The organism is Chroogloeocystis siderophila 5.2 s.c.1, from assembly GCF_001904655.1.
GTDB lineage: Bacteria > Cyanobacteriota > Cyanobacteriia > Cyanobacteriales > Chroococcidiopsidaceae > Chroogloeocystis > Chroogloeocystis siderophila.
Genome location: NZ_MRCC01000003.1, coordinates 230,686 through 346,028 on the forward strand (window position 1 = coordinate 230,686; position 115,343 = coordinate 346,028).

General features: G+C 43.2%; 96 protein-coding genes and 2 pseudogenes (2 of these 98 only partly in view). 37 read left to right on the forward strand and 61 right to left on the reverse strand.

The window, feature by feature from the left end; all coding sequences use genetic code 11:
• The 5 genes from NIES1031_RS04450 to NIES1031_RS04475 form a co-directional block, all read right to left on the reverse strand.
• A protein-coding gene (locus NIES1031_RS04450; protein WP_073548289.1) for an ATP-binding response regulator crosses the window boundary here: on the reverse strand, positions 1-726 show its 5' portion. Its footprint begins 384 nt before the window's first position; only the first 726 of its 1,110 coding nucleotides appear in the window; its start codon is at positions 724-726; its stop codon lies off the left edge, out of view.
• Between the two features lie 488 nt (positions 727-1,214).
• The gene (gene ureC / locus NIES1031_RS04455) at positions 1,215-2,924 is read right to left on the reverse strand and encodes an urease subunit alpha (RefSeq protein WP_178378040.1); all 1,710 of its coding nucleotides are present in this window, start codon (positions 2,922-2,924) and stop codon (positions 1,215-1,217) included.
• Between the two features lie 154 nt (positions 2,925-3,078).
• A complete protein-coding gene (locus NIES1031_RS04460) occupies positions 3,079-3,564 on the reverse strand; it encodes a TM2 domain-containing protein (protein ID WP_073548290.1) in 486 nt (161 codons plus the stop codon).
• Positions 3,565-3,891: 327 nt separating this feature from the next.
• Positions 3,892-4,359 (reverse strand): hypothetical protein, encoded by a 468-nt coding sequence (locus NIES1031_RS04465; protein ID WP_143167698.1) that lies wholly within the window; start codon positions 4,357-4,359, stop codon positions 3,892-3,894.
• Positions 4,360-5,093: 734 nt separating this feature from the next.
• Positions 5,094-5,306 carry a helix-turn-helix domain-containing protein gene (locus tag NIES1031_RS04475; RefSeq protein WP_041918829.1) on the reverse strand — a complete coding sequence of 71 codons (213 nt, stop codon included), beginning with the start codon at positions 5,304-5,306 and terminating at the stop codon, positions 5,094-5,096.
• 171 nt (positions 5,307-5,477) lie between these two features.
• Here NIES1031_RS04475 and NIES1031_RS04480 point away from each other — a divergent pair, with 171 nt between their 5' ends.
• Both NIES1031_RS04480 and NIES1031_RS04485 read left to right on the forward strand, forming a co-directional pair.
• On the forward strand, positions 5,478-5,930 hold the full coding sequence (locus tag NIES1031_RS04480; RefSeq protein WP_073548292.1) for a hypothetical protein: 453 nt from the start codon (positions 5,478-5,480) through the stop codon (positions 5,928-5,930).
• Positions 5,931-6,055: 125 nt separating this feature from the next.
• Positions 6,056-6,250 (forward strand): hypothetical protein, encoded by a 195-nt coding sequence (locus tag NIES1031_RS04485; protein WP_073548293.1) that lies wholly within the window; start codon positions 6,056-6,058, stop codon positions 6,248-6,250.
• A gap of 216 nt (positions 6,251-6,466) precedes the next feature.
• Here the strand turns inward: NIES1031_RS04485 and NIES1031_RS04490 are convergent, their stop codons facing one another.
• Genes NIES1031_RS04490 through NIES1031_RS24165 form a run of 3 tightly spaced genes read right to left on the reverse strand, consistent with a single transcriptional unit; the run spans position 6,467 to position 7,822 of the window.
• Positions 6,467-7,111, reverse strand: coding sequence for a hypothetical protein (locus NIES1031_RS04490; protein ID WP_073548294.1), 645 nt, complete (start codon positions 7,109-7,111; stop codon positions 6,467-6,469).
• A gap of 12 nt (positions 7,112-7,123) precedes the next feature.
• A complete protein-coding gene (locus NIES1031_RS04495) occupies positions 7,124-7,639 on the reverse strand; it encodes a hypothetical protein (protein ID WP_073548295.1) in 516 nt (171 codons plus the stop codon).
• Positions 7,640-7,654: 15 nt separating this feature from the next.
• Positions 7,655-7,822 (reverse strand): hypothetical protein, encoded by a 168-nt coding sequence (locus NIES1031_RS24165; RefSeq protein WP_178378041.1) that lies wholly within the window; start codon positions 7,820-7,822, stop codon positions 7,655-7,657.
• A 454-nt stretch (positions 7,823-8,276) separates the two neighbouring features.
• Here NIES1031_RS24165 and typA point away from each other — a divergent pair, with 454 nt between their 5' ends.
• From typA to NIES1031_RS04530, 7 genes are all read left to right on the forward strand, one after another.
• Positions 8,277-10,067, forward strand: a complete 1,791-nt coding sequence (gene typA / locus NIES1031_RS04500; protein WP_073548296.1) for a translational GTPase TypA — start codon at positions 8,277-8,279, stop codon at positions 10,065-10,067.
• 80 nt (positions 10,068-10,147) lie between these two features.
• A complete protein-coding gene (locus tag NIES1031_RS04505) occupies positions 10,148-11,305 on the forward strand; it encodes a DUF58 domain-containing protein (RefSeq protein ID WP_073548297.1) in 1,158 nt (385 codons plus the stop codon).
• Positions 11,306-11,538: 233 nt separating this feature from the next.
• Entirely contained in the window at positions 11,539-11,904 is a 366-nt protein-coding gene (locus NIES1031_RS04510) for a ferredoxin thioredoxin reductase catalytic beta subunit (protein ID WP_073548298.1), read from the forward strand.
• A complete protein-coding gene (locus tag NIES1031_RS04515; protein ID WP_073548299.1) occupies positions 11,901-12,305 on the forward strand; it encodes a DUF309 domain-containing protein in 405 nt (134 codons plus the stop codon). Before NIES1031_RS04510 ends, NIES1031_RS04515 begins: the two co-directional genes overlap by 4 nt.
• A gap of 117 nt (positions 12,306-12,422) precedes the next feature.
• The gene (locus NIES1031_RS04520; protein ID WP_073548300.1) at positions 12,423-12,926 is read left to right on the forward strand and encodes an LptA/OstA family protein; all 504 of its coding nucleotides are present in this window, start codon (positions 12,423-12,425) and stop codon (positions 12,924-12,926) included.
• A 45-nt stretch (positions 12,927-12,971) separates the two neighbouring features.
• Complete coding sequence (gene lptB, locus NIES1031_RS04525; protein WP_073548301.1) at positions 12,972-13,703, forward strand: LPS export ABC transporter ATP-binding protein; 732 nt, start codon at positions 12,972-12,974, stop codon at positions 13,701-13,703.
• 74 nt (positions 13,704-13,777) lie between these two features.
• Positions 13,778-14,950: an LptF/LptG family permease gene (locus tag NIES1031_RS04530; RefSeq protein ID WP_218596659.1), complete on the forward strand. Its 1,173-nt coding sequence runs from the start codon at positions 13,778-13,780 to the stop codon at positions 14,948-14,950.
• A gap of 139 nt (positions 14,951-15,089) precedes the next feature.
• Here NIES1031_RS04530 and NIES1031_RS04535 read toward each other — a convergent pair whose 3' ends face one another.
• The 8 genes from NIES1031_RS04535 to NIES1031_RS04570 all read right to left on the reverse strand — a co-directional run bounded on the left by NIES1031_RS04535 (position 15,090) and on the right by NIES1031_RS04570 (position 23,298).
• On the reverse strand, positions 15,090-16,832 hold the full coding sequence (locus NIES1031_RS04535; RefSeq protein ID WP_073548302.1) for an ABC transporter ATP-binding protein: 1,743 nt from the start codon (positions 16,830-16,832) through the stop codon (positions 15,090-15,092).
• Positions 16,833-16,836: 4 nt separating this feature from the next.
• On the reverse strand, positions 16,837-17,706 hold the full coding sequence (locus NIES1031_RS04540) for an ABC transporter substrate-binding protein (protein WP_073548303.1): 870 nt from the start codon (positions 17,704-17,706) through the stop codon (positions 16,837-16,839).
• A gap of 228 nt (positions 17,707-17,934) precedes the next feature.
• On the reverse strand, positions 17,935-18,519 hold the full coding sequence (locus tag NIES1031_RS04545; RefSeq protein ID WP_178378042.1) for a protein-S-isoprenylcysteine O-methyltransferase: 585 nt from the start codon (positions 18,517-18,519) through the stop codon (positions 17,935-17,937).
• Between the two features lie 22 nt (positions 18,520-18,541).
• Entirely contained in the window at positions 18,542-20,341 is a 1,800-nt protein-coding gene (locus NIES1031_RS04550) for an ABC transporter ATP-binding protein (protein ID WP_073548304.1), read from the reverse strand.
• Positions 20,342-20,482: 141 nt separating this feature from the next.
• Positions 20,483-20,773, reverse strand: a complete 291-nt coding sequence (locus NIES1031_RS04555; protein WP_143167699.1) for a hypothetical protein — start codon at positions 20,771-20,773, stop codon at positions 20,483-20,485.
• A gap of 93 nt (positions 20,774-20,866) precedes the next feature.
• Positions 20,867-21,928, reverse strand: coding sequence for a helix-turn-helix transcriptional regulator (locus tag NIES1031_RS04560; protein ID WP_073548306.1), 1,062 nt, complete (start codon positions 21,926-21,928; stop codon positions 20,867-20,869).
• 40 nt (positions 21,929-21,968) lie between these two features.
• The gene (gene murQ, locus NIES1031_RS04565) at positions 21,969-22,904 is read right to left on the reverse strand and encodes an N-acetylmuramic acid 6-phosphate etherase (protein ID WP_073548401.1); all 936 of its coding nucleotides are present in this window, start codon (positions 22,902-22,904) and stop codon (positions 21,969-21,971) included.
• Between the two features lie 37 nt (positions 22,905-22,941).
• Positions 22,942-23,298, reverse strand: coding sequence for a DUF3110 domain-containing protein (locus NIES1031_RS04570; RefSeq protein WP_073548402.1), 357 nt, complete (start codon positions 23,296-23,298; stop codon positions 22,942-22,944).
• Between the two features lie 191 nt (positions 23,299-23,489).
• Here NIES1031_RS04570 and NIES1031_RS04575 point away from each other — a divergent pair, with 191 nt between their 5' ends.
• Positions 23,490-28,715: a translocation/assembly module TamB domain-containing protein gene (locus tag NIES1031_RS04575; RefSeq protein WP_073548307.1), complete on the forward strand. Its 5,226-nt coding sequence runs from the start codon at positions 23,490-23,492 to the stop codon at positions 28,713-28,715.
• 91 nt (positions 28,716-28,806) lie between these two features.
• Here the strand turns inward: NIES1031_RS04575 and NIES1031_RS04580 are convergent, their stop codons facing one another.
• The 9 genes from NIES1031_RS04580 to urtA all read right to left on the reverse strand — a co-directional run bounded on the left by NIES1031_RS04580 (position 28,807) and on the right by urtA (position 38,233).
• Complete coding sequence (locus NIES1031_RS04580) at positions 28,807-29,700, reverse strand: carbohydrate ABC transporter permease (protein WP_073548308.1); 894 nt, start codon at positions 29,698-29,700, stop codon at positions 28,807-28,809.
• Positions 29,701-29,798: 98 nt separating this feature from the next.
• Positions 29,799-30,680, reverse strand: coding sequence for a fructosamine kinase family protein (locus NIES1031_RS04585; RefSeq protein WP_073548309.1), 882 nt, complete (start codon positions 30,678-30,680; stop codon positions 29,799-29,801).
• Entirely contained in the window at positions 30,677-31,954 is a 1,278-nt protein-coding gene (locus NIES1031_RS04590) for a M16 family metallopeptidase (protein WP_073548310.1), read from the reverse strand. Before NIES1031_RS04590 ends, NIES1031_RS04585 begins: the two co-directional genes overlap by 4 nt.
• A gap of 68 nt (positions 31,955-32,022) precedes the next feature.
• The gene (locus NIES1031_RS23625) at positions 32,023-32,205 is read right to left on the reverse strand and encodes a hypothetical protein (RefSeq protein WP_143167700.1); all 183 of its coding nucleotides are present in this window, start codon (positions 32,203-32,205) and stop codon (positions 32,023-32,025) included.
• Positions 32,206-32,765: 560 nt separating this feature from the next.
• The gene (gene urtE, locus NIES1031_RS04595) at positions 32,766-33,521 is read right to left on the reverse strand and encodes an urea ABC transporter ATP-binding subunit UrtE (RefSeq protein ID WP_073548311.1); all 756 of its coding nucleotides are present in this window, start codon (positions 33,519-33,521) and stop codon (positions 32,766-32,768) included.
• Positions 33,522-33,549: 28 nt separating this feature from the next.
• Complete coding sequence (gene urtD, locus NIES1031_RS04600) at positions 33,550-34,347, reverse strand: urea ABC transporter ATP-binding protein UrtD (RefSeq protein WP_073548312.1); 798 nt, start codon at positions 34,345-34,347, stop codon at positions 33,550-33,552.
• 81 nt (positions 34,348-34,428) lie between these two features.
• The gene (gene urtC / locus NIES1031_RS04605) at positions 34,429-35,592 is read right to left on the reverse strand and encodes an urea ABC transporter permease subunit UrtC (RefSeq protein WP_407919482.1); all 1,164 of its coding nucleotides are present in this window, start codon (positions 35,590-35,592) and stop codon (positions 34,429-34,431) included.
• Positions 35,593-35,660: 68 nt separating this feature from the next.
• A complete protein-coding gene (urtB, locus tag NIES1031_RS04610; protein WP_073548313.1) occupies positions 35,661-36,815 on the reverse strand; it encodes an urea ABC transporter permease subunit UrtB in 1,155 nt (384 codons plus the stop codon).
• Positions 36,816-36,913: 98 nt separating this feature from the next.
• Complete coding sequence (gene urtA / locus NIES1031_RS04615; RefSeq protein ID WP_073548314.1) at positions 36,914-38,233, reverse strand: urea ABC transporter substrate-binding protein; 1,320 nt, start codon at positions 38,231-38,233, stop codon at positions 36,914-36,916.
• A gap of 226 nt (positions 38,234-38,459) precedes the next feature.
• Between urtA and NIES1031_RS04620 the strand changes: the two genes are divergently transcribed.
• Complete coding sequence (locus NIES1031_RS04620) at positions 38,460-38,846, forward strand: Alr5209 family pentapeptide repeat protein (RefSeq protein ID WP_073548315.1); 387 nt, start codon at positions 38,460-38,462, stop codon at positions 38,844-38,846.
• Between the two features lie 28 nt (positions 38,847-38,874).
• Here NIES1031_RS04620 and NIES1031_RS04625 read toward each other — a convergent pair whose 3' ends face one another.
• The 9 genes from NIES1031_RS04625 to NIES1031_RS04665 all read right to left on the reverse strand — a co-directional run bounded on the left by NIES1031_RS04625 (position 38,875) and on the right by NIES1031_RS04665 (position 47,115).
• Complete coding sequence (locus NIES1031_RS04625) at positions 38,875-39,552, reverse strand: cysteine hydrolase family protein (protein ID WP_073548316.1); 678 nt, start codon at positions 39,550-39,552, stop codon at positions 38,875-38,877.
• Positions 39,543-39,890, reverse strand: coding sequence for a cupin domain-containing protein (locus NIES1031_RS04630; protein WP_073548317.1), 348 nt, complete (start codon positions 39,888-39,890; stop codon positions 39,543-39,545). The genes NIES1031_RS04625 and NIES1031_RS04630 overlap by 10 nt, the downstream gene beginning before the upstream one ends.
• A 112-nt stretch (positions 39,891-40,002) precedes the next feature.
• Positions 40,003-41,568 (reverse strand): ABC transporter ATP-binding protein, encoded by a 1,566-nt coding sequence (locus tag NIES1031_RS04635; RefSeq protein ID WP_073548318.1) that lies wholly within the window; start codon positions 41,566-41,568, stop codon positions 40,003-40,005.
• Between the two features lie 19 nt (positions 41,569-41,587).
• Entirely contained in the window at positions 41,588-42,301 is a 714-nt protein-coding gene (gene biuH / locus NIES1031_RS04640) for a biuret amidohydrolase (RefSeq protein WP_073548319.1), read from the reverse strand.
• A 37-nt stretch (positions 42,302-42,338) separates the two neighbouring features.
• Entirely contained in the window at positions 42,339-43,373 is a 1,035-nt protein-coding gene (locus NIES1031_RS04645) for a formamidase (RefSeq protein WP_073548320.1), read from the reverse strand.
• A complete protein-coding gene (locus tag NIES1031_RS04650) occupies positions 43,370-43,762 on the reverse strand; it encodes an allophanate hydrolase-related protein (protein ID WP_073548321.1) in 393 nt (130 codons plus the stop codon). The genes NIES1031_RS04645 and NIES1031_RS04650 overlap by 4 nt, the downstream gene beginning before the upstream one ends.
• Before the next feature lie 87 nt (positions 43,763-43,849).
• Positions 43,850-44,770 (reverse strand): ABC transporter permease, encoded by a 921-nt coding sequence (locus NIES1031_RS04655; protein WP_073548322.1) that lies wholly within the window; start codon positions 44,768-44,770, stop codon positions 43,850-43,852.
• Between the two features lie 18 nt (positions 44,771-44,788).
• Complete coding sequence (locus tag NIES1031_RS04660) at positions 44,789-45,877, reverse strand: ABC transporter permease (protein ID WP_218596660.1); 1,089 nt, start codon at positions 45,875-45,877, stop codon at positions 44,789-44,791.
• A gap of 62 nt (positions 45,878-45,939) precedes the next feature.
• A complete protein-coding gene (locus tag NIES1031_RS04665; RefSeq protein WP_073548323.1) occupies positions 45,940-47,115 on the reverse strand; it encodes a BMP family ABC transporter substrate-binding protein in 1,176 nt (391 codons plus the stop codon).
• A gap of 406 nt (positions 47,116-47,521) precedes the next feature.
• On the opposite strand from NIES1031_RS04665, the gene NIES1031_RS04670 reads away from it, so the two are divergent.
• Positions 47,522-51,100 carry a WD40 domain-containing protein gene (locus NIES1031_RS04670; protein WP_073548324.1) on the forward strand — a complete coding sequence of 1,193 codons (3,579 nt, stop codon included), beginning with the start codon at positions 47,522-47,524 and terminating at the stop codon, positions 51,098-51,100.
• Between the two features lie 112 nt (positions 51,101-51,212).
• Here NIES1031_RS04670 and NIES1031_RS04675 read toward each other — a convergent pair whose 3' ends face one another.
• A complete protein-coding gene (locus NIES1031_RS04675; protein ID WP_073548325.1) occupies positions 51,213-51,728 on the reverse strand; it encodes a DUF29 family protein in 516 nt (171 codons plus the stop codon).
• 59 nt (positions 51,729-51,787) lie between these two features.
• Here NIES1031_RS04675 and NIES1031_RS24715 point away from each other — a divergent pair, with 59 nt between their 5' ends.
• The 4 genes from NIES1031_RS24715 to hemH all read left to right on the forward strand — a co-directional run bounded on the left by NIES1031_RS24715 (position 51,788) and on the right by hemH (position 54,017).
• Positions 51,788-52,054 (forward strand): SPFH domain-containing protein, encoded by a 267-nt coding sequence (locus NIES1031_RS24715; protein ID WP_218596661.1) that lies wholly within the window; start codon positions 51,788-51,790, stop codon positions 52,052-52,054.
• Between the two features lie 52 nt (positions 52,055-52,106).
• The gene (locus tag NIES1031_RS24720; protein ID WP_218596662.1) at positions 52,107-52,325 is read left to right on the forward strand and encodes an SPFH domain-containing protein; all 219 of its coding nucleotides are present in this window, start codon (positions 52,107-52,109) and stop codon (positions 52,323-52,325) included.
• A gap of 56 nt (positions 52,326-52,381) precedes the next feature.
• A complete protein-coding gene (locus tag NIES1031_RS04685; protein ID WP_218596663.1) occupies positions 52,382-52,525 on the forward strand; it encodes a type II toxin-antitoxin system antitoxin in 144 nt (47 codons plus the stop codon).
• Between the two features lie 328 nt (positions 52,526-52,853).
• Positions 52,854-54,017, forward strand: a complete 1,164-nt coding sequence (gene hemH, locus NIES1031_RS04690) for a ferrochelatase (protein ID WP_073548326.1) — start codon at positions 52,854-52,856, stop codon at positions 54,015-54,017.
• Here the strand turns inward: hemH and NIES1031_RS23630 are convergent.
• The 6 genes from NIES1031_RS23630 to thrS form a co-directional block, all read right to left on the reverse strand.
• A complete protein-coding gene (locus NIES1031_RS23630; protein WP_143167701.1) occupies positions 54,012-54,182 on the reverse strand; it encodes an NmrA family NAD(P)-binding protein in 171 nt (56 codons plus the stop codon). The genes hemH and NIES1031_RS23630 overlap by 6 nt on opposite strands.
• Positions 54,179-54,712 (reverse strand): DUF4126 domain-containing protein, encoded by a 534-nt coding sequence (locus NIES1031_RS04700; RefSeq protein ID WP_073548327.1) that lies wholly within the window; start codon positions 54,710-54,712, stop codon positions 54,179-54,181. Before NIES1031_RS04700 ends, NIES1031_RS23630 begins: the two co-directional genes overlap by 4 nt.
• A 131-nt stretch (positions 54,713-54,843) precedes the next feature.
• Positions 54,844-56,139 carry an adenylosuccinate lyase gene (gene purB, locus NIES1031_RS04705; RefSeq protein ID WP_073548328.1) on the reverse strand — a complete coding sequence of 432 codons (1,296 nt, stop codon included), beginning with the start codon at positions 56,137-56,139 and terminating at the stop codon, positions 54,844-54,846.
• Between the two features lie 114 nt (positions 56,140-56,253).
• On the reverse strand, positions 56,254-56,808 hold the full coding sequence (locus NIES1031_RS04710) for a Uma2 family endonuclease (RefSeq protein WP_073548329.1): 555 nt from the start codon (positions 56,806-56,808) through the stop codon (positions 56,254-56,256).
• Between the two features lie 95 nt (positions 56,809-56,903).
• On the reverse strand, positions 56,904-60,020 hold the full coding sequence (locus NIES1031_RS04715) for a hypothetical protein (protein ID WP_073548330.1): 3,117 nt from the start codon (positions 60,018-60,020) through the stop codon (positions 56,904-56,906).
• A 773-nt stretch (positions 60,021-60,793) separates the two neighbouring features.
• Entirely contained in the window at positions 60,794-62,617 is a 1,824-nt protein-coding gene (thrS, locus tag NIES1031_RS04720) for a threonine--tRNA ligase (RefSeq protein ID WP_073548331.1), read from the reverse strand.
• A gap of 261 nt (positions 62,618-62,878) precedes the next feature.
• On the opposite strand from thrS, the gene NIES1031_RS04725 reads away from it, so the two are divergent.
• The 3 genes from NIES1031_RS04725 to NIES1031_RS04735 all read left to right on the forward strand — a co-directional run bounded on the left by NIES1031_RS04725 (position 62,879) and on the right by NIES1031_RS04735 (position 65,169).
• Complete coding sequence (locus tag NIES1031_RS04725) at positions 62,879-63,211, forward strand: DUF2605 domain-containing protein (RefSeq protein ID WP_073548332.1); 333 nt, start codon at positions 62,879-62,881, stop codon at positions 63,209-63,211.
• A gap of 130 nt (positions 63,212-63,341) precedes the next feature.
• On the forward strand, positions 63,342-63,668 hold the full coding sequence (locus NIES1031_RS04730; RefSeq protein ID WP_073548333.1) for a DUF2973 domain-containing protein: 327 nt from the start codon (positions 63,342-63,344) through the stop codon (positions 63,666-63,668).
• A gap of 160 nt (positions 63,669-63,828) precedes the next feature.
• Entirely contained in the window at positions 63,829-65,169 is a 1,341-nt protein-coding gene (locus tag NIES1031_RS04735; protein ID WP_073548334.1) for a GH1 family beta-glucosidase, read from the forward strand.
• A gap of 3 nt (positions 65,170-65,172) precedes the next feature.
• Here NIES1031_RS04735 and NIES1031_RS04740 read toward each other — a convergent pair whose 3' ends face one another.
• The gene (locus NIES1031_RS04740; RefSeq protein WP_073548335.1) at positions 65,173-66,396 is read right to left on the reverse strand and encodes a glycosyltransferase; all 1,224 of its coding nucleotides are present in this window, start codon (positions 66,394-66,396) and stop codon (positions 65,173-65,175) included.
• A gap of 326 nt (positions 66,397-66,722) precedes the next feature.
• Between NIES1031_RS04740 and NIES1031_RS04745 the strand changes: the two genes are divergently transcribed.
• Entirely contained in the window at positions 66,723-67,664 is a 942-nt protein-coding gene (locus NIES1031_RS04745) for a TIM barrel protein (protein ID WP_073548336.1), read from the forward strand.
• 81 nt (positions 67,665-67,745) lie between these two features.
• On the opposite strand, the gene NIES1031_RS24725 is transcribed toward NIES1031_RS04745, so the two are convergent.
• The gene (locus NIES1031_RS24725) at positions 67,746-67,910 is read right to left on the reverse strand and encodes a hypothetical protein (RefSeq protein WP_196797445.1); all 165 of its coding nucleotides are present in this window, start codon (positions 67,908-67,910) and stop codon (positions 67,746-67,748) included.
• 769 nt (positions 67,911-68,679) lie between these two features.
• Here NIES1031_RS24725 and NIES1031_RS04750 point away from each other — a divergent pair.
• From NIES1031_RS04750 to NIES1031_RS04765, 4 genes are all read left to right on the forward strand, one after another.
• Entirely contained in the window at positions 68,680-69,825 is a 1,146-nt protein-coding gene (locus NIES1031_RS04750; protein ID WP_073548337.1) for a sedoheptulose 7-phosphate cyclase, read from the forward strand.
• A 32-nt stretch (positions 69,826-69,857) separates the two neighbouring features.
• Positions 69,858-70,517, forward strand: coding sequence for an O-methyltransferase (locus tag NIES1031_RS04755; protein WP_073548338.1), 660 nt, complete (start codon positions 69,858-69,860; stop codon positions 70,515-70,517).
• Between the two features lie 24 nt (positions 70,518-70,541).
• Complete coding sequence (locus tag NIES1031_RS04760) at positions 70,542-71,909, forward strand: ATP-grasp domain-containing protein (RefSeq protein WP_073548339.1); 1,368 nt, start codon at positions 70,542-70,544, stop codon at positions 71,907-71,909.
• 213 nt (positions 71,910-72,122) lie between these two features.
• A complete protein-coding gene (locus NIES1031_RS04765) occupies positions 72,123-73,175 on the forward strand; it encodes a methyltransferase (protein WP_073548340.1) in 1,053 nt (350 codons plus the stop codon).
• A 214-nt stretch (positions 73,176-73,389) separates the two neighbouring features.
• Here the strand turns inward: NIES1031_RS04765 and pgmB are convergent, their stop codons facing one another.
• The 3 genes from pgmB to NIES1031_RS04780 form a co-directional block, all read right to left on the reverse strand.
• Positions 73,390-76,383 carry a beta-phosphoglucomutase gene (gene pgmB / locus NIES1031_RS04770; RefSeq protein ID WP_236738719.1) on the reverse strand — a complete coding sequence of 998 codons (2,994 nt, stop codon included), beginning with the start codon at positions 76,381-76,383 and terminating at the stop codon, positions 73,390-73,392.
• Between the two features lie 159 nt (positions 76,384-76,542).
• A complete protein-coding gene (locus NIES1031_RS04775) occupies positions 76,543-78,840 on the reverse strand; it encodes an amylo-alpha-1,6-glucosidase (protein ID WP_073548342.1) in 2,298 nt (765 codons plus the stop codon).
• A 426-nt stretch (positions 78,841-79,266) separates the two neighbouring features.
• The gene (locus tag NIES1031_RS04780) at positions 79,267-80,379 is read right to left on the reverse strand and encodes a glycosyltransferase family 4 protein (RefSeq protein WP_218596664.1); all 1,113 of its coding nucleotides are present in this window, start codon (positions 80,377-80,379) and stop codon (positions 79,267-79,269) included.
• Between the two features lie 369 nt (positions 80,380-80,748).
• Between NIES1031_RS04780 and NIES1031_RS04785 the strand changes: the two genes are divergently transcribed.
• The 3 genes and pseudogenes from NIES1031_RS04785 to trpE all read left to right on the forward strand — a co-directional run bounded on the left by NIES1031_RS04785 (position 80,749) and on the right by trpE (position 85,214).
• Positions 80,749-82,794: a DICT sensory domain-containing protein gene (locus NIES1031_RS04785; protein ID WP_073548343.1), complete on the forward strand. Its 2,046-nt coding sequence runs from the start codon at positions 80,749-80,751 to the stop codon at positions 82,792-82,794.
• Positions 82,795-82,990: 196 nt separating this feature from the next.
• Positions 82,991-83,410 (forward strand): annotated as a pseudogene (gene psaD, locus NIES1031_RS04790) (photosystem I reaction center subunit II); the annotation flags it as partial.
• Positions 83,411-83,699: 289 nt separating this feature from the next.
• Positions 83,700-85,214 carry an anthranilate synthase component I gene (gene trpE, locus NIES1031_RS04795; protein ID WP_073548345.1) on the forward strand — a complete coding sequence of 505 codons (1,515 nt, stop codon included), beginning with the start codon at positions 83,700-83,702 and terminating at the stop codon, positions 85,212-85,214.
• A 16-nt stretch (positions 85,215-85,230) separates the two neighbouring features.
• Here the strand turns inward: trpE and NIES1031_RS04800 are convergent, their stop codons facing one another.
• Positions 85,231-85,995, reverse strand: coding sequence for an MHYT domain-containing protein (locus tag NIES1031_RS04800; protein ID WP_073548346.1), 765 nt, complete (start codon positions 85,993-85,995; stop codon positions 85,231-85,233).
• A 260-nt stretch (positions 85,996-86,255) separates the two neighbouring features.
• Here NIES1031_RS04800 and NIES1031_RS04805 point away from each other — a divergent pair, with 260 nt between their 5' ends.
• Both NIES1031_RS04805 and NIES1031_RS04810 read left to right on the forward strand, forming a co-directional pair.
• Positions 86,256-87,131, forward strand: coding sequence for a PhzF family phenazine biosynthesis protein (locus NIES1031_RS04805; protein WP_073548347.1), 876 nt, complete (start codon positions 86,256-86,258; stop codon positions 87,129-87,131).
• A 15-nt stretch (positions 87,132-87,146) separates the two neighbouring features.
• On the forward strand, positions 87,147-87,998 hold the full coding sequence (locus tag NIES1031_RS04810; protein WP_073548348.1) for a M28 family peptidase: 852 nt from the start codon (positions 87,147-87,149) through the stop codon (positions 87,996-87,998).
• A 41-nt stretch (positions 87,999-88,039) separates the two neighbouring features.
• On the opposite strand, the gene NIES1031_RS04815 is transcribed toward NIES1031_RS04810, so the two are convergent.
• From NIES1031_RS04815 to NIES1031_RS04830, 3 genes are all read right to left on the reverse strand, one after another.
• A complete protein-coding gene (locus NIES1031_RS04815; RefSeq protein ID WP_073548349.1) occupies positions 88,040-88,969 on the reverse strand; it encodes a ribonuclease D in 930 nt (309 codons plus the stop codon).
• Positions 88,970-89,300: 331 nt separating this feature from the next.
• The gene (locus NIES1031_RS04825) at positions 89,301-90,077 is read right to left on the reverse strand and encodes an undecaprenyl-phosphate galactose phosphotransferase family protein (RefSeq protein WP_073548351.1); all 777 of its coding nucleotides are present in this window, start codon (positions 90,075-90,077) and stop codon (positions 89,301-89,303) included.
• Positions 90,078-90,256: 179 nt separating this feature from the next.
• Entirely contained in the window at positions 90,257-91,411 is a 1,155-nt protein-coding gene (locus NIES1031_RS04830; protein WP_073548352.1) for a glycosyltransferase, read from the reverse strand.
• A gap of 179 nt (positions 91,412-91,590) precedes the next feature.
• Between NIES1031_RS04830 and NIES1031_RS04835 the strand changes: the two genes are divergently transcribed.
• Positions 91,591-92,535, forward strand: a complete 945-nt coding sequence (locus tag NIES1031_RS04835; RefSeq protein WP_073548353.1) for an NAD-dependent epimerase/dehydratase family protein — start codon at positions 91,591-91,593, stop codon at positions 92,533-92,535.
• On the opposite strand, the gene pgsA is transcribed toward NIES1031_RS04835, so the two are convergent.
• Positions 92,454-93,032: a CDP-diacylglycerol--glycerol-3-phosphate 3-phosphatidyltransferase gene (gene pgsA, locus NIES1031_RS04840; RefSeq protein ID WP_073548354.1), complete on the reverse strand. Its 579-nt coding sequence runs from the start codon at positions 93,030-93,032 to the stop codon at positions 92,454-92,456. The genes NIES1031_RS04835 and pgsA overlap by 82 nt on opposite strands.
• Before the next feature lie 372 nt (positions 93,033-93,404).
• Here pgsA and NIES1031_RS04845 point away from each other — a divergent pair.
• Positions 93,405-94,016, forward strand: a pseudogene (locus NIES1031_RS04845) (sugar transferase); the annotation flags it as partial.
• A 13-nt stretch (positions 94,017-94,029) separates the two neighbouring features.
• On the opposite strand, the gene galE reads toward NIES1031_RS04845, so the two are convergent.
• Complete coding sequence (gene galE, locus NIES1031_RS04850; RefSeq protein WP_073548356.1) at positions 94,030-95,025, reverse strand: UDP-glucose 4-epimerase GalE; 996 nt, start codon at positions 95,023-95,025, stop codon at positions 94,030-94,032.
• A 337-nt stretch (positions 95,026-95,362) separates the two neighbouring features.
• Positions 95,363-95,884, reverse strand: a complete 522-nt coding sequence (locus NIES1031_RS04855) for an SET domain-containing protein (RefSeq protein WP_073548357.1) — start codon at positions 95,882-95,884, stop codon at positions 95,363-95,365.
• A 740-nt stretch (positions 95,885-96,624) separates the two neighbouring features.
• Between NIES1031_RS04855 and NIES1031_RS04860 the strand changes: the two genes are divergently transcribed.
• Positions 96,625-99,660, forward strand: coding sequence for an EAL domain-containing protein (locus tag NIES1031_RS04860; RefSeq protein WP_073548358.1), 3,036 nt, complete (start codon positions 96,625-96,627; stop codon positions 99,658-99,660).
• Positions 99,661-99,850: 190 nt separating this feature from the next.
• Here the strand turns inward: NIES1031_RS04860 and NIES1031_RS04865 are convergent, their stop codons facing one another.
• Positions 99,851-102,037, reverse strand: coding sequence for a Tex family protein (locus tag NIES1031_RS04865; RefSeq protein ID WP_073548359.1), 2,187 nt, complete (start codon positions 102,035-102,037; stop codon positions 99,851-99,853).
• A 115-nt stretch (positions 102,038-102,152) separates the two neighbouring features.
• On the opposite strand from NIES1031_RS04865, the gene mnmE reads away from it, so the two are divergent.
• Positions 102,153-103,532: a tRNA uridine-5-carboxymethylaminomethyl(34) synthesis GTPase MnmE gene (mnmE, locus tag NIES1031_RS04870; protein WP_073548360.1), complete on the forward strand. Its 1,380-nt coding sequence runs from the start codon at positions 102,153-102,155 to the stop codon at positions 103,530-103,532.
• A 281-nt stretch (positions 103,533-103,813) separates the two neighbouring features.
• On the opposite strand, the gene NIES1031_RS26210 is transcribed toward mnmE, so the two are convergent.
• The 4 genes from NIES1031_RS26210 to pyk form a co-directional block, all read right to left on the reverse strand.
• Positions 103,814-104,125, reverse strand: coding sequence for a Uma2 family endonuclease (locus tag NIES1031_RS26210; protein WP_330219941.1), 312 nt, complete (start codon positions 104,123-104,125; stop codon positions 103,814-103,816).
• Positions 104,062-104,379 (reverse strand): Uma2 family endonuclease, encoded by a 318-nt coding sequence (locus NIES1031_RS26215; RefSeq protein ID WP_330219942.1) that lies wholly within the window; start codon positions 104,377-104,379, stop codon positions 104,062-104,064. The genes NIES1031_RS26210 and NIES1031_RS26215 overlap by 64 nt, the downstream gene beginning before the upstream one ends.
• Before the next feature lie 86 nt (positions 104,380-104,465).
• Positions 104,466-105,992 carry a SagB/ThcOx family dehydrogenase gene (locus tag NIES1031_RS04880; protein WP_073548361.1) on the reverse strand — a complete coding sequence of 509 codons (1,527 nt, stop codon included), beginning with the start codon at positions 105,990-105,992 and terminating at the stop codon, positions 104,466-104,468.
• Between the two features lie 199 nt (positions 105,993-106,191).
• Entirely contained in the window at positions 106,192-107,955 is a 1,764-nt protein-coding gene (gene pyk / locus NIES1031_RS04885; protein ID WP_073548362.1) for a pyruvate kinase, read from the reverse strand.
• 421 nt (positions 107,956-108,376) lie between these two features.
• On the opposite strand from pyk, the gene crtR reads away from it, so the two are divergent.
• Together crtR and NIES1031_RS04895 are read left to right on the forward strand one after the other, a co-directional pair.
• Positions 108,377-109,294 (forward strand): beta-carotene hydroxylase, encoded by a 918-nt coding sequence (gene crtR, locus NIES1031_RS04890; protein ID WP_218596669.1) that lies wholly within the window; start codon positions 108,377-108,379, stop codon positions 109,292-109,294.
• Between the two features lie 107 nt (positions 109,295-109,401).
• A complete protein-coding gene (locus tag NIES1031_RS04895; protein WP_084544251.1) occupies positions 109,402-110,604 on the forward strand; it encodes an anion transporter in 1,203 nt (400 codons plus the stop codon).
• 40 nt (positions 110,605-110,644) lie between these two features.
• On the opposite strand, the gene aroH is transcribed toward NIES1031_RS04895, so the two are convergent.
• Both aroH and sppA read right to left on the reverse strand, forming a co-directional pair.
• Complete coding sequence (gene aroH, locus NIES1031_RS04900) at positions 110,645-111,094, reverse strand: chorismate mutase (protein WP_073548364.1); 450 nt, start codon at positions 111,092-111,094, stop codon at positions 110,645-110,647.
• Positions 111,095-111,152: 58 nt separating this feature from the next.
• Positions 111,153-111,974: a signal peptide peptidase SppA gene (gene sppA / locus NIES1031_RS04905; protein ID WP_015187037.1), complete on the reverse strand. Its 822-nt coding sequence runs from the start codon at positions 111,972-111,974 to the stop codon at positions 111,153-111,155.
• Positions 111,975-112,199: 225 nt separating this feature from the next.
• On the opposite strand from sppA, the gene NIES1031_RS04910 reads away from it, so the two are divergent.
• Both NIES1031_RS04910 and NIES1031_RS04915 read left to right on the forward strand, forming a co-directional pair.
• Positions 112,200-113,213 (forward strand): DMT family transporter, encoded by a 1,014-nt coding sequence (locus NIES1031_RS04910; RefSeq protein WP_073548365.1) that lies wholly within the window; start codon positions 112,200-112,202, stop codon positions 113,211-113,213.
• 132 nt (positions 113,214-113,345) lie between these two features.
• Positions 113,346-114,419, forward strand: coding sequence for a glycosyltransferase family 4 protein (locus NIES1031_RS04915; protein WP_073548366.1), 1,074 nt, complete (start codon positions 113,346-113,348; stop codon positions 114,417-114,419).
• Between the two features lie 92 nt (positions 114,420-114,511).
• Here NIES1031_RS04915 and NIES1031_RS04920 read toward each other — a convergent pair whose 3' ends face one another.
• Positions 114,512-115,343, reverse strand: the 3' end of a protein-coding gene (locus NIES1031_RS04920; protein WP_073548367.1) for a glycogen/starch/alpha-glucan phosphorylase. Its footprint extends 1,706 nt past the window's final position; only the last 832 of its 2,538 coding nucleotides appear in the window; the start codon falls outside the window, past its right edge; it ends in the stop codon at positions 114,512-114,514.

Sequence of the window (115,343 nt, forward strand, 5' to 3'; positions counted from 1 at the left end):
AAACTGTAGAGGTAGGTTTTTTTCTTGCGCCAGCGGTTCTAATTCCTTCACAACCTCGGATAGTACCTCTTGCAAATTAACCGGCACGAAGTTTAAGACTTTACGATCTGCCTCAAAACGGTACACTTCTAATAAGGTATTCACCATTTGCAATAAGTTTTGATTACTACGTGCCATGGTCGTAATCGCTTCTTTCATCGTCGGTGAAAGTTCGCCTAATGCACCTTGTTGAAACAGCATCAGCATTCTATCTGCGGCGACTAAAGGAGTACGTAAATCGTGCGTTAGGCGCGAGACAAAATCTTCGCGTTGGCGGGCTATTTGGTCGCGCTCGTCTACACTGTGTTTTAGCCGTAATAGCGATCGCACGCGTGCCAATAATTCATCAACTTCCACAGGTTTACGAATGAAATCGTCTGCACCCATGTCTAATCCTTGGGCTACACTCGGCTGATCGTACGCTGTAATCAGCAAAATTGGGATAAATGGTAGTTGATTGTTACGGCGGATGCGTTGCGTCACCTCAAAACCATCCATTCCTGGCATCATTACATCAAGGAGTACCAAGTGTGGCGGCGACTGTTCAACGAGTCTTAACGCTGTAGGACCATCCTCAGCAGTGGAGATGTTATAGCCTTCTTCTTCCAGAATAGTTTGGATCAGAAAAACATTATCTGGAGAATCGTCTACAACAAGAATATTGTCACGAGAGGGTTGGAAAGACATGGAATAGAGATGTTTATACTTAAGTTAATTTTTATTAACAGCTTGCATCTGTATTATTTTTCCTCCTAACTGCGCGCTTGACCTCCTACCTACGAAGGATTATTTTTATACCAACTTGCTAGTAGATGATTTTGTTCAAATCCATTGATTGCTTAACTCAAGAGATTCACTACTATTCAAGTTAGTCATCAGCAGCAAAGCCATAGTACGCTCAAACAGCAGCTACAGATAAACAAAAGGATACAGCAGCTAATACGTGCAGAGCAAACTCGAACTGATGCTAGCTGTCTAATTTAATTGCTGCAATTTAGAAATTAACTTTATCTTTCTTGAGTGAAACTCCGATATCTGTAACCATCGGCAATCATTGACCAGATAGGTAAGGCACTATCCGTAATTCGATGTGTAGTAGATTTTTGATTAACGATTGTTCAAAAGAATAAACCTACATTCACACAAGTTGATGATTTAGGTGCAAGCCAACAAATTTAGAAGAGAAAGTAGCGTTGTGCTAAAGGTAAAGTTGTTGCAGGTTCGCACGTGAGTAATTCACCATTTGCCTTGACTTCATAAGTTTCTGGATCGACTTCGATGTGAGGCAAAAAGTCATTTAATTTCATTTCTCTTTTGCTTAGCTGGCGAGTCCCAGACACAGCAACGATGTTTTTTTGTAAGTTAAGTTGTTGAGAGATTCCTAAGTCTTTTGCGGCTTGTGAAACAAAAGTCAGCGAAGTTGTGGCGATTGCCCCACCAAAACTTGCAAACATTGGACGCATATGTACAGGTTGTGGTGTAGGGATACTCGCGTTTGCGTCTCCCATCTGCGCATAAGCGATCGCCCCGCCTTTGATGACAATCTCCGGCTTGACACCAAAAAACGCCGGACGCCACAAACACAAATCCGCAAGTTTCCCTTCTTCTACGGAACCGACATATTCAGAAATCCCATGCGCGATCGCGGGGTTAATCGTATATTTAGCAACATAGCGCTTGGCACGAAAGTTGTCGTTTGCTGCGGTATCTTCCGCGAGGGAACCGCGCTGTTCTTTCATTTTGTGCGCGGTTTGCCAAGTCCGAATAATCACTTCTCCGACTCTTCCCATTGCCTGTGAGTCAGAAGAAATCATGCTAAACGCACCAAGATCGTGTAATATGTCCTCTGCTGCGATTGTTTCGCGACGAATTCGCGACTCAGCAAACGCCACATCTTCCGCAATTCCTGGATCGAGGTGATGGCATACCATCAACATATCTAAGTGTTCGTCCAGCGTATTTAGCGTATAAGGGCGTGTAGGATTGGTAGAAGAAGGTAAAACGTTGGCTTCTCCACAAACTTTGATGATATCTGGTGCATGACCGCCACCCGCACCCTCGGTATGATAAGTATGAATCACACGGTTTTTGAAAGCGGCGATCGTATCTTCGACAAATCCGGCTTCGTTGAGTGTATCAGTGTGAATCGCGACTTGCACGTCGTATTCATCGGCAACACTTAGGCAAACATCAATCGCGGCGGGAGTTGTTCCCCAATCCTCATGAAGTTTTAAGCCCATTGCACCTGCTTGTAATTGTTCGACAAGTCCTTGCGGCTGACTGCTATTTCCTTTCCCTAAAAAGCCTAAATTAACTGGAAAGGCATCCGCAGCTTGCAGCATTCGGTAAATATTCCACGGTCCTGGCGTGCAAGTTGTCGCATTTGTTCCTGTCGCTGGACCTGTTCCGCCGCCGATCATTGTCGTGACTCCAGAAGCGATCGCGGTTTCAATCTGTTGCGGACAAATAAAGTGAATGTGCGCGTCAATTCCGCCAGCCGTGAGGATCATTCCTTCTGAGGCGATCGCTTCTGTACCAGGACCAATAATGATATCTACGTTGTCTTGAATGTAAGGATTTCCCGCTTTGCCAATTTTGAAAATCTTGCCGTCTTTAATGCCAATATCAGCTTTAACGATTCCCCACCAATCGAGAATTAACGCATTTGTAATCACAACATCGACCGCACCATCCGCATTCGCTACTGGCGATTGTCCCATACCATCGCGAATCACTTTACCACCGCCAAATTTGACTTCATCACCGTAGGTTGTCAGGTCTTGTTCGACTTCGATAATCAATTCGGTATCTGCAAGTCGCACGCGATCGCCTACTGTCGGACCAAATGTCTCAGCGTAAGCACGACGATCCATGCGATAACTCATGCGATGCTCCTTTTACTTTTACAGGTTATTTAAAAGTAGAAACTTCGGTATTTTAGCCTGTTCTAGTGCTGAGATAAAAGCTGTTGAACCACAAGATAATCAAGCAAATGCGATCGCCTCCTTACAAAGCATTGACTGCATTCTCATCTCAGACTCATATATCAAACCGATAACGAATTGCACCTGTTACAGGATCGTTGCAAATTTCAGCGCATCCTACTTTTTCAGCTTCTTGCAGTAGTTTTTTTGCTTCTTTCGGGTCTAGCCCAGTGTACATAGCTGCTTGTGCGATCGATAGTTGTCCGCCGTTTTTTTTAGCTGCTAGCAGTAACTTTTGCATCGGACTATGTGCTGTTGAAGGTGAGGCATTTGCTTGAAACTTTTGCTGACGAGGAATATTGCCAATATTTAACTCCAGCGATTGTTGGGCGTGTAGTCCTCGTAGATAAATATTACGCCGATTCACCATGCTAGGAATGAAAGCTAGGTCTATCAGTTGACCAACACCAAGAAAACCGAATGTGAAAAGATAAACCAAACCACTGGTCATGTGACCAGTGTAAAATCTTTGACCTCCACAAATTCCCAAAAAGCACAAACACCATAAAAGGTAAGCAACGCCTGAGTTTACTTGTTGCATCGCTGTATATTCCTATCTCGAACTACCTGGATCTAGTGTTCCCTTAGATATAACACGAACAACAAGACAAGCAGAATTCAGCTAGCAAGTAATTTTTAAGCTTTTTGTCTAAGACTATGGCATCCCCAAAAGAGGCGATCGCATATAAGTTTTAACAATAACAAAATCTAACCCCAAACTTACAAGGGAAGGGACAAAAAATCCATAACGTGGTACGAAATAATAGGCTTTTTAGATCTCTCTTTATATTAAAGGAAAGGAATGGAAGCAGGGTCTACTACCTGTACCTGCTACCCTAGCAATGAGATCTATATTTTTATTTGATTTCTATCTTCCCAAACTCCATCGCTTTTCTCGTTTCAATTCTAAAGCCTCTTCTTTTTCTAAGTTTGTCAAGACTTCTCGTACTTGCTGCCGAGATACTCTTAGTTCCAGATTATCCCAGCAATGACCTTGACCTCTTCTTATTTCAGGTGAATTGCGTAACTGACGCAACACATTTAGACATGCAGGACAGTCACAGCCAAATAAATCGACGGCAGCATCACTTTCTGCTGCGCTAAAATCTAAAAGAGGGTGTTCTTCAGATATCACATTAGTGTATGCAATCAAAATACCACGGTTGTGGTGGGGGTTGATAGCAGATATCTGAAAATCAGTTGGTACATCACAGGAGACTTGAGTTTTCGTAGCAGATCTGACTGTGGCAAATACACCTGGTGTTAGTAACATAGTTAACATCGAGCCAACTACAGTTGGAATTGCTACCAAATTAAACCATAGCTTGTGTTTCATACTCATACTCAAATCTCCTCGACAACCTAACAAACCTTTGAGCAGCCATTGTAATTCATCTCAGGCTAGTACACCAGATTTATTCAACCTCGGCAGGCAATTATCTGGAATTAATAGCAAATTACTCAGGTTGTTCTAGGAATTTTAGTACAAAAATTTACTTTTATTTAGCGTACTTCATTATTTTTTTGAGTATAAATTTCACTTATATTGAATACGGGATATTTAATTACTTGCAGACAGCTTTTTACCAATTTTAAGATTGAAAATTCTGCCAGTCATCAATCTACTTCTGGCATAAGTAATCATCGACATTTATCGGTAATTAATTAAATACCTTCAGAGAAGAAAATATTTCAAAAAACACGAAATAGCATTATAGTTACTCTTTGACTATTTCTAATAAATCCTCAATCAGAACATCAAAAGTCTTCGCTAATTTGTAAAAGCCGTAACGTCAGCCATTGCCATCCCTGAAGATATAGCATAAGTCTTAACGGTACTGTACGGAACGCCCGAACAATCAGAAACTTCTTTCAGTGTCCAATTTCGTTTTGCTGCAAACTCTCTAATTCATAACCTAACCAAACCCATGCTTGCAATTGGTCGAAACACTATCACTCTCTAAGCGATCGCAATTTCAAAATTTATTCCAAAAACTGAAAGGCGCTTTTTATGCTAGCAAGACACTAAGCGAACTCAGTAGCTTAATTTGTTACTAAAGAGGTAAGCTTTTAATCTTCCACTACCTCAAATAAATCTTCCATTAAAACATCAAACGCCCTAGCCAGTTTACAGAGCGCAGTTAGGTCAACCGTTGCTCTTTCTGGTAAGCGCATATAAGTTTTCACTGTGCCATAAGGCACCCCTGAGCGGTCGGAAACTTCTTTGATGTTCCAGCCTTGTTTGTCAGCAAATTCTTGAATTCTTAACCTTACCAAACCCATGCTTGACAACTAGTGAGTTTTCGCTATTTAATTTAAAAATATCATTAAAAGCGATCGCTTGCAGTTTGCCGACCAAAAGCGATCGCTATTTCCAAAAAATCCCCACAGTGTGGGAAACACCCTCTCATAAAAATAAGAAGGACTCTCTCATAAAAATAAGAAAGCACTTTTATGATAGCAAGACAACAAGCAAAATCAACTGAACCTAAGACTTTTCATCCACTTGCACGATTTGTTACGAAAGAAGCAATTGCATTACTCCTCAACCGCGAACCCGAAGAGATTTATCGCATCGATTGCTGGAGACACGTGATTCACGTTGTTGGGAAAGGAATTAGCCGGTTTGTGAGCTATGCAGATTTACCACCAGTGTTGGGTGTAGAACCTCCTACACACGCAGATATGTGTCGTTGGCGTAAGCGCTGTGCGGTTCAGAAACAGAAATACGCACCTAAGTTTTGGGTGAGTTTTTACGTGCAAAAGTTCATGCAAGTTATTGACTTTAACGATCTCGTCGCCTGGGGAGAACTTATTGGCAAGATCAAGCCAGTATTTTCACTTGAAGGACTGCGATCATTACGTAGCGCTTACGTTAGTGCCGAGTGTGTGTTACAAGAGTTTTAAGCCTGAAGGTTAAAAAGCCACCTTACGAACTATCCAATTTTCTATATTTGAAAACTGATTGATACCAGGTTAAGCTGAAATCTAGCTGATAAAATTTTTAATAATTAATTTAATTTGGTATATAAATGGCGTTATCTAAATTTCTGCTCAAACTCTCTATTGCGGGTTTAGGAAATAACGAAAAACTAGCAGGACAAGAACCTAAAGCTATCGAATATGCTGAGCAAGTACTTTGGCTTATTGGTCATAGCCGCTGTTCCCAACTTGCAGCATTAACTTGTACTGGAGTAAGGATTGTACAGTTGAAGCCTATTAAATAAAGCTATTTCCCGTAGTCATAAACTACTTCAAGATTGTCCTTATCCTTATGAAGGTAAGGCAATAGTTTATGGGTTGTTTGGTATTCCATCGCAAGAAATTAGGTTCGATTGCAATCTCCTCGAAATCTAGTACATTATCATAGTTCAACAATTACGAGCTAAATTTAATTAAATTTAGCTCGTAAACTTGAATTAGCAGCCTTTAAAAAGGAGCAGCTATCTATAAGGGTAGGTACAACTAGTACCTGTAGGTAAGCACCATTTATAATAGGCTACCCGCCCTACAGTTAAGGTTAGCGGAGAACCGTCTGGTTTCGTAGACATCAACGTACCAGCATTTCCAGTTCCTGGCACTCCAGCCATACACCATATACTCTGATATGAGCAGAGGCTTTTTTCTACCTCCTGCCAGCTTATTCTGACAGGGGTAGTATATCCAGCATATCCTGCATCAGCACTATTCTGAAAATACCACTTTGCATTGTAAGTTAAGCTATTGACAATTCCTTTGGCATTCCAAGTGCCGAAGCCGAAGCTCTTGTAATTTGGGTCGTTTTCAGATACCCCAGCAGTTGGACAATCATCGTAGTTCGTTTGTGGAAGATTATTGTATGTTGTGCAACTAATAAAGGCTCTTTTACTAACTGTCATATCCATCTCAAAAGCAGGATTGCTTCTTACCCATCCGCCTACATTAAACCATTTGAAATATGAATCTGCGTAAGCTGCGCCGTTGTAGTAAAGCTCTCCGTTATTTGGGTAACGCTTAATTGGAGGATATCCCACAGAAGGCGAGGCTAAGGCAATCAGTGCTGATGTTAAGCTAAAAGCAATTAATGTATTGCGTGTAATATCTTTCATTAGCTGCCTCCTCTATTTGATTCCATATCGAGCAATGTTTTCAATGCGGGTGTATATCTCTTCTGCGGTTTGTGGAATAGCTTGACTACGGACACCCAAATCTTGAGAAGTCACAACTTGCTCACGCAGCGATGAACGAGGAATAATAATTCTGCCGTTAACCTTCACACCTGGCTCAAATCCTTTGACGATAGGATCGCTTACGAGCTTCTTAATATTGTTGATGCTGCCAACAACCTCTACACCGTATATAAGCGGTTGATTGTCTTGAGACCAAGCAAGCGCAGCTTTGTCTTGCTCAATATTTCTTAGAAGTGACCATGCATCAATTCGAGGAGTTTCGTTAGTAGATTGGGCAAGAAATTGTTGCCTTGGATGAAGTTTTACAAAATCTCTAGCACGTACTTGGCTAGATTCTCGACTATTTAACATCATCGCAGCAGTCATGCGTCGAGCCTCTGCAATAACTGTCTTCGCATCTTCATTGTTGTATGCTCTGTGTGTACCAGACGTTCCAGCTACGGACATGTATACTGCCTTCAGTTAAACGTTGTAACGTCGCATCAATTGAAGAATCTGGGCATCAGGAATGCGTTGAGCAAAAAAGACACTAGCGGGAATAGGCTCATTTGGATTGGTTCTAGACCAGTAATTAAGACGCTCAGTAGAAGATAAAGGCGCAGCTACTTGTGAAGCGTTAGGTGTTTGCATTTGTGATTTAACTAAATTACTGTCCGAGGGTTAAAGAACCAGCTAAAACACCAACGATAATCACGAACAAGCGTTTTTGACGCATATAATTCTCAACACTTTGTTTTCCTCAGTTTTGTATGTAAAAGATAAGTTTTAGTTACTGTGGGTTAGAAATGGATCTTGATTGAGCTAGAAATTTCAATACCGTCTTAAACAAAACTATGAGTGAAAAATTAAAGGTATATTTGTTCATGCCCAAGGGTGATTTCACGGAGGTTTTCTACATCAATTAAAACTAACTTCAATAAAAGTACCGTTGTATCTAGAAATAGCTCACGAGTTATTAAAACTCACCGTAGTTGTAACCGATGCGCTACAATTATTAAGGCTTCTTTACAGAATTGGCGATCACTAGCCATCTTCTGTTACCAAGCTGCAATCAATCCCTCTCTACAATCTTTGGAACGCTCCTATGACGCTCCCTATTCGTAACGTCGCCATTATTGCCCACGTTGACCACGGCAAAACAACCCTGGTTGACGCTTTGCTTCGACAATCTGGTATTTTTCGCGAAGGGGAAGACATTCCAGACTGCGTCATGGACTCTAACGCCTTGGAAAGAGAACGGGGAATTACAATTTTGGCAAAAAACACAGCAGTTAGCTACAAAGACACGCTGATTAACATTGTTGATACTCCTGGACACGCAGATTTTGGCGGAGAAGTTGAACGCGTTCTGGGGATGGTTGATGGCTGTATCCTGATTGTGGATGCGAACGAAGGACCCATGCCACAAACCCGCTTTGTCTTGAAAAAAGCACTAGAAAAAGGCTTACGTCCGATTGTTGTCGTCAACAAAATTGACCGTCCGCAAGCTGATCCACACGGCGCAGTCGATAAAGTCTTGGATTTATTTATCGAATTAGGCGCAGACGACGATCAGTGTGACTTCCCTTATTTATTCGCCTCTGGTTTAGAAGGTTATGCCAAAGAAGACTTAGAAGCTGAAGGGGTAGATATGCAACCCTTATTTGAAGCAATTCTGCATCATGTACCACCACCAGTAGGCGATCCGAATAAACCTCTACAATTGCAAGTCACAACCTTAGATTATTCGGAATACCTAGGACGAATCGTCATTGGTCGAATTCACAACGGTACAATCCGCATGGGTCAACAAGCGGCTTTAATTACCGAAACAGGCGATATTGTCAAAGCCAAAGTCACTAAGTTAATGGGTTTTGAAGGACTTAAGCGCATTGAAATGCAAGAAGCAACTGCAGGAAATATTATTGCAGTTGCAGGATTTGCTAATGCAAACATTGGCGAAACTATTACCTGTCCCAACGAACCGCAGGCGCTACCACTGATTAAAGTCGATGAACCTACATTACAAATGACTTTCTCAGTGAATGATTCGCCATTTGCTGGACAAGAAGGAAATTTTGTCACTTCTCGACAATTACGCGATCGCCTATTCCGCGAACTAGAAACAAACGTAGCCCTGCGCATTGAAGAAACTGACTCACCCGATAAATTCTTAGTTTCTGGTCGAGGTGAATTACACTTGGGAATTCTCATTGAAACGATGCGACGTGAAGGTTACGAGTTTCAAGTTTCCCAACCACAAGTTATTTACCGCGAAGTCAACGGACAACCCTGCGAACCTTACGAGTACTTAGTGCTAGATGTTCCTGAAGACGGCGTAGGCGGCTGTATCGAACGCCTCGGACAGCGTCGCGGTGAAATGCAAGATATGCAAGTTGGTGGTAATGGTCGCACTCAGTTAGAATTTGTGATTCCGGCGCGGGGCTTGGTCGGTTTTCGCGGTGAATTCATGCGTCTGACGCGCGGTGATGGCATTATGAACCATAGCTTCCTTGATTACCGCCCACTCAGCGGCGAAATTGAAGCGCGGCGTAACGGTGTCTTAATCGCGTTTGAAGAAGGTACCGCAACTTTCTACGCGATGAAAAATGCCGAAGATCGCGGCGTCTTCTTTATCACTCCAGGTACTAAAGTTTATAAGGGAATGATTGTTGGCGAACACAACCGTCCACAAGATTTAGAACTTAATGTTTGTAAGACAAAACAACTCACAAACCATCGTGCTTCTAGCGGTGAAGAATTAGTTCAGTTGCAAGCACCAATGGAAATGAGCTTAGAACGCGCTTTAGAGTATATTAGTGCTGATGAATTAGTCGAAGTCACACCACAATCGATTCGTCTGCGGAAAATGGCAAAAAAACTTGCCAAGCGTTGATAGTAATGCAACAAGTGAAGGGTAATCTTAAAGCATGACATGAGTGGTGCGGGCAAAATGCCTGCACTTATCCTTTACTAATGAGCATAAATAAGCAAATTGCTGACTGGCTAGAGTCGCGTTGGGTCACACCAGCTTACAGTGGTTGGGTACTTATTGGCGTCACTAGCTGTTTTTTTGGTGCTGCCGTGAATACAATGGCAGGGTGGCTGTATGTTTTCAGTGGCTTGGGTTTTGCATTGTTAGGAATCGCCGCGATTTTACCTGTGAGATCGCTTCGCGGTATCAAAATCCGTCGTGCTGCAATTCAACCCGTCAGCGCTGGCGAAGCATTAACGGTAGAAATTGAAATCGCTAATGAGACAGCCCACCCTAAGAGTTTACTGCAAATTCAAGACTCACTAGCTTTTGTTTTAGGTAAACCAGTCCAAGCACCAATTGAAGTCATTCCACCGCATCAAAGTTACACCTGGGTATATCGTCACCCCACACAACAGCGAGGTGTTTACCGTTGGCATACAATACAATTACGAACCGCTGCACCTGTAGGATTGTTTTGGTGTCGCCGTCAGCAAGAAATACCTGCTACAGCCGTTATCTATCCTACGGTTTTACCATTAACAACGTATCCGATTATTGATAGCGTTGGTCAAGAGAATCATGCTAAGTCGTATAACCAACAACAGCGCGTGCGATCGGCGACTGAAGGATTAACGCGATCGCTTCGTCCTTATCGTACTGGAGATCCTTTACGTTTAATTCATTGGCGCACAAGTGCTCGTTATGGCGAATTTCGCGTCAGAGAATTAGAATTAACGATTGAAGGACGCGAACTTGTGATTTGCTTAGACAGCGCTGGAATTTGGGAAGAAGATAGTTTTGAACAAGCAGTTATTGCTGCGGCATCTTTGTATTTTTACGCACAAAAGCAACAACTAAATGTCCAACTTTGGACTGCTGCAACAGGTTTAGTGCAAGGAAATCGAACTGTTTTACACGCTTTGGCTGCAACGCATTTTAATGAAGTGCAAGTAGCAAATTTACCTCAAAGTCGTCTTGTTTGGTTGAGTCAAAATCCATCAAGTTTGAAGACAATTTCTCCTGATAGTTATTGGATACTATGGGGGGATGATTCAACAGTTAATCATAATTCTTTTGGTATTGTCATTGATAAAGATCAGTCATTGCCATCTCAATTACAGCAGGTTGTGCGAGTAGGGCGTCTTCTCGTAGAGTAGGTCACAAAGAAAGGATGTAGAAAGAGTATTTAAAGATAATAACTGAGGATTCCATAGCGATCGCCTTTAAGTCATTTCAATCCAAGCTATTCTTACCCTATTACTCATTACCGATTACCAATTGCTATTTTCTACAAGTCACAATTAATTTAGGTTTGCTGTAGAACTCAGAATGTGATGTGTCTACCTACGTTAAAATGCAGAAAATAACTTGATTACAAACCTTTAAGATTATGAAACCCACAGATAGCAGCAACTTATCAACGGATAAAAGTTTGGAAGCAATGTGGCAGTTTGCGCAAACTTATGCTAAGCGTACCGGAACTTACTTTTGTGCTGAACCTTCGGTTACTGCTGTCGTCATTGAAGGACTTGCTAAACACAAGGACGATCTAGGTGCTCCTTTGTGTCCTTGCCGTCATTATGAAGATAAACACGCTGAAGCTGGTGCAGCATTTTGGAATTGTCCGTGTGTTCCTATGCGCGAACGTAAAGAGTGCCATTGTATGCTGTTTCTTACCCCAGATAATGAGTTTGCTGGCGAGCAGCAGGAGATACCTTTAGATACGATTAAAGAAGTACGCTCTAGCATGGGATGAACGAATCAATACCAGATCAATTCTGGGAAGGTGTAGAGCAATTTAATACTCGACAGTTCTACACCTGTCACGATACGCTAGAAGCTCTGTGGATGGAAGCAACAGAGCCAGAGAAAACGTTTTATCAAGGGATCTTACAACTTGCTGTGGCGCTTTATCACTTGGGTAATGCTAATTGGCGGGGAGCAGTTATTTTACTAGGAGAAGGCATTAATCGATTGCAGCGCTACTCACCCATTTTTAGTGGTATCGATGTTGAAGAACTGGTCGATAGGAGTAGTCATCTATTAGCACAATTGCAACAAGCAGGATCTGAAAAAATCGGTGATTGGATAGTAACTGAAGAATTTAACGCAAATTCAGACTTGCTGCCTATAATTACAACAGTGCAGCCAGAATAAATGGGTGTTTGCATTGGAGATGCTTGAGGAGTTGAAACTTAAGCATAGCAGTCATCGTCAGGTGAAATACAGTTCTGCGTTGCCAGGGTTCGTGCTTAATTTTCAGACAAACGTTATATGATGCTCCATTTCTTTTTGCCCTCGTCTTTTGTGCGTCGCTGCGGCTTGGCGATCGCAATTTTACCCTTGACTTTGATGAGTGCGATCGCTTTAAATACTCCTTTACAACGTGCCCAAGGTCAAACCGCCGAACAAAATTCGTTGATCATCAATTCTGATGTTCAAGAAGCAAACTCGCAAACAGGAATTTTTACAGCACGCGGTAACGTGCAAATGAATTATCCTGCACGGCAAATTCAAGCAACTGCTGCCCAAGCACAATATTTTAGCCAAGAGCGAAGAATTGTTCTCAGTGGCGACGTGTATATTTTACAGCAAGGAAACAGCATTCGCGGTGAAAATGTCACGTATATGATCGACGAAGGGCGATTTATCGCAACACCAAAGGCAAATCAACAAGTGCAATCGATTTACATTGTTTCTGAGCCGAATCCGAATCAACCACCAGGAACGCCGCCAGCACCCGCAGTACCGCCCTTAGCACCCAGCCCAGGATCGTAAACTGAATCCGTTATTTTTTACTTGTGGGTGTGTCGGGGAGTCCTCGTGAAAAAGATTGTCTTAGAAAATATCCACAAATCTTACGGTAAGCGCGTTATTGTCAATCGCGTCAGTATTTCTGTAGCGCAAGGTGAAGTTGTCGGGCTTCTTGGTCCTAATGGTGCCGGGAAAACAACAACATTTTACATCGCAACAGGCTTAGAAAAACCTAACGAGGGAACTGTATGGTTGGACGATCACAATATCACTGCACTCCCCATGCACCAGCGCGCGCGGTTAGGAATTGGCTATTTAGCGCAAGAACCAAGTATTTTCCGCAACCTCAGCGTTAAAGATAATCTGTTATTAGTTTTACAACAAACGAATGTTCCTCGACGCGAATGGCAGCACCGCTTAAATGAACTGCTACGGGAATTTCGTCTAGAAAAAGTCGCAAATACCAAGGGAATTCAAGTTTCTGGGGGCGAACGCCGACGTACCGAATTAGCAAGGGCTTTAGCTGCTGGACGTCATGGACCAAATTTTTTATTCTTAGATGAACCCTTTGCGGGTGTTGACCCGATCGCTGTCGCCGAAATTCAAGCTATGGTAAAAAAGTTACGCGATCGCCAAATAGGTATCTTGATCACCGACCATAATGTACGCGAGACACTTGCAATCACCGATCGCGCCTATATTATGCGTGAAGGACAAATTCTCGCAGCGGGTAACGCCGAGGAACTCTACAACGATCCTTTGGTACGGCAATACTATTTAGGTGACAAATTTCAGATTTAGTGGCTAGTGGCTAGAATAACTGTTTTACATAATCATGCCGATTACCCATTACCTATTACCCATTACTCAGCATAATGACAATCGCTAGTCACAAATCTGCTAAGTTTCCATCACTGATGCCTTTTTCAGTGATGGATCGCTATATTGCGATGGAACTGCTACCACCGTTTTTGTTTGGTGTGGGTGCTTTTTCCTCGGTAGGAGTTGCGATCGGTACTGTATTTGACTTGGTGCGGCGAGTCGTAGAATCGGGACTACCCTTAGAAATTGCTTTGCAGGTATTTCTCTTACAATTTCCCGCTTTTGTGGTCTTGGCTTTCCCCATGTCTACGTTGTTGGCTGTATTGATGACCTACAGTCGCTTTTCTAGTGATAGTGAGTTGATTGCACTCCGTGGTTGTGGTATCAGTGTCTATCGTATCGCTTTACCTGCAATTGTTCTCAGCCTTGTTGTCACCGGAATCACGTTTTTATTTAACGAGCAGATTGTACCAGCATCAAATTATCAAGCAACTCTTACGTTAAATCAAGCGCTCAAGCGCGAAACGCCAACGTTTCAAGAAGAAAATATTATTTATCCTGAATATCAAGAAGTTAAACAAGCCGATGGCGACAGTAGGCGGATTTTGTCACGGTTATTTTATGCTGATCGCTTTGATGGTCAAACAATGTCAGGATTAACAATTATTGATCGCTCGAAAGAAGGCTTAAACCAAATCGTCATGGCAGATTCTGCGGCGTGGAACCCGCAACAAAACGTTTGGGATTTCTTTAATGGTACGATTTATCTTGTTTCTGCGGATAGTTCTTATCGCAACATTGTTAGGTTTGAACACCAACAATTACAGTTACCGCGCGCGCCTTTAGATGTTGCTAGTAGAGGGCGAGACTATGATGAAATGAATATTGCCGAAGCGCGCGATCGCTTAGAAAAAATTCGCTATAGCGGTGACGAACAAAAAATCCGCAAACTAAGAGTCCGCATTCAAGAAAAAATTTCGTTTCCGTTCGTTTGTGTTGTTTTTGGTTTAGTAGGTGCTGCTTTAGGAACTAAACCACAACGTCGCGCGGGAAAAGCAACAAGCTTTGGTGTGAGTGTAGTCATTATTTTTACGTATTATTTGTTTGGCTTTATTTGTAGTGCTTTAGGAGTAGCAGGGATTCTGACTCCTGTTACATCAGCTTGGCTACCAAATGTTTTTGGGTTGACTGCGGGTGGATTGTTGTTAGTTCGCGCTGCGCGGTAGAAAAAATTAGACTTCCTCATGAATCGCACTCTTCCTTCGACTCTCTTCAGGTCTAGCCAAATGAAGTGAGCCTGCGTACACTTTATTCAGTCCACCTCCGTGAATTTTGATCTAGCAGCGAATAAATTCGCGATTCTTTTTAAGCGGCAATTCGCCATCCTTGAGCGTACTGTTGTGCATTCCATAGTGCAGCATAACGCCCTTGTTGTGATAAGAGTTCTGGATGAGTGCCTCGCTCCACAATCCGCCCGTCTTCTAGGACTAAAATCGAATCGGCACTAACAACGGTAGATAAACGATGCGCGATGACAATCACGGTTTTATCGGCAACAAGTTGATCGATTGCTCGTTGTACAGCTACTTCACTTTCGGTATCTAAAGCTGATGTGGGTTCATCTAATATGACAATTGGCGCATCTTTGAGAACCGCACGCGCGATCGAAATGCGTTGACGTTCTCCACCGGATAGCGTACCGCCAATTTCACCAACCGAAGTATCGTATCCTTTGGGTAAACGGCTAATAAACTCGTGACAATTTGCAGCGCGTGCAGCCATTTCAACTTCAGCATCTGTCGCGTCAGGTTTAGCCATGCGGATGTTGTTGCGAATCGTGTCATCAAATAAATAGACATCTTGAAACACTGCAGAAATATAGCGCATGAGTTGACTCGGTTCGACTTGGCGCACGTCTACCCCACCAATGCGAATACTACCTTGTTGCACATCAGCAAAGCGGCTAATTAGACGAGTAATTGTCGTTTTACCGCTACCAGACGATCCGACTAAAGCTGTTAACGTGCGTTCTGGCAAGTGAAATGATACATCTTGCAGCGTCCACTCGGATTGATCGGCATAGCGAAATGAAACATTTTTAAAATTAATGTCAAAAGAAGTAAGTTGCGCGAGTGGTGTTTGTACAGGAAGAGGAGGAATGCTCATCAAGGCTTCGATCCGCTCTAGTCCAATTTCCATCAAGTCGAAGACGCTAGCAAGTCCTGTGAGTTGAGCAAGTGGTTCGCTAAAACGCATAGCGATCGCCACCAACGCAAATAACGCCGGAATCGAAAGGCTTCCTTGCAGAACAAACAGTGTTCCTAAACTGATAACAGTAAAAATACCAACTTCAACGACAGTTGCCATAGCGATCAGCGGTAGATTGACTAGTCGTTGTCCTCTTGATTGCACATCACGTTGATGAACGAGTGCAGCTTGCAAACGTTGCGATCGCTCTCCTACTTGTTTTGTCGCTCGCAGTACAGGTAAACCTTGGACATACTCCACCACTCGCGAAGCCGTATTAGCATCGGCATCCGCTACCTCACGCAATAACTTTTTGACAAGCGATCGCATTTGCTGGTAAATTGGCACTGCCAAGGGAAATGTAACGATTAATGCCACAGCTAATCGCCAATCGATAAATAGCGTTACGATAACTATAATCATTGGCACAACCAATGTTTGAATAATCAGTGTTGCCAAACTGCCAATCCACAACACGATCTCACTGACATTACCGCTGAGTACAACATTGAGATCGCCAGACTGTCGTTGATTCAGTTCTTCTAAAGGTATTTGTCGTAACTGTTGTGCGAGTCGTAATCGTGTTTCATGGGCAACATCAGTAGATGTCATCCAAGCAAAGTCTAATTCTCGCCAGCGGAGTAATCCTTCAACAATAACTAAAAATCCGAATAAAGCTAAGAGTGTCCAAACTCGTTGAATATCAATCGGTTGAGTCATTAATGCTGATAGTAAGGGAAAGAAAAGAGCAAAGATGACTCCTTGGATGATAGAAGCGATAACAGACAGCAGCAGTGCAGATTGCAACTGCGACTTATACGATCCGGCAACGTCCATCATGCGATGATAGGTGTTGAGCATGGCTTTATCTTAAATTTGGATAAATCTTGGGTAATAATTGATCGAGGATCAGGCGCAGCATTCGAGTACCAGTACCACTGTGCCAAAACTGATCGACTTCGTAGACTTGATAGTTTTGGACTGCTTGCAGTTGTTGCCACAACGAGTGATTTGTAAGCTGTTGCGAAAGAGGAACCTTGGAAGGTGAATAAGTTTGCACAAAGATAATATCGGGGTTGACTGCTAAGATTTGCCGCAGCGAGAGTGTCATTAATCCTGGTTCTCCACGATGTTCCGGTTGATGCCACGGGTAATGCGTGAATTGTTGCAAAATGCTACCAAGTGTGCCTCGATCTGTTTCAACAAGGAATTTACCCATCCAGAAATTTAGGATTGAACCGCCCATCATCAGCACTGTTTTGCGCGGTGTTGTAATGGAATTGCGATAGATGTCTAGACACTGTTCAAACTGCGCGATCGCAATTTCTGCTGTCTCGGTGCGATCGCACAAATATCCTATATCTCTCAATCGTTGCAATGTAGCTTCATAGCCAGTTTTGTTCATCAAATAGACAGGTGCAATATTGTTCAACCAAGTTTTATAAAACCGATGCGGAAACGCCCATCCGAGAATTAAATCTGGTTGTAGTGCTTTGATGCGATTGATTTGGGGAAACATCCACGAACCAACTGGTGTAATCTGCTGTTTGAATTCGCCATAGAATTCGGGTCGATTTGCGATACCTTTGGTTAGATAACCCACGGGCTGTAACCCAAGTTCAAAAAGAATATCTATTCCTGTTGCTGTCAAACTCACGATCCGCTTGGCAGGTTTTAGCAAAGTGAGCGATGTTTCTGTATCATCAATGACTTGTGTATCACTGGAGGATTGCATAAAAATGTCTTTTTTGTTGTTCTAACCACGCGATCGCCTCTTCAGCTAACTGAAAGACATCGCAAGGATATATTTGAGGTGTAAGATTTTTTGGAGACGTAGACGCAAAGCGGCTTGCCGAAGGCTACCACTCCAGACGCAGAGCACGCAGAGAGAAGTGTTGGGGAGGGATTCTCGTAAATTGTTTGAGCTTGCTGTATTTGTCTTTTACAAATGAAGTTCAAACTGCTAGAAGAGATAGGGTATTAATCGCTTTGTTTTGTACATATATTCTTGGTATTGAGTGCCAAATTGCTCGATCATCATTTGTTCTTCATTGCCAACTCGGACAATGTAGAGAATGCCGAAGGCAATGACTCCTGCTAAACCTGCTATCCAATTTGGTAATAATAGTGCTTGGGCAATACTCCATAGCCAAATCGACATGTACATAGGATGGCGAATTTTTTGATAAACTCCGCTGGCGATTAGTGTGTGGGCTTCTCGTATTTGTAAGGTTGGCGACCAGTTTCTCCCCAGATCGTGATGTGATCGCCAAAATAGCCACATTGCGATCGCAAATGTCACAATGCCTAAGCCATTAACCCAAATCGGTAGGTGATAGTTGGCAATATCAAGCCACGGAGTAAAAACGTATACGAGTGGCAAAGCAACCATTCCTAAAAACACCAAAAACAGCAATCCTTTTTCTTGAGGAGTTTTGCGATTATCGATGATTGTGTTTTGTTGAGTTTCTCGCTGGTAAGGAATGCGAATAATTGTACTTGCTGCTAGCCCAATTAGGAAGGCGACTTTAAGGATTTGCGTGTCCATTTTTTTACCTCACTACTGCATTTCAACTAAAGTTTGCAATTGCGCTACGCGCAGCGCTTTGATGCGATCGCACTTTGAGTTCCCAATTCTGCGCTTGCTGATGACGCAACCAGAGTCGTGCGTAAACACCATCATTTGCAAGTAGTTCGTTGTGTTTACCGCATTCTACTAATCGTCCTCGATCTAATACTGCAATCTGATCGGCACTCATAATCGTCGCTAAGCGATGTGCGACTACAATTAAGGTTTTCCCCGTTGTTAGTGATGCGATCGCTTGTTGAATCAACGCTTCATTTTCCGGATCGGCAAAGGCAGTGGCTTCATCTAATACAACAATGGGATTATCTTGTAGAATCGCACGGGCAATCGTAATACGCTGGCGCTGTCCACCTGAAAGCCGAGTCCCTCGTTCGCCAGCGATCGTGTCGTAGCCGTTGGGTAATGTGAGGATATCGTGGGCTTGTGCTGCAGAAGCTGCTGCAACTATTTCTGCATCGGTGGCGTTTGGTTTACCTAGTTTAATGTTGTTGCGGATCGTGTCGTGCAATAAAAAGGTATCTTGAAAGACAAATGAAACCCAGGACATCAAAGTATCAGAGTTCATTTGGCGCACATCTACACCGCCAATCTCAATTGAGCCATGATCGACATCCCAAAAACGAGGAATAAGTCGTGCTAGAGTCGTTTTGCCCGCACCTGAAGGACCTACTAATGCTGTTACTGTTCCGGCTGGCAGATCGAGCGATATATCTTGTAGTGCTGGACGTCCATCACTGTAGGAGCAAGTTACATTGCGTAACGTAATTGAAGCATTGGCAGGCTGTTGAGAATGTTCGGGTTGTGGTAGTGCTGGTTCGGCGAGTACGCTTCCAATCCGTAACGCTCCGGCATTCGCTTGATTGATGAAATAGGAAAGTGTGAATATAGGCTTAAACGCTCCGCACAAGCGAGGGGCGAGTAAAAGAAATACTAATAGTCGCGGGAAGGATAGCGTTTCTTGCATCATGAACCACGCTCCCACCGCAGATACGATCAATAGTGTGGGTAACGGTTCAAATAGCAATGTTCCGAATCGACCAGAAGTCTGCGTTTTTTCATTCCATTCGCGCAGCTTCTGCGTAAAGGTATCGAGTGTATTCTGAAATCGAGCAAAGGAACTACTACCATCACTAAAGGTGCGAACGACTTGCATTCCTTGCACAAACTCAATGATGACGCTATTAATCTGTTCATTGGCGCGATCGTAAGCATCGCGTTGTTCGGCATAATCGCGTAACGCCAGCCGAATGAAAATCATGCCTACGGGAAGTACTGCTAATGTCACTAATCCTAATCGCCAATCGGCAACAAACATTGCAATTAATGACACCACCGGAATTGTGTATGCTTGTCCAAATAAGGGTGTACTGTCGGCGACAAAGGCATGAAGTGATTTGACATCATCTTGGACAATTTTCTTAATTGCACCTGAGCCAGTGGTAATAATATAGCCGAGTGGCACTTGGGCAAGGTGTGTAGTCAGTGCTGTTCGTAAGATGACTTCAAGTTTAAATGCTGCGATGTGGGAGACATGAAATGCAAAAACTCTGGCGGTAAAGGCGATCGCTACCATTCCTAATGCTATTGCAATCCATTGCCAAATTTGGGCAGGTGGTAATTCAGATAAGAGCGCTGCCGCAATTGGAGGAATTGTTAGCAATGAACCGATTCCAGCAATTGAACTTAATGCCGAAAGCGCGATCGCACCTACAATGCGTCCTTTAACAGGAGCCATCACGTCCCAGATTTTGGTTGGCGGTTTGGAGAAAGCTGAATGGGTCATAGTCTCAAGAAGTACAACTCAGATTTTAATGAGAATCAATAGCAATAAATTGAGCGCATTATAACGGATCTTTTTGCTTTAAAACGGCGGTATCAGAAATAATTACTACCTACGAGCGAACTTGAGGTTGTTCGATGAATGTCAGGGCGATCGCATCGAGTCGAGGCTGTGCAGTCCTTTGATAATAGCGACGACATTGATACAGGAAATTGCTATGCAAATGAGAAACAAGCTTTGATAACCGAGATGTTCTGCAATGATGCCTCCAATCGCTCCTGCTAGGATCGTGCTGAAATAGACTACTGAAGTCTGAAAAGTATAATCCGTTCCGGCGGTTTCGACTCTGCTTTTATCCATCATGACAGTTGATAGGACGGATTGAACCGTAATAAACCACGCCATGCTGATTCTCAGCATCCATATCCAACGCATAAACTTCCTCGCACCAAGTCCACCTTGCTTATTAAGACTGAGTTTCAGTAAGCATGGGTGAATTGTACAGGGAAAGCGAGTTGAACTTGATCGCTAGCCGGAGGTTTTATGATCGCCAGACGGAGATTTTTGACCAACGATCCAGTACTGCTTTTGATAAGCTGCTAAATAATCCTTAGGATTTACCCCAAACTTACGCCTAAACGCAGCAGCAAACGAGCCTCGATGGGCAAACCCAACCGCATGAGCAACTCCTGCTATTGTCATGTGATTCTCTTGCAACAGTTGTGCAGCTTGTTCCATGCGATAGTTGTGGAGATAACCAAAAACCGTTGTGCCAAAAACTTGACGAAAGCCTTGCTTGAGTTTGCAATCATTGATTCCAACCTGGCGCGCTAGCGAGAGTAGCGATGGAGGATTATCTAATTGGTGAATCAAAAGATCTTTCGCTTGATGAATTCGTTTCACATCGTCCGGTTTAAGTTGATGTGTTTTTTGTAATTCTGAGCGATCGACTTTGAGTTGTTTCCAATAAAGTGCAATGAGTTCTAGTCCCTTACTCTCCAGATACAATCTGCGAGTTTTACCCTGATAAGGGCAGTGTAAAATTTGCCCAAGCGCGATCGCCATCAAAGAGGTCGTTTTACTAAACTGCCAGTAAGGAATCGGTACATTGGCGTCGAGTATTCTTCTTAACTCAGGGGGAAAGTCTGCTTCATCAATTGTGTCTCTAAAGATGCTAGGGGCGATCGCTAACTCAACAGTGCGAATTTGTTTACCAGTCGGAAGCTCTATACTGCCTGCATTACCAGGACAGTACGATAAGGCATATTCTCCTGCTAATGAACATAAATGAGTACTTGAGCCTCGCATCGAACCAGACACGAAACCAGACACGCAAAATTTGAGAGCAATCCATGAATTTGCCAGGTCGGTATCTAAACACTTTAAGCTGAGACTTCTATGCAGTTGACAATCTTGCAGAAAAAGTTCTAGTCCATCCCTTAGTTGTATGCTGCGTACATTCCCTTGTCCCAAAGTTTTGGGAAGCGTTAAATATGTTTCACAATCATAGAAGTGGCGATCGGCTCCAGTTTGTTGCCGAAACTCATCTAAGGCACTTTGAAAGTCTGTAAAAGTGAGTGAAACATCCATTACCAAACATCCATTACCAAATAGAAAAATGAGAAGGGTTCTACTGATGTTTGATCGTTTGAGATTCATAGCTAGAAACCGCAGCGCGAAGATTACCATTGTGTTGCGCTAAAAGTTTGTCGCCTTCTTCTTTAGTGACGCCTGTCCAGTGCATCAGTAAGGCAAGCTTGACTTGATTTCCACTTTGCTCTAGTAGTAGTGTAGCCGCACTACTGCGGTCGAGTCCTGTTAAATCCTGCAAAATCCGAATCGCGCGATCACGTAACTTGCTATTAGTAACAGCAACATCGACCATGCGATTACCGTAAACTTTTCCTAGCTGCACCATCACTCCAGTCGAGAGAATATTTAACACTAACTTCGTTGCGGTTCCTGCTTTGAGGCGCGTTGATCCTGCTAAAATTTCGGGTCCTACTAATAGGCGAATATCAACATCAACTTCAGCACTGACTTGTTCTTTGGGGACACAAGCGATAAAAATTGTTGTTGCACCACGTTCGCGGGCGGCTTGCAAAGCACCATGAACATAAGGAGTTGTCCCACCGGCTGTAATCCCAACAACAACATCGAGTTGTGTGATGTGACGTTGCGCGATCGCATTATATCCATCTTCGGCTTTGTCTTCTAAATCTTCCGAACTGCGTACCAAAGCGCCAGCGCCACCCGCAATAATTCCTTGAACGAGTTCAGGAGAAGTACAAAATGTTGGCGGACACTCCGCCGCGTCTAACACGCCTAATCTGCCACTTGTTCCCGCACCGATATAAAATAATCGACCTCCGTGGTGCAAAGCATTGGCGGTACGATCAATTGCCGCAGCGAGTTCGTTTTTTGCCGCCGCGACAGCCGCGATCGCGTTTTGATCTTCCTGATTAAAAAGTTCGACAAGCTCTAAGGAACTCAACTGATCCAAGTTTCGACTATTAATATTGACCTGTTCTGTCAATAAATGACCGCGTCCCTCTGCTTGAATCATGCTGTTTGCTCCTGCTTTTGAGATCATATGCTGCGTGTTACAATAGTCCTTCCAATTTACGCCGAATAGCGTCTAAGTCTGGACTAGGGTCTTGAGATTGAGTTTCTAGTTGCCAGTCAGTCTCCTCGACATTCGTTTCGGGAGGAAGCGCTAACCCGCCTTCAGGAATCAGTTCCCAATCATAATCAGCACTTTCGCAAAATTCCTTGATTTCCTCAGCGTCCATGGCTTCAACCGTCGGCGAGGGGAAGTCTTGGGCTTCTAACATCAGCGCAAAGCGAGTCGCATCATCTTCGGCTTCAAACATCAAAACACGATTGCGATCGCCGACTCGAATCGTATGAATACCTTCGTTTTCAGTACGAGCATTGAATAACAAAACAAAAACACGCATGGGAGTAATCATTTATCCCCTCCTTCTTTATGGATTATGGTACAGTTACAAATTTCAGCAATCATTTGTAACAAAAACGGTAACTACAATCTCATAATTTACTAGCTACTTGATACTGATATCGGTATTTTATAAGTGTGCCATTTCTCTTCGCGCCATCAGTAGCCTTCAAGTGTAACCTGTAAACTTCAATGAAGAATCCTCCTGATCTCGATAACCAAACCGACGAAAGACGTTCCGAGCGATCGTTATTAAGTTATCGCACTGGAATTGTCATCGGTGCTCCTTTATTGTTGGGACTTGTAGCAGGTGGCTGGTGGTTGTGGACTTTCGTCAACGAGCAGTTAGCACCACTTGTAGAACGCAATTTAACACAAACGCTCAATCGACCGGTGCAAATAGGAAGGGTAGAGAGTTTTTCCCCAACAAGTTTACGCTTTGGTGCTTCAGCAATTCCTGCAACTGCAACCGATCCAGACCGCGCTGCTGTAACTGCCGTAGATGTGACTTTTAACCCTTTACAACTATTAATTACTCGCACATTGAGACTCGATGTTACGTTAGTCAATCCTGATATTTATCTAGAGCAAGATGCGGAGGGACGCTGGATTTCTACCACTTTAGCAGCCGAAGAAGAAACAGGACCAATTAGTACTGAACTTGATCGCATTCGCTTTCGTAATGCTAATGTCGTCCTCGTACCGAATCCTGAGGCAAGAAACGAACCGATTGCGAACCAAGCAACGAAAGCATCAGTTACAGTTAGTCAAGGTAACGGATTTGCCCAATTTTTAGATAATAACGATCTCATTCGCTACAACATCAGTGGCAATTTAGCAACTGAGGGGAATATTGAAATTCAAGGTGAATCGCAGCTTAGCACCGAACGAACCAACTTACAAATTCAAGCGCAAAACGTCCTCGCCTCAGAAGTTACCCGCTTGATTGATTTACCGATCGATCTGCAAGGTGGACGCGTTGACGGTAACTTAAACGTGCAATTGCGACAAGCACAAGAACCTGCACTGTTTGGTACTGCACAACTTAAAGGAGTCACCGCACAAGTTGAGCAACTGCCGCAGGCGTTTAATAATTCGAGTGGCACACTTGGTTTTCAGGGTAAGCAAATTTGGCTCGATAACGTTCAAACAAGTTACGGAAGTATTCCGGCGATCGCTAACGGCGTACTCGATATCGAAGCAGGTTTTAATATTGCGGCAAGAGTTCCAAGCGTTAGTTTTGCGAATGCTCAAAAAACTTTAGGATTGGATCTGCCTGTACCCGTCGCAGGCGAAGCAAGAGCGGAAGTTCAACTTAGCGGACCTATCCAAAAGCCGACATTATCAGGTAGCGTCAGGACGACGAAGCAAGCGCGAATTGACCGAGTTGATTTTAAAAATTTGAGTGCGCGATTTGCATTTGCGCCAACAGAATCGGTAATTGCATTTAAAGACATTCAAGCTGTACCTACTGTGGGCGGTCAAATTACTGGCGGTGGTACTGTACGGATTGGAGACACGCCAGGATTAGGATTTAATCTCGATGCGCGGAATATTCCTGGCGATGCGATCGCGCGGCTTTATGGTGCTGCACCGGATTTTCAAATTGGGACGATCCAAGCACGTGCTAATGTTGTCGGTTCGCCAACGCAACCGCAAACAATTGTCAATTGGCAAGCTGCAAATGCAACGTATCCGGCACGCGGTCAAATCTTGATTGCTAATGCACAAAAATTGCTTTTTCGCAATACCACTGTTGATTTTGCAGGTGGTACGCTGCGCGCCGCCGGACAGTTAACGAATAATCAATGGCAAGCAACCATCCAAGCATCAGGCGTTCAGTTAGGGCGTGTGGCAGAAGTTCCTCCAGCGCTGCAAGCGCCGATTAGTGGCACGTTTAATGTTGCGGGTTCTACCGCGTCGTTTCAGCCAGACCAAATTCAGGCAACAGGTTCAGGACGCTTAAACGTTGCGGGTGGAACTGTCACTGCCTCGAATATTCAACTTGCACAAGGTCGCTGGCAAGCGCAAGTGCAAGCATCGGGTGTTCAACTTGGTTCTTTGGTTCCCCAAGTGCCACCGCAGTTTCAAGGCGCGCTGACAGGAACGTTTAATCTTGCTGGGACAACAACGGCGTTTCAACCAGAAACAATTGTCGGCACCGGTTCAGGACGTTTAAATGTTGCAGGTGGGACAGTGACTGCCGCGAATATTCAACTCGCACAAGGTCGCTGGCAAGCGCAAGTTAATGCTTCACAAGTAGAACTCGCGCGGTTTTCGGAACAACTGCAAGGTCAGTTAAATGGTCAGTTGCGCGTCACAGGTACTGTAGACTCGTTTGATTTAGCCGATGTGCGCGCCGTGGGAAATTTACGCTTTTCCCAAGGAATTGGACCTGTACAGCAACCGCTAACAGCAACGATTGGTTGGGTTGGCGATCGCGTCATTATTGAACAAGCAACCGCACCGAATTTAAACGCCAACGGACTGATTTTAGTACAAACAGCATCGGGTGTCCCCGAAGTCACCGAGTTAAATCTCAATGTCCAAGCACAAAATTACAGTTTACAAGATTTACCTTTTGAGCTACCCGCAGCCGTGAATCTTGCCGGAAGTGCAGATTTTGCAGGTAACATCACGGGAACGTTAACCGAACCGAATGTTGTCGGTGCGTTACAACTGCAAAACTTAGCAGTTAATGATTTAGCCTTTGCCCCACAATTAACCGGAAATGTTCAGCTAACAGCAACTGATGGGTTGCAGTTAGCTGTTTCTGGCGGTGAAGATCAAATTACGTTGAATTTAGATGCACAGAATCGTCCGGTTTCTTTTCTAGTACGGCGCGATGCCGCAGTTGCTAGAGGGCGTAGTGTCGGCGAAAATCTGTTAGTCAATATCGAGAATTTTCCTTTGGCGGCGCTGGAGTTAACACCTGATTTACCTATATTAGGTAATGCGCCGATTTCAGGACAACTTACGGGCGATCTCACAGTAAATCCGACAACATTTGCGGTTGCGGGAAATATTGCGATCACTGATCCGGCAATTGGAACGCTTACAGGAAATCAATTTGTTGGACAAGTTAACTTTGCTGCTGGTACAGGAACGCTGACCGGAGGCGAGTTTATTCAAGGAGATGGTCGCTATGCGTTTTCAGGAAGTGTAACGCAAACTCCGAGTGGACCTGAATTTGAGGCACAAGTGAATGTTGCAAATGGTCAAGTACAAAGCGTATTAACAGCACTGCGGTTCTTTAATTTAGAAGATTTCCAACGCGGGTTAGAAGCACCAAACTATGCAGGAGCAAATACACTCAATACAACACCTGTCGGCATACCCGATGCACCATTATTAACTCAAATCCGCCGTTATTCAGAAATCACAACGCTTTTGCAACAACAGCGCCAACAGCGTCAAGATGCGTCGCCATTACCTGCACTCGCCGATTTTCAAGGAACATTTGGTGGCACGGTTGCGGTGAGTGGTTCTTTGCAAGCTGGTGTCACGGCTAATTTTGATTTGCAAGGTCAGAATTGGCAATGGGGTGATTACAATGTGGATCAATTGATTGCTCAAGGTAACTTTGAAGACGGTGTTTTGACACTCCTTCCTCTACGAATTCAATCGGATGAATCGCTACTTGCTTTTACAGGGCAAATTGGCGGTACAGAACAATCGGGTCAATTACAATTGACGAATTTTCCGATCAACACGCTAACGGATTTTGTCGATTTGCCTATCGATGTGACTGGGCAATTGAATGGTTCAGCAACTTTAGCTGGATCAGTAGAAAATCCGCAAGCGATCGGAGAATTAGAACTCAGCGCCGGAACATTGAATAATAAACCTGTCGAATCAGCAACGGCAAGCTTTAGCTATGCAAATGCGCGATTTAACATTGGTAGTAATATCGTTGTCACTGGACCTGAGCCAATCGTCATTACTGGTAGCATACCTCTAGAGTTACCTTTCGCCTCAGTCACGCCTGATAGCGACCAAATTAGTTTAGATATCAACGTCCAAAACGAAGGTTTGGCATTACTTAATTTATTAACAGATGCTGTTGCCTGGGAATCAGGACAAGGACAAGTACAATTACAAGTAAGCGGGACAACGCAAGAACCTGTAGCAACAGGAATTGCAACGATTAATGATGCCACAATTACAGCCCAGGCTTTGCCTGAACCTTTAACCGATGTTACAGGAACAATCAACTTCAATCTTGACCGCATCCAAGTTGATAGCGTTCAAGGTAATTTCTCGCGCGGTAATGTTGTCGCGCAAGGTGTCATTCCAATCTTTAGTAGTTTTTCACCCGCCGATCCAGACTTTGCCAATCCGCTGACTGTCAACCTCAATCAGCTAACGCTCAATCTTGACGGGTTATATCGCGGTGGTGCTAGCGGAAACGTGATTGTGACGGGAAGTGTCCTCAATCCAATAATTGGCGGACAAGTTGAACTTGCCCAGGGTGCAATATCTATTCCAGAAGAAAACGGCAATGGGGCTACACCAGTTACTGCAACAGCAACTAGCAGTTCTGTTCCCAGATTTGCTGGCAATCAAGCTGAAATTGCAAATGTTGAGTTTAATAACTTACAACTCACACTAGGCAACAGAGTAGAAGTGACTCGTCCACCGATTATCAATCTAGAGGCAACAGGCTCACTGAATATAAGTGGTACACTTAACGACCTGCGCCCAGATGGTGTGATTCGGTTACGTCGTGGTGGCGTAAATTTATTTACAACTCAATTTGTTTTGGCGCGTGGCTACGAACATACGGCAACGTTTAGACCAAATCAAGGTCTCGACCCTGAATTAGATATTCGCCTCGTGACACGAGTACCAGAAGTTACGCGTACGCGAGTTGCTACTTCACCTTTGTCGGGCGATATTACACAACCACTGGCGACTGATTTGGGTGGTTTTGAGACGGTGCGCGTCCAAGCTGAGGTTCAAGGTCCTGCGAGTCAACTTTTTGATAATTTAGAACTAACGAGCAATCCTTCACGCAGTCAGTCAGAAATTGTGGCTTTACTCGGTGGTAGTTTTATTGATACTTTAGGAGGCGGGGATAGTGTTCTAGGACTGGCTAACTTGGCAGGGACAGCTTTACTAGGTAACTTCCAAGGTGCGGTAACGAATCTTGGTAATGCTTTTGGTTTATCCGAGTTGCGTTTATTTCCGACAGTTGGTACAGAATCTGGAGGGCGGACTTCCGCACTCGAATTAGCCGCAGAAGCTGGAATTGATGTCTCTGGAAATCTCTCGGTTTCTGTCTTGCGAGTTTTGACATCGGATGACCCAACTCGTATCGGTTTGAACTACCGACTTAACGACCAATTTCGCGTCCGTGCTGCAACAGATATTACAGGAGAAACACGGGCAATTTTAGAATACGAAAATCGATTTTGAATGATAAGTATTGGTAATGGAAAGTTGAGCAATATTTTTACAAATTACCAGTTACCAATAACCAATATTTTCATCTACTTACTTGACAGTTTTAGACTCGTTGATTTGTCAACTTCAGATTTAGAATGGACAGACCTAAAATACCTAAAAACAAAACTAACCCAATTGTGCAAGCATAGCTCATTTCTAGGTTGCGGAAGGCTTGCTCATAAAGATAATACACAATCGTTTTCGAGCTATTGCGTGGTCCGCCTTGCGTCATAATATAAACTTCTTCAAACACCTTTGTTGCAGAAATTGCCGAAATTACGGCTACTAACACAATATAAGGTCTCATCAACGGTACTGTAATATCCCAGTGTTTGCGAATGCCATCGGAACCTTCGATCGCAGCAGCTTCGTATAAGTCGGCGGGAATCGCTTGCAGCCCAGCAAGATAAATCACCATATAATAACCTAATCCTTTCCATACAGTGACTGCCATCACGCTAAACAGCGCCCACTGCGGACTTGTCAACCAGGGAATACCTTTTTCTGATAAACCAATTTGCCGAATAATCTGGTTGAGTAAACCATTGCCATCATAAATCCATCGCCAGGCAATTCCCGCAACAACCATTGAAATGACAACCGGAGTGTAATAGGCTGCCCTAAACCAGTGCATTCCGCGTAGTTTTTGATTGACTAAAATTGCGAGTGCTAATGGGGCGATCGCTAAAACTGGAACAACGCAAACTAGATAAAGTAGCGTATTTCCTAAAGTCTGCCAAAAAACGGCATCAGTCCACAGTCGTTGAAAGTTTTCCCACCCGATCCACTGCGGTGGCTGTGTCAGGTCGTATTCGTAGCGCGTAAAGCTGAGGTAAAACGCTTGAAGTGCAGGCCAAAATACAGTTAAACCCAAGATCAGCAGGGCAGGTAACAAAAACAAGTAGGGAGTTAGCTTGTGTTGAATTATTTCCCAGCGGGCTAACACTGATTGCATAAGTGCTCAGATCATCTTCTGTTAAGTAACCAGATTATCGCGGGAAAGCGGTAATTTTAAGCATTGGTCAATTATCAATTCAAAATTCCTACTTAAACTTAGCGACTTAAAATTTGGGCGATCGTGCGGTTAGCTTGCGCACCGTAGCTACCACCGAATAAATTGTAATGATTCAAAATGTGATAGAGATTGTATATAATTTTGCGGGTTTCGTAACCTCGATCCAACGGAAAAATCGCGTTGTAACCCTGATAGAATGCAGCAGGAAAACCACCAAATAATTCGGTCATGGCAAGATCGACTTCGCGATCGCCGATATAAGTCGCCGGATCGAAAATAACGGGTTCGCCGGTCGTCGTACACGCAGCATTACCTCCCCATAAATCGCCGTGAACGAGTGACGGTTGCGGTTGATGCGCTAATAAATCTGGAATCGCGGCTAATAATGCTTGCTGCTGCGGGAAATGTCCGCCGCGTCGATTGGCTAGTTTCAACTGGTATCCCAAGCGGTGTTTAGCGAAAAATTCTGCCCAATCCGTTGTCCAATCGTTGACTTGGGGTGTGGAACCAATTGTATTATTTCGCTCCCAACCAAAGGCAGCTTGGTTAGTACTTGACATAGTGTCAAATTTATGCATAAAAGCAAGCTTTCGTCCCATTTCTTTCCATGCCGAGTTATTGCCGCGACCAAGTTCGATCCACTCTAGAACAAGGTAGCAAGAGTTTGCGACGGTTCCCCAACAAATTGGCTGCGGAACTCGAATCGTTGCTGTTGCCAATATCTGTTGCAATCCCAGGGCTTCTGCTTCAAACATGGCGACTTGGGAAGGGGAATTGAGCTTCACAAAGTAAGTTTCCGTCTCGCTACTGATAGCGTAGCCTTGGTTAATACAGCCGCCACCTATTGCACGCGTTCGATTGACAGTAAACGCTTTTTTCGTTACTTTGCTGATATGCTGGGCAATTTCTGACCAATTCATGCTGGTTTGAGGATAACAACACCGTAAGCATTTGGCGATAAATGCTGTTGCGCAGCAATTAGTATATCAGTAGCATCTACGCTCTGAATTTTAGCTGGGTAATCAAAAGCTGGCTCGAGATCGCCAAGCATCGAGTGATAGTAGCCATAGAGACTGGCGCGATCGCTGGGTGTTTCGTTACCAAAGATAAAGCGATTGGCGACTTGCGTACGAATGCGCGCGATTTCTGATTCTTGTACAGGTTGCGTTTGAATTGATTGAATATGTTGGGCGATCGCCGCTTCCACAACTGGAATATTTTCCACTGGTAACGCCGCAGAGATATAAAAGGTTCCTTGAAGTTGTTGTGTCATGTTACTCACAGAAATATGCGAGACTAAACTTTTTTCTTCACGTAGTTCCCGCACTAGTCGTGAAGTACGTCCATGACCTAAAATCGCAGCGATAACATCTAAAGCATAAGTTTGTTCGATCTGCATCAATCCTGGAACGCGCCACACCATCACAAGGCGTGCTTGCTGTAAACTTTCATCAACGTATTCTTGACGAATAATTTCCGTAAAAGGTGACTCACAAGTCATTGCGGGATGAGATGTGGGCGCTGTGAGGCGGGAGGTATTCGCTTGAACAAATCCCTTGGTAACTATTTCTATAAGTTCTGCTGTAGGTAAATTGCCGACAGCAACAGCCGTTATCAATTGTGGTTGATACCAGGTGTAATGAAAATCGCGCATCTGTTGCGGTGTGAGGCGAGAAATCACTTCAGACGAACCGATGACGGGGCGACGATATGGTAAGCGTTCAAATGCGGCTTGCATTGCGCGTTGAAACGTGCGGCGACGGGGATTATCATCCGAACGACGAATTTCTTCTAAAACGACCAAGCGTTCGCGCTCAAAGCCATCATCAGGAATTGTACAATTGAGTACGACATCGATTTGTAGCGGTGCTAGCTGCGCAAAATCTTTTGGCGCTGTTGTAATGTAATAATGCGTATAATCTTGACTTGTTGCTGCATTTGTGATCGCACCCCGTTCTTCAATCAGCCGCTCAAATTCACCACTACAGAGACGCTGTGTACCTTTAAAGACCATATGCTCTAAGAAATGCGCCATACCATTGATCGCGTCCGATTCCACAGCAGAACCAACGTTAACCCACAAGCTAAGATTAACAGCTTCGATCGGCATTTGTTCGGCGATGACTGTTAGACCGTTGGGTAATCGATGCACAGTTGGGGCGTTTAGCCTTGGGGTCAATACAGTGGATGTCATTTGTGCTACTTGAGGAGTCGGTACTTTTATATCTTACCCACTCAGCATCACTTGATTGAGGTAGTCGATTAAGTCGCTGTCGCTAACGTCATCACCATGAACGGTAAGCCTGCGATGAAACAAGTAATAAATACCCACACAGAAAAACTCTTAATGTCCTCGTGTGCGATCGCGGATTTCATTTGAGTTATTGCTAAAGGAAATACCGTCAACAAGAGTGTAATGACAACACAGTAGTCTAATAGTGACATTCTTTCTTCCTAGACAGCGCTTTACCTTGAATGATGTCGCTCTCGCAGTAGCTATGACTCTTTCTTGGGTCTAGTTATTGATTTTTGATAGTTATCACTATAGTTAAATAACTTTTTTGCCGCTGTCTGTGTCGGAGAATACAAAGAAATTAAATAATAACGACTTGTATTATGAATTCGCAAATGATTTATGCTAAATAAAAATGTGCTCTTAAATACACAATACTCTTATTCTAAAATAATTCTTTAGTTAGACGGTGGTTTAATGGCAAGCAAATATTATAGCTACTAGCAGGAAAAACAAATCGCAACGCATATTCAATTCCTGGGAATTTTATACTTTTGGCTTTTATGTATCATCCTATACATAGCTAAATGTATAAGAATATCCCAGGATTTTTGTAGGATTCATCGCCGATAATGAGTGTGCTAGTGAGCGATCGCCAGTATTTAAGTAATAGCAAATTCGACTGATTACTAATTAATAATTAAAATCGTGGGTAGAAGGTGATTCTTCTAATAACCACTCGCTTAGTTATTGAACCATAGGTAATATAAATTTAAACAGCCAAAAACCTTTGAATAACATCTTGGCTTAACTCGCTCGTACGACCAGAGGCAACGATACCACCTTTTTGCATTGCATAATAGCGGTCTGCTTGGCGAACAAAGTGGAGGTGTTGTTCCACAAGTAAGACTGAAATTCCTGTCGTCGCAACAATCCGACGAACAGCGGCTTCTATTTCTAAAATGATTGAGGGTTGAATTCCTTCGGTAGGTTCGTCTAAGACAAGTAATCGGGGTTGTCCCATTAAAGCACGCGCAATCGCGAGTTGTTGTTGTTGTCCGCCGCTCAAGTCACCGCCCATCCGCGATAGCATTGTTTTGAGAACAGGGAAGAGTTCAAAAATTTCCTCAGAAATTTCTTGCGTACGTTTGCTGTGGTGTCGGGCTTCGAGTCCGAGTAATAAATTCTCTTTTACAGTTAAACGCGGGATGATTTCTCTTCCCTGGGGGACATAGCCGATACCGAGTTTAGCACGTTGGTCGGGAGTTTTTGAGTTAATAATTTGTCCATTAAATGCGATCGCACCGCTACGAGGACGAATCAAGCCCATAATTGTTTTAAGTAGTGTTGTTTTCCCAACACCGTTGCGCCCAATCAAACATACCATTTGTCCGACGGGAACACTTAAATCGACATTACGCAGAATATGACTCTCGCCGTAGTAAACGTTGAGATTTGACACGTGTAGCGTATATTCTTGACTTATGGAAGTTGGATCGGGAGCGATCGCATCACGGGTATAACTCATAATTTGCTATTTTGCTAAATGCTGTAAATTACAGTTCAGATCCTGAAGCTTCGAGTTCTAGCGAGTGTGCTGTATGTGAGTCATCCATCGGCTGTCCTAAATATACTTCAATCACTTTAGGATCGTTTTGAACTTGATCGATGTTTCCCTCGCACAATACTGAACCTTGATGAAGTACAGTCACCTTGCGCGCAATCTGGCGCACAAATTCCATGTCATGTTCAATCACTAAGATCGAATGACTCTCAGCTAAAGCGAGTAACAAATCGCCAATATTTTCAGTCTCTTCATCGGTTAACCCTGCGACAGGTTCATCGACAAGTAATAAATCAGGTGATTGCGCAACAAGCATCCCAATTTCTAAGCGCTGCTTTTCGCCATGTGAGAGTAAACCTGCGGGGATATCGGCGCGGGAAGTTAAGCCAATTGTTTCGAGTAAACCAGCGATTGAGTGGCGTTCCGCACTTTTTGGCTTACTAAACAAAGTTGACCAAATATTTTTTTTGCGGTTGCTGGTGAGTTCGAGATTTTCTCTTGGGGTGAGATTGAGGTAAACTCGTGGAGTTTGAAATTTACGACCAATTCCGAGTCTTGCGATTTGGTGTTCGCTAAGCGATCGCAAGTTGCGTCCTTTGAATAAAACTCGTCCTTGTGTTGGTTTGGTTTTGCCAGTAATCACGTCTAAGAATGTCGTTTTTCCGGCTCCATTTGGACCAATAATAACGCGTAGTTCGCCTACATCTAAATTAAAATTGAGATTATTTAAAGCTTTGAAACCGTCAAAGCTGACTGTGACATTTTCGATTTCTAATATTTTTTCTTGCATTGTGTACCTTGGGTAAATTTTACAGAGATAGACGCGTCAGCGGCTTCCCGTAGGGTAGGGCACAAAGAAGTTGATTGCTCATTATTCGCTGCTTTTTGCCTCTAGTTCTTGTCTTTCTTGTTGAACTTCAGGGTCTTCTTCTAAGCTGGGGTATGTAAATGCTGGTTTACGACCTCTTAGGCGTTGAAATCCTTCACTACGCAACCAGCCGACGATACCATCGGGAAGTACTGTGACAACAATTAAGAAGAGTGCGCCTTGGAAGAATAACCAAATTTCGGCAAATTGTTCGCTTAAGAAACTGCGGGCGAAGTTAACAAGTAATGCGCCCAAGATAGCACCGACAAGTGTTCCTCTACCGCCAATTGCTACCCAAATGACCATTTCAATTGAGAAAGCAACATCCATGAGTCTAGGGGAGACCGAACCACTTTGCAGCGTATACATTGCCCCTGCAATTCCTGCTAATGCGCCTGAAACGGCAAAAACAAGAACTTTAAATTCTGTGGGATTGTAGCCTGAAAAACGAACGCGACTTTCATCATCACGAATAGCCATTAATAGACGCCCAAAACGCCCGCTTGTCAGCCAGCGGCAAAGCGCGTACGCACCGATTAACAGTAAAATTGTTAATGTATAGAAGGTAAATTGTGCAGATTGTGTATTAACTGATGCGCCTAATAATGTTTGAAAGTTCGTTAAACCGTTAGTACCGTTAAATAGCTTTTGTTGTCCGTTAAAAAAGTTGAAAAAGACAATTGTTGCGGCTTGGGTGAGGATCGAGAAATAGACGCCTTTGATGCGATTACGAAAGACTAAATAGCCGAGTAATCCAGCAAGAAGTGCAGGAATTGTGACAACTGCAAACGTGGCGAAGGGAAATGAATAAAAAGGACGCCAAAACCAAGGTAACTCTGTACCGCCGTACAAACTCATAAATTCTGGCAATCCTCCAGCAGCATCTTCAAGTTTGATATGCATCGCGATCGCATATCCACCCAACGCAAAGAAAATGCCGTGTCCTAAACTCAGTAAGCCAGTATAACCCCAGATTAAATCAATTCCTAAAGCAACAATTGCTAATGCTAAAAAGCGCCCTAATAAGTTCAGACGAAAACTTGTTAATACCGCTGGCATAACAAAGATTAACAGCAGTGCGATCGCAACTACAATCACAGCTTCAATTAAGAATATTCGCTGCTGCTTTCTTCTAACTCCAATATGAGAAACTGCATCCACCGCGATATCTCCTTATTTTCTCTCCATCCCTTTATGCCCTCGCCCCAGTACGGGCAAGGCAATGCCTTGCCCCTTCACGCATCCACGGTGCGACCTTTCTGCGGAAATATTCCACCAGGACGCACCTGCAAAAATGCGATGATTAACGCAAATACCATTACCTTCGCCATACTTGTCGTTGCAAAGAAGGTAAAGAAATCTGCTAGCGGCTGAATTGGTGTAAATAGGATTGCCAACGTACCTGAACCAACGAGATAATTAACAATACCAATCGCTAAAGCAGCGACGATCGTACCCACTAGCTTGCCTACACCGCCAACTACTACAACCATAAAGGTATCGACAATGTAGTTTTGTCCGGTATTGGGTCCGACAGAACCGAGATAACTAATTGCACAGCCTGCAACGCCAGCTAAGCCCGAACCAAGCGCAAACGTAAGTGCATCAACCTTTTGTGTAGGAATTCCTAAACAAGAACTCATGCTACGATTTTGTGTGACAGCGCGAATGCGTAATCCCCAAGGCGATCGCTGTAAGAAGTAGTAAAGCCCAGCAACGCAGACGATTGTTAAAGCAATGATAAATAATCGTGCATACGGCAATTGAAAGTTACCTACTGGTAAACCACCACGCAACCAAGTCGGTGCGGATACATCGACGTTTTGTGCGCCAAACCAAGGTTTTGTAACGGCTAGTTGATACGTATCAGCGAGGAATCTACCAGCAGCGATCGCAATTCCCAACGATAATGGTAATAATGCGGCGACGAACCATTTACGCTGAGGACTTTGACGGCGATTTAATATCCACAAACCACCGAAAAATAACACACAAAATATTCCTATCCCGATTACCAAAACCCAATTTACACTGCGTACAAACTGCTGCAAAATTAAACTCACGCCCCAAGTTGCTAGCAGTGTTTCTAAAGGTCGTCCGTAGAGATAACGAATGACTCCACGTTCGAGAATCAATCCCACTCCTGCCGTAACCAAAAATGCCAAGACGAGCGCAAAAAAGATATAAATATCAAAAAAAGGTTCAGCGAACTGTCGAAAGCCATTTTGAACGACAAACGTAGTGTATGCGCCAAGCATCATCAATTCACCATGAGCTAAATTGATGACTCCCATCAGTCCAAAAACAATCGCGAGTCCTAGTGCTGCAATTAGTAAAACAGCACCAATACTAATCCCATTAAATAAGCCGTCAAACAATCCTATTAGCACTTATCTTCTCCCACTACGGAGTTAAAGAACGGGTAATAGGTAATTGCTAATTGGTAAGTAAGAATTTATCTAGACCAATTACCCATTACTACCCACCTCTAAGTCATTTTGAATCTGCCACCTTTGTTAGGATCAGACCAATCACAGGCATATCCTTTTGTTTCTTTCACGAATTGATTCCAAGGAATTGGTTCAACAGCTGAATCAGTAGAATTAATGATTTCAAACATTCCATCATCTCTGACTTCGCCGATACGCACCACCTTAGAAATATGATGGTTAGGGTGCATTGTAACTGTACCTTCTGGAGCATCTAAAGTTTGCCCATAAGCTGCCGCACGTACCTTTGCTAAATCCTCCGCTGTACCTGCTTTTTCTACCGCTTGCTTCCACAAATAAACGGCAATATAAGCAGCTTCCATCGGATCGTTTGTCACGCGGTCTTGCCCATATTTTTGCTTGAAAGCTTGGACAAATCTTTGGTTTGCTGGTGTCTCTACTGTCTGGAAATAGTTCCACGCAGCGTAATGACCTTTAAGATAATCAGCACCAATAGCTCTTACTTCTTCTTCAGCAATACTCACTGACATCGAAGGATAGCGATCAGGTGTCAAGCCTGCACCTTGTAACTGCTTAAAGAATGCTACATTACTATCACCATTTAAAGTGTTATAAATGACACCGCCATTGGGTAATGCTTGACGAATTTTAGTAATAATTGGTGTAACTTCGGTGTTACCTAAAGGTAGATAGTCTTCGCCAACAATTCTGCCGCCTTTTTCTGCGACTTGCGCTTTAATGATAGTGTTGGCAGTACGCGGAAAAACGTAATCTGAACCTACTAGAAAGAAGTCTTTGCCTTTATTTTGCAACAACCAATCGACTGATGGTTCAATTTGCTGATTCGGTGCTGCACCAGTATAAAAGATATTTTTAGAACATTCTTGTCCTTCATATTGCACTGGATACCAGAGCATATGATCTCTTTGTTCAAAAACAGGTAGAACATTCTTACGACTTGCCGAAGTCCAACACCCAAAAACTGCAACAACTCGATCTTGGTCGATTAATTTAGTTGCTTTTTCTCTAAAAGTGTCCCAGTTGGAAGCACCATCTTCTACAATCGCTTCGATGCGTCTCCCAAGAACGCCACCAGCATTATTAATTTCTTCGATTGCTAGCTGTTCTGCATCGACAACGCTTTGTTCGCTAATTGCCATTGTGCCACTGAGCGAGTGCAAGATTCCTACTTTAATCGCGTCTCCACCACTCGCAGTCGTTGTTGTACTAGCTGGCGATGACGCATTCGTTGCACTCGTTGTTGTTTGGTTATTGGTACAAGCCTTTAAAAAAAGACTAGAACCAAGAGTTGCGGAACCATATACAAGAAATTTACGCCTATTAAATCTGCTTACCATTGGCTATTGAGTACTAATATCTGAGAGTGACATCTATCTAGAGACAAGTTTGTTATATTAATGCCATACTGGTAGGTGTTTTGTATCTAAGAATACTAAACTTATTCGCTACACTAATTAAGCCTTACAGTGCAGTTGCGCGCTGAATTTAAATATTTGTAATGAAATTGCCTCGATATCGAAGTTGCATAATAGAAATCAAAAGGACACCTGTGAGGATATAGTTATGTCGGAAGCAGCAAAATCTTCACCAATCGTTAGTGCTGTAGCGACACTCCTAGAAAATTATGCAGCAGGAAAACGGAACTTCAATAACGCTAACTTGGGGGATGCGCAACTTCAAGGTGAAAATTTAAAAGGAGTTGACTTTAGCTATGCTGATTTGAGTCAAGCAAAGTTGAGCAACGCAAATCTGAGAGGTGCTGATCTAAGTTATGCCGATTTGAGCCAAGCTGATTTAACGGGTACTGATTTACGAGGCAGTTTACTCTTAGGAGCAAATCTACGTCAAGCTGAACTCAAAAATGCCAAGTTAGAAGGTGCAGATTACGATCGCAATACGCATTTTCCGGAAAATTTTGACCCTATGAGTGTGGGGATGAAGCAGAGATAATGGGTAGTTGGTAATTGGGGATAGAAGGTTACGAATAGTTGCCAAATGCTTGCATAACATTAGCAGCGGTTGCTGTCCAGCCAACGATTCCACCTTGGGCGCGAATCATTTCTAAGGTAGATTCTTTAAACTCTGGGAAATAGCTTGCTGTTGCATCTTCAACAAGTAAGCATTCAAAGCCGCGATCGTTGGCTTCGCGCATTGTTGTTTGGACGCAGACTTCGGTAGTCACTCCAGTGATCATCAGGTGTGTAATTCCTTGTTTGTGTAGATAGGATTCGAGAGAAGTTTGGTAAAAAGCGCCTTTACCTGGTTTAGAAATCACGATTTCGCCTGGAATTGGCTGTAATTCAGAAATAATCGCATTTCCTGATTCACCTAAAATGAGTATGCGTCCCATTGGTCCTGGATCGCCAATTTTTAACTGACCGTTTCCGCGACGCAACTTTGACGGCGGACAGTCGGATAAATCCGGTTGATGTCCTTCAACTGTGTGAAATACGGGTAATTGACGTCTGCGGAAGATTTCGAGTAAGCTCTTAATAATGGGGATAGTTGCGCTTAAGTGACTCACATCATTACCTAATGCTTCCCCAAATCCACCAGGTTCTAAAAAGTCACGCTGCATATCGATAATTAACAGTGCTACTTTCTGCAAATCTGAGGGAAGTTCGTAATCGTAGGGTTGTGCAGCAATTAAGACCATAGCACTACAGGTTTTTCCCAAATTGCTAAGACAATACAGCCAGTTTCACTTGTAACAGTGTGACTCGTACCAGGAGGATTAATCACCAAAGTTCCGGTTTGGTGTTTGCCATTGCGATCGCTTTGCGAACCAGACAACACAAAAATATGTTCAAACCCAACGTGTTCGTGTTTCGGTACAACTGCACCAGGTTGATACCGTAATAGCGCCGCTGTTGCCCCCTGTTCGCCGTCTTGGTAAAAGCGATAAATATCCACTCCAGGGCGAAAAGGTTCCCAAGGTAAATCGTCATGCCAAGCAGCAATATTGAGTAAGTTCTTAAGTGTTAAAATTTTCATAATTGTTTGTAATTAAGTGAACTAGTAAAAATAAAGGATGGTAACTGGAAAAATACTGATGAAGAGTTTCCGATTACCGATTACCTACTACCAACTTCAACAAGTGTGGTATTTAATCATGTCCCGCCATACGTTGACCAATGGCAGTAATATCAGCGTTGGTGATCGCACTTTCATAAACAAGTTTGCCGTCGCTCATCACAACAATGCGATCGGCGAGTGTGAGAAGTTCGTCTAAATCTTCGCTGACTAATAGTACCGCAACTCCGCGATTGCGGGCGGCGACGATTTGGGTGTGAATATATTCAACAGCAGCAAAATCTAAACCGAAACAAGGATTGGCGGCGATGAGTAAATTGATACACGAACTTGATAATTCGCGGGCTAATACAGTACGCTGGACGTTACCACCAGAAAGATTGCCTACAGGTGTATCGACTGAAGGGGTTTTGATCGAAAAGCTACTGACCAACCCTTTAGCTGCTTCGCGCATTGCTTTGAGAACGAGTAACCAACCGAATGACGCTTGTGGGGGACGATCGAATGTGCGTAATGCTAGATTTTCTGCCACACTCATGTGCGGGACGCACGCATTGCGTAAAGGTTCTTCGGGAAGTGCAAAGACGCGATGACGAAACATCTGTGCGCGAGTAGCAGTGTATGTTTCGCCGTTAACTAATATTTGCCCTACTGTCGCCGGACGTTGACCTGCTAAAACTTCGACTAATTCGCGTTGACCGTTACCAGAAACCCCCGCAATTCCAACAATTTCGCCACTGCTAACAGTTAAATTAATACCATTGATAGCGGCTAAACCATTGTCTTTATTGGCGTGAATGTTTTTGAGTTCTAAAACTGGAGTTGTTGCAATTGATGTTATTTTATCAAGCTGCTGCGTTTCGCGACGTTCTCCTAGCATCATTGTTGCTAAGTCAGCTAGTGATAAATCTTTAACCAAGCCATGACCTGCTTTCTTTCCTTTGCGCAGTACCGTCACTTCATCGACAAATGCCATCACTTCGCGGAATTTGTGACTAATCATCAATACGCTTAAGTTTCCCGCTTGCACTTCATTGCGGAGTAAACCCAAGACTTCATCAGCTTCCTGGGGAGTTAACACCGATGTTGGTTCATCTAAAATCAGAATGCGACTTTGTAAATAGAGTTGTTTGAGAATTTCTAGCTTTTGCTTTTGTCCCGCAGCCAATTGCATCACCGGAGTATCAAGATCAACTTGAAACGGTGCGCTTTGCATAAATGCTTTGAGTTGTGCATACTCGTTTTTCCAGTTAATTACGTTGCGATCGCTGTATCGCGACAACACTAAATTTTCCGCAACAGTCATGGCGGGGACAGAAGTAAAGTGCTGGTATACCATACCAATGCCATATTTATGCGCATCGCGAGGACTGGAAATATTACGCGATCGCTTATCTACTAACACATCGCCTTTATCAGGAGTGTAAAAACCCATGATGCACTTGACTAGCGTACTTTTCCCCGCGCCATTTTCGCCTAAAAGTGCGTGAAACGTTCCAGGTTTGAGGTGTAGTGAAACATTATCTAGCGCTGTCATTGCGCCAAATCCTTTGGTCATGTTCACCACTTCTAAATCGGGTGGTAAATTAGTTTTTTTACTAATAGATTGTTGTGCGATCGCATCGGTCAATCGTGACATTGGTTTTCCTCAGTTTTAATTAAACACTGACTTGTGATCCTTGAACTCTCATCAGTGTGATCGCCTGAATAAATGCTTGCGAATCAGCAACCGCACCAAATACACCACCTTGCATTTTGATCATTTTCAACGCCGCTAAGTAGTTACCATAATCGGTTGCGCCTGTGCAGTCGGAGAGTAGTAAACATTCATAACCGCGATCATTCGCATCGCGCATTGTCGTATGAACGCAGACATCGGTTGTAATTCCGGTGAGGATGATATTTTGAATGGCTTTGCGTTGTAAAATTAGATCTAAATCAGTTGCGTAGAATGACCCTTTTCCTGGCTTATCGATAATCACTTCTCCTGGAAGCGGTGCAAGTTCGGGAATAATTTCCCAGCCTGGTTCGCCACGAACGAGAATTTTGCCACAAGGTCCAGGATCGCCAATTCCCGCACCAATTTGTTGTGATCGCCAGCGTTTATTTTCTGGTAAATCAGATAAATCTGGTCGATGTCCCTCGCGGGTATGAATGACATGAAAACCTTTTGCCCGTGCAATTTCTAGAACTTTCCGAATTGGTTCAATCGGTGCGCGAGTCAACGATAAATCGTATCCCATGCGATCAACATAGCCGCCAATTCCGCAAAAATCCGTCTGCATATCAATAATTAGCAGTGCTGTATTTTCAGGACGCAAATCGCCATTAAAAGGATAGGGATACGGATCAGCTTCAACAAAATGTCCCATAGTGACTTTGGATTATTATAAAGAAAATGCTTGCTGTCTAACTCTTTCCTGCTTTCCCTCGCCCCTCGCTCCTCACTCCTCGCTCCTCATAAGTTCGTGTCGGAGGTGGAAAACCGCAAGCAGTTCCATCTTTGTGAATCACCGCGTCTTCCCAAGGGAGGCGATAGCAGCCGTTAACTAAATCTTGCATATAGGTATAAGGACAATCTTGCGCGCCGCCTTTAACGGCAACATAACCGCGATGTCCAAATTGATAAATATTATTTTCTACACCCCAGTGAATACGGGCTTCGCGGACGAGATCGGGGCGTACCTCGGCAGTGATAATTTCATCAGGGCGATCACTTCCCATCACTAACGGCGTACCGTCAAAATTGACGATCATACCTTCGCCCATCGAGTCAAACGTGCTATCGCTACCGCACATACACACCGATGCAGTATACATCAAATTACAAAACGCATTTGCTTGGTTCGTGATTTGCCAACTATGCCGAATTGGTGCAGTGTAACCCGCCGTCCGAATCATAATTTCTGCACCTTTGTAGGCACATTCGCGTGCCATTTCGGGAAACATTCCGTCATGACAGATGATGAGTGCGATCGTGCTACCGTTAGGACCTTCGCAGACCGGAATTCCTAAATTACCTGGTTCCCACGGTTCGACAGGTATCCACGGATGCAATTTGCGGTAGTAAAGCTTTAATTCTCCGGTATCATCAATAATAATGCCGCTATTGTAGGGATTTCCGTGCGGATTGTATTCCATGATCGAGAAACAGCCCCAAATGCGGTGATCTTGACAAGCTTTTTGAAATGCAGCAACTTCTGGTCCATCCAAGCGGCACATAATTTCCGGATTCGTATCCATCGATAAGCCGTGAAGTGAATATTCCGGAAATACGGCTAAATCCATCGCAGGTAAATTGCGGCGGGCTTTGGCGACCATCTGACAAATGCGATCGCACTGTACAGTTAAATCATCGGCAGTCACAACGTTAGGAAGTTGTAGCTGCACAAGACCGATAACGACTCCGTTAGGTGATTTGTTGAGTCCACCAAGTCCACTCATGAAAGATCTCCTTTATTAGCGATATAATTGCGCCAACCACCCCAAGAGGTAATTTCACGCTGGTTTTCACATAAGATTGGTTCGCCTAAAACGCCGAGAACTTCGCTACTATCTTCGAGGACGACTTTACCGATGCAAAGTCCTGGGGGTTCTTGAAGTAAGACTTGTACGAGTCCGTTGGGGGGAATTTGCCAAATTTCAAGGGCGATCGCATTTCCACCACTGGCGACGCGCAGCATCGCGGGATGTTTGTCGTTGATTGACCAGAGGCGATACACTGGTGCGGTTTTGGCTTTGCGTACAAAGGTCGCGTTGACGGCGAGGAGATTCGGGTTGAGTTCTAATCCGCGCATTAATGTACCGTTGACGGCGAAGAGGAGGTGTTGCATTTTTTATGAGAAAACGAACCACTTCAGACGCAGAGGACGCAGAGGAGAAATATATATGATGTTCTCTCATCCCTCACTCCTCGCCCCTCATTGCCCTAATGCCCCTGGTGCGCCATTGAGTGTGCGTTTGGGCGAACAGGTGAGGATCATGATGAGGAGGGTGAGAATGTAGGGGGAGGCATTGAAGAGGTAGTAGTAGGAATCGATACCAACGGATTGTAGCGCGGGACCGATCGCTTGCGCACCACCGAAGAGGAGCGAGGCGTATAAGCATTGCATCGGTTGCCAACGGGCAAAGATGACGAGGGCGACTGCCATTAAACCTTGACCGCCAGAAATACGTTCGTTCCAGCTACCAGGGTAGTAGAGGGATAAATAAGCACCGCCGATGCCTGCAAGGAAGCTACCAGCGATGATGCATAGCATTCGGACTTTGAAAATTGAGATTCCCATTGCTTTGGCGGCGTCGGGGCTATCACCAACCGCGCGGATGTAGAGTCCCCAGCGTGTGGCGCGAAAGAACCATTGCATTAAGGGTGCGATCGCAATTCCAATTAAAAACAACGGACTAATCTGCAATGCTGATTGCACTTGTGGTAAACTACTCCATGCCCCAAATTGCAGTGCGGGGAGTGGTGGAGCGGAAGGTTGAATAAAGGGTTTACCTAAGAAAAAGGCAATCCCGCTCCCGAAGATAATCATCGCGATTCCTACTGCGACATCGTTGACTCTGGGTTGTTGCGATAGCCACCCGTGAATCACACCTAATATCATGCCGGCGACTCCTGCCATAATAACACCTAGCCACGGCGAAGTTGTAAGGTATGCAATCGCATACGCACTCATTGCACCTGTCAGTAGGGTTCCTTCAAGTCCTAAGTTGATTTTGCCGCTTTTTTCGGTGAGACACTCGCCCAAACTGACAAATAGAAACGGGGCGCTACCGCGTAGTGTTCCGGCGGCGATCGCTAGGGGAACTCCCCACCAGCCTAATGCTTCGGTTGCCATCTCATCTCTCCTACAACGCTACGTAGTAACCGCTGACCCGTCCTTAAAAAACCTACCGTAGAGCGATTCGCTAAAGAGAACCACTAAGAATACTAAACCTTGAAAAACAAGAACTGTGGCATCAGGGAGGTTGTGCGATCGCTGTAAACTTCCACCACTTGCTAAAATTCCACCGAGTAAAATCGCGACTAAAGTTGCGGCTAATGGGTTATGTCGGGCAATAAATGCGACTAAAATACCGCTATAGCCGTAATTTGCATTCAAAGATTCATTCGCGCGTCCATGCACTGCAGCAACTTCAACCATACCGGCTAATCCGGCACAAGAACCGGCTAAAAAGCAAATCATTATTGTCAGTTTACCCACAGGAAGTCCTGCAATTCTCGCAGCGCGGATATTTCCACCCGCAACACGCGCCGCAAAGCCGAACGTTGTGCGTTGAATCAGGAAATAAGCGATAACACAAGCAACAAGTCCGTAAATCAAACCATAGTGAACGCGAGTTCCAGGGATATCGCCCAACATATTGATTTCTGCTATTGGGTAACTCGAAGGCTTGTTGAGCGAACTTGGATCGCGCATGGGTCCACCGACAAGGTGATTGAGGAGCGCGATCGCAATATAATTCAGTAGCAAGCTACTAATCGTTTCATTTACGCCACGATAGTGTCGCAACGCACCAACAGCCCCAATCCACAATCCACCACACACAATTGAGGCGATCGCCATTGCAATTTGTACTATCGTAGGTGGCGCGGTTGATAAGGATAATCCTGCGGCGACAGCCCCCAATCCACCGACAATGATCGCGCCTTCGTTACCAATAATCACCAAACCCAAACGTGCAGGAAGCGCGGTACACAACGAACTCAGCATCAATGGTGCAGCGCGTAGTAACGTATTCTGAAACGCCCGCCAACTACCAAATGCAGATCGATAAATTGAAGCATAAACACCAAAAGGATCAGCACCAGCAAACGCACAAAAAATACCAAACAATAGCAACGAAAACAGCAACGCTGCTAACGGTATACAAATTGCTTCGAGGGTACGCGAGTTGTAACGGTTGATCATAATTTTGGTAATTGGTAATTGAGAACGATACATAAGTAATGCTTAGAATACGGTGAGCAGTTGGTAATTCTGTCCCATTACCTATTCCCTATTCCCTAACTACTCACATTCCCTACAACGCCCGAAACTAACCAATTCATCTTTTCCAATTCTTGATCTTGCTGCTGAAAATCTTTACCGGCCGGAATCACAACTTTTCCGGTGTTATCTTTCAGTTCGCCTCGGTAAACAATCATGCTACCATCCATAAACTTTGCTTTAGCCGCATCCGCAGTTTGCCTAGCATCTGCACTCACCGCAGTACCATAAGGCGATAACTTCAAAAAGCCATCTTTCAAACCACCACGCACTAAATGGGGAATTCCGCCATTCATCAATGTTTGACCTGCGCGAATCATTTCGACATAATTCGTATAAACTTGCGTCCAATCCCACTCTGCACCTGTGAGATATCCTTTAGGAGCAAGCGCAGCTTGATTAGCATGGTAGCCACTACAGAAAATACCGCGTTTTTCAGCAGTTTCCATCACTACTTTAGGACTATCTACATGACAGGTAATAACGTCAATACTTTGATCTGCCATACTGTTGGCTGCTTCAGCTTCTTTAACTGGTAATGCCCAGTCGCCTGTAAAAATCACTTGTGTTGTAATTTCAGGTTTAACACTACGCGCGCCCAACGTGAAGCTATTGATGTTACGCAATACCTGTGGAATCGGTTTAGCAGCAATAAAGCCTAATTTACCTGTTTTAGACGTTTGACCAGCAACAACGCCAGCTACATACTGTGCTTCATCGATGTAACCGAAGTAACTACCAACGTTTTGCGGATGTACGCCTTCTTGGTAAAGTCCACCGCAGTGAAAAAACTGAACTTCAGGATATTCTTGGGCAATTTTGAGGATATGCGGATCGTAATAGCCAAAAGAAGTAGGAAACAAGATAGTCGCGCCATCTTCTTCAATCATATTCCGCATCGTTTCTTCGACTGCGGTTGTTTCAGGAACGTTCGCTTCTTCAACAATTCTGACACCTGGGAGTTTAGCAATTCCTGCTGCGCCTTCTGCATGAGCTTGATTGTAACCGTAGTCATCTTTAGGACCAACGTAAATAAAACCAATCACAAGCGGATTATCTCCACCACCCGCAGTAGTCGCTTGCGTTTCTTGAGTGGAAGCACATCCACCTAACTTGGCGGTTACTCCAAATGCAGTCGTTGCTAAAAGCCCACGAACAACTTGACGACGAGATAAATAGATTCTTTTACTCACTCTAACTCTCCTTAACACAAGGATCGTTGCGGAAAATTGCTTTCTTTGTTAAGTGAGCTTATCAGTCTTATTCAATAATAAAAATGCAAAAAAGTTCGCTAAAGGTGCGCTAAAAGTGCGAGGAATGTTGCCCAAGTAACAAAGAGCAAGTCAAGAAAACTCTAAAATCTGCATTGATGAAGCTGCTGTAAGAATTACCAGGGATAGATACTAGCAATTTATAGGTGTGAGCAAGGTGCAAATTACACAACTGTTCATTTAGATGCTTCAGCTTAGCTAGAAACACTATATCTACATATTGCTCAAATTAAAACTGCATTAAAAACTACCTTTTGCTTTGTGTCCTCAGTGTCTACCCTGCGGGAAGGCTACGCCAATGTGGTTCGTTGTTTCATAATTTTGCGTAATGAATAGTGAAGAAGCACTAGCAATTGTCCAAACTTTAGCTGAAGAACCTTTAAGTAAGCTGCAAGCTTCTGTATTTTGTTATGCATGGGAAGAACAGCCGTACCAAGAAATTGCCAAACAACTTGGTTATGAAGTTGGTTATCTCAAGCAAACCGGTTCGCAGTTATGGCAAGTTCTCAGTCGCGCTTTTGGGGAAAAAGTTTCTAAAAGTAACGTGCAGTTAGTTCTTAAGCGCAAAGCCAGAGAGTTGACTGATGAATGCGTAGGCAATTCCGTTCAAAGTCTTAAGTACGACGATTGGGGTAACGCTCCTGATGTATCAGTTTTTTATGGTAGAAGTGCAGAATTAGCAACACTCGAACAATGGATTATTCGCGATCGCTGTCGTTGGGTTGGCTTGTATGGAATGGGTGGAATTGGTAAAACCTGTCTCGCAGTCAAGTTAGCGCGCGAAATTCAAAGTAATTTCGAGTACATCATTTGGCGCAGTTTGCGGAATGCACCACCGATTTTAGACTTATTGGCAGATTTAATCCAATTTCTGTCACAGCAACGCGAAACGGATTTACCAAATACGCTTGATGGTTGCATTTTACAGTTATTGCAATACTTACGCGCGCATCGCTGTTTATTGATTCTCGATAATGGCGAGACAATCCTACGATCGCCTTCTACTGACGAAGGGTACACTCAGTTATTCAAATCTATTGCCCAAACTCATCATCAAAGTACACTAGTCCTCACAAGTCGCGAAAAGCCTAACTCAATTGCGCTGGAAGAAGGAGAAAATTTACCCGTGCGATCGCTACGACTTTCAGGTTTAAATGAAAGTGCGATCAAAAAAATCTTTGAAACCAAAGGATCTTTCACCGCGTCCCATCCCGAATGGAAACTATTAGTTCATCATTATGCAGGTAATCCTTTAGCTTTAAAAATTGTTGCTGCGGGTATTCAGAACTTTTTTGATTGTAGTATCAGTAACTTTTTAGAAGTTCTACCGCAAGCTGCTATCGTTTTTGGTGACATCCGAGATTTACTAGCAAGTCAAATTCATTACCTACCAGAATTAGAATTACAGATTTTGTACTGGTTAGCAATTAATCGAGAGCCTGTCACTTTATCTGAACTCAAAACAGATATTATTCCACAGATAACTTTAGGTGAATTATTAGATGCGATCGCGGCTTTAGAAAGAAAATGCCTAATTGATAAAATTGCACCTACGCCAATTGAAAACAGTAGGTTTACATTGCAACCTGTCGTTATGGAGTATATCGGTGATCGTTTCATCCATCAAATTTGTGAAGAAATTACGCATAAAAATCTACACCTTTTTAATTCGCACACGCTGATTAAAGCAACTGCTAAAGATTATATTCGGGAAACACAAAAGTGCCTGATACTTCAACCGATTATAGACAAATTAATTAATAATAGTAGTAAAGCAAAATTAGAAACAAAATTTCAACAAATTCTCTGCGAGTTGCGCGAGACTCAACAAGTAACTGGGTATGCAGGTGGAAATATACTCAATATACTTTGCTATTTACAAACCGATCTGAGCGGTTGGGATTTTTCGCAAATTAGTATTTGGCAAGCATACTTGTGTTGCAGCAATTTACAACAAGTTAATTTCACCTCAGCAAACTTTGCTAAATCTGTTTTTACTGATACTTTTAGTCAAGTTTTATCGGTTGCTTTTAGTCCTGATGGTAAGTTACTTGCAACAGGCGATGTCAACCATGAAATTCATGTCTGGCAAGTCACTGACGGAAAACAAGTACTTACTTGTAAAGTCGATGCAGGTTGGTTGTGGTGTGTTGCTTTTAGTCCTAATGGTCGCCACTTAGCAAGTAGCGCCAACTGTACCGTAAATTTGTGGGATGTCCAGACAGGAGAATGCATTAAATCATTTCCAGGGTACACTGACCGTGTATTTTCTGTGGCGTTTAGTCCTGATGGTCGAATGCTAGCAAGTGGTAGTGAAGATCGCTTAGTACGAGTTTGGGATATTAAAACGGGTGAATTGTTGCATACTTTTGCTGGACATACGGATGAAGTGCGTTCAGTTGCTTTTGCACCGCAACACTATGCACATAGCCGTCACGGAGGATTGCTAGCAAGTGGTAGTTTTGACGGTACTGTGCGCGTTTGGAATATAGATACAGGCGAGTGTTTGAAACTTGCGGAACATCAACAAAAAGTGTGGTCTATAGCGTTTAGTCCTGATGGCAGTATCATTGCGAGTGGCAGTAGCGATCGCACAATCAAACTTTGGGATATTCGCACAGGGACAAGTATTAAAACTATGACTGCACACTCGCAGCAAATTCGCACCGTTGCGTTTAGCAGTGATGGGCGAACGCTAGCAAGCGGTAGTGACGATCAATCGGTCAGGATCTGGAATTATCATACAGGTGAGGTTTTACGAGTTCTTAAAGGACATACGAGTTGGATATCGACAGTTGCATTTAGTCCCAATAACTACTTATTGGCTAGTAGCAGTGAAGATCGATCCGTGCGTTTGTGGGATAGCCGCAATAACTTTTGTCTGAAGACTTTGCAAGGGCATAGTAATGGTGTTTGGTGCGTTGCTTTTAGTCCCGATGGTACGCAGCTTGCGAGTGGTTCTCAGGATCGCTTGATCCGCTTGTGGGATACAACAACAGGTAAGCATTTGGGTAGCTTACAAGGACATACTAGCTGGATTTGGTCGGTAGCTTTCCATCCTGAGGGCAATATCTTAGCAAGTGGTAGCGAAGACCGCACAATTAGATTATGGGATACTCAGACACGACAACATTTAACAACGCTCAAAGGGCACGCTGATGCAGTGTTTGCTGTGATATTTAGCCCTGATGGTAAAACACTGTTTAGCGGTAGTCTCGACGGAACAATTAGACTTTGGAACATACAACAACAAACGTGTCATCCTTGGCAAGGACATCGCGGCGGTGTTTGGTCAATTGCTTTAAGCGTAGATGGAACGCTACTAGCAAGTGGTAGTCAAGATCAAACGATTAAACTTTGGGATGTTCAAACAGGTTGCTGCATTAAGACGCTATCCGGACATACGAGTTGGATTCGTGCATGTGCTATCAGTCGCGATCGCCTATATCTTGTCAGCGGTAGTGCTGACGGCGTGATTAAAGTTTGGCAAATTGAAACAGGGCAATGCATCCAAACGCTACAGGCGCATCAGGGTCCAGTATTATCAATTGTTTTTGATCCTAGTGGCAAGAACTTTGCAACGTGTGGCACTGATGCAGTGATAAAACTTTGGCAATGGCAGCCGACTTGTACAATTTCAAAGACTCTACACGGACATAGTAAATGGGTCAGGTTCCTAGCTTACAACTCCGAGGGACTTCTTGCAAGTTGTAGTCAAGACGAAACAATCAAACTTTGGAATTTTAACGGTAATCGCCATCTCACTCACAAAACACTACAAGTTCCTAGACCTTACGAGGGCATGAATATTACTGATGCTCAAGGCTTGACAGCAGCAACTACGACTACACTGAAAATATTGGGTGCTATTGATTCCAATAATATAGCGGCTAGTAACTTCTGTTAGCTATTAACTTTTTTTTAAAAGCTTTATAGCGTAATAGATTTACTATATATACCTGTCTTAACCTGAATGCGTCTTGCTATACAAAAAAATCAATAGGGTAATAGCATCAAAATTATATTCTATCTATCCAATCTTTTCCACCAGGAAGTTGACTTAATATCTCGTTAATTACTGTAGATAACTCTTTTGGCGAGTAATTGTATGTAAGTACTAGCAACTTAAGTGCATCTGTTATTATCTGCTTTTTATTAGCGATCGCGGCAAGCTGGGAAGGACTATAATTCCCTTCCATCACTTCTTCACTAGCAAGATAGATAGCTTCTTCAAATTCATCTTCTAGCATTGCCTCCCACTCGTCAGGCTTGACGTAATATGAAGTCTTGTTGTCTTGTAAATTCAACTTTTTGATTTCTCTAATTGAGCTACGAATTGAATTTGCCCAAGAATTAGTTAACCGCTGTTCTACCTGATTTTTTATTAAATGAATTAATAACCTTAGTAGAAATGATTGAATATTACGCAGAATTGCTTGTCTACTCATTCCCTCAAGCTCATCTACAATTGCTAAAGCATCTGCGTAGCGTCCCTCTAAAATACTCTTTCTAAGGTCTACAAGTTCCTGCGTCATTACTCACAACTTATTACCTACCTAAAAGTATTTTCATTCTACTTGGCATTCGTCTCAAGGTGAATGATGCTCAAGGTAGTCCAATAGAAATTGCGGCAGTGGTAGTGTGGCGAGTCGTAGATTCAGCGAAATCGCAGTTTGGAGTTGATGATTACGTACAGTTTGTGGCGTGGCAAAGTGAAACTGCATTAAGAGCCTTAGCGATACGTTACCCTTATGATGCTCCTGATGAGACTGCGATTCCTTCTTTGCGAGGCACTCCTGATGATAATTGCTCATGCATTGCAAAAGGAACTGCAAATGCGCTTAGAAGTGACAGGAGTTGAAGTATTATAAGCAAGACTATCACATCTAGCTTATGCTCCTGAAATCGCCCAAATGATGCTACGTCGCCAACAAGCCAGCGCAATTATTGATGCACGCAGACAACTAGTGGAAGGTGCAGTGGGAATGGTAAACGAAGCCCTCAAGCGATTGAGTGAACAGCAAATTATAGAATTAGACGAAGAGCGCAAAGCGAGTATGATCAACAATTTACTCGTTGTTTTAACCTCGGATCAAAATGCTCAACCTGTGGTGAACACTGGTAGTTTGTAGACATGAGCCAGAAGAAAAGGTTTTTACTGCGATGAGACCACAGGCTTTATAAGGTCATGGAAAAATGGTCTGCTGATGAGCTAAGAAGTGTCAACGCTCAGATCGAGTATCGGCTGACAGAAGCAGCACGTAAGACGGGAAGATGGCAAGAAAGTCAACGCCATAAATCTAATAATTCTCAAGAGGAAGAAGACAAGTAAGGTTTCTCCTTCTTCCTCTTGCGTTTTTGTAGATGATACAGAGTATACTTATTTAAGAATATTTCTCAAGTTATTTATATAGCAAGTGAGAAAATTTACTACTTAGAGTAATTGTTAAACCTTGTAAAGGTAATCCAGAAAAATATGCAGCATCAACCTAAACTTAAAGCCATAAGATGCGCTATGTAGACCGTATAGCCACTGATAGCAGTAGCTAGAGCCTTGCAAAATTGTGAAATTGTCTTCGTCAAGCAGAATAATACAATTGATAAAGATATATTGTTAAACTTAGTAACAAAGCTGAAAACACTGGGGTATTGTAACGGCTATGGGTCGAATTGGGGTACTATTACTCAATCTAGGTGGACCGGATCAACTAGAAGATGTCGGACCGTTTCTGTTTAACTTGTTTTCTGACCCAGAAATCATTCGTCTTCCTTTTCCTTGGTTACAAAAACCCCTAGCTTGGTTTATTTCGACTCGACGGACGAAGCTGTCGCAAGAAAATTACCGCCAGATTGGAGGTGGTTCGCCGCTACGTCAAATTACCGAAGAACAAGCCGAAGCGCTGGAAAAACAGCTACGCACAAAAGGACACGAAGCAAAAGTGTATATTGGAATGCGTTATTGGCATCCATTTACAGAAGAGGCGATCGCCCGCATCAAACGCGACAACATCGAACGCTTAGTGATTCTACCTTTGTACCCGCAATTCTCGATTAGTACCAGTGGTTCCAGTTTCCGGTTACTGCAAAGACTGTGGCAAGAAGACCCAAAGCTTGAAAAAATTGAATACACTGTGATTCCTTCTTGGTATAAGCAGCCAAGCTATTTGCAAGCAATGGCGCAGTTAATCGCGCAAGAACTCGACAAGTTTCCTAACCCTGACGCAGTTCACGTCTTTTTCAGCGCGCATGGTGTACCAAAAAGCTACGTTGAAGAAGCAGGCGATCCGTATCAGCAGGAAATTGAGGAATGTACTGCACTCATTATGCAGACGCTCGATCGACCTAATGCTCATACGCTAGCTTATCAAAGTCGTGTTGGTCCTGTAGAGTGGTTGCAACCTTATACAGAGGATGCACTCAAAGAACTTGGTGCGCAAGGTGTAGAAAATATCGCAGTGGTTCCAATTAGCTTTGTTTCTGAACACATCGAGACACTACAAGAAATCGATATTGAGTACCGCGAAGTTGCCGAAGAAGCAGGAATTCACCACTTTTGCCGTGTTCCCGCGCTGAATACTCACCCAGTCTTTATTCAAGCGATGGTTGACTTGGTAGAAGAAGCGGTGAAGAACCCCAGCCTGAAGCTGTCGCAAGTAACTCAGATGAAGAAAAAAGTCAGAATGTACCCACAGGAACGTTGGGAGTGGGGTATGACGACAACAGCCGAAGTCTGGAACGGGCGTTTAGCGATGTTAGGCTTTTTAGCGTTGGTGATTGAGTTAATTACAGGACGCGGGTTACTACACTTTGTCGGAATTCTATGAGACTTTGTGTTGTATTACCAACATTCTCGATAATCTGTGATAGACTGCAATATTTTTTAAGTTCCGTACCGCAGCTTTAATGTGATATCCTTCATCGTAGAACAAGCGCACAACTTCACGACCGACAGTACCCGTTGCGCCTGTGGCTAAAATTTGACGACTCATTGTTGTTTGTACCAGCGGTGTAGACTTCTCATACTACGCACTGCTATCAATAACAATATAAGAGCCACTAAGCCTCCCACTTGAGGTGCATTCACTGCTAAGAAGACGAGGAGAATACACAAAGCATCTTGCACAAAAGCAACCCAAAAAGGAAAACCGCGTAGGCGATAAAACCAACCAGCTTGTACAAGTTGTAGAACAAAGGCGAGTAACGCGCCAACAACACCGAGTAACCAACTGGGAAGCGTCGTACCAACTGTTACACTCATACCTAAGATTGCACCAGCAATCGGACTCAATACGAGTTGAACTAATTGTAAAAGCCGCTGACTTAACCGTTGTTTACTACCGACTAGTTCCAATAAGGAACCACTAATTAATAAACTCGCAATCGCAACGGAAGGAATATAAGCGAGTAGTGGTAAGCCTAGGGAAAAATCATCATGCAAGATAGCCACAATAAATAAGGGTACGGCAATACGCATACTAGCTGCCGCCGCCGCAGATAGTGCGGCTAAAAGTTCGAGCATGAGGATAAACGCAAGTGGTAATTGGTAACTGGTAACTGGTAATTGGTCATTAAATAGCGATTAGCTTTTGTTTAATTGCTAAATGCTTTCCCATTGCCCATTACCTATGACCTATAATCATGCCCGCTGGCTTAAATATCAAGTCGTTGATAAATTTGCTCTAGGTGTTTCAAATGTTGCTGAGGATCGAAACACATTTCGATTTCTTCTGGGGATAGCAACTGAGTTACCCGCACATCATTGACAATTAAGTTATGAAAGTCGCCTTGCGGTTGATTCCAGGCTTGATGCGCGCACGATTGGACAATAGCATAAGCTTCTTCGCGACTCATACCCTTGTCTACAAGTGCGAGTAGAACTTTTTGGCTGAAAATGACTCCGCCATAGCAATTCATATTCCGTTCCATGTTTTGCGGATAGACGAGGAGGTTTTGTACTAAGTCAGTAATTTCCTTAAGCATAAAATGCGTCAAAATGCAAGCATCTGGCAAAATCACTCGTTCTACCGAGCTATGCGAAATATCGCGTTCGTGCCATAGTGCGACATTTTCTACTGCTGCGACAGCGTGAGAGCGAATTATTCGTGCCATTCCGGTTAAACGTTCAGAACGAATTGGATTGCGCTTGTGGGGCATTGCAGAAGAGCCTTTTTGCCCTTTAGCGAAGAATTCTTCGACTTCTAAGACGTCTGTGCGCTGGAGGTTGCGAATTTCTACGGCAAAGCGTTCGATTGACGCGGCTAGTAGGGCTAATTGTTGAACATAATCAGCGTGAATATCGCGAGAAATCACTTGTGTTGATGCGGTGTCGGGTTTTAAGCCGAGTTTTTCACAGGCGATCGCTTCTACTTGTGGGTCAATATTAGCGTATGTGCCGACAGCACCCGAAATTTTTCCTACCGCAATATCTTGGCGTAACCGCGTCAGGCGTTGTTGATGACGGATAACTTCGGCAAGCCAGCCTGCGAGTTTAAATCCGAAAGTTATCGGTTCGGCGTGAATGCCGTGCGATCGCCCTACCATCACGGTATAACGATGTTTTTGCGCCTGGGTACGAATCGCGCCGATTAAATCTTGCACGCGCTGCAAAATCACCTCAAGACTCGCAACAAGTTGAAGTGCTAAAGCTGTATCTAAAACATCCGAACTTGTTAACCCTAGATGAATATAACGCCCCGCATCACCTACATACTCGTTGACATTTGTCAAGAAAGCAATCACATCGTGGCGGACTTCCGCTTCAATTTCGAAAACGCGCTGCGGGTCAAAATTTGCCTTGGCTTTAATTTCTGCTACTGCATCGGTTGGGATATAACCAAGTTCCGCTTGTGCTTCACAAACAGCAATTTCTACCTGTAACCAAGTCTCTAACTTATATGTTTCCGTCCACAATTTGCCCATTTCGGGCAGAGTATAACGCTCGATCACGCGTCCGCCACAATGAATACAACCGTCATATTTTACCGTTTAAATTGCAAACCTTGTCGGCTCATGTCGATTTGTCTAATACTGAGGTGCGATCGCTTTGATATGTCTTAATAGTCAAACAAGATCAGCTTCAGTAAAAATTTGTTGTGGTGTTAGCAGTAAATCTGGGAGTAGTGAAGTAATAATTAAGTCGTCATGAGTATATTTTTGCTGCGAATCATTAGGGGAATAAACCGTGATACTTTGCGTTTCAGGCTCTACAATCCAAACTTGGGCAACTCCAGCATTAATATAATCTTTAGCTTTCTCCTCCAACTGTTTAATACTTTGATTAGGAGAGATTATTTCGATAATGAGTTCAGGAGGAATGGGACAAGCTTCATTGCACTTCCAACTCGCGGGTAAGCGTTCGTAAGAAATATAAGCTACATCAGGAACGGGAACCCAATCTTTACCGTGAAGTTGTAAGATAACTGCCCATTCAGAACCAACTCTACCTTTACCTTTACACCAATTCCGTAACAGAATGATTAAAGCTGTTTGTAGAGCAGAATGAAAGTATTTTGGTGACACTTTAGGGACTGCTTGACCATCGATCAACTCATAGGTGACATCTCCTTCAGGTAGAGATAAAAATTCTGCTAATGTAAGTGTGTCTGTTTGGGTCATACTCGACCTCAATGTGCTACTACGTTTAGCATACAAAAAAGCCTCCGATGAAGGAGGCAGTGTTTTCGCAGTTAAACTTTTAAATGTTTGAGAGTTTAGCCAATTAAACCTCGGATACCGACAACCGCGATCGCACCAGCAATTGCAGATGCAGCTAACGAAGTCGCAGCGGCGCTAAATAACCACCAAGCAGCACTTGCAGCCGCTTTCTTTGTCGCTTCGGCTTGTTTTTGCGCTTGCTCTTTCACTAAAGCTAAACGACGTTGAACTTCTTCTTGAACCGCTTGTGCTCTTTGAATTACGCTGTTGCGGGCTTCTTCAACTTGATCGATAATGCGATTTGCATCCGCTTCTGAAATATCCTCGCGGGAACTTAATACAGCAACTAAGGTTTCGCGGTCAAATTGACTTAGGCGATTTTGTAGTGCTTCAAATCCTGCTTGAGGATCGTCAAACACTTTTTGGAAGTCGGCTTTGATACCTTCGTAGTTTAGTTCAGGGCGTTCTAGCGAATTGAGGTAGTCGCGAACTTTACCAAGTACGCCATCAATCGTAGATTGCACTGTTTGCTGGACTTTTTGCACTTGCTCGACAAGTTGATTGCGAACAGAGTCTATTTGATCTACGATTCGGTTTGCTTCTTCTTCGGAAATGTCTTCGCGTTGAGCCAACAAAGCAACGAGTGTTTCTCGGTCGAATTGCTGTAGGCGATCGCCAATATTTCCTAAACCTGCACGCGGATCGTTGAGCAATACTTGTAAATCGCGTTTGATTCCTTCAGGATTAAGTTCTTCTTTGTTGGTATTTTTGAGGTAGCTTTCTAAACTCGCCCCAAAATCTTGCGCTTGCTTTTGCGCGCGGGTTGCCAAACGACGCGGTGCTTTGACAATATTACTGATACTTGCTTGGACCTGATCAATTGCTTGATTAACTTGTTCTTCGCTCAAGTCTTCGCGTTGACTGAGTAATTTAACCAACGTTTCCCGATCGACTTGTGCTAGGCGATCGCGTAACGCTAAAGCGCCTTCGCGTGGATCGTCGAGTAATTTTGTTAAATCACGCTGGATACCTTCAGGGTCAAGTTCTTCCAAATTGGTATTGCGTAGATATTCAGCAATTTTCGCGGTTGTTTGCTCGTACTGTTCTTTTGCTTTATCTGCTGCTTTTTGCGGTGCTTGTAGTATGCTCTTGCGTACAGAATCAACTTGCTCGATTGTTTGATTAATTTGCTCTTCGCTTAAGTCGCCGCGTTGCGACAGCAATTGTACAAGTGTATCGCGGTCAAATTGTGACAGCCTTGCTCTTAAAGCACTTAATCCTGCTTGCGGGTCTTCAACAAGTTTTTGGAAATCGCGTTTAATTCCTTCAGGATTTAATTCTTCCTTGTTTGTATTGCGCAGATAATCTTCAACTTTTTGCCGTACTTCATCAGCTTTAGCCTGCGCCTGTTCTTGGACTTCTTTGGCGCTGTTGAGAACTGAGTCACGAGTACTTTCGAGTTGACCTACAAGATTATTTGCTTCTTCCTCGCTGATATCGTCGCGTTGTTTGAGCAGTTGTACCAAGGTATCGCGGTCAAATTGTGATAGGCGATCACTCAAAGCTTCAAACCCAGCTTCAGGATCTTCTAACAATGTTTTGAACTCTTTCTCAATTCCTTCAGGGTTGAGTTCTTCTTTCCCTGTGGAACGTAAGTAATTTTCTACGCGCGATCGCAGATCTTGTGATTGTTCTTGTGACTCGGATTGCTGTACTATACTGAGGACTTCTTGACGAATACTTTCTATTTGCTCAGCAATATCATTAATTTGAGATTCGAGCAAATCTCCGCGTTGTTGTAGCTTTTGTACAACATAATCGCGGTCAATTTGTTCTAACTCGCGGCGTACTTTTCCTGGTGCAGCTTCTGGATCGTAAATAATATCTTTGAATTCTTGTTTAATTGTTTCGCGGTTTAGATGCCAAGCATAAGAATTCAATAGGTAGTTGTCCAAATCATTACGAATTGCACTAAATGCTGCTTGCGGTTTCTCTGCAACTTGAGTACCAACTTCTTTAGCTTTCTCGGTTGTTTGACCAATAACTTTTTGTAATTGCGCTGAAATTTTTTCGATATCTAAATCTGAAAGATCGGTGCGCGTTAGCAGTGCGCCGACTAAGGCTTCTACACCAAGCTGCATGGTTCTACCCATGACACCGCTTTGTTCTTTTTGCGGTTGCTCAGATTTCTGGTCTGAACCGACAAGTTGTTGTAGCGTATTACCTAGGTCGCTCGAACGTAGTTGTTCTGCTGTCGCGTTTTGCAAGAATTTGAGCAGTTGAGCTTGAGGATTAGCCCCTTGCTGACCTACAGTGTTTTTCCAAACACCTTCTAGTTGATCGGCGATCGCATTGACGTCTTGTTTTGATAAGTCTGTGCGACTACTTACTAAGTCTACAAAGGTTTGACGGTCAATGTTTTTGAGTAAATCACTGTCAGCGATTGATTGTAAATCTGATTCTTGCAGAATCTTCTGAAATTGCTTGCCAATTTCTTTGACATCCAACTGCGGTAATTGCAAATTAGCTAAAGAACTTTGCAATGTGTTTTGAATCGCACTAGGGTCAAATCCCGAAGTTAATTCTCGACGGACTGCGGCTGTAATTTCTTCAGCAGTCGATACTGCTTGGTTTTTAGCAGCATTAGCACCAATAGCAGTTGCGGCAGTTCCCATAATTCCTTGCAAACCGGAAGTCGCCGTACTCACGACTGAACCGATCAAAGAACCAACTGCTGTAGAACCAAGCCAAACGAGCAACGAGAAGAAAGTTGCCCAGATCACTACGCCAATAATTGCGCCGAGTGCAGAACTTTCAACTAGGCTCAACTTAACTGCAAGGAAACAGGCGACAAATAGCGCGACAGTGACTGTAACTAAAGTCCAAAGTCCTACTGCACCTCCTATTTTACGCATCCCGCCTGAGTCTGATTCGTCTGAGTCTGTACCTCCTCCCAAAGAAGAAATTCCAAACGCTACAGAAAAGTTTGTGAGTAGTAGTTGAAATGCAAATGCCATAACGACACCTGCTACTAACGCAACCAAGAATTGGGGACCAGAAAACATTACCGATGCTTCTTCTGGAGTTAGTATTTCTTCGGTTACTCTCGGTATCTGTGCTATTCCTAATGTAGTAATTTCCCTTCCAATTGCGATCGCTGCACTTTGAAGCATAGTATTTACCTCATCAAAAGTTTGACGCACCCACTGCTAGATATTGCGTCTTTAGCATAGTATGAGTATGCAGATTTATAGATTGTCAAAATTGAGTAATTAAATCATCTCTCTGAAGTTTGACAATATAAAGTTGTGTCTACAGACTTAGATAGAATGGCAGAGCGCAAGTTTATTAGTAAATCATTTAACTTAAGATATTTCGTCAAAGCTCCAAGCTTTTTTGACGAATATCTTCTTAAGTGAAGCTTGTAAGAAAACTAACTATTAAGTGCATGTTTATTATTTTAATTATTTAGAAAGTTTTGTTATCTAAGTAAGTTGGTGAAAATAAATGTACTTGAATTGGTCATTGGTAACTGGTGATTCAATAGCTATTAGCCGTTTTCCTCTTACTAAATGCTAATTGCTATGCCCTAAAAGCTTTTCGATTACCGAACTCAACAATTGTAATACTTTAATTATGTTTACCTACTTGGTTAATAATATGACTGTAATTTTAAATTTTAATTAACTCTAAGTAAAATCAAGATATATTATTGCAATGGTCAATCGCAATACCATTGTCTTGTAAAGTTGGCTTGAAGCAGAAAACCTCCGCAGGCAACTTTTCGCTAGATAGTTCTTTACTGCTGTTTTAACCTCCGCAGAGGTCGCGCGATCGCGTCTTTTGCCGTACTGCGTTCTAGTTCAATCGAGCGAATAGTGATTTACTAAACACTTATGGTTGATTTGCTAGTTGTTTTTACTGATTTACAAGCGTCGGTACGTACTTAAAACGTGTCGTGGTTAGCGATCGCATTTTTAATTTTATCCAAGACATCATCTACGCTCATCACGCCTAACTCTCCCGCAGCGCGCGTCCGAATACTCAAGCTATTTACTTCAACTTCCTTCGCGCCTACAACCGCCATGACAGGGATTTTTTCTTTTTCAGCATTGCGAATCAGTTTCCCAAGGCGTTCATTACTTTTATCGGCTTCCGCACGAATACCCGCAGCGCGCATTTTTGCTGCAACATTGATCGCGAAGTCGCGTTGTGCGTCACCAACAGGTAACAACCGCACTTGTACTGGCGCTAACCATAGCGGAAAATCTCCCGCATACTCTTCAATCAAAATTCCGATTAATCGTTCCAACGAACCGAAAGGCGCGCGGTGAATCATAACTGGACGCTTGCGCGTACCATCCTCAGCGACGTACTCTAAATCAAAGCGCTCTGGTAAATTGTAATCGACTTGTACTGTACCAAGTTGCCACTCGCGGTCTAGCGCGTCTCGAACGATAAAATCAAGCTTAGGACCGTAAAACGCGGCTTCTCCGATACCTTCAAAGTGATCCATTCCTAAGGTTTCTACCGCGCGGCGGATGGCATTTTCAGCTTTGTTCCATGCGTCGTCAGAACCAATATACTTATCTGAAGTTGGATCGCGAAAACTCAGTCGGGCTTTAAAGTTTTGGTCAAGTCGTAGACTCTTAATCACAGACAAAATTAAATCAACAACATTCAGAAATTCGCTATCTAACTGTTCGGGTGTGACAAACAAGTGCGCATCATCTTGCGTAAAACCCCGTACTCGCGTTAATCCTCCCAGTTCACCTGACTGTTCGTAACGATATACCGTACCAAATTCTGCTAAACGAAACGGTAATTCGCGGTATGAACGTAACTCACTCTTATAAATTTGGATGTGGAAGGGACAGTTCATTGCTTTTAACACAAAGCCTTCTTCTTCCTTCTCACCCATCATCGGGAACAAGTCATCTTTATATTTTTGCCAGTGACCTGATATTTTGAACAATTCCACCCGCCCAATGTGTGGGGTAACAACAGGCTGATAGCCTCGGTTCACTTGTTCTTGCTTGAGGAAGTCTTCTAAGACACTACGTAGGATTGTTCCTTTGGGCGTCCACAATGGTAAACCAGGACCAACGTCATCGCTAAAAACAAACAGTCCTAATTCTTTCCCTAGCTTGCGGTGATCGCGTTTTAGCGCTTCTTCTTTCCGACGTTTATACTCAGCAAGTTGTTCTGGCGTTTCCCATGCTGTAGCATAAATACGTTGTAACTGTGCTTTAGTTTCATCACCACGCCAGTACGCCCCAGCAACGCTTTCTAACTCAATTGCTTTGGGGTTAAGTTCACTTGTATTCTCAACGTGAGGACCTGCGCACAAATCCCACCACTCATCTCCTAGGTGATAAATCGTAATCGGTTCTTGCTTAATATCCTCAAGAATTTCTAATTTATAAGGCTCGTTAATTGCTTTAATTCTACGTTCGGCTTCTTCACGGCTAACTTCTTCGCGAATAACGGGCAATTTACGATTGATAATTTTCGCCATCTCTTTTTGAATGGCTTTTAAATCTTTTTCGGTAAATGATTCTGGATTGTCAAAGTCGTAATAAAATCCGTTTTCAATCCAAGGACCGATCGTCACTTGCGCTTTAGGAAACAACTTCTGCACTGCCATCGCCATGACGTGAGACGCAGTATGACGAATTTTTTTCAAAGTCTCCGATTCACTAGTACGCGGCAATTGAACCTTAGGCTGCTGCTGTGCGGGAGATTGAGGGGCAGACATTTGTTGAACCATTGGCGGTAAGTAAATTAAGCGATCGCAATTATCACTGCTTCTATCTTATCGGTACTTTCCATCAACTCGCAGCAATTCGGGAATTAGGGGTTAGCAAGTTGGGTTTGTTGGGTAATAGGGTAGGTGGGTAAGAGAGAAAAATAGCATTCTCATCTGTCCCACTAGCCACTCATCCCTCAAAATTACATCTGTTGGCGTAATGTGAACAATTGTAAATAAAGTTAAGATTAAGAAATAGGAGAGTAATTTAAGGTTTGCTTTATGCTTAACTCCAATCTACCGGAGCCTGAATTGCTCAAAACGATATTGCAGCCCCTGCTTGAGGATTTTCAGTATTGGTTTGAGCGATCGCGCCATCTTCTAGAAACCGAACAAATCGCTTTTCTGGATCAGCAGCAGCAGTTTGACTTGCTTGAGCGCGTGAAGCAAGCACAGCAGGAGGTTAACTCAGCCCAAATGTTGTTTCAAGCCACAGGGGGACAAGTAGGTATCGATATGGCAGCAATAATGCCTTGGCATCATTTGCTGACAGAATGTTGGAAAGTTGGAATGCGGTTTCGCGCAGAGCGATCGCCTCAAAATGAAGGAATATAAAATAAACTTTAGAATTTCTGAGATACTCATTTAAATAACGGTTGATCGGCTAAAATGCTTCCCTGCACAATCAACCCTCGAGACAATAAAACCAATAATAAATCCGCTGGCTGCCTTGGAGAATAATGCAATGTTACACCTGCTTTACATTTTAGCTTTTACAATTCTTGCCTTAATTGCCGTCAGTAATTTAATTCGCAATCTACTGATGTTTAGTCGAGATCGCGACAAAGCTTATTCAGTGCGATCGCCGCAAAACGGTCAAGGCAGTTATTCTGCTTTCGCTGGAACGTCGCGATCTGTACCACACCCAGAATTACTAGACACTTCAGGGAATATCATCAAAGATCCGCTTTTAGTCATTCGTTCGATTAGCGTTGAAGACGCGCGTCAACAACTTGACGCCCTCTATGACTCTTCTCCTGGATACAAAGGAGAAAATCAAGAAGAGATATAACTAAAGCCATCAATAGCGACCTTTCTATGTTTTTATAGCATTGATTCTCAATTAGTCCTAGTCCACGCAGGTGGACTTTGTCTGATTAGCCGCGACTTTAGTCACCAGGTTAGCGACCAAATAGACGTTAAATCAATACCATTCAAATCAATAAAATTCAGTGTTCCGATTTCCAGAAAAATTTCTTTGGGGTGTTGCAACGTCTGCTTATCAAATCGAAGGCGCATGGAATGAGGATGGTAAAGGACAAAGTATCTGGGATACTTTCACACACCGCCCTTACACCATACACAACAACCAAAACGGCGATATAGCCTGTAACCACTATCATCAAATGCCTGAAGATGTAGCGTTGATGAAAGAATTAGGAATACGGACGTATCGCTTTTCAATTTCTTGGTCACGCGTGTTACCGCAAGGTACAGGTGTTATCAATCACAAGGGACTTGACTTCTACGACCAACTTGTCGATAAAATACTAGCAGCAGAAATCATCCCCAACGCTACGCTATTTCATTGGGACTTACCGCAAGCATTACAAGATCGCGGTGGTTGGAAGAATCGAGATAGTGTTGAATGGTTTGCTGAGTACGCACAAGTCATGTTTGCGCGCTTAGGCGATCGCGTGCCATTATGGTCTACGCACAACGAACCTTGGTCACACGCATTTCAAGGATATAGCTTCGCCAATCATGCCCCAGGAATTGCTAGTGCAGCGGTTGCTTATCAAACTGTGCATCACCTCTTGTTATCGCACGGCAAAGCCGTACAACTCTTTCGCCAAGGAGGCTATAACGGAGAAATTGGCATCGTTTTAAGCTTTCGCCACTACATACCCGCTAGTGACAGTGAAAGCGATCGCGCAGCGTGTCAACGCGCTTATGATGATAAAGTGTCGATGTTTCTGCAACCGTTATTTCGCGGCTGTTATCCAGAACATCTGATCAGCTGGTTAGGTACGCAAGCCCCGCAAGTCCAAGATGGTGATTTGGACTTAATTCAGCAACCTATTGATTATTTAGGTGTCAATTACTACTACACCTTATCGATATCTTTTGCATCCAGTGGCGGCTTACTCAAGCTAAAATCCGCACCTTTTTCGGCACCAGGCTGGGGTCATACCGAAATGGGTTGGGGTGTCAATCCTGAAGGATTAAAAGCGGTATTGCTTGATATTCAAGAAAACTATGGCAATCCCAAGATGTATATTACTGAAAATGGCTGTGCGTTGCAAGATCAACCGGATGCTACAGGGTTTGTTGCTGATTGGGGACGCGTTAATTATTTAAGAGATCACTTACGTGCCATCCATGAAGCAATTCAAGTAGGTGCAAATATTCAAGGTTATTATCTGTGGAGTTTTCTAGATAACTTTGAATGGTCACACGGTTATAGACCGCGTTTCGGGATTATACGCGTCGATTTTGATACGTGTCAGCGAATTCCGAAACAAAGTGCGTATTGGTATCAGCAGGCGATCGCCCGAAATGGTATCGAGTAACGATTAAGCGTGTAGATAACTTTGGATAATTTCAACTGCCCGTTTTACTCCATCTTCAGCACGAATGCGATCGCTCAACGCACGGGCGCGATCAATCATGATTTTATTGTCAATAACGTCTTGAATTGCCGCAATTAACTTATCTTGTGTCAGTTCTTGTTGTCGAATCGGCAAAGTTCCCGCGCCTAAATCTGCAACACGCTGTCCCCAAAACGGTTGATCGACACCAAAAGGAAGAACAATTGAAGGAATACCCGCACGTAAAGCTGCGGCAGTTGTTCCCGCACCACCATGATGAACAACCGCACGACACAACGGAAACAACCAATCATGAGGAACGCTGCTCGTCATCAAAAATACATTATCCGGTAAGTCAACATTTTGTAAACCGCCCCAATTAGAAAACAAGATACCGCGCTGTTTTGTCTGCACCAAACTATCTAGCACTAAATTTATTACCGTTTCTGGATTTCGTTCGCTCATGCTACCGAAACCAATGTAAATTGGCGGCATTCCTGAATCAATAAAATCAACTAAATCGGCTGGTGGTTCCCATTTTGGCAAGTGTTCCAAAAACCAATAGCCAGTGACATAAGCCCAGTCTGACCAATCTTTCGGCTTGGGAATAACAGTCGGGCTAAAACAATGAAGAATAGGTATTTGCTGCTGTTGTACTCGAGAGTAAAGACCCGCAAAAGGTACAGGTGATAAGCCTAAATCTTGTCGCCAGCGATTGATTTTTTGTCGCACCGATTGCCAACGCAATTGTTCGTGAACGACATACGTTAACCAGTTGTAAGTGCCACCGAAGTTAACAGAACTTGTGTAAAGTGGGTGGGGAAACGCCCGCGTGCGAGTTAAGGGATTTGTAAACGCCGCAAAGCAGGGTAAGTTTAACTTTTCAGCGATGTGATAGCCAGGTAAGGCGACTTGAGAATAAATAATTGCTTCAGTACCTTGACAGCAATTCCAGCAATCTTCTAGAAGTTGTTCTAAGTTATCGCCAAAAATTCGCCAATAATCAACATTTTTTGACAAAGCTTGGATATAACCTTGAGGATTAGCGCCGACTGCGGCAAACTCTATTCCGTAACTGCGTACGAATTCTGCAAATCGCGCATAAGATGCAAGTTGCACTTGATGACCAGCAGCTTGTAAACCTAGCCCCAATGCTATGTATGGCTGCACATCACCTCGACTACCAATTGCTAAGATTGTAATTCGCATACTGTTTTTCGGTCATCTTGGATTAAAAATAGGCATATTCATTCTTGGTGAAAAGAATTAGCGCGCAAATCTAACGAGAGATAGAGGAAAACCTGTTGATATTCGTGTTTCCTCATGATTATGGTCTACGTTAAGACTTGTATGAAACATTTACAATTTTCTCAATTTATCTTGAACTGATATCTTTTGCTGAATATCTAGTTATACAGAGTATTTGACAATATTTGTCGCCTATCTAAAGGGGGAGGCGTTATTATGGTTCTTCAGCTAAACATAAATAATTGTAAAGAAATTCTCATGATTCACCCACGCCACGAGGAGAGATAATGCAGGGAATTCGGGTTGCTAATGCCCCTTGTTCTTGGGGTGATTTGGGAGTGCAAGGGCTTGAGGGTGGAAGTATCGGTTATCAACAAATGTTAGATGAGCTAGTGGAAACTGGCTATATCGGTACTGATTTGGGTGACTGGGGATATATGCCTACAGATCCAGAGAAATTAAGAACTGAACTTGAGCGCCGCAATCTGACGATCATAAGTGGCTACGTACCTGTAGCATTAAAAAATCCAGAATCACATCGACAAGCTGAAGCACAAGCCCTCAAAATTGCCCGATTGCTATCAACGGTTGCACAGACGAGTACTACTCAAACTGTACGTCCTTTTATGGTCGTGATGGATGAAATTGGTGCTGTTCCTGTACGAACACAAAATGCAGGAAGAGTTGAACCAGACATGGAATTGGGCGAAGAGGAGTGGCGTACTTGCATTAAGGGTGCAGAACAAATTGCCCGCGTCATTCGGGAGGAAACAGGAATGCAGACAACGTTTCATCATCATTGTGCTTCTTATTTGGAAACACCGAAAGAAATTAGTCGCTTTTTAGAGCAAACTGACCCAAACTTAATTGGATTAACTTTAGATACAGGACACTATGCTTATGGCGCGGCGACTGATGATGGACAGTGTGTGTTAGAAGCTTTTGAGCGTTTTGGCGATCGCATTTGGCACGTACACTTTAAAGACTGTGATTTGAAAATAGCACAAGCAGCCCGCAATCAAGGCTGGGACTATTTCGAGGCTGTGCGTCGCGGGCTATTCTGCGAACTTGGTCAAGGCGGGGTAGATTTTCCAGGGGTTGTTTCTTGGCTGCGCGAACATGATTACAACGGTTGGATTGTTGTCGAACAAGATGTGCTTCCTGGAATGGGAACTCCGAAAGAAAGTGCTCAACGCAACCGAGAATATTTAAAACAATTAGGATTGTAAAAAGTTAGCACCACACTTTAGGTGATGCTGAACTTAATACTATTTTGAGATATATAGCATCTCTCTTTTGTTAGAGAAAGTCTATTGTCTAGAACTTTTATTTGAATCGCTGTGTTGCTGCCGCAAGTTAAGCAAAGAAAGTGCTACATGGTTTTGCGAATCATCCATGGAAGCATCGGGAATTTTCTTTTTGAGTCTGCGGACAAATTCGCGAATGACATCTGACTGCGTCCGTTCAACTTGCATACAATATTGCCTAAGTATTTCTATCTCCTCATCGGAAAGCCTAACAAACAGTCCTTTTTTCATGATCTTGTGTTATCAAAATGATATACATTTATATTGGATTGCTATTAGCACGGTCTCCACCAATGAAAACTCAGCTAACAAGAATTGCCAGCTGCGTTAATGTGTCCTATCGCTAGTATAAGGAGTGACTGACACGGTAGGGGCTGAATTATTAGCAAAACAAATGTACTTTTTGTGTATATGCCTCTGTACTAATTCGCAGGTCGTAGTCAATTCCATCACAATAATCAAAGTGGTTGGAACGAAGACGCCACCTGAACAATGATGAACAGTTATTTCCTGAGTATATTGCAATCTTGATTTGAATTTCTGTACGGAACCCAACCGAGACAAAATTCAGCACAAGAATCAATTTCCTCGAATATCAAGCCATTGGCAGCGATAAGTGTATAACTTGGGATTTCGCTATCTGCAAGTGCGATCGCAGTAATGAAGTCCTTCTACGTACCAAGCCTTTGCTTTCCCCGTTCGGCAAAGCTGTTGCCTAAGCTTAAGCGGTTGAGTGCCTTGTGGTGTTCCCGCAAGGGTCAATACAGTTAGGACATTGTAGAGGAACCCAGAATCATTGTTTTAACCTTGATTTCTGACCTTTTACCCCTGAATCCTGACCCCTGCTATCTACCGCAGCACGACAACCAAATTGCCAGCAGAGGTCTTTAATTTCCGAATCACACAACTTGTTGAGTCAAGAGGATTGAAGAGGGTTATGAGTGCCAAGTGGTCAGTCAAGACACAATTACCAGTTCATTACACTGTATTTGAGAGTTTCGACCTGTTCAATCCTGAAAACAACGCGCTGTTGTTCGATGGGCAAAATTCGAGTCAAAAGTCTTTGCGTCGGGTCGTTGTCGTAGATGACTATGTTGAACGTCTGCACGGAGAACGCATTCGCCAGTATTTTCAGTATTACGAAATCGAATATCGTCTCATTTCACTTTCGGTATCAGAAGACAATAAGTCGATGGATACAGTTTTTCAGGTGATTGAAGAACTGAATGCGTTTGAAGTTTCGCGACGATCCGAACCGGTGATTGCGATCGGTGGTGGCGTATTGATGGATATTGTTGGCTTAGCGGCTAACCTTTTTCGACGGGGAATTCCCTATATTCGCGTTCCGACAACATTACTAGGCGTCGTTGATGCGGCAATCGGTGCCAAAACAGCGGTAAATTTCCAAGGTCATAAAAACCGAATCGGCACATTTTATCCGCCACTTGCCGCAATCCTAGATACAACGCTGTTACAAACACTCAGTGACAGACAAATTAGTAACGGTATTGCAGAGATTCTCAAAATTGCCCTCGTTAAAGATGCAGAATTGTTTGAGCTATTAGAAAATTACGGCGCAGCCATACTAAGTAGCAAGTGCCAAAATCCCGAAGCTGTCCCTATTATTCGGCGATCGGTGCAAGGAATGTTGGAAGATCTAGAATCAAATCTCTGGGAAGAGAAACTTGAAAGACTTGTCGATTACGGTCACACATTCTGTCCGACGCTAGAGTTAAAAGCAGTCCCAAAACTCTTACACGGGGAAGCTGTTGCGGTTGATATGGCAATCTCGGTGATGCTTGCCTATCAAAGAAGTTTAGTCACTTATCAAGAAGTCGAACGCATTTATAATTTTATGCGCAGCGTGCGTTTACCGTTACTGCATCCGATTTGTACTCCCGAATTGCTGTATGCAGCATTACAAAGTACAACAAAACACCGCAACGGACTACAGCGCTTTCCGTTAACCGTAGGAATTGGTGCAGCACAATTTTTCCACGATATTACCTACGAAGAAATCAAAACAGCTGTAAAAGCGATCGCCCAACTCGAACCCAACGCAGCAATGCAAACTTCTTTGTAATTCGTACCAACTTTATCGCTTTTATTGCCACCATGACTACAGTCAACGAGACGATCGAATACAACGAGCAACTCAGCCAATATATTCGCAACTTGTTCGTTGTTGAAGATGAAACCTTACAACAAATTCGCGAACGCCCATCCAAAGAGGGCTTACCTCCCCACGATATCAATCCAGAGGAAGGGCGCTTTCTGCAACTACTCGTCCGCGCCAGCAATGCTAAATCCGCAGTAGAATTTGGTACACTTGTCGGATATAGCAGTATTTGGATTGCGCGTGGCTTAGCACCAGAAGGTAAACTGTTTACCTTCGAGAAAGAACCGATGTGCGCGGACATTGCTAAAGACAATTTTGCCAAAGCCAATGTTGCGCACCAGATAGAACTTCTGTGCGGCGACGCGCACGCATTAGTTGATTCGATTGCTGCGCAAGGACCTTTTGATTTCGTATTCATCGATGCCGAAAAAACGGGCTACATCGATTACTTTGAATGGGCATTAGAAAATACTCGTCCTGGCGGGTTTATCGTTGCTCATAATGTATTTCTCCACCGTACTATCCTTGATGCGGATACAACCGATGAAGGAGTGAAAGCGATGCAAATGTTCCACAAACACGTTGCTACTTCTAACCGTGTCATGAGTACTGTATTTCCGGCTGGAGATGGAACGCTTGTAGCGGTAACAGCCTAAATCCGTTTTCTAAGGCGTGTAATCATGCAATCAGGACAAACTATCCGCGAGCGAACTTTTGCTTCGCTTAAAAGCCTCGGTACTTTGACTTTACTTTTATTGGCTTTTCCGTTTTCTTTGAGCGTTGTTGTTGGTGCGCTGCTTTGGAGTTCGCTGACAAGCTTATTTCAAAAGCACCGCGTGCAGGTGAAACCCAAACGGATTTTGCTGACTGGTGCCAAAATGACAAAGTGCTTAACCTTGGCGCGATCATTTCATGCGGCTGGGCATCAGGTTTTCATGGTAGAAACCAAAAAATACTGGTTATCAGGCAATCAGTTTTCTAACTGCGTAGAAGCTTTATACACAGTTCCCGCACCACAACATGATGCTGAAGGCTACATTCAAGGATTATTGAACATTGTCAAGCAAGAAAAAATTGATATGTTCATTCCCGTATCTAGCCCAGTTGCTAGCTATTACGACTCCTTAGCAAAACCAGCATTGTCGCCTTACTGCGAGGTTTTTGCTTTTGACGCTGAAACAACAAAGTTACTAGACAACAAGTTCACTTTCAACCAAAAAGCGCATTCTGTCGGGTTGTCTGCACCGAAAACCTTCCTGATTACAAACCCAGAACAAGTCCTCAACTTCGACTTCGCCACTGACGGTAGCCAGTATATTCTCAAAAGCATTGCTTACGACTCGATTAACCGCCTAGCTTTGTTGAAATTGCCCTGCGCGCCCGCAACAATGGCGAAATACGTTCACAGTTTGCCAATCAGCGAAGAAAACCCCTGGATTATGCAGGAGTTTCTCAAAGGGCAAGAGTACTGTACTCACGCTGTCGTTCGAGAGGGAAAGCTGATGCTTTACGCGTGTTCCAAATCCTGCGACTTTTTAGTCAACTACGAACATGATTACAATCCAGCAATTCTCGATTGGGTAACACGCTTTGTTAAAGCCCTTAACTTGACAGGGCAAATTTGCTTGGACTTTATTCAAGCAGAAGATGGCACAGTGTATCCGATTGAATGCAATCCACGAACGAGTACTTGTATTACAATGTTCCACGACCAGCCAAAAGTAGTGGCAGATGCTTACCTCAGTAGTAGTGCGTCAATACTGAAAGAACCTGTGCAGCCTTTACCTGATAGTAAGCCGACTTATTGGACATTCCACGAGCTTTGGCGATTAATAACAAAAGTCAAATCTTGGCAAGATCTACAGTATCGGCTCGGTATTATTTTTAATGGCGTAGACCCAGTGTTTCATCCTCGCGATCCTCTACCGTTTCTGGGAGTCAACCACTGGCAAATTCCCCTGCTCATTCTCAACAATGTACGTCAACTGAAAGGCTGGGAACGCATTGACTTTAACATTGGCAAGCTGGTGCAGTTGGGAGGCGATTGATTCATCAAGAAAAGACTAGCAGCTTGTAGAGTAGACATCTTACCTACCTCTTAAATATCGAACCTACGCAAGAACCCTCTATTAGCTTTGTGTCTATGGACACTTTGCTCAACAAGGGAAACCCCCGCACGCAAGAGTCCTCCTTTGTGTTCTTTGTGGTTCTTTCATAATTTCGCCTAAATCCTGAAACATTTAATTTATAGCGGAGTTTCAATGACAACAACACTTGCTCAAAAAAACATGGAAGCCAAAAAGAAAGTTTTTGGCATGATTCAAGCTTTCTGGGAAAGCCAGTGTTTATACGTAGCCACGCGCCTAGATATTTTTAATATATTGTCCGAAGGTTCACAAAGTATCGAAACGCTAGCAGAAAAAACTGCAACTAAAGCAGAAAAACTCTACGTTATTCTGCGTGCTTTGGGGCATTTAGGCGTTTTAGAAGAACAGCCCGGAAAAATTTTTGCTGCTACTGAAGTGTCCGATCTGCTGGTGACAAACGCCGAACCTTCGATTGGGCATTTTGCGATGCATATTATTGAACCCGCACAGTGGGATGCTTGGAAGGAGTTAGAAACGTGTTTACACACTGGTGAAGTGCCTTTTGAGCGTGCTAATGGCAAAACGGTTTATGAGTTTACGCGGGATGAAGACTGGAGTGGCGATGTTTTCATCAAAGCGATGAGTTTCTTAACCGATCATGCTGTTGATGCCTTGCTCGATGTTTTTGACTTTAGCCGCTTTGGTACAGTAATGGATGTTGGTGGCGGTCAAGGCGGGTTAATTTCTAAAATTGTCAAGCGCTTTGGCTGTAAAGGTATGTTATTTGATTTGCCTTATGTGACAGAAACAGCGCCTGCATATATACAAAAACAAGGTGTTGCGGCTGATGCTGTCCAAATCGTCACAGGGGATGTCTTTGAAGGGTTGCCAACTGGGGCGGATGCGATCGTGATGAAGTATTTTCTATCTTCGTGGAAAGATGAGGATGCTCTGACGATACTACGGCATTGTCGAGAAGCACTGCCAAAACACGGCAAGGTCGTTTTATTACAATGTATTGTTCCCGATTTAGGTGAACCGACAGTTTGTCCTGATGGTATTATTCCATCACTGTTTGCAACACAAATTATGGTGGCAGTTCCTGGCGGCGCGTGGCGTACTCAGAAGGAATATGAACGCTTGTTTACAGCGAGTGGTTTTCAGCTAGAGAATGTCGTGCATACGGGAACGAATCTCTCAGCACTGGAATTTGGTTTAGTTGATTAAATCTTTTGTAGAAATCGTAGATGCCTTCCGACTTCCTTCGGGCTATATGAATAAAATGTGCGGAGGCACACTAAGATTGAGAGTTTGAGGAGAAAGTCCACCTCCGTGGACTTTGTTTGTATAGCGGTAAATTTATTCGCAGTCGCATCCATGCAAGTGGTTTTTACCGATAGAAATAGGGCAGGCAAGATGCCTACCCACGAGTTTATTCATACTAGTCACGACAAACAAGCATTTGAGATTGCTCTAGATCTACTACAAGTTGTTGCCACTTTAGCCCAGCTAAGTTATTGCGGACTAGATGAGCATGACCAACGCGTTCAACGGGTCCAAGTCCCAAAACCCACATTCCGGCGGCTAATCCGGCTGCAACTCCTGAACCTGCGTCTTCCACAACGAGGCACTCGTGGGGCTGCAAGCCTAACTGTTGGGCTGCATACAGAAAGACATTAGGGGCTGGTTTATGATGTTCAACACTATAGCCATCAGCGATCGCATTCAAGCGTTCCGCAATTCCCAAGCGTTGACACACAAGGCGGGCGTTTTTACTCGATGAACCGATCGCAACTTTAATATCCGCAGCTTGCAATTCATCTAATAATTCAAGTGCTCCTGGAAGTAGATCTGCTGGTGTGAGATTTTGAATCAACTGCTCGTAGTAGCTATTTTTTCGTACCATCATTTCCTGAAGTTGGGCTTCACTCACGGCGTAATCGCCTAACATATGTAACAGTGAATCACGGCGTGACAAGCCCCGCATTTGCTCGTTAGCTTGACGATCAAAGGAAATCCCAATTTCATCGGCAAGTTGCTTCCAGGCTAAATAATGATACTCAGACGTGTCGGTTAAAACACCATCTAAGTCAAAAATGACGCCCCGCAACGGAGTTATGGGACAGCGATCGCTGAGTGTACGATTGGGTCTGACTTGAGTTATCTCCTCAGAATACATTCCTGAGGCTTCCGGTTTGTGTGTTGTCATAAGTACGGCATCGGGTGAGATGTCAAACTTGTACCACTGTTGTCGCCATTGCAGCTTAAACTGCAAACGCGTCCAGTTCGATGGTAAATGCGATCGCTCAACAACAGGTCCCGCTTCGGTTAAACGCACGCCTGCAAAACCAGCAATAACTGCTTGCCATACGCCACCCGCCGAAGCTGCATGAATGCCTTCCGCAGCATTACCACGCACATCTTTGATGTCTACCAGCGCTGCTCGCATAAAATGTTCGTAAGCAGCAGCAGGATCGTCTAATTCACACGCTAAAATCGCATGAATCGCAGGACCTAGCGAAGAACCGTAAGTGTGATCGGTGCGGGGGGTATAGTAATTCCAATTTGCTTGCAATAGCTGACGCCGCTGCTGGGCACTCATCTCAGTCCGCAATGGCTGATCTCGTAGCAGGTATAACAGCATCAAGATATCGGGCTGTTTAAGAATTTGCTTTTCGTTTGTTCCTTCAACGCCGAGAATCGCCTGCATCGACTGCGTACGCCACTGATAATCGTGCCAGTCGATATCTTCTAAGTCAAAGAAGCCCTCAAATTGCTCGATAACTTCTGTGTCTGTAGGTTGAGCCACGAGCATACATCGGATAATATGCGACCAACGCTTGATTCGTTCCGGTCGAATATCCAACTTTTGCGCTAACTCTGTTGCCTTTTCTGGATAGTGTTGCTGTAACCAATCGTATACCGTTAACGCAATTTCCAAGTGCCACTGCGCCATGCGGTTGGTAAATGTGTTATTGTTAACACGCTCGTGGTTTTCATCAGGACCGATGACATCGCGAATTTCATAACGCTGGCGATCGCTGTTCCATTCGACGCGGCTACCCCAAAATACTGCGGTATCAAGTATAATTTCTGCTCCCTCGCGTTGCATCCAATCATCATCGCGTGTTGCTTGCCAGTAATGCCAAACCGCGTAAGCGATATCCGAATTGATATGAACTTCAATATCACCACACCAGATACGTACAGGTTCGCCATCAGGACTAAATACCCAACGTGGAGTCACTTCATCGCCTGTATTCGCGCTTTCCCATGCAAACATTGCGCCTTCATATCCTGCGGCTTGCGCCTTACGTCTTGCGCCTTCTAGTGTGTGGTAGCGATAAGACAGTAAGTTGCGCGCGATTTGCGGTTGCGTGAAAGTAAAGAAAGGAACGATAAAGACTTCCGTATCCCAAAAGACGTGTCCGCGATACGCAAATCCAGACAGCGTTTTTGCTGGAATACTCACGCGGTTGTTGTGTCTTGGTGCTGCTGCAAGCAGTTGGAATAAATTGTAACGAACTGCAACTTGAGCGGTGGAGTCACCAGCAATAGCAATATCGCAGTCTTGCCATAACTCATCCCATACCGCGCCATGGGCTGCGAGTAAAGTTGAATAACTCGGTAAACTTGCTAACCGTTCTTGCGCAGCAGCTACGGGTTGACTTACTTCCAGCGAAGTAAAAACTGTAACAATTTTTTCTAAAGTGACAGTTTTCCCTGGTTGTGCCTGAAATGATGTCGTTAGTGTCGGGGTGCCTGGGCTTCCAGTGAATTTAATAGGGGTTGCTTCCGAACACGCGAGTTGAAACGCCATCCCTAGCTCAATTCCCGAATGAATACAGCGTTGGTGTAACCACGCTTGATTGTTGCTACCGCCTTGTTCGAGCCAATCCCAATGCTTGACACCGTGGTTATCGATGTTGCCATTGATGCTTGCTTCGAGGGCGATCGCACCAGTAAAATCAATGGGTGTTATCTGGCAGTACAATACTAAGGCGTGATCGTCTGCCATACTAATCATCCGCTCAAAGTGGAACTTAACAGTATGTCCACTTGGACTACGCCACAAGACGTCACGGCTTACGATCCCCCAGCGTAAGTCTAGCTGGCGCTGATATTCTAATATCTCGCCTTGATTCAAACAAAAGCGATCGCTTCCTATGTATACTGTTAACGGCAACGAATCAGGACAGTTGACAAGTTCCGTATGCATCACGGGAACGTCATCGTATACACCGTTAATCATAGTTGCCGTGCTGGCATTTGGGTAGCCCTCTTCAAAGCTCCCGCGTGTACCAAGATAACCGTTGCCTAAAGTAAACAGTGTCTCCTTGTGGTGCAATTGTGCTGGATCGAACTGAGTTTCAAAAATATTCCAACCGCTGTAGTCCATGACTCGCTCATCTCGCTGGGGTATCGTACAATACAAAAATCTCTCTCTATAGCATTCCCCTTTAGACAGAGATCCGCAGGGAATTTACGAAAACCGAAGGAAAAGTATACAAAACGCAACAAAGTGTTATAAAAAGTTTCAAGTGATAGTGACGCTTTGGCTATTAGATAAGCAATGGAAAAGTGAACTCATTACTTAAGCTTCAATCACAACTCGCAAATTACCGCGTTTCTTAGCAACGCGGCACGCAGTTGTATTGCCTGATCGCTCAAATTCTAAATCAAGTAAAGTAGGACCAACGCGCAAATTGTGTATTGATAAAGTATTAATCGCTTCGGGTAAAGCAGGGTCAATGATCCGTAAGCAATTGTTTTTAGTATCAGGAACAAGGTTGACCATCATTTGTAGTAACTGAAAGATACTACCTGTCGCCCAAGCCTGCGGCGAACACGCGACTGGATACTGTACGGGATCGTTATCGTTCGTGCGTTCGTAGCCGCAAAACAATTCAGGTGGACGTTGATACGGTTGACGTTGCGTCATCTCAAGAATACTTTGAGAAAGTTCGAGCGCTTGATCGATTAATCCGAGCGATCGCACGCCCATCGCAATCATCGAATTATCATGCGGCCAAACTGAACCGATGTGATACCCCATCGGATTATAGGCTGGCGACAAACTACTCAAAGTGCGAATGCCCCATCCATTAAACATATCCGGTGCGCGTAAGCGTTCGGCTACACTATACGCTTTTTCAGGGGTGAGAATTCCCAGGTGTAGACAATGACCAGGATTAGAAGTAATACTATCAACTTGTTTGCCTTCGCCGTCTAAAGCTAAAGCACAGTAATCTTGATCAACCATCCAAAAGTCACGGTTGAATCGCTCTTTCAAGCGATTTGCATCGTCTTGCCAGCGATCTGCTAAGTCGATCCGCTTTTTCATACGGGCAATTTCTGCCAAGCGGATTTTTGCTGCATAAACATAAGCTTGGACTTCGCAAAGTGCAATTGGTCCGGTTGCTAAGTGTCCATGACGATCTACAATACAGTCACCCGAATCTTTCCAGCCTTGGTTAACTAAACCGCGTCGGGAAGTTCGGAAGTAGCTGAGGTATCCGTTTTTTTGACAATTGCGGTCGATCCACTCCATCGCGGCTAGCGCATTCGACCACAGTTGCTCTAGCGTTTCATTGTCGTGTGTCCAAGCATAGTATTCTGCGTAGAGCATCAACCATAAAGGAGTTGCATCGATTGTGCCGTAGTAGGGGGTATGGGGAACTTCTTGGCAACGCGCCATTTCGCCCATACGTAGCTCATGCAAAATCTTACCTGGTTCTTCTTCGCGCCACTCGTCTTCTACTTTACCTTGGTAAGCTGCGAGAATTACGAGTGTTTCGCGGGCGATCGCAGGGTTTAACATTAATGTTTGCGACGCCGTAATCAGCGAGTCTCGACCAAACAATGCCGAGAACCAGGGAACTCCTGCTGAGACAACTTTGCTGTTACCAAAATCTTTCCCGATTGACTGTCGTAAGAGATATAGATCTTGTTCAGCGCGTTCGATGGTACGGTTAAAAATGACTTTGTCTGAGCGAATTTGCGTAATGTGTTGTCGCCAATTTTGCTCTTCTAGTAACTCAGCTGCTTTTGCCTGCACGAGAGTCGTCGGCGCGCTCACTGTAGAAGTTGGTTGGTGATGGGTAAACATTTGTAGCCGATAGCCTAACTTCTGCGTTTGGTGCGAAGCTATTTCCATCTGCCAAACTGCGGTATAACCTTTAAAAAGCTTTGGCTTGAGATGCTGGAACTGAATGCGCGATTCCATCAGTAACCCATCTAAGCCTTGATAAGCTAAAGTCAGTTCTTCTTGTTGACTCAAACGGTAAGCAGCTGCACCGTCACGCAAGGCTTCATCGCCACGATCGCTAACCGGTTGCGCCAGACGTAGCAATTGACCGCGTTTTTCCCGCCGAAACCCCCGAATTTCAAATAAATCAATAAAATCAGCGTCAAAGCTGAGACTCAGTTCAAAGCTGACCGAACTGGTACTGTAATTTGTGATTTCGATTTCTTCAAACAGTGCGCCTCCTAGCGCAATCTCGCGGCGAATTCCTAGTGCATCAGCGTTTAGACGGTCTTCAATTGTCGGATTAGTACACAAGATGGAAAGCAAAAAGCCTTTATCAGCGGTACTGCTGAGAAGAACAGGCGATCGCCCTTCGATTTGCATCTCTAACCGACTGAGAAAGCGAGTATCGTTGCAAAATAGCCCCATACTAGCTTTTTGCTCATCAACGACACCCACACAGCCAGAAATATTTCCAAGCGTATCAGTAACTAGAAATAAATCGTCATCTTTGACTGTCAGCGTTGGTTGCGGTCGTTCACTTAACACACAAGGCCATTCAGGAATAGGTAACTGATGTGCTGGAACAAAAATTCTTCCATCCAGATCGAGTTTATCGGTTGTCATCAGCGTATCTGGTGTCATGCCAAATATTTCCGCTTTCACAATTTGATGTATATTTCTCGCGCACTTGCCTTCACAGTGTCTGACCTGCCAAACAACCGCTTTGAGCAATCCTCACACAATTTTCTCAGACGAGAGTAGGTATTCAACCTGAGATTTAGAGAAAAATAGAATTAAAACTTAACACAATAATTCATAGTATGATGTCTTGCTTTTACTGAGTTAACGTCAAAAATAGCTTATGTAAGCTAGAAATTGTTGACTTCTCAGCTTTACTCTATTTCTAATATGTAACTGACTCTTCATAAACTATTGTAAATACATTTAATAATTTCAGCTAATATTGCGTCAAAGAGATTTGACAGCAAGTCAGGAGTCAAAAGTCAGTAGAAACTAACAATGACTTTTGACTTTATAAATTACATTTTGGCTAGCGTGCTGCGATTATCAAGACAATACCATTTGAAACGCTTTTTCGTACTCATCCGTCATAGACTGAACGCTAAAGTGGTTGACAACATAATCGCGGCAAGTTTGGCGATTAAGTTTCATTGCCGCTGGAATCGCCTCAATCATTTTTTCCAAAGAATGGCAGACGAAGCCAGTTTTTCCATGCGCGATTACTTCAGGCACCGAACCCAGTCCCATACCAATGACAGGTGTACCTGTTGCCATAGACTCGATCATCACCAAGCCAAAGGGTTCGCGCCAGGTGATGGGAAATAGCGTTACTGTAGCTCCACGTAGCAATTCTACTTTCTGCTCGTGAGAAACTTCACCTAAATACTGAATCTGCTCGCCATCAATTTCTGACTCTATTTTTTCTCGGTAAAAATCGCGGTCAACAGCATCAATCTTGCCCGCCATTTTTAATGGTAAACCAGCAGCACGCGCAATTTGAATCGCTTGCAGTGGTCCTTTTTCTGGGGAAAGTCTGCCAACAAACGCAAGATATGCGGGTTGTGCTGGTGTAGGTTGAAAGGGATAAGCCGCGGTATCAATGCCGTTATAAACCGTATGAATGTAGTTTAAACCTAAGCGAGGTTCGCGTTGTGCCTCACTGATACTAATGTACGGTTGCCAAGCAAATCGCCGAAACATTTTTTCATTATCAGGTGTAAAGATACCGTGCATTGTGTGTACAGTCGGCGTTTTGACAAAATGAGTATACGGCAGCGCTGCACAGCCTACGTGTGAATGAATGATATCAAAGTGATGCGCTGAGCTATAAACGTCAGACAACATCAGTTGTTCATAAATTCCTGGCTCTCGAATACTCGGATCAAGCCGCAAAGCTTGCTCATGTACTGACATTAAATGTGCCGTTGTAATCGAGTCACCAGAGGCAAACAAAGTTACTTCATGACCACGGCGAACCAACTCATCAGTCAATAAACTGACAATGAGTTCGATACCACCATAGCGAAAGGGCGGAACGCGCTCCCATAAAGGAGCAACTTGGGCAATTTTCATTACTAGGTATGCACCAATAACAGGATCATTAACTGAACTGGCATTAAACTTAACGCCAGTATAATTTGCTTGTACTTGACAAAGCACTACCTTCTTTATGCAGATATACCACTAGAGGGATGCAGTCCGTGCAAGTTTTTTAAGTAACGATGTAAATTTTCAGAATTGTAACTTGAGTTATGCCACTTTGACAGTAGTCTGGCGATGGATCAACCAGAGTGAAGGAAGAAAGTTAAATTTTTTGCTGACTTCTCAAAAGAAATCACGATTGTAAGCAACGCAGCAAGCACTAAGCTCGGTAGGATAAGTTGATAGAGAACTCTTAATTTAAACCAAGAATGGTTACGCTTCCGCTACAAAAACTTACAGAGATTGGAAAATAAATATGTTGGCGGATAGCTATGATGGCACAAGAGAGCGGTGGGAGATTCAGGTGCAGTGAGAGAGAAAGACCGCATGAGTATTAAGACTTCGGTAGTGAGCGAGTTACTGCAAGCCTTGCCTCAACTGCGAACTCAAATTTATTTCAAATCTTCTTTAACGGCGCTGTCGCACGCCATGGAAGATCAAGTACTAGCTGCGATGACGGAGAACCCACTGCTTATCGCTAGTTTTCAACGGGAAAGTTTTTATCGCCAGGAAGCAAATCGTTACCACCGACTCGCGCAAAAAAGCAATCAAGTTTATGTGCTTGCGGCAGCCGAAACTGATTTTTCTAACGCATCAGAAGAATATGAGACAGTAGCTTTTGATCCCTATCAAGATGCGTTACGTCATGAGTGGCATTTAGTTGTTATTTCACAACACTACACAACGTGTCTAGTATGCCGCGAACGGCAAAATCCAGCACTGGAGCTATATTCAGCTGAATTACCCGTCAGTTTTGACATAGACCCAGCGCGCCAATTTGAGGGAATTTGGACATCAGACCGCGAAGCGAGTCATATTGCCGCCGATATTTTGCTACAACGGATTTTGACGTATCGACCGGAATTACGCACTAAAATTAACCAAGCGCAGCGCGACTTTGGTTTGTTACGTTTTTCGAGTCGTGCATCTTCAACATCGACGCGCAAGGTAGTCGGGAAACAACGCTCATCACAGCGCGTTGATTCAGATCCTTTTGTGCAGCGCTTAGTCACCTATCTGCAAGCGAGTCAATACAAGTTGCTCAAAGCGTATGGTTCGATCGCATTGCAAGAGCGCAAAGAACGTTTGGTGAACTCGATTACTGCGGCAATTCGTCGGGGTAGCGATAGCGGTCAGCCGCTGCATCCACAAGAAATTTTGAAGGTAGCCGTACAGCAGTTAGGCAAAGCAGTTTATGCGAGTCGCTGCTTAATTTATCGCGCGCAATCAACAGATGCTACGGCGACAATTAGCCATGAGTTTGTCAGTTCCGCAGAAGTCTCATCGCTCATTGGAAAAAAGCTGCCTTTACGGCAAAATCCCTTATTTCAAGAAGTTTTACAGCAGCAGGAGCGTGTTTATGTTGCTGATACTCATAGCGATGAACGAATTGGTACCTCTCAAGTTTTATCAACTGTTGTTGAGCAATGGGCAATTCGCTCTTGGTTGATGGTGCCGATATTCTATCAAGGCAAATTGTTAGGAATTATTGAGTTACATCATTGTGGTGAGACGACTTATCAATGGCAAAAAGATGATACAGCGTTGGTAGAAGCGATCGCAACTCAAATCGGTGCTACCTTAATCCAAGCTGAAGCCTATGCTAACTTAGAAGATCTCAATCAGCAGCTAGAGGCATTAGACCGTACTCGTAGCAATTTAATCGCGATCACAGGTCACGAACTACGCACACCGCTTTCAACGATCCAAGTATGTTTAGAAAGCCTTGCAAGTGAACCTGATATGCCGCTCGAACTACAGCAAGTTATGCTCAATACGGCATTAGCAGACTCAGAGCGGATGCGCAAGTTAATTCAAGACTTCTTGACGCTCTCCAACTTAGAAAGTGGTCGTATCCAATGGCATCTTGAGTCTTTACCGCTAGAAGAGTGCATCAGCTTAGCGATTAGCCGCACGCGTACGCGGACAAGCGCGGAAGATTTGCCAGAAATTGTGATTCAAATTCCTCAAGAATTACCGTTAGTGCGAGTTGATGGCGATTGGCTCGTTGAGGTAATTTCCAAACTCCTGGATAATGCTTGTAAATTTACACCAACTGACGGTCAAATTATGATCGCAGCGCGTTGTAATGGCAGCCAAATGCTTGAAGTGATCGTCGCTGACACAGGTCGCGGAATCGAACCTAACCGCTTAGAAGTCGTCTTTGACCGCTTTTATCAAGAAGAAGGAGCGCTACGCCGCACCGCAGGTGGCACAGGTTTAGGGTTAGCAATTTGTCGTCAAATTGTCAATAGCTGGGGCGGTCAAATTTGGGCAGAATCTGCGGGAAAAGATCGAGGCAGCCAGTTTCATTTTACAGTTCCCATTAGTGAAAATCGTCACGAGCAAATGTCATTAGTGACAAGTGGCTAGTGGAAGTGTCGGAGGTGTGGGGAGTGTGGGAGAGCCGAAAATACTACTTTTCCCTCTTATACCATTTTACTAAATAAAAACTACAAATCATTTCCCCTCTGCTTTTCGGCTCCAACTGTAACAGTTCCTAACATAGTAGTGAGACAAGGGCGATCGCGGTGCTACGATGCCCTAAAAACCTCAAGGAAGTTAACTTATGGCAGAAGAACTTTCGGGTCAAACACCAATTTTCGGTGGCAGCACCGGCGGATTATTAACAAAAGCATTTCGAGAAGAAAAGTACGTCATTACTTGGACTAGCCCTAAACAGCAAGTATTTGAAATGCCCACTGGTGGTACTGCGATTATGCAGCAAGGTCCTAACAAGCTGGAACTTGCGCGTAAAGAGTACTGCATTGCATTAGGAGGTCAACAATTACGCGCCAAATTCAGAATCACGGACTATAAAATTTACCGTGTTTATCCCAATGGCGAAGTTCAATACCTCCACCCAAGTGATGGCGTCTTCCCTGAAAAAGTCAATGAAGGTCGTCAAAAAGTTGGATACGTTGACCGTAATATTGGGAAGAATCCCGATCCAGCTAAATTGAAGTTTAGTGGAATGACCACTTACAACGCGCCAGGACCAAAATCTAGTGAAGCTGGAAAAGGTTCTCAGGATACTAAATCTGGCTCGCTTCCTCGGCAAGGTATTGAGATGTAAGCTATCTTTATCTATCTAATTCAGGATAGGGTTTCCTTGATTAAACTCCTTTGGGGTAAATTCAAGAACCCTAAGCCTCACCTCTTAGTTACAAGTCAGAGCCAGAAGCTAGAGTCATTAAAAGCGACACTCTGCCTTCTGGCTTTTATGCTTCTAAAATTCATGGACAGCTAAAGTCTTGGCTGACAACTTATAGTTTGTTATGGTTTTCCCTAATTTTTCCGAGTTCTCAGCCTTAGCGCAGCAAGGCAATTTCGTGCCAGTGTACCAAGAATGGGTCGCTGATTTAGACACGCCTGTTTCTGCTTGGTACAAGGTTTGTTGGAATCAACCGTATAGCTTTTTGTTGGAATCGGTAGAAGGTGGCGAGAACATCGGGCGCTATAGCTTCGTTGGCTGCGATCCGCTGTGGATTTTAGAAGCTAGGGGAAATCGCACAACACAACGCCATCGAGATGGTTCGGAAATTGTCTTTGAGGGCGATCCGTTTACAGTTTTAGCCGAGTGTTTAGCCCCTTATCATCCTGTGAAGTTGCCGCAACTTCCTCCAGGAATTGGTGGCTTGTTTGGGTTTTGGGGATATGAATTAATTCGTTGGATCGAACCGCGCGTTCCAGTTCATGAAGCCAGCGATACAGATTTACCTGATGGATTATGGATGCAGGTTGATCATCTCTTGATTTTTGACCAAGTTAAGCGCAAAATCTGGGCGGTTGCTTATGCCGATCTACGCGAGGCGCAAGGCGATTTGCAGCAAGCATATCAAAAAGCCGAAAACCGCGTGGCTCAAATGGTTAGCAAGCTACAGCTATCTTTGTCGTCTAAAGATACTGTTTTAGAATGGACTCCGCCTATTAGTAATACTCCCAAGCTAGACTATGCAAGCAACACGTCGCGCGCCGCCTTTTGTGCGAATGTCCAAAAAGCGAAAGAATATATTCATGCTGGCGATATTTTCCAAGTTGTTCTCTCGCAGCGACTGTCTACTAAATACTCAGGCGATCCGTTTTCGCTGTATCGTTCTTTACGCTTGATTAATCCTTCGCCATACATGGCTTATTTTCACTTCCATGATTGGCAAATTATTGGTTCGAGTCCCGAAGTGATGGTCAAGGCGGAACGCGATGAAAATAATCGCCTGATAGCAACAGTACGACCAATCGCCGGAACGCGCCCTCGAGGTAAAACACCGCAAGAAGATGCGGCTTTAGCAGAAGATTTATTACAAGACCCAAAAGAAGTTGCGGAACACGTGATGCTTGTTGATTTGGGACGCAACGATCTCGGACGTGTTTGCCGAAGCGGTACAGTCAAAGTTGACGAATTGATGGTAATTGAGCGATATTCGCACGTGATGCATATCGTCAGCAATGTCGTAGGAGAACTTGCGCCTGGACAAAGTGCTTGGAATTTACTCAAAGCTTGCTTTCCCGCAGGAACAGTCAGTGGTGCGCCAAAGATTCGAGCGATGGAAATTATTTATGAATTGGAAAAATGCCGTCGCGGACCTTATTCGGGTGCGTATGGTTATTACGATTTTGAAGGACAACTCAATAGCGCGATCGCCATTCGCACGATGATTGTCCGCAACCAAACGGTAAGTGTGCAAGCTGGGGCTGGTTTAGTTGCGGATTCTGACCCTGATAAGGAGTACGAAGAAACCCTGAACAAAGCCAGGGGTCTTTTAGAAGCGATTCGCTGTTTACGTCCGAGTTAAAATCTTTAAGAATTGACTAATAATCTCGCATACCGTATTCTCTACCAGCCTTGTCGGAGGTAATAGCCAAGGTTGCACCCAAGATAAGAAACGTGAAGCAAGCAACGTAGAATGCTAGGGAACTATTATTAATCGTCGCACTCTCGACATAGCGTTCGTAATCTTCGGTAAATCTTGCGGCTGCCATGCCAGTATAGTGCAATAACAGAATACCAGCACCCATAATAAGCGCGCTAATAATCAATTGGGGCTTTTTATTGATATTCTGAGTTTGACGTCGGAATTTGATCGACAGTTTTAATGCGACTAACGACACAACGACCGCAAGTGCTACTGAAAGCAAAAATAAAATTGGATCGTAACGAATGACTGCGCTCATTTGCATTGCTGCCATTCCCAGATAATGCATTGCCCCAATTCCAACACCCATCAAAATCGCACTCGTTAATAAAGTTGGGAAACCGACGCGAGGGCGGCTAACGAGTGAGAGTGATAAGCCAGCAGCAAATATAGCTGCTAACAGGGAAATTATTGTGATTGGTAAATTGTAGCCAATAGGAATTTGTTGTGCTGAGCTATGTAACGAGAAGGCAAGCATAGCAATAAAGTGCATTGACCATATGCCTGTTCCCATTGCGATCGCACCTCCTACTAACCATACTTTGCGGTCAGCGCCTTGAGAAGTTGCTACTCGACCAGCTAAATCGAGTGCGGTATAAGAAGCAAGTACAGCAATAAATGCTGAGACAATAACTAAATAAGGATTGTATATAACTGTCATATTTCTTTATCGTATTGTGCAAAAAATGTATGATGTTCTCTATTCCGCAATTGCCAAACTTTAAGCTTTACTATTAATTACAGTTGACACCGTTACCTGTATCAATAAAATGTGCACTCAATTTAGCTACTATTTACCTGCAATCCTAGGTAAGTTTCACTGATTTTTACTTACGTTTTCTCCTCATAGCGAGCATTGTTAAGTAGATTTACGTAAAAAATCAAAGTCAATTTATTATTTTTGAATGTTGAGATAAAACCATGAAGTTTTTCATTGTAGATGTATTTGCTGAAGAAAAATATGCAGGTAATCAACTCGCAGTTTTTATAGAACTAGGTGTCCTCTCAACACAGCAGATGCAGAAAATTGCTAAGGAAATGAACTATTCGGAAACCACTTTTATTACCTCTTTAGAACTGCAAGAAGGAGGTTATGCTATACGAATATTCACACCAGAACAAGAATTGCCTTTTGCCGGACACCCAACTTTAGGCACAGCTTACATCCTACAAAAAGAAATTAATCTTCCTATCGAGCAGATTATCTTAAACTTACAAGTTGGACAGATACCTGTCACTCTTCATTATTTAGATGAAAGTATAGAAGAATTGTGGATGCAGCAAAAGCCACCAACATTTCATCAAACTTTTACAGTAGAGACACTAGCCCCTATTTTGAATTTAGACTTAGATGAAATTGATTCAAGATATCCTATTCAAGAGGTATCAACTGGCATACCGTTTATTATTCTTCCTTTAAAAAAGCTCTTAAGTATAAAAAAAATTAAAATTAATCGAGATAAATACTTTAAATTAGTAGAACAAACGCAAGCAAAAGCAATTCTAACTTTCTGTCCAGAAACAAATAAACCTGAGAATAACTTAGCTGTTAGGGTATTTGCTGATGCTGTTGGTGTTCCAGAAGATCCTGCAACAGGCAGTGCAAATGGTTGTCTAGCAGGGTATTTAGTCAAATATTCCTATTTTAATACTGATTCAATCGACGTGCGCGTTGAGCAAGGATATGAAATTGGTAGACCTTCATTGCTATTACTGAAAGCCGAGAAAAATGAGGCAGAAATAAAAGTTTTTGTCGGTGGTAAAGTAATTATGGTGGCTCAGGGTGAGTTTGTTTAACCACACTAGAAGTCAATGTCACTTGAGTTAAAAGAACGCTTATTTGCTCATCTGCAAGAAATTGTATGCGATCGCGACCCTTATTTAGCAACAGCAGGGCATTTTTTTGTTAAACACTACATCCGTCAAGAGTTAGAAAAATATGGAAGTGTAGAAAGTTTTGCATTTACTGTTAGAGGTAAAACGCATCAAAATTTAATTCTCAATCTACCAGGTAAACAGCGTGGCTTTCCGATTTTAGTCGGCGCACATTATGATGCTGTACCAGGAACACCAGGTGCAGACGACAATGCGACAGGTGTTGCTGTTTTATTAGAATTAGCGCGAATTTTTGCAAGCGAACCTGCAAGACATCCTTTACGCTTAGTTGCCTTCGATCTTGAAGAGTATGGCTTACTCGGTGGATCTGGTGCTTCTGAGTACGCAAGTCACTTACGCCAACAAAATCAACCACTGCGTTTAATGATTTCCCTAGAAATGTTAGGTTACTACGATTCTACTCCAGGGTCACAGCAATATCCGATTCGCTTACTAGAACGGTTATATCCGAATTGTGGTAATTTTATCGGTCTAATTGGTAATCTACCGACAATTTTAGACTTGGTTTACCTTAGCCGTAGCATTCGTCAAGCGGGAGTATCAAGCGAATGGCTACCTGTATTTAATAAAGGTTTAACTGTTCCACAAACTCGACTTAGCGATCACGCTCATTTTTGGGATCAAGGATATCCAGCAATGATGATTACAGATACTGCTATGTTACGCAATCCACACTATCATAAAGCAAGTGATACGATTGAAACTCTTAACTTAGATTTTCTTGCAGGTGTTTGTCTAGGATTAGTGCAAGGATTACAATCTTTATGAGCTTGCTACTTTCAGAAGTATCAAAGCTAATTGCTTATATATCAAAAATCTAACTCATCTTGATTGTCTATATTTTCAACCTGCTTTGCAGACAATCGCCAGCTAGTTGTTGTTTCTACCTGGAGTGAAAGTTCAGTCATAAATTCTTTCAATTCCTTTTGCAGCTTTTGGGTTAAAGTAACCGGAAAATTCAATGATAATCTATGTTGTTGAGCTACTGTGGCAAGTTGAGAAAATTCAACCTTTGTTGTTTGGCGCTGCGATCGCGACAATTTTAAATAATCGGTCTCAGAAATTTTCTGAGTTTGCATTGCTGCTTTTAATCGGGTTTCAATATGCTCAACTTCTGAACTTAGTAGCTTTAGCTGCTGCTTAAGTTGTAAATATCGTGCAGCTAAAGATGTTAAATCTTCTGTCTCAGGATTTGGATACACAACTGCTTGCAATTGCAAGAGTTTGTGGTGAACCATTGCTAGATAAACAGGATCCATTTTAGCATAATTAAGTTGTATATCGCTTAAAGGTCGCTGTCCCCAATCACTAGTCTGCTCAGTTTTATCAATATTTATCTGGTACAAAACTTCTACTAAAGTTTTTAAGGAAAAATTGGGTAAGGGTAGAAGGTAGTGGGGGATGCTTTTCGCCATTTCTAAAGTACAAGTTACATTTTGTGCCTGATTTTTACCAAGAAACTTTAAGTCGTAGCTAGCTTGATGAAATACCTTTTCAATCGTCGGATTATTCATAATGCTTTCAATAAAATTCTCGACAATTTCAGGCTGCTCGATTACATCTAAAATAACGACTGTTCTTCCTATTGTGTCACTAGGATCGCCTAAAACTTGGATCAAAGATAAGCGGGGATTCTGAGTATTAAAATCGGCTATTTCTGTATCAACCCATAGAGTTTTTTTATGAGTATATTGCGCAATTAAAGCATTAATTTCGCTTGCATTTCTTAAATAAAGCATTAGGAAAATATTCGGCGAATCAATTATTGTTTTGATTAAATTTATAAAGATAAGTCATGTAAGCTAAACGAGCCTTACTTTTTTAAAATATTTGCAAATACATAAGTGTTTGCCTTATTATTAAGTGCATAATTTTCTTGATCATAGCCGAGTTGTGAAGCTGAATAGCTAATCGCCCGTAGGACGTTGAACTCACGGCGTTTCTCACTACCGTGAGTCTGGAGGCGGTTTCTATATTCCTCTAGGATGTTTACCAAAATCATGCTGGACTACTTCAGCATGAGGGTATGTGCGAAGAATGTACAACCACTGTGCTACGCCTTAACTTGTTTTAGTAAGCACCATTGTTTTTTGGCATGATGACGACTCCGATTGTTTTCATGATGACCCATAAATCAAGCCAAAAGTTATGAAATTTGACGTAGTAAAGGTCTATTTGAATTCTGCGACTGTACGGAATGTCATTGCGTCCGGAGACTTGCCACAGCCCTGTAATTCCTGGCTTAATCGTCAAAACTTTGTCGATATGAGAGCCATACATATACAGTTCTTGGGCTACTAGAGGGCGAGGACCAACAACACTCATGTCTCCTTTGAGAACATTCCAAAATTGGGGAAACTCATCGAGACTCGTTAATCGTAAGAAGTGACCTATTTTTGTAATTCTTGGGTCTTGCTTTAGCTTAAAATTATCGGCAAATTCTTGCCGAAGATGAGGTGATGTTTCCATCAACTCTACTAATATCTCGTCGGCGTTCGTTACCATTGTACGGAATTTGATGCATCCAAATGGCTTGTAGTTTTTTCCGACTCGTTCCTGGACGTAAAAAATTGGTCCTTCGGAACTGTAAGCAATGAGAAACGCTAATAAGAGGTAAACCGGAGAAAACAAAATCAGAACTGATAACGAGAAGACAATGTCAAATAGCCTTTTAATAAACTCTCGACTGACAAAATCAAGCGGTATTTTGATCAACAATTGCTTGGCAAACGTCAAAGCTAACAGTGATCGCAATAACTTGTTTTTATCACTGGGCGATCGCTTCTGAAGACCAGATTGCACAAAAGCCCGTATTTTTTTGCCTGAGAGGAGCGAATGGGCAGTCATTTTACTCCTTAACAATCCACACCACACTTAGTCCCGATTTTAAAGCCTGGCGACGCCAGATATCGCGAAGAATTTGATCCCAGAATCTTAAATAGGGTTTAAAGGTCGGGGATCGGCAAAAAGCAAAAATCCAAAAAAAGTCAAACTGAATGGAGCATACGTACAGCTAAGACACTACGTCAACCCGAAAGGTGCTGATTTGTACTGTAATCTTGCCATGAGTTTTGTAGAAATGCGAGAAACTTTTCACGAAAGACATCCGCAGCGAACTGAGTCGCGTGAGTGCGAATCCACTCTGGCTGAAACACTCTTTGATAAGCTTCAAATTTTTCTATCGCTTCCATTAACGCTGCTTCGGTTTGGGTTGCAAAAAATATACCAGTTCCCGTATCTGAATATTGCTCAATTGAACGCACAGTTTCTAACGCACCTCCCGCACCGTAAGCAATGACTGGAGTACCGCAAGCTTGGGCTTCTACAGGTGCGATGCCAAAATCCTCGCAAGCTGCATAAACAAACGCTTTTGCCGCAGCCATGTACTTTTCCACAACTTCATTCGGCTGTTCTCCTAGAACTTGAACGTTCGATTGTGCTAATGTACGAATTTGCTTGAGTTCTTGCCCCGTACCAATCACGACTAAAGGTTTTTTGAGTTGGTTAAAAGCACGCACAATTAACGATACTTGCTTATAACTCACCAAACGGGAGACGGTTAAATAAAAGTCTTGCTTTGTCGTTATTAACGGAAACCGTTCGATGTTTACTGGTGGGTAAATTACAGTTGCTGGGCGGCGGTAGCAGCGCCAAATGCGGCGTGCGGTGTTTTGTGAATTAGCAACGAAGTAATCTACGCGATTTGCGCTTAGTGTATCCCACTGGCGCATTCGGTGGAGGAGATATCGCGTCAAAATTCCAGGTAATCCGCGACCACTACGGCTATTGCGAAGGTAATCGAAAGTCAGTTCCCAAGCAAAGCGCATGGGAGTATGACAATAGCACACGTGCATTTGATCTGGACTTGTCAAAACTCCTTTAGCAACCGTGTGCGATGATGAAACAATGACATCGTAGGCACGTAGATCTAACTGTTCAATTGCCAGTGGTAACAGTGGTAAATACTTCTGTACGCCATTGCGGGCAAAGGGAAAATGCTGCAAGAATGTTGTTCCGATTGAACGTTGAAACAGATAGCTGTCGGGATTCGTTGATTCAAAGTCGATCAATGCATACAAATCAGCATCAATATGCTTGAGAATTTCTTGGACTACGAGTTCTGACCCACCAGTAGCTTTAGGCGTTAGCCACTCATGGACAAGTGCATATTTTAAAGCCACAGCTATGTAACTAAAAGTTTGAGGTTTGGATAGGCGTTTTGTCGTTGAGTCAAGCTTTTACACATTTTTGCTTAGCAATCGAAGGCATGACGCCACTGCTGAAAAATAAGTTCCATGCTGATAGCGCAACCTGATAATCTCATAGAAAATGACTTTTGCAGCATAAGGAAGCGAAAACGATGCGAATTTTGATTATGGGTGGTACGCGATTTATTGGCGTGTACCTGACACGAAAACTTGTTGCCGAAGGACATGAAGTTGTATTGTTTAATCGGGGTAATCGACCGCTTCCAGTGGCAGGAGTCGCGCAAATCACAGGCGATCGCACCCAGCCCGACGATTTAAAAGAAAAACTATCTTCACAAAACTTTGACGTTATTTTTGATAATAACGGGCGGGAACTCAGCGATACCCAACCTTTAGCGGAAATCTTTAAAGATCGCGTTCAACATTTTGTTTATATGAGTTCGGCGGGAGTGTATTTACCTTCTGACCAAATGCCGCATCAAGAAGGCGATGCGGTAGATCCCAAAAGCCGCCATCGTGGTAAGCACGAAACTGAAGCTTTTCTTGCTCGACTTGGTATCCCTTTTACAGCGGTTCGCCCGACTTATATTTATGGTCCGCAAAATTACAATGACCTAGAAAGCTGGTTTTTTGATCGCATCGTGCGCGATCGCCCAATTCCAATTCCTGGTAACGGATTACACATCACGCAATTTGGTCACGTAGACGATCTCGCGCAAGCGATGTGTCAAGTTTTAGGGTGTTCGCAAGCGATCGGCGAAATTTATAACGTGTCAGGCGATCGCTATGTCACATTTGATGGATTAGCCCGTGCGTGTGCTGTAGCGGTTGGTAAACCACCCGAAGCATTAGAAATTGTACATTACGACCCCAAAAAGTTTGATTTTGGCAAGCGTAAAGCTTTCCCCATGCGCGTACAGCACTTCTTTGCAGCAGTAGATAAAGCAAAAACTCAACTCAACTGGCAACCAAAATACGATCTTATTTCGGGTTTAAAAGACTCATTCCACAACGATTATCTCGCATCAGGTCGCGACACCGCCGAAGTTGACTTTTCGGCAGATGACGAAATTTTATCGGTCGCAGGCAATAAATAAATCGCACCAGAAATCAGCGTAAGCGCGACGGCTACCCAAAACGCAATCAGCGAAAGAAATTGCCAAGTAACGGGTAAGGGAGCAATCAAAAGTGCGATCGCAGCTATCTGACTCACCGTTTTGAGTTTGCCCCAAAAGTTAGCACCAGTAATTGCGGTAGTCCCCGTTAAACTAGGAGTCACGCGCCAGCCTGCTACAGTTAACTCCCGCGCCAAAATCAGAAAGACGCCCCATGCGGGTACTTGTTCTAGTTTAATCAAAGGTAGTAATGGCGCAAGAATGAGTAGTTTATCGACTAAAGGATCGAGAAATTTACCTAATTCAGTTATTTGATTGAGTCGGCGGGCAAGGTACCCATCAACCCAATCGGTCATTGCTGCAATTAAAAAAATGCCGACACTCAACCAACGCGTTTGGGGTGTAGGATTTTCTAAGTAATAAAGTAATATTGGCAGTGCTAGTAGGCGCGACAGCGTCACCCAGTTGGGCAAGGTCATGAGCGGGGTAAGGAATTAACGGTCAGGAGTTAGGGTAATATAAAATCCTTGATGATCGCTAGTCAACTAGCGCGTATTGTTACTATAAAGAACGCGATCGCACGCAGTCATATATGTAAGATCATTGGTTGTTTTCTCGCCGGCTGAAAACTTAAGCTAAACTCCAGAAGCACAACTTTATCTAAAGTTTATACCTAGTGAATTTACTTGAGTCCTTGATGAAGATTCACTGAAACATCGCTAAAAATGAGGCTACACAAGCTTTAAACAACTATATTGAAAAGTAGCTTACGTAATTCTACTGAAATAGAGTGCAAAGTAATTGTGACGATGTTTCAAGCCCAGTCTCCATCAACCAATCTGTTAACATCAGAAATCCACCCTTCCGTTAACTCAGTATTTAAACGTTTATTAGATATTATTGGCAGCTTAGTAGGGCTGCTGATTTTAACACTTATCTTTATACCCGTGGCGATCGCAATTAAGTTAGATAGTCCAGGACCTATTTTCTTTCGCCAAGAACGCTACGGACTCCACGGACGCAAGTTCTACATTCGTAAGTTTCGTTCAATGGTAGTTAATGCTGAACAGCTAAAATCGCTTGTGAGTAACGAAGCGTCAGGACTGATATTTAAAAATCAACGCGACCCCAGAATAACTCGTGTAGGGCGTTTCTTAAGAAGTTCCAGCTTGGATGAACTACCACAATTTTGGAATGTCTTAGTCGGTGAAATGAGCTTAGTAGGAACTCGACCACCGACGGGTGATGAAGTAGCGCAATACAACGAACGTCATTGGCAACGATTAAACGTCAAGCCTGGTTTAACCGGTGAATGGCAAGTCAGCGGTCGTTCGAGTATCAAGGATTTTGAACAAGTCGTTGATCTCGATCTGCGCTACCAAAAGCAATGGCATCCTTTATACGATTTAGCGATCATTGCCAAAACAATATACGTGATCTTTGCCAAGGTAGGAGCTTGTTAGAAAAACAATATTTCTATCCGTGTCGCTGCTGATGCCAACGCCAAGCATGACTAATGATATCTTTTAAGTCAGAATATTGCGGTTTCCAACCTAAAATTTTCCTCGCCTTCTCGCTACTACCAACGAGAATCGGAGGATCTCCAGGGCGGCGATCGCTACTTTCAACTTTAATATCTTTACCAGTAACAGTTTTAGCCGTATCAATAACCTCTTTCACGGAAAAACCACTACCATTTCCTAAATTAAAGACTGTCGTCTCCCCTCCTTGCAGTAAATATTCCAAACCAAGGATATGCGCATCGGCAAGGTCCATGACATGAATATAGTCTCTAATACAAGTTCCATCACTAGTAGGATAATCTGTGCCATAAATTGACACAAATTGGCGTTGACCCAGAGCAGTTTGTAATACAAGTGGAATCAAGTGTGTCTCTGGGTTATGGTCTTCTCCTAGCAAACCATCCGGATCGGCACCAGCAGCATTGAAGTAGCGAAAACACACCGACTTTAAACTGTAAGCATGACTAAAGTCACTGAGAATTCTTTCTACCATTAATTTAGTAGCGCCATAAGGATTGATGGGATTTTGCGGATGATCCTCGGTAATCGGAATTTGATGTGGGACGCCGTAGGTAGCACAAGTAGAGGAAAAAACGAACTTATCTACAAAGGCTGCCAGCATGGCTTCTAGTAGAGTTAAAGTACCGATGACATTGTTGCGATAGTATTTCGCCGGTTCGGTTACTGACTCTCCTACATAAGCGTAAGCAGAAAAATGCATCACTGCTGCGATGTTTTTTGTGGCAAAGATTTCATCGAGTAGCGCGCGATCATTTGTATCTCCAACGATTAACTCTACCTGCAATTTTTCTACCAAATCTTGATGCCCATACACCAAGTTATCAAGCACTACTACTTCATATCCAGCACGTTGCAGTGCCATTACTGCGTGGGAGCCGATGTAGCCTGCTCCTCCAGTAACTAAAATCGTCTGCTTAACTGGCAGCATTTTTTTTTGATTTAGCAACTACTCACTACTGGTGCTGAGTATACCTGATACAGTAGTAGCAGCACCTTCTACATTGTACTGAAAGTTGCAAGTTGACTAATTGTCTACAAATTTGTAAGCTTCTAGCGTTCCTTTAATTCAAGCAGAAATTTCAGATAACCTCTGTCGAAGTAGTCCACTGATGTAAACAAGGTTAATTTAGCAACCAATACGCTTGCGATTCGCACTTATACAAGTAGTCTATCGCAGTCAAATTTACTATCCAAAGACAAAGACTACGCCTTTAAAAGTAAATTCTCTATCTTGTATTAACTATCAGCTTTCAACTAATTGACTTTCAATATTTTGCGGTAACTGTTGATTCGTATTGGGTTGCAATAAAGTTTTGTACCACATTTAACTCTAAGTACTTACGTTTTACATGAGATGGTAAATGTTTAAAATCTTTAATAACTCTTCTACAATGTGTACTTCCACAACCACATTGCATAACCCAATAATCTTCATCCATCGTTGTAGAATAGTCGAAGTATATCTCTTCACCCGCACGGATCTGTTTCAATGCTACTAATTCTACATCATTTTTAATACCAGCATTAGGATCGCAAGAATGATTGACAAAGCGACCTGGTGGTTCTAAATTAACATACAGATTTCTGCCTATTTGTAGTGGATCGCCTTCATATTTCGGAGCTTTTAAAACCGCTTTATCGAAATCGATAATATCCCCAGTAAATTCTAAAATTTTTTCTCCTAAAGCAATATTTTTTCTGGCAAAAAGTCCTTGACCAAATCTACTTTTAGCTATGTAGAACTTTTCATTTTTTGCCAAGCGGAAAATTTCAGATAATACTACCATTTTTTATCCAAAACCTATGCTAGTTAGTGTGCAAATTGTTTTTCAGTCAGCAATGAAAACCTACTCTTCTCTCTTATCTCGGAAATGCCTTATTGATGAATCTATTACAGCTAATAAGTATACTTTTCGTTTGCATATACGGTTTTAAATATCAAAACATACTATTTTTTTAAGAATTAATAATATCTAAGAATCTTAAAGATTAAACATTTTTTCATGCTAATAAAAAATTAGCAGGCTCGTGTTTCAGCTTTAACAATGTGCTTGACAAAGTATTTTTCGCTGAACAAGGTCAATTTAACGCTATCTTTATTGAGATACAATCGTGAATTCACTGATAGGGATTGAACTAAGTAAAAGCTTTGTTCAGTGTATTCACTGTCATTAACAAATATTCATACAAAATACTTAAAAAAACAATCGGCTAAATAAGTGTTTTGTCTACTTAATCGAGAGCTTATAAGCCAACATAAACTATTACTCTAGAGTAGATATCAAAAAATATTATACAAATTTAAATTAATAAATTTCAGATTTTAACAAATATGCCCCACATAAAAACAATCGTAATTTTACGGAAATCATAATAGTATCAATTACGCATTGTAAGAAATTACCGTAAATGTACGGTAGTGAAACGCAAGGTTTAATGTTTTTTTGAGTATTAGAAGTTTCAGAATTATATTTGAAAGTGGGGATGTGTTCTGCAAGCTTTTGATATAACCCCTTAGATTGCACACATGACACTTCGGAAAAAAACACTATTACTGATCGCTGTTACGCTCATTAGTCTAATTGGGGTTATCTATGCTACATCATCAACTATTTTATTACGTGGTTTTTCGAGATTAGAAGCAGAAGATACTCGCTACAACGTTAGAAGAGTGCAGGAAGCTTTATCTGATGAAATTGCCAAACTAAGTTTAACAACACGCGACTGGGCAGAATGGGACGAAACATACGCGTTTATAGAAGATGCAAATCGGCAATACATTACAACTTATCTTAGTAATGTCAGCATCAATCGGTTGAAGCTAAATTTGATGCTTTACGTTGATGCTTCTAAAAGAATTATTTTTGATAAAGGCTATGACTTAGAACGTAAAGAAGCAATAAATCTTTTACCCAACTTTCAAAAACATATTGCAGCAAAAACCGTTCTAGAACACTCAAGTATCAAAAGTTCAATATCAGGGCTAGTGATGCTACCTGAAGGTGCGATGATGATTGCCTCAAGACCAATTCTCAATAGTGAGAGTCGTGGTCCGGTTCGAGGAACACTAATCATGGGTCGTTACTTGAATAATTTGGCGATCGCAAAACTAGCTGAAAAAACTCATTTATCGTTGAGGATGTATCGCTTTGACGATATACAAGTACCGCCGGATATTCAACGCGTGCGTTCTGCTTTCAGAGACTTACCCAAAGAGTCTATTTTAGTACTACCACTCGATGAACAAACGATCGCTGGCTACACGATTATTCAAGATATCTATGGCAATCCAGCACTACTACTCTGTGTGGATGCGCCAAGATTAACTTATCAACAAGGTAAAGCGAGTATTCGTCATCTTCTATTATCTTTGGCGATCGTTGGGTTAATGTTTGCCGTTGCCACACTGTTGTTAATAGAAAAGCTGATCTTGTCACGGCTATCACGCTTAAGTGCGGATGTTCATAGTATTGGCAGAAGTGGCGATCTCGCCGCCCGCGTATTTCCGATTAGTGGGCAAGACGAACTATCTGGCTTAGCAGGTACAATCAATGAAATGTTAGAAGCGTTGGAACATTCGATAGAAGAGCAACGCCAAAGCCAAGAACGCTATCACAGATACGATAAAGTTCTTGCTGAACTAGCAAAGCACAAGATGCTCGATTGCAGCGATTTACACACTAATTTACAAGAAATTACTGAAGCTGCTGCACACACATTAGCAGTAGAACGCGTTGGAGTGTGGTTATACGATGACGAACTTTACAAAAAACTGCTTTGCATTGACCTATATCGCAAAAGTGTTGACGAGCATTCTCAAGGTGCAGAATTAGCCGCAGCCCACTATCCTACTTACTTTGAAGCGTTGCAAGAAGAACGAACGATCGCAGCTTGTGATGCACACTCCGATCCCCGTACAAAAGAACTCGCAAGATTGTATCTCCATACCAATAGTATTGTCTCAATGTTGGATGCACCCATTTGGCTGGGCGGACAGATGGTGGGAGTCGTGTGTCACGAACACGTAAATTCTATGCGTCACTGGAGTATTGAGGAAAAAAATTTTGCAGCTTCCATCGCTGATTTAGTCTCGGTGACTTTAGAAGCGTGCGAACGGAAGCGATCGCAAGAAGCATTACGCAAAGCGCACGATGACTTGGAAATTCGAGTACGCGAAAGAACTGCGGAACTAGCACAAATTAACCAAGAGTTACAAGCAGAAATTACGGAACGGACGCTAGCAGAAGAAAAATTACTCTACGAGGCTTTTCATGATTCGCTCACAGGTTTACCTAACCGAACGTTATTCATGCAGCGATTAGGACACGCTTTAGTTCGTGCCAAAAGACGTAGTAATTATTTATTTGCTGTCTTGTTTTTAGACTTAGATCGCTTCAAGTTGGTTAATGACAGTCTTGGTCACTTAGTCGGCGATCAACTACTGATTGCTTTCGTTCGTAGATTGGAAGTTTGTTTGCGCTCCACAGATACCGTTGCTCGCTTAGGTGGTGATGAGTTCGTCATCTTGCTTGATGACATGAAGGATATTAACGACGCCACGCTAGTAGCTGAACGAATTCAACGAGAATTGATAGTACCATTTAATCTGGACGGACACGAAGTTTTCATCACCACAAGTATTGGAATTGCCCTGAGCACAACTGGCTACGATCAAGCTGAAGATATCCTGCGTGATGCTGATACTGTTATGTATCGTGCTAAATCACTTGGTAAGGCGCGTCATGCTGTATTTGACAAAGATATGCATACGCGCGCAGTATCATTATTGCAATTAGAAAATGACCTAAGACGCGCTGTAGAACGTCAAGAATTACTTATTTACTATCAACCAATTGTCTCGCTACATAACAATAGAATTAGAGGTTTTGAAGCATTGCTGCGGTGGAACCATCCAACACGCGGTCTGATCTCACCAGAAGAATTTATCCCTGTTGCGGAAGAAACAGGCTTGATTATTCCTATCGGCTACTGGGTACTGCATCAAGCTTGTCACCAGACACGTATTTGGCAAGAACAATTTACAGCTATCCCACCTTTAACCATTAATGTCAATTGTTCGGGTAAACAGTTCGCACAATCTGACTTAACTAAACAAATTGACCGCATTTTACACGAAACTGGCTTAAATGGGGTAAGTTTAAATATCGAAATTACAGAAAGTATCTTAATCGAAAATGCAGACTTAGCAGCGAAGATGTTGCTGCAATTAAAAAATCTAGGAATTCAATTATACGTTGATGACTTTGGTACAGGCTATTCTTCGCTCAGTTATCTCCATAACTTTTCCATTGATGCCTTAAAAATTGACCGTTCTTTTATTAAACGAATGGGAAGTACTAATCAAAAGTATGAATTAGTTTATACTATTACACAAATGGCTCACAACTTAAATATGAATGTTGTTGCCGAAGGAATTGAAACTTCTGAGCAACTTAGGCAGCTTCAAGATATGAGATGTGAGTACGGTCAAGGTTTTTTGTTTTCTCAACCCTTACAACAAGAAGCAGCAACTGCATTAATCCAAAGCAGTGTATGCGTATAAGATAAATTGGTATTGTTACGCTGATATTAGTGGTTAGTGAATAGTTACTAGTCACCCTTCACCTTTAGTAACCATTTTTGGTATAGGAGAGATCAGTTGACAGTGAAGAGAGTGTGGGAAGACTTTGTCAACTGTCAACTATCAACTTAGCGTGTTCGATGTCCTAACTATACCTTCGACTGCTATACAACTAATCAACCGGATTTTTGATATGAGTATTACTCTTGATTGCTTTCATTGATAAACTAATCCGTTTTTGTTTTTCGTTAACGTCTAAAACTTTCACGCGCACAATTTGCCCGACTTTCACAATTTGTTTAGGATCGCTGACAAAACGCTCGGATAGTTGAGAAATATGAACTAAACCATTTTCGTGAACACCAATATCTACGAAAGCACCAAAGTTAGCAACGTTTGTCACGATACCTTCTAGTTCCATACCAACCTTGAGATCGGTAATTTCTTTAATTCCTTGTTTGAAAGTAGCGTACTTAAATTCGGCACGCGGATCTCTTCCTGGTTTTTCTAATTCGTTAATGATGTCGCGTAGTGTAGGTTCGCCAATGGTCGCGGTTACATATTTTTTCAATGAAATTGATTTGAGCTTTTGAGCGCTTTGAGTAATATTTACAGGAGATACGTTTAAATCTGCGGCGATCGCTTCGACAACACCGTAACTTTCAGGATGAACAGCGGTATTATCTAAAGGATTTTCCCCACCACGAATTCGCAAAAAACCCGCAGCTTGCTCAAAAGCTTTTGGTCCTAGCTTAGGAACTTTCAATAACTCGCGGCGCTGTTTAAAAGCACCATTTTGATTGCGATAGGCAACAATATTATTAGCAACTGTTGCACTAATCCCCGCGACAAAAGTTAATAACTCTTTAGAAGCAGTATTCAAATCTACACCAACGTAGTTAACACAGCTTTCTACGGTTTCATCAAGCTTCTTTTTAAGTAATTTTTGATCGACATCGTGTTGATATTGTCCAACACCGATTGACTTGGGATCAATTTTTACTAATTCGGCTAAAGGGTCTTGCAAGCGGCGACCGATACTAATTGCACCGCGTACAGTAACATCAAGATCGGGAAATTCTGCAAGCGCAACTTGACTCGCTGAGTAGATCGATGCACCTGACTCATTGACGATAACTTTAATTGGCTTGCGTTCGATTGTTGCTAACACTTCTGACACAAATTCATCGGTTTCACGGCTAGCTGTACCGTTACCAATTGCAATGAGTTCAATTTTATATTTTTCGATTAACTTTTTAAGTGTATTTGCAGCTTGCGATTCCTCGTTTGCTGAAGCATGAGGAAAAATCGCTTGATATTCTAAAAACTTTCCTGTCTCGTCTAACACAGCAACTTTACACCCAGTACGAAATCCAGGATCAATTGCGAGTGTGGGTTTCATTCCTGCTGGTGGCGATAGTAGTAATTCTCTTAAATTTGTTTCAAACGTTTTAATCGATTCAATATCAGCTTCGGCTTTCTTTTGGGCAATGACTTCACCGATTAAGGAAGCTTTCATCAAGCGGTTAAATGCATCTTTGAGCATTGCGCGATAAAATTCCCGAATTTCGGGAACTTTAGTTTTGATTTCTTGTGCGGCTAAAGTCGCGAGAACCTCGGATTCATCGAAAGCAAGTTCCAAATTTAGTACTTTTTCATTTTCACCGCGTAGGAGTGCTAGGAGACTATGCGGGGCGATCGCTTTCACACTAACAGTAAAATCTCGGTAAGTTTCAAACTTAGTGGTTTCTTCAGGATACTCCTTTTTGATTTGAGATTTAAATACGCCGTTTTGAAGGAGATAATCTCTAATATATGCGCGTAAATCTGCTTTCTCGGAAACTTCTTCGGCTAAAATATCTCCTGCACCGCTTAACGCTTCTGCAACCGTTTTGACGTCTTTTTCCTCAGAAATATAATCTACTGCGACTTTTTCTAGCGAAGCGATCGCTGCATTTCGTGAATTTAAAGATTTAATATGTTGTGCTAGTGGTTCTAACCCCTTTTCTCGCGCGATCGTTGCTTTTGTCCGGCGTTTTGGTCGATACGGAAGATATAAGTCTTCTAATTCGGTTTTTTGCAGACAGGTTTCGATTTTGTGTTTTAGTTCATCTGTGAGTTTGCCAGCGGAAGCGATCGCATCTAAAACTGTTGTCTTTCTTGCTTCTAATTCTGTTAAATACGTGTACCTTTCCGCTAAGTCGCGCAGTTGGACTTCATTCATCTCGCCAGTGCGTTCTTTGCGGTAACGCGCAATAAAAGGAATTGTCGCACCTTCGGCAAATAATTCAAGTGCGTTTTCGACTTGGAAAGGCTTTAATGATAACTCTTGTGCTAAAATTTGCGCAATATTCAACATTAGGCGTGTCATTTCAACAGCAGATTACAAACTATCAAGACAAATTCCCTAATCTCCGATCTCTGACCTCCAACCTCTCCTAAAATAGTTCAAAGAACTTAGGTTCAACAAAAGCGTGACATACGAGCGATTAGGAACAACGATCGCGGCGATCGCAACTGCTATTGTGCCACAACAAGGCAGTGTAGGTATTGTGCGGGTATCTGGTACACAAAGCCTGGCGATTGCCCAAGCTTTATTTCAAGCCCCTGGGAGACAAGTTTGGGAATCACACCGTATTCTCTATGGTTATATCCGCGATCCCCAAACAAAACAAGTTGTCGATGAAGCACTTCTACTGGTTATGCAAGCACCGCGATCTTATACACGTGAAGACGTTGTAGAGTTCCATTGTCATGGTGGTATTATGGCGGTGCAGCAGGTATTACAGTTGTGTTTAGTACAAGGAGCAAAACTCGCGCAACCTGGAGAATTTACCTTACGCGCCTTTCTCAATGGCAGACTCGACCTAACTCAAGCCGAAAGCATTGCTGATTTAGTGGGAGCACGATCGCCACAAGCTGCTCAAACTGCGTTAGCTGGGTTGCAGGGTAAACTAGCGCATCCGATTCGCGATTTGCGCGCGAGATGTTTAGATATTCTCGCAGAAATTGAAGCCCGTATCGATTTTGAGGAGGACTTGCCACCTTTGGATTGTAATGAAATAGTATCACAACTTGCAGAAGTTTTAGCACAAGTAACAAAAATATTAGCAACAGCAGATCGCGGTGAACTGTTGCGGAGTGGCTTAAAAGTTGCAATTGTCGGGCGTCCGAATGTGGGAAAATCAAGTTTACTCAATGCGTGGAGTCGCAGCGATCGCGCGATCGTGACTGATTTACCAGGGACAACGCGTGATGTTGTTGAGTCGCAGTTAGTCGTTGGTGGTATTCCAATACAAGTGTTAGACACTGCTGGCATTCGCGCTACGGAAGATCAGGTAGAGAAAATTGGCGTTGAGCGATCACTTACTAGTGCTGCTGCGGCTGATTTAGTATTGCTGACTATTGATGCTGCTGCGGGTTGGACTGCGGCGGATGCAGAAATTTATCAAAAAGTACAACATCGTCCGTTGATCTTAGTTGTTAATAAAACTGACTTAGCTTCAGCAGAAGCCGTAAACTATCCAGACGATATCAGTTATGTCGTAACAACTGCGGCTGCTAAAAATCAAGGTATTGAAAATTTGGAACAAGTTATTTTAACGACAGTCCAAACCGGAAAAGTTCACTCAGCCGATACCGACTTAGCAATTAATCAGCGCCAAGCCGCTGCGCTTACCCGTGCCAAAGCTTCTTTAGAACAAGTACAAACCACAATCAAACAGCAATTACCTTTAGATTTTTGGACGATTGATTTGCGAGGGGCGATTCAAGCTTTAGGAGAAATTACCGGAGAAGAAGTTACCGAGTCCGTTCTTGATCGGATTTTTAGTCGGTTTTGTATTGGAAAGTAGTTTATTTAATTTGTCTAAATATTTAAATTGTTTGTGTGGCTTGGTGATAAGTAATTGGTAATAGGAATATTGTTAATAAGTAACTCAAATTGCTCTAGAGCTTAATCTATAGTAGTGGTCAATAGGATTAGGATATGATGGAAGCTCAGAACTATTATCTTGTAAAGTTTGCTTAACAGAGGAAACCTCCGCACGCAACGCAAACTGCTGCTTCAACTAGCTTTTAATTCTGACTTCTGCTCCCTGCTATAATTTTCAGTAAACATCATAATCTCAAGCATTCAAATCGATGTTTTCATAAATTTCAGCAATTTGAATTTGAAAATCAAAAGCACTAAAAGATAGCGTTTGGGATCTTCGTATTCTGAAAGTAGCCATTGATGCGCCGCAGTCTTGATATAGTGTTCAACATGAATGCTGTATTGATTGATTAGTAAATATTCGCAGAAACTATCAATGGTGCGGTAGGCAACAAACTTTTCGCCGCGATCGTAATCTTGTGTTGATTTAGATAAAACTTCAGCAATCATTACGGGATTGGTAATAGTATCGTTGCGTCCTGTTTGTAGTTGCAATGGACGGGGTACAACCATAACATCAGGATAAGTGTAGAGATTACCTCAGAAATCCATAGTCGCTGATCGGCAACAAAGATACTATAAGGTTTACCTTTCAAACTTCCTCTTAAAGCAGCATTGAGAATGCTAGCAATTTCATTATGTGCAGGAGTACCATCAGTCATTGGAATAATTTCTTGATTAATGTATTCGTGTCTCTCATCCGAGTTAACCTCGAAGTTAAGATACTCTTCAGGTGTATAGGTGCGTTGTTCAAGTGCTTGTGTCATTGTCTTTTTGCGCCAATGCTCTAAGCTATTAATTTAATTTATGTGATTGCTTTATTTAGTAATCTCTATACGTCTAAGCTAATTTGTTATCGTTGCCGTCCGATTGTTGTAATATAAATGACGGCTTCTTCAGCAGGAATTCCTAAGACTTCATTAACGAGATCATCAAAAAAGCCACCAATGCCACTCACACCTAGGTTGAGATAAATTGCTGCTAAATTTAATCTTTGTCCTAGATGTCCAGCATCCATATGCAAATAGCGGTAAACGCGATCGCCGTACTGAGTAACTGCGGTTTTTAAGTCTGCGGTGTGAAATAATACAGCAGCAGCATCGCGACCGAGTTCTTGCCCTAAACAGAGGTAATGTAACTCGCGGCGGAAGTTTTTAAAACGAATTTGTCGCAATTCTTGCGCTTTTGGTGCGTAGTAATAGCAGCCTTCTTCTAATCCACTGACTCCTGAGACAGCAACGAAGGTTTCGATTAAATTTAAGTCAAAGTAATCAGGAGCTTCATCTAAACCTTGTTCGATGTAATTTTGCGGTTGATACGTAAAATCAAGTAACGCCTTAAGTTCATCTACAGTTAAATCCGCACCACTGTAAGCCCGTGTTGAACGTCGCCGAAGAATTGTGCGTTCTAATCCTTCAAGATTTAAGCCCCAGTCGATGGGCGCAGTTGCAGTAGGAACCTTAAGACAGAAGGGAAAGTTGTACTTATCTTCTAGCGAGGTAGTGGGCGTAACTTCAGAACTATCTGCCTCCGCGTCAGGTTCAATTTGCGTTGCACGGTGACAGTAACCTAAAAGTTCGCCATCAGGTATATGAGGATAATTTGTTTGCGTAGTAGAAGGTAAAGCGGTAATTCCCACGGAAAAATTTTGTTGGACATCAAGTAAATCGGCTAAAGCGACAACCGCGATCGCGCCTTCTTGTTGTGCATCGAGGTAAAGTAATTGATTAACAATTTCATCGGCAAAACCACCGATCAAATGCGCCCGATAATCATTCAACGCACAGGCTAACTCAATATTTCCCAACAAGTGACCTGTATCCAGAAATATACGCCGATACGCGCGGTCTTGATAGCGCCATGCTGAGCGATAAAAAACGGCTGTGGTGACAATCGCTAAATTGGTTTTCTCTAATGCAGAGTGTGCAAAACAAGCGGTTTGCAACGATTGCCAAACATCATTTTCCCAAAAGTGAATCAAGGAGTGTGTCTGTGGTTGGTAACTATACAATCCTGCTGGAAGTAACGGTGTTCCGCGCGAAATCAGATAAACTTCAGCTGGATACAAACCACCCGCCGAAGGTGCAGCCCGTAAATAAATCGGGTTCATCATGCTAGGCAATTTCGCCGTTAGCCCATAGCTGCAAAATAAGAGTCGCGATAATCGTCGCCACCACAAGGCGACAGGTTCATCGGAAAAGGCAAGATTTTCTTCTTGGATGTAAGGCTTTAAGTCATAGCTTGTGCCAATTTTGTAATCTTTAAACGGGACTGGTTGCTTATTCCAATCCAGCCCTTGACTTTTAGCGGTGATCGTTTCAGGGTGATATTTAGTGCGATCGTGGTAATGTTGAGCAATTGATTTGTGATGTTCCGGCATAGAAGAAAAAAACCTTAGCGGTTTCAACCGCAGCGATAAAGGCAAAACCTGTCTTCACAAGTCTTTACAACGCTTATTCTTGTGTTAATCCACGTCAGTGGATTTTGTTTGTTAAGCTGTGACGTTAGTCGCCGTACTTATTGATCTTGCCATTCTTCGGCCGGAAAGTGGGATTTTATTTTACTTTGTATCAATCGATTTAAACAACTCCAGAATAAATCAATCCCCGATGAACATCCAACGTTAAGATTGCTCCATCGCGAATGACTTCTGTAGCTTGTTTAACACCAACAATCACTGGGACATTCAAGCATTGTCCAATCACTGCGGCATGACACGTCGAACTTTCTTCCTCGATAATAATCGCAGCAGCTTTACGAATTGCTTCAACATAATTAGCATTCGTACTCGATGCAACGAGAATTTCTCCAGGATTAAACTTACCAACATCCATTGGGTCATATGCCACGCGGGCGCGTCCACTCACTGAACCTTGTCCAATGCCATGACCGCGACCGAGAATTGCTTTGACGACTTCAACTTTGATGAGATCGGTAGAACCCGAAACACCTTGAAGAGTTCCAGCAGTCATCACGACTAAATCGCCTTGTTTGAGTAATTGCTTTTCCTGAGCAACATTCAATGCAGCTTGAAACGTCTGATTTGTCGAAGCTAAATCTAGGAGTAACAAGGGTTTAACACCCCATACCAGTTGCAATTGTCGCGCAATCTCGACGTGTGGTGTAATCGCGAGTATTGGTGTTGCTGGACGAAACTTAGAAACGTTACGCGCAGTCGAACCGGTTTTTGTCAGCGTCATAATTGCTGAAGCTTCCAACTGTTCCGCAATTTGACCTACGGCTTGGCTAATCGCATTGGGAATTGAATGGCGGGTATCTTTAATTTTGTGTGGATTTGCAGCTAAACCTTGTTCTTGCTCGATTCTGACCGCAATTCGTGCCATTGTTGCGACAGCTTCCACCGGATACTTACCTACAGCAGTTTCGTTAGAAAGCATTACAGCATCGGTACCATCTAAGATCGCGTTGGCAACGTCAGAAACTTCCGCGCGAGTTGGTCGCGGACTGTGTACCATGCTGTCTAACATCTGTGTCGCTGTAATAATTGGAATACCCAAGCGGTTTGCCGTCGCAATCAAGCGCTTTTGTAAGATAGGAACATCTTCAGCGGGAAGTTCTACGCCCAAATCGCCTCTGGCAACCATAACGCCATCGCATAAAGCCAAGATCGCTTCCATTTGTTCGATCGCTTCATGCTTTTCGATTTTGGCAACGACTGGTACTTGCTTTCCTGTACTGGAAATCAGGTCTTTCACTTCTAAAACGTCTTGCGGGTTACGCACAAACGACAGTGCTACCCAATCCACACCTTGATCGAGACCGAACATTAAATCTTCACGGTCTTTTTCTGTCAGTGCCTTGATTGATAAATAGACGCCTGGAAAATTGACTCCTTTGTTGTTAGAAAGTACCCCACCTACAACAACGCGACAATGCAACTCTTGGGCGATGCGATCAACTTCTTTAACGACCATTTCAACTCGACCATCATCGAGGAGAATTGTCGCACCGACAGGAACTTCTTGTGCTAGGTTATCGTAAGTCACGCAACTTTTATGCTGTGTACCAACAATTGGCTGGCTCGTGAGAGTAAATACATCTCCTTTGCACACGACGACAGAACCAGTTTCAAATCGTCCTAAGCGAATTTTTGGTCCTTGTAAATCTTGCAGAATAGCTACGGGTTGATCGAGTTCAAAGGCGATTTGGCGAATTAGACGGACGCTACGTTGATGATCGGCATGAGTACCATGTGAGAAATTAAGCCGTAGGGTCGTAGCGCCTGCTTCAATCAACGCACGTAGTACTTCGGGCTGGCTAGTGGCTGGACCAATGGTGGCGACAATTTTCGTCCGACGTGGGGAGGAACCTGGTAGTTGCATTGAGGCTATTCCTGATTAATGAAGAAGAAGAGCGCTTTTTTGTTATTAACTAAAAGATAATAAATTGAACCTTAAGAGTTACTTTGGAATGATATAGTTCATTTCGACAATCAAATCTTATCTTGCCTCTGTTACTGCTGTAAAAGCAGCAGTCAGTTTTTCTGCAATTTTGCTGGGTGACAACTCGACTGTGTAGCACTACAGGCAAGCAAAATGCTTACCCGATCATATTTCATCTAATCAACCTCGTCGTTGATCGCCTTCATAATTGCTACCCGTGAATGCTTAGCACCTGCGCCGAGGAGCTTTTTTCATTCTAAAATTCAAAATTCTATGACTTCTGCTATACAAAACTTTAATATTGAGATAGCCGTATCATACACTACTCAATACCTTCTGCAAAAGGAGTTAACAGATGCTCATGTCAGAGGCACAAAAGCCAATGACAGTCCCCAAGGAGTTTTTAATTGCGCCAGGGGGTCTAAACATTACAGTCACAATGTTTTTAACCGCAGTCATCATGCTAGTCTTGTCTAATTTAGGCTACTGGCTGTGGGAATGGCCGCACTGGTGCTGCTTTACAACGAATGTGCTGGCTTTACACATTGCGGGTACAGTCATTCACGATGCTTGTCATCAATCTGCCCACCGTAACCGCACAATTAACGCAATTTTAGGGCATGGTAGTGCGTTGATGTTAGCGTTTTCCTTTCCTGTCTTTACGCGAGTACATTTGCAGCATCACGCCCATGTCAATGATCCTGAAAACGATCCTGATTATTTTGTTTCTACCGCAGGTCCGCTGTGGTTGATTAATGCTCGATTTCTATATCACGAGATATTTTTCTTCAAACGGCAACTGTGGCGCAATTATGAGTTGCTAGAATGGTTTATCGGTCGTTTGATTGTTGTCGCCATCTTTTGGGTTTCGATTCAGTACCATTTCTTGGGTTACATCCTGAATTTTTGGTTTATTCCTTCTGCGGTTGTGGGCCTCGCTTTAGGATTATTCTTTGATTATTTCCCTCATCGTCCCCATGAATCGCGCGATCGCTGGAAAAATGCCCGCGTTTACCCTAATCGCATCTTGAATCTACTAATTATGGGGCAAAACTATCACTTAATTCACCATCTATGGCCTTCAATTCCCTGGTATAATTATCAACCCGCTTACTATGCGACTAAGCCGCTGCTTGATGCGAAAGGTTCTCCGCAAACTTTAGGCATCTTACAAGCAAGAAAAGATTTCTGGAATTTTGTTTATGACGTGTTTATCGGTATTCGCTTACACCATCATAAAAATAGAGGTCAGAGGTCGGAGATCAGGGTTAAAAGTTAGTTGAAGTAAAAGACACATATTCTTACCCATTACCAATTACCCACATGACCAAGCTTGAACTTACGTGTATTTTCACTCACTGCTAGCCTCGTGGCGGCTTTTGATCTGTGGTGATTTTTTTGCAATACGCCAGCATTGGTGCGATCGCCTTAACCTACTTAGGCTTGGGTTTGGGTTACTTTCCAGGGTTACGCATGAATCGGGCGACGATCGCGCTTGTCGGTTCTGCGGTTCTTATTGCCTTGGGTGTACTAAGTCTTGCTGAAGCATGGCAGGCGATTGACCCGAAAACGATTGTTTTCCTGCTAAGTATGATGATCGTTAACGCGAATCTTGCTTATGCAGGTTTCTTTCAAGTCGCGCTGGCGTTTCTTTTACACTTGACGCGCAGTCCTTTTGGTTTATTAGTTGTTTTAACGTTTGGCAGCGGATTTCTTTCGGCATTTCTACTTAACGACACGTTAGCACTCGTCTTTACACCCTTAACTCTTTCGCTCACACAGACGCTGAAACTCAATCCGATTCCTTACTTATTAGCTTTGGCTGCGGCTACAAATATTGGTTCGGTTGCCACAATTAGCGGGAATCCGCAAAATATCTTGATTGGTTCGTTTTCGGGGATCGGTTATGTCGAATTTGCTCGCGTTCTTGCGCCGGTGGCGGTGGTAGGATTGTGTTTGCAAATCGCTCTACTGTGGTGGTACTACCCTGAAGTGCGTTCACTGCAAGCGGTTCCTGGTGAAGCAACGCAAGTTAGTTATCGCATATATCGACCGCTATTTATCAAAAGCGTTGTTATTACCTTAGCGCTATTGACAAGTTTTGTCTTAGGTGTTCCGCTGGCTGAGGCGGCGTTAGTTGCTGCGGCTTTATTATTGATTACACGGCGGTTGAAACCCGAACGCGTTCTTAACGAAATCGACTGGAATTTACTCGTGATGTTTTCCGGCTTATTTATTTTGACGCGGGGTACGCAAAAACTGGATTTGCTAGCCCCATTCACCACTTGGGTAAACGATCCTGCCGGACTACTCGGAGTCACCGCAATTTTATCAAATCTCATCTCTAATGTTCCCGCAGTGCTTTTGATTGAACCGTTGATTTCGCGAGAAGATATGCGCTCATGGTTGATGCTAGCAGCGGGAGCAACTTTAGCCGGAAATTTATCGTTATTTGGTGCTGTAGCTAATTTAATTACAGCAGAAGCAGCCGCAAGATTAGGTTATAAACTCACGTTTTGGGAACACTTGCGGTTTGGCTTACCGCTAACTGTGTTGACACTCACTATCGTTTATTTTTGGGTACGTTAAATATTATTTTCCGCAGGTACGACACCCACGCTACGATAAATTAAACATTCAAAATTCCCTCAACGCCACTTCTCTCAAAGGAGGACATCTCCGCACAAGAGTGGCTCCCCCTGTTTGGGGATAAATTCCAGTCGGGGCGTAAGGATTTCGCCCCACGCAAATAAGTGTGATAAATCTGGGTGTGGGAAACGGGGAGATTAACGTGGAGTAGTAAGCGGACACACCGTTGTAAACTGCGCTCTACGTGCATTTGCTGTACATCGAGCATCGGGACATTATCCCAACACGGACGTTCGCGGGCGATCGCTGCGGGAAAGACAACATCGAGATCGCGGGTGACTGAGAATGTCGCACTAATAATCTGACTAGGTTCGAGTTGGTTTCGTGCTTCAATTTCTGCTAGTAGTTCTAACACGGCTTCTCGGATTGCCTCGTAGGTATTTTCTGAAACCGTTGTTGCACCGCGAATTGCTCGAACTTGCCACTCCACGCTGAATCTCCTTTTACACTTGCTTGTCGCTGCTGTCGCGCGATCGTCATTGCCAATATTATGGTCTATACAACCATAACGGTAGACCATTAGTAGAAAGATCAAACTCTACCCAATCGATTCCAGATGATATGCAGGACGAGATTTGACTATCTCCTGAAATTAGCCGTGTCAGCAATGGCTTGCGTTCTTCTAACGTGTAACACAAAGTTTTCTCTGGATCTAGCCCTACAAGTTCTGCTGCCCAACGACGGGCATCTTCTTCTGTACCGAGACGGTCTACCACGCCTAATTCTAATGCTTGCTGTCCTGTAAAGATCCGACCATCAGCAAAACTTTTTACAGTCTCTACTGACAAGTTCCGCCCCTCGGCAACAGTTTGCACGAATTGGATGTAGCTTGTATCGATTAATTCTTGTAATATATTTTCTTCCGGTTGAGTTAATTCGCGGTCGAATGCCAAAATATCTTTATAAGGACCTGACTTAACGACCTTAAACGACACCCCAACTTTTTGCAGGAGGCGTTCGAGATTATTGCCTCGGAGAATTACACCAATACTTCCGGTAATGGTGCCAGGGTTCGCCATGATATGTTGTGCGCCCATACCAATGTACACGCCACCAGAAGCCGAAATATTGCCAAAGCTAGCAACAATCTTAATCTTGTCGCGCAGGCGCTTTAAGGCACTGTAAATTTCTTGGGAATCGCCAACTGTTCCCCCTGGGCTATCAATGCGTAGAAGTAAAGCAGGAAAACGTTTCTCTTCTACTGTTTTGAGGGCGTCGAGGACTCGCTTGCGGGTTGCACTAGCGATCGCCCCTGTAATTTCAATTCGTGCAATTTGTTTCCGAAACGACGGCTTAAAAGGCCACACCATGAGCAGTCTAAACTGATTTGAGTAAATTAATATCGAGGGGTCAGAGGTCAGAGGGCTCAATCGATTTGAGTCAATTCATATCAACCCTTTCGATCCTTGACCTATGCTGTACTTAGAAATCTACACTCATCTTAATTTTTTTTACCCGTGTCTGGGTTGTCTTCATGAAAATACATAATTGATTACAATCAGAAGTATTGTGTTATTTCAGCGGTTAGCAATTGCATGCAAATCAAACTAACTGAATCTCGACTTCCCTTCGCGTCACTTTTATTAATTGCACCATTTTTTTTGTGGGGAACCGCAATGGTAGCAATGAAAGGAGTCATCCCGCATACGACAGCGCTGTTTATGGCAGGAGTGCGGTTAGTGCCTGCCGGAATTTTAGTATTAGCAGCAAGTGCGATTATGCGTAAACCGCAGCCTCAAAGTTGGCAAGCGTGGTTGTGGATTAGCATTTTTGCGCTTGTCGATGGCACGCTGTTTCAAGGCTTCCTTGCTGAGGGGTTAGTGCGCACGAGTGCGGGGTTGGGTTCAGTGATGATTGATTCGCAGCCGATTGCTGTGGCTTTGCTATCGTGTTGGTTATTTGGCGAAAGCATCGGGGTGTGGGGCTGGCTTGGATTGTGTATTGGTATTGTGGGAATTGGGTTGATTGGTTTACCAGACGAATGGTTTTTAGGTACGGCAAGTTCTGTTAATCTTACTTTCGCTTCCTTATTTGAAAGTGGTGAATGGTTAATGCTACTCGCTGCGCTGTCGATGGCGGTGGGAACCGTAATTATTCGTTATGTCAGTCGCTATGCTGACCCAGTCGTGGCAACAGGGTGGCATATGATTTTAGGAGGATTGCCATTATTTGCATTGAGTAGTGCGATAGAGTCACAGCAGTGGGGCAATATCGATTTATCCGGCTGGATGGCGCTGGGGTATTCGACAATATTTGGAAGTGCGATCGCTTATGGTTTATTCTTTTACTTTGCCTCTAGCGGAAACCTTACAAGCTTGAGTTCATTAACTTTTCTGACGCCTGTTTTTGCTTTATTATTTGGTAATCTCTTACTTGGTGAAGTTCTTAGCCCTCTACAATGGGCTGGTGTTAGTTTAACTTTGATTAGCATTTACCTAATTAATCAGCGCGAAGCTTTGGGAATTAGTGGTAAAATCTCTGCGGTGACAGAAGAATTAGAAACAACTACTGTACCTGTTTCTTTATCAATTGAAGACTCAGAACCTTAATAAGCCTAGCGACTAAAGTCACGGCTTAACAAACCCTGTCCACCTTCGTAGACTAAAAAAGAAGATACGATAAGTAGCTGCGGTTTCAACCGAATCAGCGATTTTCCATTAAAATAAAATTCTCCGCGCGAATTGCTAAAACTATTATTTGTTTCTACTTCCGTTGGACCACTAGGTACTGGACTTGGTGGCGGAGTGGAATTAAGCCTATACAATATTGCTCAAGAAATGCGGCGACGCGGGCATCAGGTGCAAATTGTTGCACCGAAGGGCTCGTATTTTGAATCGTTGCCTGATATTGTACAAATTCCTGGCGAGTTACAGATTATTGCTCAAAGTCAGGAACGTGGCGATCCGGTTGTGATACCTGGGGACTCGGTATTGGCAAATATGTGGGAGTATGCGCGGCAAGTACAAGCTGAGTATGATTTAATTGTAAATTTTGCTTACGATTGGTTGCCTTTTTACCTCACACCGTTTTTTAGCCGTCCGATTGCACACTTTGTCAGTATGGGATCGCTTTATGACGCGATGGATCGCATTATCAAACAAACAGCAGATCGCTTTTTTGGGACGATTGGCTTTTACACCGCATCGCAAGCACAAACGTTTGCGCTGAATTATGAATGTCCGTGTTTAGGAAGTGGAATTGATTTATCATTGTATGAGTTTTGCGCGCAACCACAAAAGTGTTTAGCCTGGCTAGGCAGAATTGCCCCAGAAAAAGGCTTAGAAGATGCAGTAGCTGCGGCGAACATGACGCACATTCCCTTAAAGATTATGGGGAAAATACAAGATGAAGCTTATTGGAAACAAGTTTGTGCGGCTTATCCTGATGCGCCAATAGAATATTTAGGCTTTCTTTCAACATCCGAAATGCAGCAGCAACTTCGTCAATGTCAAGCGTTATTGATGACTCCGCGTTGGGTAGAAGCTTTTGGAAATGTTGCGATTGAAGCGCTAGCGTGTGGTGTTCCTGTGATATCTTATCGTCGCGGTGGTCCTGCTGAAATTGTGCAAGATGGTAAAACGGGATTTTTGGTAGAACCTGATAGTGTGATGGGGTTAGTAAATGCGATCACCCGCATCAAAGAAATTGACCGTTACACTTGTCGTCAACAAGCCGAAACAGAATTTTCTTTAACAGCATTAGGCGATCGCTTTGAAAAGTGGTTTCGAGATATCTTAGTGAGGAGTGAGGGGTAAGTGAAAGAGTGGTTAGTGACTAGTGCGTGAGTTTTGAATTAACTTTATCGATCGTACACTCTTGACCGCTAACCTCTGATCCCTGACCCCTCTTACATAGTAATTGGTCGCATATTCTCCTTTGCTTGGATACACTCGCCAAGTTCAATGGGTACAGACTGGATATTCCAAATGTCTTGACAGTAGTCGCGGATCGAACGGTCTGAGGAGAATTTACCCATCCGTGCTACGTTTAAAATGGACATCCGCGTCCAGCGATCGCGATCGCGGTACACTTGACTCACATTGTCCTGACAATCAATGTAAGCTTGATAGTCGGCAAATAGTAGATACTCATCGCGATGCAACAGCGAATCTAGCAAAGGCTTGAACAGCTGAGTGTCGCCATGCGAGAAGTGTCCTGATGCAATGCGATCAATGACGGCTTTGAGTTCGCGATTGCTGTGGTAATAATCTAGCGGACGGTAGCCTCTGGCTTTGAGTGCGTAAACCTCAGGCGCGGTGAGTCCAAAGATAAAGAAGTTCTCTGCGCCGACCTCGTCACGTATTTCCACGTTAGCGCCATCAAGCGTACCAATTGTTAAAGCCCCATTCAAGGCAAATTTCATGTTACCTGTCCCCGAAGCCTCTTTACCCGCCATCGAAATTTGTTCGGATAAATCCGCAGCGGGATAAACGCGTTGGGCAAATTTAACGCTGTAGTCTTTTAAGAAAACAACTTTTAGGCGATCGCGCACGTCTGGATCGTTGTTAACAACATCGGCAATCGAGTTGAGTAACTTAATAATCAACTTTGCCATGTAGTAGCCAGGCGCAGCTTTACCACCAAAGATAAATGTACGCGGCGTAATGTCGATATCAGGATTGGCTTTGATGCGGTTGTACAGTGTGATGATGTGGAGTGCGTTGAGATGCTGGCGCTTG

Coding starts and splice junctions, on each gene's coding strand:
- NIES1031_RS04730 (WP_073548333.1), top strand. CDS start 63,342: ATGTTACACCTGCTTTACATTTTAGCTTTTACAATTCTTGCCTTAATT.
- NIES1031_RS04765 (WP_073548340.1), top strand. CDS start 72,123: ATGACAACAACACTTGCTCAAAAAAACATGGAAGCCAAAAAGAAAGTT.
- NIES1031_RS04740 (WP_073548335.1), bottom strand. CDS start 66,396: ATGCGAATTACAATCTTAGCAATTGGTAGTCGAGGTGATGTGCAGCCA.
- NIES1031_RS04495 (WP_073548295.1), bottom strand. CDS start 7,639: ATGTCCGTAGCTGGAACGTCTGGTACACACAGAGCATACAACAATGAA.
- NIES1031_RS04535 (WP_073548302.1), bottom strand. CDS start 16,832: ATGCTCAACACCTATCATCGCATGATGGACGTTGCCGGATCGTATAAG.
- NIES1031_RS04510 (WP_073548298.1), top strand. CDS start 11,539: ATGAAACCCACAGATAGCAGCAACTTATCAACGGATAAAAGTTTGGAA.
- NIES1031_RS04590 (WP_073548310.1), bottom strand. CDS start 31,954: ATGACATCCACTGTATTGACCCCAAGGCTAAACGCCCCAACTGTGCAT.
- NIES1031_RS04810 (WP_073548348.1), top strand. CDS start 87,147: ATGTCACTTGAGTTAAAAGAACGCTTATTTGCTCATCTGCAAGAAATT.
- NIES1031_RS04745 (WP_073548336.1), top strand. CDS start 66,723: ATGCAGGGAATTCGGGTTGCTAATGCCCCTTGTTCTTGGGGTGATTTG.
- NIES1031_RS04460 (WP_073548290.1), bottom strand. CDS start 3,564: ATGCAACAAGTAAACTCAGGCGTTGCTTACCTTTTATGGTGTTTGTGC.
- ureC (WP_178378040.1), bottom strand. CDS start 2,924: ATGAGTTATCGCATGGATCGTCGTGCTTACGCTGAGACATTTGGTCCG.
- NIES1031_RS04490 (WP_073548294.1), bottom strand. CDS start 7,111: ATGAAAGATATTACACGCAATACATTAATTGCTTTTAGCTTAACATCA.
- galE (WP_073548356.1), bottom strand. CDS start 95,025: ATGCTGCCAGTTAAGCAGACGATTTTAGTTACTGGAGGAGCAGGCTAC.
- NIES1031_RS23625 (WP_143167700.1), bottom strand. CDS start 32,205: ATGTCACTATTAGACTACTGTGTTGTCATTACACTCTTGTTGACGGTA.
- NIES1031_RS04685 (WP_218596663.1), top strand. CDS start 52,382: ATGGAAAAATGGTCTGCTGATGAGCTAAGAAGTGTCAACGCTCAGATC.
- NIES1031_RS04750 (WP_073548337.1), top strand. CDS start 68,680: ATGAGTGCCAAGTGGTCAGTCAAGACACAATTACCAGTTCATTACACT.
- NIES1031_RS04515 (WP_073548299.1), top strand. CDS start 11,901: ATGAACGAATCAATACCAGATCAATTCTGGGAAGGTGTAGAGCAATTT.
- NIES1031_RS04520 (WP_073548300.1), top strand. CDS start 12,423: ATGATGCTCCATTTCTTTTTGCCCTCGTCTTTTGTGCGTCGCTGCGGC.
- NIES1031_RS04700 (WP_073548327.1), bottom strand. CDS start 54,712: ATGCTCGAACTTTTAGCCGCACTATCTGCGGCGGCGGCAGCTAGTATG.
- NIES1031_RS04725 (WP_073548332.1), top strand. CDS start 62,879: ATGCTTAACTCCAATCTACCGGAGCCTGAATTGCTCAAAACGATATTG.
- NIES1031_RS04550 (WP_073548304.1), bottom strand. CDS start 20,341: ATGACCCATTCAGCTTTCTCCAAACCGCCAACCAAAATCTGGGACGTG.
- murQ (WP_073548401.1), bottom strand. CDS start 22,904: ATGATTCAAGCAGAGGGACGCGGTCATTTATTGACAGAACAGGTCAAT.
- NIES1031_RS04485 (WP_073548293.1), top strand. CDS start 6,056: ATGGCGTTATCTAAATTTCTGCTCAAACTCTCTATTGCGGGTTTAGGA.
- NIES1031_RS04630 (WP_073548317.1), bottom strand. CDS start 39,890: ATGAAAATTTTAACACTTAAGAACTTACTCAATATTGCTGCTTGGCAT.
- NIES1031_RS04575 (WP_073548307.1), top strand. CDS start 23,490: ATGAAGAATCCTCCTGATCTCGATAACCAAACCGACGAAAGACGTTCC.
- urtA (WP_073548314.1), bottom strand. CDS start 38,233: ATGGTAAGCAGATTTAATAGGCGTAAATTTCTTGTATATGGTTCCGCA.
- sppA (WP_015187037.1), bottom strand. CDS start 111,974: ATGGTGTGGCCTTTTAAGCCGTCGTTTCGGAAACAAATTGCACGAATT.
- NIES1031_RS24725 (WP_196797445.1), bottom strand. CDS start 67,910: ATGCAAGTTGAACGGACGCAGTCAGATGTCATTCGCGAATTTGTCCGC.
- NIES1031_RS04655 (WP_073548322.1), bottom strand. CDS start 44,770: ATGGCAACCGAAGCATTAGGCTGGTGGGGAGTTCCCCTAGCGATCGCC.
- biuH (WP_073548319.1), bottom strand. CDS start 42,301: ATGGGACATTTTGTTGAAGCTGATCCGTATCCCTATCCTTTTAATGGC.
- hemH (WP_073548326.1), top strand. CDS start 52,854: ATGGGTCGAATTGGGGTACTATTACTCAATCTAGGTGGACCGGATCAA.
- NIES1031_RS04755 (WP_073548338.1), top strand. CDS start 69,858: ATGACTACAGTCAACGAGACGATCGAATACAACGAGCAACTCAGCCAA.
- NIES1031_RS04585 (WP_073548309.1), bottom strand. CDS start 30,680: ATGAATTGGTCAGAAATTGCCCAGCATATCAGCAAAGTAACGAAAAAA.
- NIES1031_RS04675 (WP_073548325.1), bottom strand. CDS start 51,728: ATGACGCAGGAACTTGTAGACCTTAGAAAGAGTATTTTAGAGGGACGC.
- NIES1031_RS04620 (WP_073548315.1), top strand. CDS start 38,460: ATGTCGGAAGCAGCAAAATCTTCACCAATCGTTAGTGCTGTAGCGACA.
- pyk (WP_073548362.1), bottom strand. CDS start 107,955: ATGCAACTACCAGGTTCCTCCCCACGTCGGACGAAAATTGTCGCCACC.
- NIES1031_RS04910 (WP_073548365.1), top strand. CDS start 112,200: ATGCAAATCAAACTAACTGAATCTCGACTTCCCTTCGCGTCACTTTTA.
- NIES1031_RS04580 (WP_073548308.1), bottom strand. CDS start 29,700: ATGCAATCAGTGTTAGCCCGCTGGGAAATAATTCAACACAAGCTAACT.
- NIES1031_RS04715 (WP_073548330.1), bottom strand. CDS start 60,020: ATGCTTCAAAGTGCAGCGATCGCAATTGGAAGGGAAATTACTACATTA.
- thrS (WP_073548331.1), bottom strand. CDS start 62,617: ATGGTTCAACAAATGTCTGCCCCTCAATCTCCCGCACAGCAGCAGCCT.
- NIES1031_RS26215 (WP_330219942.1), bottom strand. CDS start 104,379: ATGACACAAGCACTTGAACAACGCACCTATACACCTGAAGAGTATCTT.
- NIES1031_RS26210 (WP_330219941.1), bottom strand. CDS start 104,125: ATGGTTGTACCCCGTCCATTGCAACTACAAACAGGACGCAACGATACT.
- NIES1031_RS04785 (WP_073548343.1), top strand. CDS start 80,749: ATGAGTATTAAGACTTCGGTAGTGAGCGAGTTACTGCAAGCCTTGCCT.
- NIES1031_RS04570 (WP_073548402.1), bottom strand. CDS start 23,298: ATGCGTGTTTTTGTTTTGTTATTCAATGCTCGTACTGAAAACGAAGGT.
- NIES1031_RS04540 (WP_073548303.1), bottom strand. CDS start 17,706: ATGCAATCCTCCAGTGATACACAAGTCATTGATGATACAGAAACATCG.
- NIES1031_RS24720 (WP_218596662.1), top strand. CDS start 52,107: ATGATGCTACGTCGCCAACAAGCCAGCGCAATTATTGATGCACGCAGA.
- NIES1031_RS04475 (WP_041918829.1), bottom strand. CDS start 5,306: ATGGGTTTGGTAAGGTTAAGAATTCAAGAATTTGCTGACAAACAAGGC.
- NIES1031_RS04625 (WP_073548316.1), bottom strand. CDS start 39,552: ATGGTCTTAATTGCTGCACAACCCTACGATTACGAACTTCCCTCAGAT.
- NIES1031_RS04775 (WP_073548342.1), bottom strand. CDS start 78,840: ATGACACCAGATACGCTGATGACAACCGATAAACTCGATCTGGATGGA.
- NIES1031_RS04465 (WP_143167698.1), bottom strand. CDS start 4,359: ATGAAACACAAGCTATGGTTTAATTTGGTAGCAATTCCAACTGTAGTT.
- NIES1031_RS04645 (WP_073548320.1), bottom strand. CDS start 43,373: ATGAGTGGACTTGGTGGACTCAACAAATCACCTAACGGAGTCGTTATC.
- urtE (WP_073548311.1), bottom strand. CDS start 33,521: ATGAGTTATACCCGTGATGCGATCGCTCCCGATCCAACTTCCATAAGT.
- pgsA (WP_073548354.1), bottom strand. CDS start 93,032: ATGACCTTGCCCAACTGGGTGACGCTGTCGCGCCTACTAGCACTGCCA.
- crtR (WP_218596669.1), top strand. CDS start 108,377: ATGTCAGAGGCACAAAAGCCAATGACAGTCCCCAAGGAGTTTTTAATT.
- NIES1031_RS04530 (WP_218596659.1), top strand. CDS start 13,778: ATGACAATCGCTAGTCACAAATCTGCTAAGTTTCCATCACTGATGCCT.
- NIES1031_RS04545 (WP_178378042.1), bottom strand. CDS start 18,519: ATGGACACGCAAATCCTTAAAGTCGCCTTCCTAATTGGGCTAGCAGCA.
- NIES1031_RS04880 (WP_073548361.1), bottom strand. CDS start 105,992: ATGCCGGAACATCACAAATCAATTGCTCAACATTACCACGATCGCACT.
- NIES1031_RS04865 (WP_073548359.1), bottom strand. CDS start 102,037: ATGTTGAATATTGCGCAAATTTTAGCACAAGAGTTATCATTAAAGCCT.
- NIES1031_RS04660 (WP_218596660.1), bottom strand. CDS start 45,877: ATGTATCGTTCTCAATTACCAATTACCAAAATTATGATCAACCGTTAC.
- NIES1031_RS23630 (WP_143167701.1), bottom strand. CDS start 54,182: ATGAGTCGTCAAATTTTAGCCACAGGCGCAACGGGTACTGTCGGTCGT.
- NIES1031_RS04855 (WP_073548357.1), bottom strand. CDS start 95,884: ATGGTAGTATTATCTGAAATTTTCCGCTTGGCAAAAAATGAAAAGTTC.
- NIES1031_RS04505 (WP_073548297.1), top strand. CDS start 10,148: ATGAGCATAAATAAGCAAATTGCTGACTGGCTAGAGTCGCGTTGGGTC.
- NIES1031_RS04635 (WP_073548318.1), bottom strand. CDS start 41,568: ATGTCACGATTGACCGATGCGATCGCACAACAATCTATTAGTAAAAAA.
- NIES1031_RS24165 (WP_178378041.1), bottom strand. CDS start 7,822: ATGCAAACACCTAACGCTTCACAAGTAGCTGCGCCTTTATCTTCTACT.
- NIES1031_RS04815 (WP_073548349.1), bottom strand. CDS start 88,969: ATGCTTTATTTAAGAAATGCAAGCGAAATTAATGCTTTAATTGCGCAA.
- NIES1031_RS04835 (WP_073548353.1), top strand. CDS start 91,591: ATGCGAATTTTGATTATGGGTGGTACGCGATTTATTGGCGTGTACCTG.
- urtD (WP_073548312.1), bottom strand. CDS start 34,347: ATGCAAGAAAAAATATTAGAAATCGAAAATGTCACAGTCAGCTTTGAC.
- NIES1031_RS04650 (WP_073548321.1), bottom strand. CDS start 43,762: ATGCAACACCTCCTCTTCGCCGTCAACGGTACATTAATGCGCGGATTA.
- NIES1031_RS04710 (WP_073548329.1), bottom strand. CDS start 56,808: ATGACCCAAACAGACACACTTACATTAGCAGAATTTTTATCTCTACCT.
- typA (WP_073548296.1), top strand. CDS start 8,277: ATGACGCTCCCTATTCGTAACGTCGCCATTATTGCCCACGTTGACCAC.
- NIES1031_RS04760 (WP_073548339.1), top strand. CDS start 70,542: ATGCAATCAGGACAAACTATCCGCGAGCGAACTTTTGCTTCGCTTAAA.
- trpE (WP_073548345.1), top strand. CDS start 83,700: ATGGTTTTCCCTAATTTTTCCGAGTTCTCAGCCTTAGCGCAGCAAGGC.
- NIES1031_RS04480 (WP_073548292.1), top strand. CDS start 5,478: ATGATAGCAAGACAACAAGCAAAATCAACTGAACCTAAGACTTTTCAT.
- NIES1031_RS04560 (WP_073548306.1), bottom strand. CDS start 21,928: ATGGATGTTTCACTCACTTTTACAGACTTTCAAAGTGCCTTAGATGAG.
- NIES1031_RS04805 (WP_073548347.1), top strand. CDS start 86,256: ATGAAGTTTTTCATTGTAGATGTATTTGCTGAAGAAAAATATGCAGGT.
- NIES1031_RS04860 (WP_073548358.1), top strand. CDS start 96,625: ATGACACTTCGGAAAAAAACACTATTACTGATCGCTGTTACGCTCATT.
- NIES1031_RS04555 (WP_143167699.1), bottom strand. CDS start 20,773: ATGCGTTGGATATGGATGCTGAGAATCAGCATGGCGTGGTTTATTACG.
- NIES1031_RS04825 (WP_073548351.1), bottom strand. CDS start 90,077: ATGACTGCCCATTCGCTCCTCTCAGGCAAAAAAATACGGGCTTTTGTG.
- NIES1031_RS04800 (WP_073548346.1), bottom strand. CDS start 85,995: ATGACAGTTATATACAATCCTTATTTAGTTATTGTCTCAGCATTTATT.
- NIES1031_RS04670 (WP_073548324.1), top strand. CDS start 47,522: ATGAATAGTGAAGAAGCACTAGCAATTGTCCAAACTTTAGCTGAAGAA.